Source organism: Marinobacter sp. DS40M6 (assembly GCF_028581595.1).
Classification (GTDB): domain Bacteria; phylum Pseudomonadota; class Gammaproteobacteria; order Pseudomonadales; family Oleiphilaceae; genus Marinobacter; species Marinobacter salarius.
Genome location: NZ_JAFCAE010000001.1, coordinates 748551 through 863893, shown reverse-complemented (window position 1 = coordinate 863893; position 115343 = coordinate 748551). Strand labels below are relative to the sequence as shown.

The 115343-nt window shown below is 58.0% G+C and carries 108 protein-coding genes and 1 pseudogene (2 of these 109 cut by a window edge); 55 read left to right on the top strand and 54 right to left on the bottom strand.

The genetic code is table 11. From position 1 onward, the window contains the following. The 10 genes from gcl to JJO78_RS03825 all read right to left on the bottom strand — a co-directional run. Nucleotides 1-1643: the 5' portion of a glyoxylate carboligase gene (gene gcl, locus JJO78_RS03870; protein ID WP_075195333.1), read on the bottom strand. Its footprint begins 133 nt before the window's first position; only the first 1643 of its 1776 coding nucleotides appear in the window; it begins with the start codon at nt 1641-1643; its stop codon lies off the left edge, out of view. A gap of 110 nt (nt 1644-1753) precedes the next feature. Continuing rightward, nucleotides 1754-2251, bottom strand: coding sequence for an ureidoglycolate lyase (locus JJO78_RS03865; RefSeq protein ID WP_075195334.1), 498 nt, complete (start codon nt 2249-2251; stop codon nt 1754-1756). A gap of 20 nt (nt 2252-2271) precedes the next feature. Beyond that, nucleotides 2272-3108 carry a bifunctional allantoicase/(S)-ureidoglycine aminohydrolase gene (locus JJO78_RS03860; protein ID WP_227662380.1) on the bottom strand — a complete coding sequence of 279 codons (837 nt, stop codon included), beginning with the start codon at nt 3106-3108 and terminating at the stop codon, nt 2272-2274. An 11-nt stretch (nt 3109-3119) separates the two neighbouring features. Then, a complete protein-coding gene (gene puuE, locus JJO78_RS03855; protein ID WP_041334473.1) occupies nt 3120-4070 on the bottom strand; it encodes an allantoinase PuuE in 951 nt (316 codons plus the stop codon). 110 nt (nt 4071-4180) lie between these two features. Further along, entirely contained in the window at nt 4181-5419 is a 1239-nt protein-coding gene (locus JJO78_RS03850) for a urate hydroxylase PuuD (protein ID WP_075195335.1), read from the bottom strand. Nucleotides 5420-5469: 50 nt separating this feature from the next. Then, nucleotides 5470-5823 carry a hydroxyisourate hydrolase gene (gene uraH / locus JJO78_RS03845; RefSeq protein WP_075195336.1) on the bottom strand — a complete coding sequence of 118 codons (354 nt, stop codon included), beginning with the start codon at nt 5821-5823 and terminating at the stop codon, nt 5470-5472. 76 nt (nt 5824-5899) lie between these two features. After that, nucleotides 5900-6658 carry an outer membrane protein OmpK gene (locus JJO78_RS03840; protein ID WP_075195337.1) on the bottom strand — a complete coding sequence of 253 codons (759 nt, stop codon included), beginning with the start codon at nt 6656-6658 and terminating at the stop codon, nt 5900-5902. 66 nt (nt 6659-6724) lie between these two features. After that, on the bottom strand, nt 6725-8101 hold the full coding sequence (locus JJO78_RS03835; RefSeq protein WP_228715241.1) for an NCS2 family permease: 1377 nt from the start codon (nt 8099-8101) through the stop codon (nt 6725-6727). A gap of 233 nt (nt 8102-8334) precedes the next feature. Continuing rightward, a complete protein-coding gene (gene guaD, locus JJO78_RS03830; protein ID WP_075195339.1) occupies nt 8335-9636 on the bottom strand; it encodes a guanine deaminase in 1302 nt (433 codons plus the stop codon). Nucleotides 9637-9826: 190 nt separating this feature from the next. Beyond that, nucleotides 9827-10516 carry a TetR/AcrR family transcriptional regulator gene (locus tag JJO78_RS03825; RefSeq protein WP_075195340.1) on the bottom strand — a complete coding sequence of 230 codons (690 nt, stop codon included), beginning with the start codon at nt 10514-10516 and terminating at the stop codon, nt 9827-9829. A 280-nt stretch (nt 10517-10796) separates the two neighbouring features. On the opposite strand from JJO78_RS03825, the gene xdhA reads away from it, so the two are divergent. The 8 genes from xdhA (at nt 10797) to JJO78_RS03785 (ending at nt 21906) form a co-directional block, all read left to right on the top strand. Continuing rightward, nucleotides 10797-12356: a xanthine dehydrogenase small subunit gene (gene xdhA / locus JJO78_RS03820; RefSeq protein ID WP_075195341.1), complete on the top strand. Its 1560-nt coding sequence runs from the start codon at nt 10797-10799 to the stop codon at nt 12354-12356. Beyond that, complete coding sequence (gene xdhB / locus JJO78_RS03815; RefSeq protein ID WP_075195342.1) at nt 12349-14715, top strand: xanthine dehydrogenase molybdopterin binding subunit; 2367 nt, start codon at nt 12349-12351, stop codon at nt 14713-14715. The genes xdhA and xdhB overlap by 8 nt, the downstream gene beginning before the upstream one ends. After that, nucleotides 14700-15578 (top strand): xanthine dehydrogenase accessory protein XdhC, encoded by an 879-nt coding sequence (gene xdhC, locus JJO78_RS03810; RefSeq protein ID WP_075195343.1) that lies wholly within the window; start codon nt 14700-14702, stop codon nt 15576-15578. Before xdhB ends, xdhC begins: the two co-directional genes overlap by 16 nt. 172 nt (nt 15579-15750) lie before the next feature. Further along, the gene (locus JJO78_RS03805; protein ID WP_075195344.1) at nt 15751-17106 is read left to right on the top strand and encodes an 8-oxoguanine deaminase; all 1356 of its coding nucleotides are present in this window, start codon (nt 15751-15753) and stop codon (nt 17104-17106) included. Between the two features lie 70 nt (nt 17107-17176). Next, nucleotides 17177-18586: a uracil-xanthine permease family protein gene (locus JJO78_RS03800; RefSeq protein ID WP_127402259.1), complete on the top strand. Its 1410-nt coding sequence runs from the start codon at nt 17177-17179 to the stop codon at nt 18584-18586. Between the two features lie 49 nt (nt 18587-18635). Continuing rightward, nucleotides 18636-19055, top strand: a complete 420-nt coding sequence (locus JJO78_RS03795) for a GlcG/HbpS family heme-binding protein (RefSeq protein ID WP_075195345.1) — start codon at nt 18636-18638, stop codon at nt 19053-19055. A 48-nt stretch (nt 19056-19103) separates the two neighbouring features. Beyond that, complete coding sequence (locus JJO78_RS03790) at nt 19104-21026, top strand: methyl-accepting chemotaxis protein (protein WP_075195346.1); 1923 nt, start codon at nt 19104-19106, stop codon at nt 21024-21026. A 67-nt stretch (nt 21027-21093) separates the two neighbouring features. After that, nucleotides 21094-21906, top strand: a complete 813-nt coding sequence (locus JJO78_RS03785) for a substrate-binding periplasmic protein (RefSeq protein WP_075195347.1) — start codon at nt 21094-21096, stop codon at nt 21904-21906. 41 nt (nt 21907-21947) lie between these two features. On the opposite strand, the gene JJO78_RS03780 is transcribed toward JJO78_RS03785, so the two are convergent. The 3 genes from JJO78_RS03780 to JJO78_RS03770 form a co-directional block, all read right to left on the bottom strand. Further along, on the bottom strand, nt 21948-22550 hold the full coding sequence (locus JJO78_RS03780) for a hypothetical protein (protein ID WP_075195348.1): 603 nt from the start codon (nt 22548-22550) through the stop codon (nt 21948-21950). Between the two features lie 80 nt (nt 22551-22630). Continuing rightward, nucleotides 22631-23938 carry a methyl-accepting chemotaxis protein gene (locus JJO78_RS03775; protein ID WP_273622805.1) on the bottom strand — a complete coding sequence of 436 codons (1308 nt, stop codon included), beginning with the start codon at nt 23936-23938 and terminating at the stop codon, nt 22631-22633. A 163-nt stretch (nt 23939-24101) separates the two neighbouring features. Then, nucleotides 24102-24992, bottom strand: coding sequence for a LysR family transcriptional regulator (locus tag JJO78_RS03770; RefSeq protein WP_075195350.1), 891 nt, complete (start codon nt 24990-24992; stop codon nt 24102-24104). Between the two features lie 116 nt (nt 24993-25108). Here JJO78_RS03770 and JJO78_RS03765 point away from each other — a divergent pair, with 116 nt between their 5' ends. Continuing rightward, a complete protein-coding gene (locus JJO78_RS03765) occupies nt 25109-25453 on the top strand; it encodes a hypothetical protein (protein ID WP_273622804.1) in 345 nt (114 codons plus the stop codon). Here JJO78_RS03765 and JJO78_RS03760 read toward each other — a convergent pair. The 6 genes from JJO78_RS03760 to JJO78_RS03735 are packed head-to-tail and all read right to left on the bottom strand — an operon-like array spanning nt 25439 to nt 32062. Next, nucleotides 25439-27241, bottom strand: a complete 1803-nt coding sequence (locus JJO78_RS03760) for an AMP-dependent synthetase/ligase (protein ID WP_273622803.1) — start codon at nt 27239-27241, stop codon at nt 25439-25441. The two genes, JJO78_RS03765 and JJO78_RS03760, sit on opposite strands and share 15 nt — an antisense overlap. Beyond that, nucleotides 27238-28047: an ABC transporter ATP-binding protein gene (locus JJO78_RS03755; RefSeq protein ID WP_036202733.1), complete on the bottom strand. Its 810-nt coding sequence runs from the start codon at nt 28045-28047 to the stop codon at nt 27238-27240. The genes JJO78_RS03760 and JJO78_RS03755 overlap by 4 nt, the downstream gene beginning before the upstream one ends. An 8-nt stretch (nt 28048-28055) precedes the next feature. Next, complete coding sequence (locus JJO78_RS03750) at nt 28056-29264, bottom strand: ABC transporter substrate-binding protein (protein WP_085681786.1); 1209 nt, start codon at nt 29262-29264, stop codon at nt 28056-28058. Nucleotides 29265-29323: 59 nt separating this feature from the next. Next, nucleotides 29324-30367 carry a branched-chain amino acid ABC transporter permease gene (locus tag JJO78_RS03745; RefSeq protein WP_041334440.1) on the bottom strand — a complete coding sequence of 348 codons (1044 nt, stop codon included), beginning with the start codon at nt 30365-30367 and terminating at the stop codon, nt 29324-29326. Nucleotide 30368: 1 nt separating this feature from the next. After that, complete coding sequence (locus JJO78_RS03740; protein ID WP_273622801.1) at nt 30369-31247, bottom strand: branched-chain amino acid ABC transporter permease; 879 nt, start codon at nt 31245-31247, stop codon at nt 30369-30371. Beyond that, on the bottom strand, nt 31247-32062 hold the full coding sequence (locus JJO78_RS03735; RefSeq protein WP_273622800.1) for an ABC transporter ATP-binding protein: 816 nt from the start codon (nt 32060-32062) through the stop codon (nt 31247-31249). The genes JJO78_RS03740 and JJO78_RS03735 overlap by 1 nt, the downstream gene beginning before the upstream one ends. 248 nt (nt 32063-32310) lie before the next feature. Here JJO78_RS03735 and JJO78_RS03730 point away from each other — a divergent pair, with 248 nt between their 5' ends. Next, complete coding sequence (locus tag JJO78_RS03730; RefSeq protein ID WP_273622799.1) at nt 32311-33105, top strand: enoyl-CoA hydratase/isomerase family protein; 795 nt, start codon at nt 32311-32313, stop codon at nt 33103-33105. Between the two features lie 3 nt (nt 33106-33108). On the opposite strand, the gene JJO78_RS03725 is transcribed toward JJO78_RS03730, so the two are convergent. Both JJO78_RS03725 and JJO78_RS03720 read right to left on the bottom strand, forming a co-directional pair. Beyond that, a complete protein-coding gene (locus JJO78_RS03725; RefSeq protein ID WP_273622798.1) occupies nt 33109-33795 on the bottom strand; it encodes an NAD-dependent epimerase/dehydratase family protein in 687 nt (228 codons plus the stop codon). Continuing rightward, nucleotides 33792-34634 carry a hypothetical protein gene (locus JJO78_RS03720; protein WP_169052541.1) on the bottom strand — a complete coding sequence of 281 codons (843 nt, stop codon included), beginning with the start codon at nt 34632-34634 and terminating at the stop codon, nt 33792-33794. The genes JJO78_RS03725 and JJO78_RS03720 overlap by 4 nt, the downstream gene beginning before the upstream one ends. A 112-nt stretch (nt 34635-34746) precedes the next feature. Between JJO78_RS03720 and JJO78_RS03715 the strand changes: the two genes are divergently transcribed. Further along, the gene (locus JJO78_RS03715) at nt 34747-35820 is read left to right on the top strand and encodes a mechanosensitive ion channel family protein (RefSeq protein ID WP_273622797.1); all 1074 of its coding nucleotides are present in this window, start codon (nt 34747-34749) and stop codon (nt 35818-35820) included. A 3-nt stretch (nt 35821-35823) separates the two neighbouring features. Here the strand turns inward: JJO78_RS03715 and JJO78_RS03710 are convergent, their stop codons facing one another. Beyond that, nucleotides 35824-36711: a chemotaxis protein gene (locus JJO78_RS03710; RefSeq protein WP_075195355.1), complete on the bottom strand. Its 888-nt coding sequence runs from the start codon at nt 36709-36711 to the stop codon at nt 35824-35826. Between the two features lie 173 nt (nt 36712-36884). Between JJO78_RS03710 and JJO78_RS03705 the strand changes: the two genes are divergently transcribed. Continuing rightward, a complete protein-coding gene (locus JJO78_RS03705; protein WP_041334429.1) occupies nt 36885-37304 on the top strand; it encodes a DUF4864 domain-containing protein in 420 nt (139 codons plus the stop codon). A 103-nt stretch (nt 37305-37407) separates the two neighbouring features. Next, the gene (locus tag JJO78_RS03700) at nt 37408-38412 is read left to right on the top strand and encodes an AraC family transcriptional regulator (protein WP_041334426.1); all 1005 of its coding nucleotides are present in this window, start codon (nt 37408-37410) and stop codon (nt 38410-38412) included. Nucleotides 38413-38427: 15 nt separating this feature from the next. Here the strand turns inward: JJO78_RS03700 and JJO78_RS03695 are convergent, their stop codons facing one another. The 17 genes from JJO78_RS03695 to JJO78_RS03615 all read right to left on the bottom strand — a co-directional run bounded on the left by JJO78_RS03695 (nt 38428) and on the right by JJO78_RS03615 (nt 61567). Next, nucleotides 38428-39609 (bottom strand): thiolase family protein, encoded by a 1182-nt coding sequence (locus JJO78_RS03695; protein ID WP_036202703.1) that lies wholly within the window; start codon nt 39607-39609, stop codon nt 38428-38430. Nucleotides 39610-39625: 16 nt separating this feature from the next. After that, nucleotides 39626-40777, bottom strand: coding sequence for an acyl-CoA dehydrogenase family protein (locus JJO78_RS03690; RefSeq protein ID WP_036202699.1), 1152 nt, complete (start codon nt 40775-40777; stop codon nt 39626-39628). 158 nt (nt 40778-40935) lie between these two features. After that, entirely contained in the window at nt 40936-42564 is a 1629-nt protein-coding gene (locus JJO78_RS03685) for an acyl-CoA synthetase (protein WP_273622794.1), read from the bottom strand. Nucleotides 42565-42618: 54 nt separating this feature from the next. Beyond that, a complete protein-coding gene (locus tag JJO78_RS03680) occupies nt 42619-44004 on the bottom strand; it encodes a phosphomannomutase/phosphoglucomutase (protein WP_041334423.1) in 1386 nt (461 codons plus the stop codon). A gap of 84 nt (nt 44005-44088) precedes the next feature. Further along, complete coding sequence (locus JJO78_RS03675) at nt 44089-45552, bottom strand: mannose-1-phosphate guanylyltransferase/mannose-6-phosphate isomerase (RefSeq protein WP_036202691.1); 1464 nt, start codon at nt 45550-45552, stop codon at nt 44089-44091. A gap of 81 nt (nt 45553-45633) precedes the next feature. Then, complete coding sequence (locus JJO78_RS03670; RefSeq protein WP_157665625.1) at nt 45634-46818, bottom strand: alginate lyase family protein; 1185 nt, start codon at nt 46816-46818, stop codon at nt 45634-45636. Between the two features lie 33 nt (nt 46819-46851). Beyond that, nucleotides 46852-48276, bottom strand: coding sequence for an alginate O-acetyltransferase AlgX-related protein (locus tag JJO78_RS03665; RefSeq protein WP_075195358.1), 1425 nt, complete (start codon nt 48274-48276; stop codon nt 46852-46854). Next, nucleotides 48273-48926, bottom strand: a complete 654-nt coding sequence (locus JJO78_RS03660; protein ID WP_273622792.1) for an alginate O-acetyltransferase AlgF — start codon at nt 48924-48926, stop codon at nt 48273-48275. The genes JJO78_RS03665 and JJO78_RS03660 overlap by 4 nt, the downstream gene beginning before the upstream one ends. 11 nt (nt 48927-48937) lie before the next feature. Further along, nucleotides 48938-50089: an alginate O-acetyltransferase gene (locus tag JJO78_RS03655; protein ID WP_075195359.1), complete on the bottom strand. Its 1152-nt coding sequence runs from the start codon at nt 50087-50089 to the stop codon at nt 48938-48940. 11 nt (nt 50090-50100) lie between these two features. Then, on the bottom strand, nt 50101-51519 hold the full coding sequence (locus tag JJO78_RS03650) for an MBOAT family O-acyltransferase (protein ID WP_075195360.1): 1419 nt from the start codon (nt 51517-51519) through the stop codon (nt 50101-50103). A 1-nt stretch (nt 51520) separates the two neighbouring features. Beyond that, nucleotides 51521-53113, bottom strand: coding sequence for a right-handed parallel beta-helix repeat-containing protein (locus JJO78_RS03645; RefSeq protein ID WP_075195361.1), 1593 nt, complete (start codon nt 53111-53113; stop codon nt 51521-51523). A gap of 9 nt (nt 53114-53122) precedes the next feature. Then, complete coding sequence (locus JJO78_RS03640) at nt 53123-54562, bottom strand: alginate export family protein (RefSeq protein ID WP_075195362.1); 1440 nt, start codon at nt 54560-54562, stop codon at nt 53123-53125. A gap of 5 nt (nt 54563-54567) precedes the next feature. Beyond that, on the bottom strand, nt 54568-55944 hold the full coding sequence (locus tag JJO78_RS03635) for a tetratricopeptide repeat protein (RefSeq protein ID WP_075195363.1): 1377 nt from the start codon (nt 55942-55944) through the stop codon (nt 54568-54570). A gap of 14 nt (nt 55945-55958) precedes the next feature. Then, nucleotides 55959-57140, bottom strand: a complete 1182-nt coding sequence (locus JJO78_RS03630; protein ID WP_051946516.1) for a PilZ domain-containing protein — start codon at nt 57138-57140, stop codon at nt 55959-55961. Between the two features lie 63 nt (nt 57141-57203). Then, entirely contained in the window at nt 57204-58688 is a 1485-nt protein-coding gene (locus tag JJO78_RS03625; RefSeq protein ID WP_041334401.1) for a glycosyltransferase family 2 protein, read from the bottom strand. 93 nt (nt 58689-58781) lie between these two features. Beyond that, nucleotides 58782-60092: a nucleotide sugar dehydrogenase gene (locus JJO78_RS03620; protein WP_036202667.1), complete on the bottom strand. Its 1311-nt coding sequence runs from the start codon at nt 60090-60092 to the stop codon at nt 58782-58784. A 713-nt stretch (nt 60093-60805) separates the two neighbouring features. Next, nucleotides 60806-61567 (bottom strand): SDR family NAD(P)-dependent oxidoreductase, encoded by a 762-nt coding sequence (locus JJO78_RS03615; protein ID WP_007153315.1) that lies wholly within the window; start codon nt 61565-61567, stop codon nt 60806-60808. Nucleotides 61568-61669: 102 nt separating this feature from the next. Here JJO78_RS03615 and JJO78_RS03610 point away from each other — a divergent pair, with 102 nt between their 5' ends. The 8 genes from JJO78_RS03610 to JJO78_RS03575 all read left to right on the top strand — a co-directional run bounded on the left by JJO78_RS03610 (nt 61670) and on the right by JJO78_RS03575 (nt 71301). Then, entirely contained in the window at nt 61670-62116 is a 447-nt protein-coding gene (locus JJO78_RS03610; RefSeq protein WP_041334396.1) for a MerR family transcriptional regulator, read from the top strand. A 25-nt stretch (nt 62117-62141) separates the two neighbouring features. Next, nucleotides 62142-63308, top strand: coding sequence for an isovaleryl-CoA dehydrogenase (locus JJO78_RS03605; RefSeq protein ID WP_075195364.1), 1167 nt, complete (start codon nt 62142-62144; stop codon nt 63306-63308). A gap of 334 nt (nt 63309-63642) precedes the next feature. After that, nucleotides 63643-65250: a carboxyl transferase domain-containing protein gene (locus JJO78_RS03600; RefSeq protein ID WP_138440142.1), complete on the top strand. Its 1608-nt coding sequence runs from the start codon at nt 63643-63645 to the stop codon at nt 65248-65250. 14 nt (nt 65251-65264) lie between these two features. Continuing rightward, entirely contained in the window at nt 65265-66071 is an 807-nt protein-coding gene (locus JJO78_RS03595; RefSeq protein WP_075195366.1) for an enoyl-CoA hydratase-related protein, read from the top strand. Between the two features lie 2 nt (nt 66072-66073). Continuing rightward, nucleotides 66074-68071, top strand: a complete 1998-nt coding sequence (locus tag JJO78_RS03590) for an acetyl/propionyl/methylcrotonyl-CoA carboxylase subunit alpha (protein WP_075195367.1) — start codon at nt 66074-66076, stop codon at nt 68069-68071. Then, nucleotides 68071-68979 carry a hydroxymethylglutaryl-CoA lyase gene (locus tag JJO78_RS03585; RefSeq protein WP_075195368.1) on the top strand — a complete coding sequence of 303 codons (909 nt, stop codon included), beginning with the start codon at nt 68071-68073 and terminating at the stop codon, nt 68977-68979. The genes JJO78_RS03590 and JJO78_RS03585 overlap by 1 nt, the downstream gene beginning before the upstream one ends. Further along, on the top strand, nt 68976-69554 hold the full coding sequence (locus JJO78_RS03580) for a peroxidase-related enzyme (protein WP_075195369.1): 579 nt from the start codon (nt 68976-68978) through the stop codon (nt 69552-69554). The genes JJO78_RS03585 and JJO78_RS03580 overlap by 4 nt, the downstream gene beginning before the upstream one ends. Nucleotides 69555-69618: 64 nt before the next feature. Beyond that, nucleotides 69619-71301 (top strand): AMP-binding protein, encoded by a 1683-nt coding sequence (locus tag JJO78_RS03575; RefSeq protein WP_227662381.1) that lies wholly within the window; start codon nt 69619-69621, stop codon nt 71299-71301. Between the two features lie 122 nt (nt 71302-71423). Here JJO78_RS03575 and JJO78_RS03570 read toward each other — a convergent pair whose 3' ends face one another. Further along, entirely contained in the window at nt 71424-75575 is a 4152-nt protein-coding gene (locus JJO78_RS03570) for a hypothetical protein (RefSeq protein WP_127402280.1), read from the bottom strand. A 108-nt stretch (nt 75576-75683) separates the two neighbouring features. Here JJO78_RS03570 and JJO78_RS03565 point away from each other — a divergent pair. From JJO78_RS03565 to JJO78_RS03500, 14 genes and pseudogenes are all read left to right on the top strand, one after another. Further along, a pseudogene (locus tag JJO78_RS03565) lies at nt 75684-76190 on the top strand (AMP-binding enzyme); the annotation flags it as partial. A 347-nt stretch (nt 76191-76537) separates the two neighbouring features. Then, nucleotides 76538-76810 (top strand): CopG family ribbon-helix-helix protein, encoded by a 273-nt coding sequence (locus tag JJO78_RS03560; protein ID WP_075195372.1) that lies wholly within the window; start codon nt 76538-76540, stop codon nt 76808-76810. Continuing rightward, complete coding sequence (locus tag JJO78_RS03555; RefSeq protein ID WP_075195373.1) at nt 76807-77088, top strand: type II toxin-antitoxin system RelE/ParE family toxin; 282 nt, start codon at nt 76807-76809, stop codon at nt 77086-77088. The genes JJO78_RS03560 and JJO78_RS03555 overlap by 4 nt, the downstream gene beginning before the upstream one ends. A 122-nt stretch (nt 77089-77210) precedes the next feature. Next, nucleotides 77211-77510, top strand: coding sequence for an antibiotic biosynthesis monooxygenase family protein (locus tag JJO78_RS03550; protein ID WP_226909964.1), 300 nt, complete (start codon nt 77211-77213; stop codon nt 77508-77510). A 242-nt stretch (nt 77511-77752) separates the two neighbouring features. Continuing rightward, nucleotides 77753-78409 (top strand): DJ-1/PfpI family protein, encoded by a 657-nt coding sequence (locus tag JJO78_RS03545; protein WP_273622789.1) that lies wholly within the window; start codon nt 77753-77755, stop codon nt 78407-78409. A gap of 52 nt (nt 78410-78461) precedes the next feature. Next, a complete protein-coding gene (locus JJO78_RS03540) occupies nt 78462-78977 on the top strand; it encodes a GNAT family N-acetyltransferase (RefSeq protein ID WP_075195375.1) in 516 nt (171 codons plus the stop codon). 42 nt (nt 78978-79019) lie between these two features. Next, nucleotides 79020-79526: a GNAT family N-acetyltransferase gene (locus tag JJO78_RS03535; RefSeq protein ID WP_075195376.1), complete on the top strand. Its 507-nt coding sequence runs from the start codon at nt 79020-79022 to the stop codon at nt 79524-79526. 301 nt (nt 79527-79827) lie between these two features. Further along, nucleotides 79828-80781, top strand: coding sequence for a trypsin-like serine peptidase (locus JJO78_RS03530; protein ID WP_075195377.1), 954 nt, complete (start codon nt 79828-79830; stop codon nt 80779-80781). Nucleotides 80782-81094: 313 nt separating this feature from the next. Continuing rightward, entirely contained in the window at nt 81095-82795 is a 1701-nt protein-coding gene (locus JJO78_RS03525) for an Hsp70 family protein (protein WP_075195378.1), read from the top strand. Next, complete coding sequence (locus JJO78_RS03520) at nt 82792-83946, top strand: DUF805 domain-containing protein (RefSeq protein WP_127402282.1); 1155 nt, start codon at nt 82792-82794, stop codon at nt 83944-83946. Before JJO78_RS03525 ends, JJO78_RS03520 begins: the two co-directional genes overlap by 4 nt. Nucleotides 83947-84002: 56 nt before the next feature. After that, complete coding sequence (locus JJO78_RS03515) at nt 84003-84746, top strand: hypothetical protein (RefSeq protein ID WP_075195380.1); 744 nt, start codon at nt 84003-84005, stop codon at nt 84744-84746. A gap of 198 nt (nt 84747-84944) precedes the next feature. Next, complete coding sequence (locus tag JJO78_RS03510) at nt 84945-85343, top strand: YciI family protein (protein WP_075195381.1); 399 nt, start codon at nt 84945-84947, stop codon at nt 85341-85343. A 13-nt stretch (nt 85344-85356) separates the two neighbouring features. After that, entirely contained in the window at nt 85357-85923 is a 567-nt protein-coding gene (locus JJO78_RS03505; protein WP_075195382.1) for a GNAT family N-acetyltransferase, read from the top strand. A gap of 35 nt (nt 85924-85958) precedes the next feature. Then, on the top strand, nt 85959-86276 hold the full coding sequence (locus JJO78_RS03500; protein ID WP_075195383.1) for an antibiotic biosynthesis monooxygenase family protein: 318 nt from the start codon (nt 85959-85961) through the stop codon (nt 86274-86276). Nucleotides 86277-86288: 12 nt separating this feature from the next. On the opposite strand, the gene JJO78_RS03495 is transcribed toward JJO78_RS03500, so the two are convergent. Next, nucleotides 86289-87221: an AraC family transcriptional regulator gene (locus JJO78_RS03495; RefSeq protein WP_127402458.1), complete on the bottom strand. Its 933-nt coding sequence runs from the start codon at nt 87219-87221 to the stop codon at nt 86289-86291. A gap of 196 nt (nt 87222-87417) precedes the next feature. Here JJO78_RS03495 and JJO78_RS03490 point away from each other — a divergent pair, with 196 nt between their 5' ends. Continuing rightward, complete coding sequence (locus tag JJO78_RS03490) at nt 87418-88503, top strand: aldo/keto reductase (protein ID WP_075195384.1); 1086 nt, start codon at nt 87418-87420, stop codon at nt 88501-88503. Nucleotides 88504-88570: 67 nt separating this feature from the next. On the opposite strand, the gene JJO78_RS03485 is transcribed toward JJO78_RS03490, so the two are convergent. Then, nucleotides 88571-89005 carry a GFA family protein gene (locus tag JJO78_RS03485; protein WP_075195385.1) on the bottom strand — a complete coding sequence of 145 codons (435 nt, stop codon included), beginning with the start codon at nt 89003-89005 and terminating at the stop codon, nt 88571-88573. A gap of 36 nt (nt 89006-89041) precedes the next feature. After that, a complete protein-coding gene (locus JJO78_RS03480) occupies nt 89042-89980 on the bottom strand; it encodes a carbon-nitrogen hydrolase family protein (protein ID WP_075195386.1) in 939 nt (312 codons plus the stop codon). A gap of 144 nt (nt 89981-90124) precedes the next feature. Here JJO78_RS03480 and JJO78_RS03475 point away from each other — a divergent pair, with 144 nt between their 5' ends. Further along, on the top strand, nt 90125-90808 hold the full coding sequence (locus tag JJO78_RS03475) for a winged helix-turn-helix transcriptional regulator (protein ID WP_075195387.1): 684 nt from the start codon (nt 90125-90127) through the stop codon (nt 90806-90808). Nucleotides 90809-90955: 147 nt separating this feature from the next. After that, complete coding sequence (locus JJO78_RS03470) at nt 90956-91597, top strand: DUF2959 domain-containing protein (RefSeq protein WP_075195555.1); 642 nt, start codon at nt 90956-90958, stop codon at nt 91595-91597. A gap of 17 nt (nt 91598-91614) precedes the next feature. On the opposite strand, the gene JJO78_RS03465 is transcribed toward JJO78_RS03470, so the two are convergent. Further along, nucleotides 91615-91911, bottom strand: a complete 297-nt coding sequence (locus tag JJO78_RS03465; protein ID WP_075195388.1) for a type II toxin-antitoxin system RelE/ParE family toxin — start codon at nt 91909-91911, stop codon at nt 91615-91617. Then, nucleotides 91911-92150 (bottom strand): type II toxin-antitoxin system ParD family antitoxin, encoded by a 240-nt coding sequence (locus JJO78_RS03460; RefSeq protein WP_041334363.1) that lies wholly within the window; start codon nt 92148-92150, stop codon nt 91911-91913. Before JJO78_RS03460 ends, JJO78_RS03465 begins: the two co-directional genes overlap by 1 nt. 183 nt (nt 92151-92333) lie before the next feature. Between JJO78_RS03460 and JJO78_RS03455 the strand changes: the two genes are divergently transcribed. Together JJO78_RS03455 and JJO78_RS03450 are read left to right on the top strand one after the other, a co-directional pair. Next, complete coding sequence (locus tag JJO78_RS03455; RefSeq protein WP_256713578.1) at nt 92334-92456, top strand: hypothetical protein; 123 nt, start codon at nt 92334-92336, stop codon at nt 92454-92456. A 137-nt stretch (nt 92457-92593) separates the two neighbouring features. Continuing rightward, complete coding sequence (locus JJO78_RS03450; protein ID WP_075195389.1) at nt 92594-93226, top strand: glutathione S-transferase family protein; 633 nt, start codon at nt 92594-92596, stop codon at nt 93224-93226. A gap of 49 nt (nt 93227-93275) precedes the next feature. Here JJO78_RS03450 and JJO78_RS03445 read toward each other — a convergent pair whose 3' ends face one another. From JJO78_RS03445 to JJO78_RS03435, 3 genes are read right to left on the bottom strand one after another with little or no spacing between them, the layout of a single operon-like run. After that, nucleotides 93276-93977, bottom strand: a complete 702-nt coding sequence (locus tag JJO78_RS03445; RefSeq protein ID WP_075195390.1) for an ArsR/SmtB family transcription factor — start codon at nt 93975-93977, stop codon at nt 93276-93278. Continuing rightward, nucleotides 93974-94321 carry an antibiotic biosynthesis monooxygenase family protein gene (locus JJO78_RS03440; protein WP_036202549.1) on the bottom strand — a complete coding sequence of 116 codons (348 nt, stop codon included), beginning with the start codon at nt 94319-94321 and terminating at the stop codon, nt 93974-93976. The genes JJO78_RS03445 and JJO78_RS03440 overlap by 4 nt, the downstream gene beginning before the upstream one ends. 1 nt (nt 94322) lies before the next feature. After that, complete coding sequence (locus JJO78_RS03435; protein WP_075195391.1) at nt 94323-94682, bottom strand: NIPSNAP family protein; 360 nt, start codon at nt 94680-94682, stop codon at nt 94323-94325. A gap of 129 nt (nt 94683-94811) precedes the next feature. Between JJO78_RS03435 and JJO78_RS03430 the strand changes: the two genes are divergently transcribed. The 4 genes from JJO78_RS03430 to JJO78_RS03415 all read left to right on the top strand — a co-directional run bounded on the left by JJO78_RS03430 (nt 94812) and on the right by JJO78_RS03415 (nt 97109). Beyond that, nucleotides 94812-95426 carry a class I SAM-dependent methyltransferase gene (locus JJO78_RS03430; RefSeq protein ID WP_036202545.1) on the top strand — a complete coding sequence of 205 codons (615 nt, stop codon included), beginning with the start codon at nt 94812-94814 and terminating at the stop codon, nt 95424-95426. A 42-nt stretch (nt 95427-95468) separates the two neighbouring features. Beyond that, entirely contained in the window at nt 95469-95681 is a 213-nt protein-coding gene (locus JJO78_RS03425) for a hypothetical protein (protein ID WP_036202542.1), read from the top strand. A 96-nt stretch (nt 95682-95777) separates the two neighbouring features. Next, nucleotides 95778-96599, top strand: a complete 822-nt coding sequence (locus JJO78_RS03420; RefSeq protein WP_036202540.1) for a YciI family protein — start codon at nt 95778-95780, stop codon at nt 96597-96599. Nucleotides 96600-96623: 24 nt separating this feature from the next. Further along, nucleotides 96624-97109 carry a VOC family protein gene (locus JJO78_RS03415; protein ID WP_036202538.1) on the top strand — a complete coding sequence of 162 codons (486 nt, stop codon included), beginning with the start codon at nt 96624-96626 and terminating at the stop codon, nt 97107-97109. Between the two features lie 14 nt (nt 97110-97123). On the opposite strand, the gene JJO78_RS03410 is transcribed toward JJO78_RS03415, so the two are convergent. Further along, nucleotides 97124-98014, bottom strand: a complete 891-nt coding sequence (locus tag JJO78_RS03410; protein WP_036202536.1) for a LysR family transcriptional regulator — start codon at nt 98012-98014, stop codon at nt 97124-97126. A 117-nt stretch (nt 98015-98131) separates the two neighbouring features. Between JJO78_RS03410 and JJO78_RS03405 the strand changes: the two genes are divergently transcribed. From JJO78_RS03405 to JJO78_RS03380, 6 genes are all read left to right on the top strand, one after another. Beyond that, on the top strand, nt 98132-98569 hold the full coding sequence (locus JJO78_RS03405) for a DoxX family protein (protein ID WP_036202534.1): 438 nt from the start codon (nt 98132-98134) through the stop codon (nt 98567-98569). Between the two features lie 16 nt (nt 98570-98585). Next, nucleotides 98586-99359 (top strand): DODA-type extradiol aromatic ring-opening family dioxygenase, encoded by a 774-nt coding sequence (locus JJO78_RS03400; protein ID WP_075195392.1) that lies wholly within the window; start codon nt 98586-98588, stop codon nt 99357-99359. A 116-nt stretch (nt 99360-99475) separates the two neighbouring features. Then, nucleotides 99476-99880 carry a DUF2946 domain-containing protein gene (locus JJO78_RS03395; protein WP_178380779.1) on the top strand — a complete coding sequence of 135 codons (405 nt, stop codon included), beginning with the start codon at nt 99476-99478 and terminating at the stop codon, nt 99878-99880. Between the two features lie 39 nt (nt 99881-99919). Beyond that, entirely contained in the window at nt 99920-101317 is a 1398-nt protein-coding gene (locus tag JJO78_RS03390) for a PepSY-associated TM helix domain-containing protein (protein ID WP_075195394.1), read from the top strand. A 56-nt stretch (nt 101318-101373) separates the two neighbouring features. Next, nucleotides 101374-102012: a TetR/AcrR family transcriptional regulator gene (locus JJO78_RS03385; RefSeq protein ID WP_075195395.1), complete on the top strand. Its 639-nt coding sequence runs from the start codon at nt 101374-101376 to the stop codon at nt 102010-102012. Then, a complete protein-coding gene (locus JJO78_RS03380; RefSeq protein WP_075195396.1) occupies nt 102009-103634 on the top strand; it encodes a phytoene desaturase family protein in 1626 nt (541 codons plus the stop codon). The genes JJO78_RS03385 and JJO78_RS03380 overlap by 4 nt, the downstream gene beginning before the upstream one ends. 4 nt (nt 103635-103638) lie before the next feature. On the opposite strand, the gene JJO78_RS03375 is transcribed toward JJO78_RS03380, so the two are convergent. Then, nucleotides 103639-104595, bottom strand: a complete 957-nt coding sequence (locus JJO78_RS03375) for a helix-turn-helix transcriptional regulator (protein WP_075195397.1) — start codon at nt 104593-104595, stop codon at nt 103639-103641. Between the two features lie 150 nt (nt 104596-104745). On the opposite strand from JJO78_RS03375, the gene JJO78_RS03370 reads away from it, so the two are divergent. Beyond that, nucleotides 104746-105381, top strand: a complete 636-nt coding sequence (locus tag JJO78_RS03370; RefSeq protein ID WP_075195398.1) for a glutathione S-transferase family protein — start codon at nt 104746-104748, stop codon at nt 105379-105381. 3 nt (nt 105382-105384) lie between these two features. Here the strand turns inward: JJO78_RS03370 and JJO78_RS03365 are convergent, their stop codons facing one another. Further along, nucleotides 105385-106302: a LysR substrate-binding domain-containing protein gene (locus JJO78_RS03365; protein WP_178380780.1), complete on the bottom strand. Its 918-nt coding sequence runs from the start codon at nt 106300-106302 to the stop codon at nt 105385-105387. 121 nt (nt 106303-106423) lie between these two features. On the opposite strand from JJO78_RS03365, the gene JJO78_RS03360 reads away from it, so the two are divergent. Both JJO78_RS03360 and JJO78_RS03355 read left to right on the top strand, forming a co-directional pair. Further along, nucleotides 106424-107146: an FMN-dependent NADH-azoreductase gene (locus JJO78_RS03360; RefSeq protein WP_075195400.1), complete on the top strand. Its 723-nt coding sequence runs from the start codon at nt 106424-106426 to the stop codon at nt 107144-107146. A gap of 19 nt (nt 107147-107165) precedes the next feature. Further along, nucleotides 107166-107660: a gamma-glutamylcyclotransferase family protein gene (locus tag JJO78_RS03355; RefSeq protein WP_075195401.1), complete on the top strand. Its 495-nt coding sequence runs from the start codon at nt 107166-107168 to the stop codon at nt 107658-107660. A gap of 13 nt (nt 107661-107673) precedes the next feature. Here the strand turns inward: JJO78_RS03355 and JJO78_RS03350 are convergent, their stop codons facing one another. After that, nucleotides 107674-108957, bottom strand: a complete 1284-nt coding sequence (locus JJO78_RS03350) for an NAD(P)/FAD-dependent oxidoreductase (protein ID WP_273622787.1) — start codon at nt 108955-108957, stop codon at nt 107674-107676. A 260-nt stretch (nt 108958-109217) separates the two neighbouring features. Here JJO78_RS03350 and JJO78_RS03345 point away from each other — a divergent pair, with 260 nt between their 5' ends. Continuing rightward, nucleotides 109218-110681 carry an aldehyde dehydrogenase gene (locus tag JJO78_RS03345; protein ID WP_379867383.1) on the top strand — a complete coding sequence of 488 codons (1464 nt, stop codon included), beginning with the start codon at nt 109218-109220 and terminating at the stop codon, nt 110679-110681. 52 nt (nt 110682-110733) lie between these two features. Here the strand turns inward: JJO78_RS03345 and JJO78_RS03340 are convergent, their stop codons facing one another. Together JJO78_RS03340 and JJO78_RS03335 are read right to left on the bottom strand one after the other, a co-directional pair. Beyond that, entirely contained in the window at nt 110734-112098 is a 1365-nt protein-coding gene (locus JJO78_RS03340; protein WP_273622785.1) for a glutamine synthetase family protein, read from the bottom strand. A 120-nt stretch (nt 112099-112218) separates the two neighbouring features. Next, nucleotides 112219-113283, bottom strand: coding sequence for an endonuclease/exonuclease/phosphatase family protein (locus JJO78_RS03335; protein ID WP_273622784.1), 1065 nt, complete (start codon nt 113281-113283; stop codon nt 112219-112221). 158 nt (nt 113284-113441) lie between these two features. Here JJO78_RS03335 and JJO78_RS03330 point away from each other — a divergent pair, with 158 nt between their 5' ends. Then, nucleotides 113442-115343, top strand: the 5' portion of a protein-coding gene (locus tag JJO78_RS03330; RefSeq protein ID WP_075195406.1) for a hypothetical protein. 51 nt of this gene lie beyond the right edge of the window; only the first 1902 of its 1953 coding nucleotides appear in the window; the start codon lies at nt 113442-113444; the stop codon falls past the right edge of the window.

Sequence of the window (115343 nt, the reverse complement as noted above, 5' to 3'; positions counted from 1 at the left end):
GGTACCCGGTGCTCGTGCATCAGCTGCCGTGCCTGGACAAACGCCGGGCCAATGTCATCAGGCTTGGTGACCCGCAACGCCTTGCAACCAAGGCCCTCGACAACCGAGACGTGATCAACGCCATAGTCGTTTATCTCGGGGCAGTTAACGTTCTCGAATGACAGCTGCACGCAGTAGTCCATTTCGAAACCACGTTGCGCCTGACGGATCAGCCCCAGATACGAGTTGTTCACGAGGACATGGATGTAGGGCAGCTTGAACTGCGCCCCGGCAGCCAACTCCTCAACCATGAACTGGAAGTCGTAGTCCCCGGAGAGAGCGACGACCTCGGCCTCGGGATCGGCACGGCATACACCCAGGGCAGCTGGAATGGTCCAGCCCAACGGCCCGGCCTGACCGCAGTTGATCCAGTGCCGCGGCTTGTACACGTGCAGGAACTGCGCTCCGGCGATCTGGGACAGACCAATGGCGGTCACGTACCGGACATTCTTGCCGAACACCTTGTTCATCTCTTCGTAGACGCGCTGCGGCTTGACCGGCACGTCGTCGAAGTGAGTCTTGCGCAGCAGTGTCTGCTTGCGCTCCTGGCATTTCTGGGCCCAGGCTCCGCGATCCTTGAGTTTGCCTTCGGCGCGCCACTCCTTGGCCACGGTAATGAAGAGTTCCAGCGCCGCCTTGGCATCAGAGACAATCCCATAATCCGGCCCGAAGATACGGCCGATCTGGGTGGGCTCGATGTCAACATGAACAAACTTCCGGTCCTTGGTATAGGCCTCGATGTTACCGGTGTGCCGGTTCGCCCAGCGGTTACCAATACCCATCACGAAGTCGGACGCAAGCATGGTGGCGTTGCCATAGCGATGGGACGTCTGGAGCCCCACCATGCCGGCCATCAATGGATGGTCATCGGGAATCGTCCCCCAGCCCATCAAGGTCGGAACCACGGGAACACCCGTAAGCTCTGCAAACTCAACCAGAAGGTCGCTCGCATCACTGTTGATAACGCCGCCACCGGCAACCAGCAGGGGCTTGTCAGCCTCGTTCAGCAAGGTCAGCGCTTTCTCGATCTGCGCCCGTGAAGCCGACGGCTTGTAGGCAGGCAACGATTCGTAGGTGTCCGGATCAAATTCGATCTCGCTCATCTGTACATCGATGGGCAGGTCAATCAGAACGGGACCAGGACGGGAGCTGCGCATCAACTGGAACGCCTGCTGGAACGCCCGCGGCACCTGGGCCGGCTCAAGGACGGTAACCGCCCATTTGGTCACCGGGCCGGCGATGGCCTGGATGTTAACCGCCTGGAAGTCTTCCTTGTGCAGCTTGCTGCGCGGCGCCTGCCCAGTGATGCAGAGAATGGGTATGGAGTCGCCCGTGGCAGAGTACAGCCCGGTGATCATGTCGGTGCCGGCAGGCCCTGACGTTCCGATGCAGACACCGATGTTGCCTGCTTTTGTGCGGGTGTAACCCTCTGCCATATGAGAGGCCCCCTCCACGTGGCGCGCAAGGACATGGTCAACTCCTCCAACCTTGCGCATGGCGGAATAGAACGGGTTAATCGCCGCTCCGGGCACTCCAAAGGCAATGTCGATACCTTCTTTCTTCAAAACGTGAACAGCGGCTTCTGCTGCGGTCATGCGAGTCATGGTGTTTCCTCCGAAGTAAGATTGTTCTTGTATTCGAGGCGAAGCTCGTCCCGGCGCTTGAAACTTAGGAGCACCGTCGGTAAAGGTTGAATGGAAATTCAGCCGGTAGATCAGTCAGATAGGTCGAGGAGCACACGCACCTCCATTCCGTACTCGTCGCAGTTGTTCCCCGAGCCGCCGCGATCGATAACCAGGAATTCGCCTTCCCGATCCAACACCGACTGCACGGCGTGCCAGGTACCCGCGCGGTAATTCACTCCCTGGAAACCATCGGTGACAAAGGCGCGAACTTCATCAGGGTTGATCGTGTCGCCTGGGGGTGCGACAACAACCAGGAATCGCTCCTCGTGCAGGGGCATAAAAGCCTGGCTGCCTTGCGGGTGGCGCTCCAGGAACGACAGCTCCAGCGGTAACGTCACCGGCTGGCTGACAAAAATACTCACCAGAACCCGTGCCTCATCACCGAGCAGCTCCACTTTCGCCAGATCATGGTGGCGCTGGGTGCGCCCCGCATTGATGGGAAAGGAGTCAGCCGTGCGCCGGTCAATAACATCCCCGAACTCGGCGAATGCCTCCTGGCTCAGCGGTTGTGCTTTGAGTTCCAGCATAAAAATGTCCTCGTCTCAGCTCAGCGCGAACCGAATCCGCTGAGTTTCATGTGCCGGTTCACATCCTTGTAAAGCAGGTATCGGAAAGGTCCCGGCCCACCGGCATAGCATGCTTGCGGGCAGAAGGCGCGAAGCCACATGTAGTCACCCGCCTCCACTTCAACCCAATCCTGGTTGAGGTGATAAACCGCCTTCCCTTCCAGCACGTAAAGGCCATGTTCCATCACGTGGGTCTCGGCAAATGGAATGACTCCGCCGGGCTGGAAATTGACAATGTTGACGTGCATGTCATGGCGAATGTCCTGCGGATCAACAAAACGTGTTGTCGTCCAGCGACCCTCAGTTCCCGGCATCTCGGTGGGCGTTATGTCCGTCTCGTTGGTGACAAAGGCCTCAGGCACATCAATACCGTCGACATGCTCGTAGGCTTTTCGCACCCAGTGAAAACGCAGCGGCGCATCGCTCTCGTTGAACAACTGCCAGGACGCACCCGGCGGGATAAAGGCATAGCCGCCCTCTTGCATCCGGTGTTGTTGGCCGGCAATGGTCAGGGTCATCTCGCCTTCAACCACAAACAGAACCCCTTCCGCGCAAGCGTCCAGCTCTGGTCGCGAGCTGCCGCCCCCAGGGGACACTTCCATGATGTACTGGGAGAACGTTTCGGCGAATCCAGACAGCGGGCGTGAAAGCACCCAAAGCCGGGTTTTTTCCCAATGCGGCAAGGCACTGGCGACGATATCCCGCATCACGCCCCTGGGAATGATGGCGTAGGCTTCGGTAAAAACCGCACGATCAGACAACAACTGGGTCTGAGGTGGATGCCCGCCAGCGGGAGCGTAATACGTAGGTTTGTTCACAGATCGATTGCTCATTGCTGCTCCTTGGATGAGAGCGGGTGGTGGTGCTCGGCCCAATGGCGAGCAATATCCACACGTCTCGTAACCCAGACACGATCATGGGCTTCTATGTGATCGAGGAACCGTTGCAGGGCCCGAAAGCGCCCCGGCCGGCCAACCAGCCGACAGTGGAGACCAACAGACAGCATTTTTGGCGCGTCCTCACCCTCGGCATAAAGCACGTCGAAGGCATCCCGTAAATACTGGTAAAAGTCCTCTCCGGTGCCGAAGCCTTGCGCTGAAGCGAAGCGCATGTCATTGGTGTCCAGGGCATAAGGCACTACCAGGTGGTTGTGCATTTCGCCCTCACTGTCGTACTGACGGGTCCAGAACGGCAGATCGTCCCCGTAGTAATCGCTGTCGTAGAGAAAGCTGCCTTCGTCCAGCACCAGACGGCGCGTGTTCTCGCTGTCGCGACCGGTATACCACCCTGCCGGTTTCTCGCCGTATAAAGCCTCGAAGATCTCGATGGCCCGGCGCATGTGCGCGCGCTCTATACCTTCCGGAATATTCTGGTAGTGAATCCAGCGCCAACCGTGACAGGCAACCTCGTGCCCCAGCTCTTTAAACGCATGGGCAAGCTCGGGGTGCCGCTCAAGGGCCATCGCCACGCCAAATACCGTCAGCGGCATGCCGCGGCGCTGAAACTCCTTCAGTACCCGCCATACCCCTGCCCGCGAGCCGTACTCATAGATTGACTCCATGCTCATGTGCCGGCTTGGGTAGGCCTCAGCCCCGGCGATTTCGGACAAGAACTGCTCCGAATGCGTATCGCCATGCAGGACGCAGTTCTCCGCACCTTCCTCGTAATTGAGAACGAACTGCACGGCAATACGTGCCCGGCCAGGCCAATTTGCATGGGGAGGCTCAGAACCGTAACCAATCAGGTCTCGGGGGTAATGGTCTGGATTAGCCGGATTCATCAAGCAACTTCCTTCTTCCAATCCGTTTGGCAGGCCGTTGGTACCAGCTCGCCTTCAATATGCATTGTATACTTAAGTATACTATATTGTATCCAACTTGAACGCAACACTCATTCACCCCAGTTCTTGATGATTTCGCGTTCTTCTTCGGTCATGTTCGTGGCGTTGCCCAACGGCATGTATCCGTTCGCCACAACCTCCTGGATCTTGGCCTGATGGCTGAGGATCTGATCGACCGCATCAAACGCAAATCCCGCCGGCGGAGCCGAAAACGCCGGGTTCTCAGGTTGCTTCGAATGGCATCCCGCACAGTGTTGCTCAATGGTCGCGCCCACGTTGGCAGCAAGGGGGGATTCACTTGTCTCATGCGTCGTCGTATTGGGCTCGGCGTTTGCCTGAGCCGTTGCCACCTGGGACTCTCCCGTGGGAGCGGCCACCCAGAACGTCAGCAGGATCAGCACACCACCGGCCAGAAGGTAGGAAGGCTGGGTTTTGCCCGCGTGCATCAGTACAAAGAACTGGCGGATAACGGCGCCGGCAAATATGAGCAGCGACATGACCAACCATGCCTGAGCCTCTGTATAGGCGAAGGCGTAGTGATTACTGATCATCAACAGAACGACGGGAAGCGTGAAGTAGGTATTGTGGACAGAGCGTTGTTTACCGCGCTTGCCATCAATCGGATTGGGCTCCTCGCCCGCCTTCATGGCATCGACCATGCGGCGCTGGCCCGGAATGATCCAGAAGAAAACGTTCGCGGACATGGCTGTCGCCATGACAGCACCGGTCAGAAGGAACGCAGCACGGCCAGCAAACAACTGAGTGCTTACATAGGCAACTATGACAAGCAGCACCCCAACCGCAATACTCAGGATGCCGTCCCGCTCCATGTTCGGGCTTATGCGCTTGCACAGCTCATTGTATACAACCCACCCGAATACCAGGAAAAGCACCGCCGCAACGTTGGCCTGCCATCCACTTAACTCAGCAGCCCACTGCCAACTGCTATTGGTGTTCACCAGGTAGAAGCCTGGGTTGACCATGTAGAGAATAACGAACAGCGCGAAACCCGACAGCCAGGTGGTGTACGATTTCCAGAACGACCAATGCAGGTCGGCAGGCAAGGTACCCGGACTGGTGGCGTACTTTTGGTTGTGATAGAAACCGCCCCCATGCACAGCCCACATCTCACCAAAAACCCCCTTCTTTTTGCAGTTTTCGGCCTGTGGCGGCTTGAGGCTGTTATCCAGCATCACGAAGTAGATTGACTCACCAATCCACGCAATCGCCGCAATCACATGCAGCCACCGCAACATGAAATTCACAAAATCCAGAATGTAAGCTTCCATTAACCTGTTCTCTTGTTCGCACTATTGTATTGATGACTGACCATCTCGACTCAGCTACCGCGGTAGGTGGAGTAGCTGTAGGGAGAAAGCAGGAGGGGCACATGAAAGTGCTGGGAGGCGTCAGCCACGCCGAAACGCAATGGGATAACATCGAGAAAGCGCGGTTCGTCAGCCTCTACGCCCTGGCGCCGGAGGTAGTCTCCAGCGTGAAAGACCAGCTCGAACTGGCCCTCGGTAAAGGCCTCACCTTCAAGTATCGGGGCATCGCAACGGCCATCATCATTAGTGGTGACTTCTTTCAGCAAGGTGCGCGATTCACCCTCCAGTCGGTAAACCTCGATACGAATACCCTGTCCGGGGCGTCCCAGCGAAGTATCCAGTACGTGTGTGGTAAGGCGTCCCATAAAGTTCTCCTGTCATGTGATGGCAGCTGGACCGCTGAAACCAGCGGCCCAATGGATCCGATGATGATAGCGCGGGTCAGAAGTGGAACTTGACCAGTGCGCTAACAGCGTTCTCCGTATCTATGTTTGGGCTACCGAATTTATTACGCCAGTACGAGTACTCTATACCGGCATACAACACGCCAGCCTCTCCCGTGAAATGACCAAGGTCGAGTTTGAACTGCGGGTTGATGTGCAAGTCCGCACTCTGAGCACCGCTTACCCCCGATGAATAGTCGATAAAACCGTCAAAGAGAAACGCCGCGCTGCCCAGTTCGAACGGCACCCCCCATGTTACGGTCAGCTGCCAGTCGTCCGGCGTGTCGAGCGCGGTGTTGTTTTCAACATAGTAGGCATTGGTGTTGAAGTATTGGAATCCAGGGATGTCCCAGCCCAATCCAAGACCGTACATGTGGTTGTTCGCCTCTACCCCACCATCGAACTCATACTGGGTTGCCAGGTAGACGTCATTAACCGGCCCGAAGCCCAGATCCTGGCCGCTTAGCCAACTCAGGCTCAACCGGGGCGCGAACTCCCCATAGGTGGAGTCAGCGTTACCGGAATCCCCCTGAACCTGATAGCGGTCAATGAAGAAGAACGTATCCCCCCAGTTGTGGGCGGTCACGTTTTCAAAGGTAAACACGGTCGCGGACTCTTTTTGAGAGCCAAAGATTTCATAGTCATCGCTATAAAGCAGCGACACACTGGAACTGCCGAAGAACTTTTCAGCGTGAACAACCGGAACAAACGCGGTGAAAACGCACGCCGCCAGCAGGATTTTTTGCAACAGTTTCATTTTTACTACCTCTCGTTTTGTTGTTTTGGGGTAAAACCTCGGGTTCGGGTCAACCGTGTGCCTTGATCACAGGAAGGCGAACTTGGCGATGAAGATGACACAGAGAACATACAGGCTGACGGATACTTTCTTCCTCTGCCCGGTAAGCAGCTTCAACGTGGCATAGGTAACGAAGCCCAGCGCAATGCCATTGGCGATGGAGAAGGTCAGCGGCATCATCACCACAGTAATGATGGCCGGAATGGTGTCGGTGATGTCCTTCCAGTCGATGTGGGCCATTCCACTCATCATCAGCATAGCGACGTATATCAGTGCGCCTGAGGTCGCGTAGGCCGGGATCATTCCCGCAAGAGGTGCAAAGAAGGTTGCTAGCAGGAATAGCACGCCGACAGTGACGGCCGTCAGACCAGTGCGACCACCCGCGGCTACGCCTGAAGCGCTTTCAACGTAGCTGGTTACCGGCGGGCAACCCACAAATGAGCCCAGGACACTGGATGTACTGTCCGCTTTAAGGGATTTGGAAAGGTTTTCTATCTTGCCGTTCTCGTCAACCAGGTTTGCACGATGAGCCACCCCCATCAGTGTTCCCGCGGTGTCGAACATGTTCACGAAGAGAAACGCGAGCACAACGCTGATCATTCCCACATTCAACGCGCCCGCTATGTCCATCGCCAGCCAGGTTGGCGCCAGGCTGGGAGGGAGCGACACAACCCCGCCATACTCCACAAGCCCCATGCTCCAACCAATCGCCGTTACCACGAGCATGCTCAGCAGGATGGCGCCGAACACGTTGCGGTGGCTAAGCACCGCGATCAGCAAAAAGCAGATGGCGGCCAGCAGTGTAGAAGGCTCACCAAAAGACCCCATCGTCACCAGCGTCGCGGGGCTGTCGACGACAATGCCCGCCGTCTTCAGGCCAATGAGCCCGAGAAACAGACCAACCCCTGCCCCCATGGCAAAACGCAGGCTCATCGGAATGCTGTTCAGTAGCCATTCCCGGATTCGCGAGAGGCTCATAATCATAAACAGGATGCCGGAGAGGAAGACCGCGCCGAGGGCAACCTGCCAGGTATAGCCCATTTCGCCAACGACGGTGTAGGTAAAAAACGCGTTGAGCCCCATGCCCGGCGCCAGTCCCACCGGCCAGTTGGCGTAAAACCCCATGAGCAGGCAGCCAAGTGCCGCCCCCAGACAGGTGGCGACGAACGCAGCACCATGATCAAGGCCGGCCGCAGCCATAACATTGGGATTAACGAAGATAATGTAGGCCATTGTGACGAACGTGGTCAGACCTGCCATCAGCTCAATTTTGACTGAGCTTCCATGTTGGCGGAGCTTGAAAATGCGCTCGAGCCAGTCCGTTCTCGCTGACGCTCCGAGCGAGCGCTTCTGCTGATCGATGTTTTCCACAAGGTATTCCTCATCATTGTTGTTTTCTATCACCCAGAGCAGAGCCCTTGAGGCAGGTGATGGCTGATTTGCCCATATCGATATTTCCTGACTTGTCGGTCAAGAATAACAATTCCGATTATGCTTTTGTATACAACAATTGCAACAAAATTCTTATAACGATTGTGCACAAGAAAAAAGAAGGACCCGAAGAGGTAGGGCAGAAAGGTTCTGGACCGAGGGTGGGCATGCCCATTCGTGGTAACGGGCAGCCCGCCAGTGGCACGCTATCGGCGGTGAACGGACAGGCCTGCGCTGAAGGTTTCCTTCACCACGCGATCATCGCCAAGAATCATGAGGGCAAACAGCGTTTCCTCCAGGCTTTTGGAATGCTTCAGGCGGTAACTGATCAGCGGCGTGGCCTCATAATCCAGCACAACAAAGTCCGCCTCTTTCCCGGCCTTCAGGCTGCCAATCCTGTCATCAAGGTAGAGGGACCGGGCTCCGCCCAGCGTCGCGAGGTAAAAGGCTTTAAAAGGATCCAGTTTCTGCCCCTGCAGTTGCAGCACCTTGTACGCCTCGTTAAGGCTTTGAAGCTGGGAAAAACTGGTACCCGCCCCTACATCCGTGCCCAGGCCAACGCGCACTCCATGCGACTCCAGGCGCGCCAGGTCGAGCAAACCACTGCCAAGGAAAAGGTTCGACGTCGGGCAAAAGGCAACCGCTGAGCCAGTATCGCCCAGACGCCTGCACTCGTCGTCATGCAGGTGAACACCGTGAGCAAACACTGACCGTTCACCAATCAGGCCATGGTGGTCGTATACATCAAGGTAACCATCCCGCTCAGGAAACAGCTCTTTGACCCACTCAATCTCCTGTCGGTTCTCGGAAATGTGGGTGTGCATGTACAAGCCCGGGAATTCCTTGAAGAGCTTACCTGCCAGCTCGAGTTGCTCATCGGAGCTCGTCGGCGCAAATCGGGGCGTCACCGCATAGGACAAACGGCCCTTTCCATGCCAACGCTCAATTAGCTCCTTGCTGTCTGCATAGCCGGATTCCGCTGTATCCACCAAATAGTCAGGCGCGCAACGGTCCATCAGCACCTTGCCCGCAATCATCCGCAGGTTCAGCTTGGAGGCATGCTCGAAAAAGGCATCCACCGACTGCTTATGGACGGTTCCGAAGACCAGGGCCGTCGTTGTCCCGTTTCTCAACAGTTCACGGAGGAAGATATCGGCCTGGGCATGAGCGTGCCGGGAATCATCAAACTGTCCCTCGCAGGGAAAGGTGTAGGTTTCCAGCCAGTCCAGCAACTGGGCGCCATAGGAGCCGATGATTCCCACCTGCGGATAATGGATATGAGTATCGACGAAGCCCGGGGTTATCAGGGCATTCTCATAGTGGACGACCTCGACCTCAGGAGACAGTGACGGCAACAGGCTCTCCGCCATGCCTATCTCGACGACCATGCCGTCCTCGACCATTAACAGGCCATCTTCAAAATACTCGTAGGAACGTTCCGCACCCACCACGCCCGGGTCGGCGATGCAGTGGAAAACAGAGGCACGGTAGGCTTTGCGTTGGGACATGGTCACTCTCGTCAGTCTTGTTGTCGCATTGGTATTGTTGGCGACGATTGGATTGCGTGTCTCAGGGAAATTTAAACAGGATTGGTAGCCTGGTCAATAAAAAACTGACCAATAAGTCAGGAAATTTTCAAGACCGAACCCCATCGAAGGCATACGACGGGCGGTATGCCAGGCATTCCGGAGTCAGGCTTTAAGGCTCGGCGAGGCCACAACCGCGCAGGATGACAGACGTCAGGAAATCCGCAGCGTGCTGAAAGTCACTTTCGGTGTATTCGCTCTTGTCCTCAATCGCGAGGATCTGGACCTGGAAGTCAGCGTAGTGTTGCGTGGATGACCAGATCAGGAGGATGAGTTGCACCGGATCAACGGGCGCCATTCGCCCCGCGTCGATCCACTGCTGAATCACACCCGCTCGCGCCTGCACCCACTCCCGCATGGTCGTAGACAGATGGTCCTTGAGGACCGGCGCCCCCTGAATAATTTCCAGCGCAAACAGGCGCGATGCCAGGGGGTGGGTCCTGGATAGCTCTACCTTGGCGTGAATAAAACTGGCCAGGGTCGTGGCGGGGTCATCTTCTGGCTGTATCTTCGAGAACATCTCATTCCACCGCCCCATGATGTCATCCATCAACGCGTAGTAGATGCGTTTTTTATTGCTGAAATAGTAAAGCACGTTGGATTTCGGCAGCCCCGCCCTGTCCGCAATCTTCTGAACGGTGGTTGCCCCGAAGCCGTTCTGGGAAAACTCCTTTTCCGCGGCCATCAGAATACGCTCACGATTGCGCTCACGGATTCGGCCCGGACGCACTTTCTTGCGCTTGCTGCCTGATGACGTTGTTCGCTTCGTTTCGGGGGAGTCTGGTTCGATTTGACGGGTCATGGTGTCGAGTAGCTTCAGGTTGGAACGTCGAGGCTCCGACGATAGCCGATCTCTGTGCGGCAATCAAAGGAATAGTCTTTACACAAAAAACTGGACTATTTGGTCAGGAAATTGTAAAAAGAATAACGGGCCCATGTGACTTTTGGCATCCGTGATGCGGCATCGCCTGTGCAACTACTGAAATCAATCAAGGGCTTACGCCAATGACTCTGATGCTCAGTCTTAAACAAAGAGAAAAGCAGAAAGAGACAGGCGCAAGTGCAGAAGAGCGGGAAAATTTGTGATCAGATTCTACTTGAACGGCCAACTACAAAAACTCAACCAAGTCGACCCGAATCTAAGCATCCTCGACTGGCTGCGCACCAGGAAGCGACTGACAGGCACCAAGGAAGGCTGCGCATCGGGTGACTGCGGGGCTTGCACCGTGGTGATCGGATCGCCCGACCCTGAGCAGTCCGGGCAACTCCGCTACGACAGCGTGAACAGCTGCATCGCGCTCGTCGGAAGCCTGCATGGCAAACATCTGGTGACCGTCGACGCGCTAACCCAGGAGCCAGCTCACCCGGTACAGAAGGAGATGGTGGAGTGTCACGGAGCCCAGTGCGGCTTCTGCACACCAGGCATCATCATGTCGCTGTTTGCCCTGCATACAGAAAGCGCAGCGAACGGTTCCGTACCCGACGACGACGCCTTATTGGAGGCGCTGTCCGGCAACCTTTGCCGCTGCACGGGTTACCGGCCAATCATCGAGGCCGGGCGTCGGGCTTGCGTGCAAACGTGGGAACCCGGCACCGGTAACGCGGTTCTGAGCCGAAGCAGTGCGCTCAGCGGCCCGGATGGCGCGGCTCCGAACAACCCCGCGCCGGGCCTTAGCGGCATAGCCTGGCTGCAGAACCCCGAAATGATCGCCGACCTGTTAAGCGTACAGAATACGGCGGGCGAACTCACCGACGATCACGGCTACCGATACGATGCGCCAGCCACTCTGGACGCGCTTCGTGGACTATGCCGTCAGTTTCCCAAGGCAAGGTTGATTGCCGGCGGCACCGACCTGTCCCTTGAAATCACCCAGCAGCTCAAAGACCTTGATCACCTGATCGGTCTGAGTGGCATCAAGGAGCTACAGGAGATCCACGAGGACGAAGACGGGATCTATCTCGGAGCCGGAGTGACCTACCGCGCCATGTTCCATAAGCTCGAGGAGCGTTGGCCACACTTCGGGCCGATGCTGGAGCGCCTGGGTTCGCGCCAGATCCGCAACCGCGGGACTGTTGGGGGCAATATCGGGAACGCTTCGCCAATCGGCGACATGCCGCCCGCACTGATTGCACTGGGCGCAGAGCTCGACCTGGACAGCGTTGATGGCACCCGGCGCCTGCGCCTTGAGGACTTCTTCCACGGCTACAAGCAGACCGACCTCCAGCCTCACGAATTCATTCGGGGCACCTGGATCCCCAACCCGGCACCTGATGAAAAGCTGTTCATCTACAAAGTCTCCAAGCGCATTGATGACGACATTTCGGCAGTGCTGGGTGCCTTTTGGCTCAAGCGCGACGGCGACACCATCAAGGACTGCCGACTGGCCTTTGGCGGGATGGCGGCAACGCCAAAGCGGGCCAGTGGTGCTGAAGCGGCGCTTCGAGGCCAGCCCTGGAATGCAGACACGGTTGCGGCCGCCATTGCCGCACTGGAACTCGAATTTGAACCCATGACAGACGTGCGGGGGTCCGCAGCCTATCGCTTGCAAGTAGCCGGCAACCTGCTGCGCCGCGCGTTTTTGGAGAGCACTCAAGACACCACAACAACAAACCAGCCCCTCATGGTGACTGACTATGCGTAAACTACCTCCCAATATTCCGCGGCCCACCACAACGGCGAAAGGGCTGACAGGCACCCAGGCATTTCATGACAGTGCCTGGAAGCACGTTCGTGGACAGGCCCGCTATATAGACGACCTCCCCGAGCCCGCAGAACTCCTGCACGCGGCCGTCGGCCAGAGTACGCACGCCCACGCCCGTATCACCGCCATGGATCTCAGCGAGGTTTGGGCCTACCCCGGCGTGGTTTCGGTCATGACCGTCGAGGACGTGCCCGGCCATACCGACATCGGGCCGGTCTTTCCTGGCGATCCGGTTCTGGCCGGAGATGTGGTCGAACATGTGGGCCAGCCGCTGTTTGCCGTTGCGGCAACGAGTCATCGCGCGGCCCGCCAGGCGGCCCGACTTGCGAAAGTCAGCTATGAGCCCCTTCCTGCCGCGTTGACCGCGGAGGCCGCGCTTGATCAGCAGTTGTTCGTGCGCCCCAGTCATACCCAGCTGAGGGGCGACCCGGATAAAGCGCTTGCCGAAGCGCCGAATCGCCTACAGGCCCAGATGCATGTTGGCGGACAGGAGCATTTCTACCTGGAAGGACAGGCGTGCCTGGTAGAGCCTACCGAAGACGCGGGCGTGTTTGTTCATACCTCCAGCCAGCACCCCTCCGAGGTGCAAAAGCTGGTGGCCGAAGTCCTTGACCTCCCCATTCATGAAGTCCAGGTGGAAGTACGGCGCATGGGTGGCGGCTTCGGCGGCAAGGAAACCCAGGCCGCACCGCTGGCCTGTATCTCGGCCCTGCTTGCCCGACGCACCGGGCGGCCCGTTAAATACCGGATGGCGCGCTACGACGACATGGTACAAACGGGCAAGCGACACGACTTTTTCAACACCTATGACATTGGGTTCGACAACGAGGGTGTGCTGCGGGGGGCCGACATCATGGTGGCTGGACGCTGTGGCTTTTCGCCCGACCTGTCCGATGCCATCGTCGACCGCGCCATGTTTCATTCCGACAACGCCTATAGCCTGGGGCAGGCGCGTGTTGTTGGCCACCGCTGCAAAACCCATACGGTTTCCAATACCGCCTTCCGAGGCTTCGGTGGCCCCCAGGGCATGATGATCATTGAGCGGGCAATGGACGATATCGCCCGCCATCTCGGCATGGACCCGCTGGATGTGCGCAAGCGCAACCTGTACGGACCTGGCCGCGATGTAACCCACTATGGTCAAATCGTCGAGCAGCACGTTTTACCGGACCTGATCGACACGCTCGAGGCCAGCTCGGACTACCGTCAGCGTCGTACCGAGATTTCCAGGTTCAACAAAGAAAACTCAATCCTGAAACGGGGTTTGGCCCTGACACCGGTGAAGTTCGGCATTTCATTCACGGCCAAACACCTCAACCAGGCCGGTGCACTGGTGCACGTTTACACCGATGGCAGCATTCACCTCAATCACGGCGGCACCGAAATGGGCCAGGGGCTTTACATCAAGGTAGCCCAGGTCGTAGCCGCAGCCTTCCAGGTAGACCTGGACCGGGTAAAAGTGTCCGCGACCCGGACCGACAAGGTACCCAACACCTCACCAACGGCTGCCTCCTCGGGCACTGACCTGAACGGCATGGCTGCCCTGGATGCCTGCGAGAAAATCAAGCAGCGCCTGGTCGAGTTTGCCGCCGAAACCTACGGCGTGAGCGCGGACTCGGTACGGTTTGAAAACAACCAGGTCAATGTCGGTGAGCAGCAGTTCGGCTGGGCGGAATTCGTGCAGCAGGCTTACATGGCGCGGGTTTCGCTGTCTTCCAACGGGTTCTACAGTACACCCAAGATTCACTATGACCGAGAAACCGGTCAAGGCCGGCCCTTCCTGTATTACGCCAACGGGGCTGCCTGCGCAGAGGTGGTGGTTGATACCCTCACCGGAGAGTACAAGACCATGCGGGTGGACATCCTTCACGACGTGGGGCAGTCGCTGAATCCGGCCGTGGACATTGGCCAGATTGAAGGCGGCTTTGTTCAGGGCATGGGCTGGCTCACCACCGAAGAGTTGGTATACAGCGACGAAGGCCGACTGTTGTCCAACGGCCCGGCGACCTACAAAATCCCGGCTGTGTCAGACGCGCCACCGGATTTCCGGGTGGCCCTGCTGCCTCACAGCCCCAACCGGGAAGCCACCGTATTCCGCTCAAAGGCTGTGGGCGAACCGCCACTCATGCTGGGCATGGCAGTATGGTCTGCCCTGCGTGACGCTGTTTCGAGCGTGGCGGACTATCGCTACAGCCCGCCCCTGGACACGCCTGCGACACCAGAGCGGGTGCTCCAGGCTGTCACAGCAACCGAGCGCTGGGTAGCAGCGCAGGGGGAACCGTCATGCAAGAACGCCTGACCTGGATCCAAGCCGTTGCTGACTGCGAACGTCGCGGTCAGCCCTATGTTTTGGTCACGGTACTGGGCGTAACAGGCTCGGTACCACGGGAGCCGGCCAGTAAGATGGTCGTCACCCGGGAACACAGCTACGACACCATCGGCGGCGGCCACCTGGAATACCGGGTGATCGCCCGCGCCCGCGAGCGCCTGGCAAACCACGAATACAGCTACGAGCTGGCGCACTTCCCTCTGGGTGCCAGCCTTGGACAATGCTGTGGTGGTAGCGTGGCGGTCCTGCTGGAGGCCCAGTCCGGCGGCGATGCCCGCCTTGTGGTCTTTGGTGCGGGTCACGTCAGCCATGCCCTGATGCGTATCGTGGGTGATTTGCCCTGGCAGATCACCTGGGTCGACTCCCGGCAGGAATGTTTTCCGGACAGGACGCCCGACAACACCACGGTTCATTGCACCGACGACCCGGTTGGGGACGTTCCCGAACTGTGCAGCAACGCCCATGTACTGATTCTGACCCACAACCACGCACTGGATTATGACCTCTGCCAGGCGCTGCTGAAACGGGATGATGTGCGCACGATTGGCCTGATCGGTTCGCAAACCAAGGCGGAGCGTTTTCGCCAACGCCTTGCTCACCGCGGGTATACCGAAGCCGATATCGACCGCATCCGGTGCCCCGTCGGGCGCAGTGACATCCCGGGTAAGCGGCCCATGGAAGTCGCGGTGTCCATTTCCGCCGAGCTTCTTAGCCTGGTCGCTTCCGACACGGCCGAGAAACCATCAAAACGAGGCCTCTCCTGGGGGGCTCTCAAAGCGCTTACGAAAGAAGTTAAGCCTAACGAGGTTGAAGTCGCGGGCCAGAAAACGTAACCCAGCAGACAACCTGACATCGCTGCTAATCCCCGGGCCGGCGCCCGTTTGAGCGCTGGCCCGGTAAATACCCTGTCATTAAAAGTTCAATTTGCTCACAATTTTTCTTGACAAGTAATACATATTTGTACGAAGTTGTCGGTCATAATGTATACAACAAAGAGCTGTAGGAATGACCGAAACAGACCACAGATTATGGATTCGCAATCCGCTTGCCTGTTCTGACCCAGGCGCAGCCGGCGGTATTGTCGTCACGGGAACAAGAATTGTGGAAAAAGTGGCCGGGGGGCAGCAACCTCACCAGCCCGTTAACGAGACCTTCGATGCTTCCGGGCATGTCCTGTTACCCGGCTTGGTAAATACCCACCATCACTTCTACCAAACCCTGACCCGAGCCTATTCCCCCGCGCTCAATAAAGAGTTATTTCCCTGGCTGACCACGCTTTACGATGTCTGGGCCAATCTCAACGACAGCCAGATGGCCCTGGCCAGCGAGTTGGCGATGGTCGAGCTGCTGATGTCGGGATGCACCACCGTAGCGGACCATCATTACGTCTTTTCCGGTGCCTTGGTAAACGCGATTGACTGCCAGGTCGAAACCGCCCAGCGCCTCGGCGTTCGAGCGGCACTGACTCGCGGGTCCATGAGCGTCGGGCGCGACGATGGCGGTCTGCCGCCACAGACCGTGGTGCAGGACGAGCAAACCATTGTCGATGACAGCCAGCGTCTTATCGACCGTTACCACCAGCGTGCTGAAGGGGCCATGACCACCATCGCCCTGGCGCCTTGTTCACCGTTTTCAGTCAGCCGGGCATTAATGCGCGAGAGCGCGCGGCTTGCAGAGAACAACGACGTTCGCCTCCACACCCATCTTGCCGAAACCGAAGATGAGACCGCTTACTGCCAGAAGCTGTTTGGCATGCGCCCGCTGGATTATCTCGAGGACAGTGGCTGGCTCACCGATCGCACGTGGCTGGCCCATGGCATTCATTTCAATGACGACGAGATTCAGCGCCTTGGCCGTGCAGGCACGGGCATCGCTCACTGTCCCTCGTCAAACATGGTTCTGGGCTCAGGGCTGTGCCGGACCCTGGAACTCGAAGCGGCGGGCTCACCGGTCGGATTGGCGGTCGATGGATCAGCGTCGAGCGACCACTCGAACCTTGCCTCGGAAATGCGTCAGGCACTGCTTCTGGGCCGCCTGCGTTACTCGCCAAGCCAGGTAACACACGAAGCCGTCATCCGCTGGGCAACGCAAGGCTCGGCCCGTTGTCTGGGACGAACCGATATCGGCGGACTGGAGCCAGGCCAGCAGGCTGACCTGGCACTGTTCAAACTTGATGAGCCGCGTTTCTCAGGCGCGGAGAATCCACTGGCGGCGTTGCTGCTGTGTGGTGCACAACGCGCTGACCGGGTCATGGTCGCCGGGCGCTGGAGAGTGACCGGCGGCCTGCCCTGCGACGTCGATCTTGACGCGTTGATGGCACGCCATGATGAAGCAGCCCGCCAACTAAGGAGAGCTATTTAGAAAATCTTTGTAGAGCTATTGGTAGTCAACAGTCAGGCATTCCTACAAAAACAACACCTAGGAGAGACTCATGACAACAAGTACATCCGAACGGCCAGATACCGGTCCAGGTGACCGTTATAGCACCCGCGACGTTAATTCCATGCCGCCCTTGCGCCGCGCGATACCGCTGGGCATTCAACATGTTCTGGCGATGTTCGTTAGCAACGTGACCGTGCCAATCATCATCGCCGGGGCGGCGGACCTGCCTCCCGATCAGACGGCTTTTATGGTTCAGGCCGCGATGTTTGTCGCTGGCATCGCTACTCTGTTGCAGTCCCTGGGCCTGGGGCCCATCGGTGCTCGCCTTCCTATTGTTATGGGGACCAGCTTCGGATTCGTACCGGTTCTGATTCCCATAGCCATCGGCATGGGGTTGCCCGCCGCCCTTGGGGCAGCGTTGTGCGGTGGCGTCGCGATGGCGCTAATGGGGTTGTTTCTTCCCTGGTTCCGGTTTTTGTTCCCGCCAGTGGTGACTGGAACCTTTGTCGTGATGCTGGGCATTCTGTTGATGCCCGTTGGTCTTGCCTACGCCGGTGGTGGTTTCGGCGTGTCGGATTTCGGCGCCCCCCATCACATCGGACTGGCCTCGCTTGTTCTCGTCGTCACCGTGGGGCTTCACCAGTTCGGCCGAGGTATCTGGAGTGAAGTTGCCCCACTGGCCGGTTTGCTGGTTGGCTTCGTTGCTGCCGCGGCTTTTGGCTATGTCGATTTCTCCAAGGTGGGCGATGCCGACTGGGTGACGTTCCCCACCCCGCTGGGCATTGGTATTGAGTTCCATATGGCCGCCATCATCCCCGTGGTGGTGCTGTCTCTGGTCACCGTGGCCGAATCCATCGGCGATATAGTGGGCACCACCGCAGGCGGGCTGAACCGTGAACCCACCAAGAAGGAACTCTCCGGCGGCGTTATGGCCGATGGCATCGCGAGCGTATTTGCTGCTGTTTTCAATGCGTTCCCCCAGATCAGTTTCAGCCAGAACGTAGGCATGGTTGCATTGACAGGCGTCGTTAGCCGCTATGTGGTGGCGATTGGCGGCGGATTCTTGGTGTTGGCCGGCCTGCTGCCAAAGCTCGGTGGTCTCGTTTCCAGTATTCCCAACGCGGTGCTCGGCGGTGCGGTACTGCTGATGTTCGGTATGATCGCCAGTGCCGGCATTAAGATGCTCAGCCAGGTGCCGTTCGACAAGCGCAACATGCTGATCATTGGCACCTCTCTGACCATCGCGGTGGGTTTGCCGGCACAAGAAGGGCTCTATGCCAACCTGTCCGAAAACCTGCAAGCGATGATCGAATCCGGTTTGATCCCCGGGGCCATTACCGCCATCGCGTTGAACCTTATTCTTCCCAAAATCCCAAACCCGGTGCCCGATAGCTCTGAATGCCCTGAAAGCTCCAAGAGCACGGCAATGAGGCCGGACTCACTTCGAATATCTGGGTGATTGAGGGCCGAACGGCCATGTTTCCCAGCGATAAACCAAGGATAACTCGATGAAAACAAAACCAGTGCTAGGCTTAACAGACGTCAATCTGATTCTCGACGCGGCTCAGAAAGAGGCCGACGCCAACGGCTGGCCGGTGACCATCGCGGTAGCGGACGATGGCGGCCATGTCCTGGGGCTGCGTCGGCTGGACGCAACGGCGCCATTCACCGCGCATGTCGCCATGGAAAAGGCCCGTAGCGCCGCCATGGGTCGAAAAGAGACACAGATTTTCGAAGACATGATCAACAATGGGCGACATGCTTTTCTTTCAGCACCGCTCCAGGGGCTTCTCGCCGGCGGCGTGCCGGTGATCCTGGACGATCAGGTGGCCGGAAGCGTGGGAGTCTCCGGCGTCAAACCCGATCAGGATGTGCGGATAGCCAAGGCTGGCATTGAGGCGATCACCTCATCCGTGAATCGCCTTTGAAAAGTGGATTGCCCCATTAACCACTGAAGCCATCGCACTGGAGTATCCATGAGCATTCGCCTAAAGCTAATCATCGGAATGGGGGCAGCACTGCTTGCCAGCACGTTGCTGTTGGTTTCCCTTAATATCGTCCAGATGCGCGGGCTTCTTGATCGATACCTGCTCAACTCCGCCCTGCCATCCAGCCTGGAGGCCATAGCAAATTCCGTTGAGCGTGACCTCCAGGCGCCTATCACAGCGTCACGGCTGATTGCGGGGAACAGCTACCTCAAAGAGTGGATCGGTGACAACGAACCACAGCAGGGGCTCGCCCCCGCCACCCGGTATCTCGAGGGGGTCAGGCGCAGCCAGGAGGCCGCCTCCGCACACTTCGTGTCGGTAAACACGGGCAACTACTACACCCATCAGGGCATCGACAGGGTGGTGACTCCCCAGGCGGACCGCTGGTTCTATAATTTCCTGGAAAGCGGCGAGACCATGGATCTGTCGCTGGACGTGGACAAAGCAACGGGTAAACCCACCCTCTTCATCAATGCCCGCATGGAGGATGGCGGCGAGGCTATCGCAGTAACCGGCGTTGGAATCGGGCTTGATCAGATGGCGGAGCGAATCAGGGAATTCCGCTTTGGTGAAACCGGTATCGTTTACCTGGTGTCTGAAACCGGCCAGGTCAACATTCATCCTGACCTGCAGCAAACAGATCAGCCCCTATCGAAGGTTATTTCTCCAACGGCGGCCGCCGAACTGTTGAAAGACCCGACATACCACCTGACCGAGTTTGATCGAGATGGCCGTCGCTTCATCGCCGCCAGCCTGCCTCTGTCGATCACGGACTGGCGTGTCGTTGTAGAGGTTCCGTCTACCGAGATTTACGGCGAAGCCAGCCGGGCCAACCAGACCTCCTTGCTCGTCGGCGTCCTCGTGGCTCTTGTTTTCCTCGGCATCATAGCTTTGGTCGCCACTCGCATGACGAAGCCACTGACGAAAATCACTCGGGCGTTGACCGAAATTGCCAAGGGTGGCGGCGATCTCACCCAGGAACTGGCGGTTGAACGCAAAGACGAGCTGGGCCAATTGGCGACCGGGTTTAACCAGTTTGTCGGGGCACAACGAGAGATGGTTCGGGGGCTTCTGGAGACGGCAATCCGGCTCAAGGCATTTGTCGAGCAAACCTCCACCGTGATGACGGCCAACACCGACCGAGCCAAGGAACAAAGCAGCCTGACGGATTCCGTCGCCACGGCGGTGTGCGAGATGGAAGCCACGGTTCAGGAGATTGCCAAAAGCGCTACGGAAACGGCAAACCAGCTGGAGCAGGTCGGCAACAGCGCCAGTGACATTCGTGAAGGCATGTCGCGTTCCATCGCCCAAGTCGAGGGAATGGCGAGTAACATCCGCGAATCGGCCTCGGCGATCCAGCAGTTGGCTACCGAAGCGCGGGATATTGGCCAGGTGATCGAAGTGATCAATGCCATATCCGATCAGACCAATCTACTGGCCTTGAACGCAGCCATAGAAGCAGCCCGGGCCGGTGAACATGGGCGTGGATTCTCGGTGGTCGCTGACGAAGTTCGCAGCCTTGCACAGAAGACACAATCATCGACCAAGCAAATTCGAACCATTATCGAGCGTTTGCAGGAGGGCTCCGAGCGTGCGGTCGAGACGATGGCCACAAGCGAGAAAGCCACCGAAGAAACCGTCAGTACCTCCGCCAGCATGGGCAAAGCTCTGGATGGAATCGGCGAAAACGTGGACCGGATTGTAGAGATGAGCCACCAGGTGGCTGCAGCAACCGAAGAACAGAGCTCCGTCACCGAGGAAATCAGCTCAAACGTTCAGGACATCTCTCATCTCAGTGCACGTTCGAGTGAGGACATGACGGCAGCCAGCCGTGAAATTGAAGAATTACGTGCGATGGCGGAAAAGCTTGAAGCTCAAATGAAAGCGTTCCGGCTCGACCGTGAAGACTGACTTAATGAAGAAAAGATTCGGGCGCTATACAGCTCATCCAACAACGACTAACTAGAGGGAGCCATCAGTGAAACAGATATTCGCCGCCTGCCTGCTGTTTGCCTTGACCGCCCAGGCAACTGCGCAGACATACGTGGTTGGAGTGGAACAGGGAAACTTCCTGCCCCATTACGGGGTTGACGAACAAGGCCAATACAGCGGCTTCGCCCGTGAACTACTGGACCTTTTCGCCGAACATGCCGGCGTAACCTTCATCTACAAACCCTTGCCGGTCGATGAATTGATGCCGGCCCTCGTTGAAGGCGAGGTGGACTTCAAATACCCGGATCATCCCGACTGGGCCCGTGCGGCAAAAACCGAGGACAGGATCAGCTACAGCCGCCCCATCGTGGAGTATGTTGACGGCGTTCTGGTGTCTCCGCGGCGACTCGGCCTGGACGGGGACCACCTCAAACGCATCGGCCTTGTCGATGGCTGGACGGCCCGGGGATACGAGGAAAAGATCGAGGCCTCACAGATACTCCCCGTACCCAGCGACAGCCTGCCCGAAATGATTCACCAGGCGTTGCTGAAGAACAGCGATGGCGCTTACTACAATGTGGTGGTCGCCCTGCACCATATCAACAATGTTCGGGTAAGGCCGGGCGTTCTCGTGTTCGACCCCAATCTCCCGCATACCCGAAGCGCCTACCGGCTTTCAACGATCAGGCATGGGGATTTGCTGCCACGCTTCGACAGTTTTCTTGAGGAGCGCCACGAACAGGTCGCGGCGATCAAGGCCAAGCATCGGGTAGAGGCCAACATTGGCACCGAGTACTTTGGCATGGAGCAATGGAAAGTGGACTTTCTCAAACGGCAAAAGGCGAAAAACACTCAGTGACACTGACCCTCTCGCCGTATTCTGGCCCGAACTGATCACGGCTACTGAGGGCACAGCTCCGTTTCCAGCCAACGGCGCACTTCATGCCGGTGACGCCTGCGGTTGAGCTGTTCACTGTGGATATCGCGGGGGAAAATTTCCGATGCACCGTCATGTCTTAGCCAGAAACGCCGGCGTACACCCACGGCATAGCGGCTGGGGCCGTGAACCACTGCGGCCCGAATTTCTACAGCAGTCACATCCTCGAACAGGTAGTCGCTGTCACTGTCGCTATCGTCACTTCGGCGCCCCAGGATAATGTTGCGAAATGAACCCAACACCAGGTACCCGCCGGGCTGCAACGGCCCCTGCCGCAATACCTGGTGTACATTGCTGTCGTCTGCCCCAACCCGGCGATACTCGGTAACGGTCAGGGTTCTCTCCTCACCGCTACGGGTTTTCAGCACCACCTGCACACACTGCACATGGATGGTTTCCTTGCCCATATTCACCAGCAGACACAGGGCGTCCGGGTTCTCGTTCTGGGCATGGTGAATAACCATATAGGGGCGGTTATTACGCTGATACTGGATCAGGAACAACTGAAAATAGACGATCCAGATAACCGCCATGACGGCGCTGCTGATGGGGCTTATGTATTCCATTTGCTCTCCTGGTTCAGCCGACTTATGCGCTTACACGTTCTGTCGATACACCAGGATTTCAACCCCATCTCCGAAACAGATCACCCCTCGCTACTTAACCGCGCCACCACAGCCGCCAGATCCGTCATACCCTTCTCCACCTGCTGAATGCCGGTAGCAATACCCGATATTTCATCCGAACTGCGACGTGACAGCGTCGATACCCCGTCCATGTTCGCGCGCAGGGACTCGATCAAGTGGCTGTTCTTGCCCACTACCGTGGAAATTTCTTCCAGGGATTCAGCGGTCTTTGCAGCCAGTTTACGTACCTCGTCGGCTACCACTGCGAACCCCCGCCCCATTTCGCCGGCGCGGGCGGCTTCGATGGCAGCGTTCAGGGCCAACAGGTTGGTCTGCTCAGCCACAGAGCGAATGGTGCTGACAATACTGCCAATCTGCTCGGCCTGGGTTTCCAGATCCCGGCTTACCTCCGTGGCGCTGGCCACCTCAGCCAGAGCCGATGCCGAGGTTTCCACCGCAAGGTTGAGGGCACGGGTAGCTTCAGCCGCAATCTGTGAGGTTTCCTCGGAAGTGGCGGCAGCCACGTCGGCTGCCTCGCGGGCGTTGTTCACCCGCGCGGTAATGTCCGAGGCGAATTTGATCACCTTGTATACCTGCCCGCCAGCATCCAGCACAGGGCTGTAGGTGGCTTCCAGCCAGATACTCTTGCCGTTCCTGTCCCTGCGCTCAAACTGCCCTGAAAAACTCTCACCACGGGCCAACCGCTTCCAGAAGTCAGGGTTATCGCGATAGAAATCATTAAAGCAGAACATCCTGTGGTGCTGATGGATGATCTCGTCCTTGGCGTAGCCGGTGGTGGCCAGGAAGTTCTCGTTGGCCTCCAGTATCGTGCCGTCGGGCGTGAACTTGATGACGGCCATGTAGCGGTCGAGGGCATCAAGCATGGCGGTATCATCCGCCACTTTGTCCTGGGCGGCAGTCGCGTCTGTTGCCAGTTTGATGACCTTGAAGACTTTCCCGTCCTCATCGGTGACGGGGAAATAGGTGGCCTCCAGCCAGACACGCCGACCATCCTTGGCAAAGCGGGGGAATGTGCCCTGTTTCTTGATACCGCGCCCGAGATCCTCCCAGAAGTGCTGGTATTCCAACGACGCCGTATAGCTTGAGTCACACAGCGCCCGGTGGTGCTTGCCAATGACCTCCTGGCGCTCGTACCCGACAATGGATAGCAGGATATCATTGGCAGACTCTACAATTCCCGAAGGGCTGAACTCGATATACCCGATCTGGGAGGCAATGGCATTCAGGGTTTGCTGAATCCTCTCCTGTTCGCCCCTGGAGACCGTTAACTGATCCGTCAATTCCGCAATACGATGGCGCCCAAACATGACATTCTCTCCCTGATGGATGAAGCAGCACATTGCTCAATATATGCTCAACCCATCGGGGAAATAAGTAGCTTAAGGTACAGTTAAGGCAACGAACTGTAAGAAACAATTACATTACATGTTTAGCGATATGACCATCTTGAGACCAAGAGATCTCCGGAGATCACCTCCAATCCAGAAACGCATCCTTCACATGCCCCGCCAGCGCATCGTTGACCGGATTGCTGCCACTTCGCACGAGTGCGATCTGATACTCCGCCAGCGCCGGCAGCCCTTCCCTGTCGAGTTTTCGTAGCGGCGGGCGCACCAGGCTGACGGGGAACGGTGCAACCGCCAGGTCCGACAACATCGCCGCTTCCTGGCCGAAGCAATTATCGCAGGTGTAGGCAACCCGATAGGAAATATGGGCGTCATCCAGGGCCGTCAGCGCTGCCCGGCGCCATACGCAACCATGGCTGGCAAGCGCCACCGGCAGGGGTGACCGGTTGGCAGCGACACCCCCTTCGCGGCCGGCCCACACCAACGGTTCGGTGTGTACAACTTCACCGCGTCGCTCCTGCCCCTCATTGCCAATGGTGACCAGCACCATATCCAGCTCTCCCGCATCGAGCCGGTCCAGGTTCTGCTGACTGGAGCCAACCACCACATCCACCTGAACCGCCGGATACGAGCGCGCGAACTGCGCCAGTACGCCCGGCAGGATACGGCTGCCCACATCGTCTGAAGTGCCCAAACTGACCCGGCCTTCCAAAACGGGAGAGAGGAACTGCCGGATAGCCTCCTCGTTCAATCGCAGCAGTCGCCGGCCATACCCCAGCAACACTTCTCCCTCGGGCGTCAGCCGGACGCGACGGGCTTCGCGCACAAAAAGTACATGACCGAGAATTTCCTCGAGCCGTTTGATCTGCATGCTCAGGGCCGAAGGGGTGCGAAAAACCTGCTTCGCGGCCCGGGTGAAACTTCCACTCTCGGCAATGGCCACGAAGGTTCTCAATACGTCGGTATCCAGTAGCGGGCCAACCTCGCGGTTGGGCGCAAGTTCGGTACTGTTCATAAGCCACCTTTCAATTTTTCTTAACCCAGATGTTAAATCTTTTCGTTTGTTTGATCAAAGGTGACGTTGCATGCTGATAACTATGCCCCCGCAAACACGCGAGGGCACCCATACTGATGACTGAACTGGAGATTGAAACGATGAGCCATTATCAGGATTTTCGCCGCCCCCAGCTTCGTCCAGACGCCCCCGCCAAGCCCCCGGAGCTGGAGCTTTACATGCCGGCCACCCCGCCACTGGCGTTCATGGCAACGGTTGAGTTCTGGGTCAGAATCTTCCGGCGCAGGCACCATTTTCGTCGCCTGTTCCTGCCTTTGCTGAAGGAAGATGACGAGATGCTGGAGGACATCGGCTTCGAGAGGACGGATATTCAGTGGGCGCTCAATCTCCCACTGAAAATCGACGCCCTCAAGGCGCTGGAGGCATGTCGCAGAGCGCGGGTTTGTTCAAACGTAAAGTGACTCGATGACATCCGTATACTTCTCATAGATGTTGCTTCTGCGCACCTTCATGGTGGCTGTCACTTCATCGTCGTCATGGTCGAGCTCTTTGGTGAGCAGGTGGAAACGCTTGATCTGTGCCACTTGGGGTAACTGGTCATTACCCTTGCTCACCTCGGCCTGGATCAGTTCGTTCACCCGCGCCTGTTCTGTCAGGCTGCGGAAGGTGGTATAGGCAATCCGTTGCTGCTCGGCCCACTTGGCCACCGTGTCAAAATCGATCTGTATCAGGGCGGAAACGTATTTCCGGGCCTCACCGATCACAATGCATTCCTTGATATAGGGGCTGGCCTTGATGGTGTTCTCAATCTCCGTCGGCGACAGGTTCTTGCCGCCGGCGGTGATCATGATGTCTTTCAGCCGGTCGACAATCTTGAGCTGGCCATTCCGCCACTCGCCTACGTCGCCGGTATGCAGCCAGCCGTCTTTCAGGGTAGAAGCAGTCGCCGCGTCGCTCTTGTAGTAGCCCTTGAACATGCTGCCACCGCGCATAATGATCTCGTTCTGATCACCGAGTTTGACCTCAACGCCGGCAATCGCGACACCCACGGTTCCCAGCTGCACGTCATCCACCGGCTGTGCGGTTGCCACGCCGGTACTTTCCGTCTGGCCATAGACTTCCAGCAGCGGAACACCAATGGTCCGGAAGAATTCCAGAATCCCGGTGGAAATGGGGGCCGCTCCGGTCATCGCGATGGCACATCGGCGCAGGCCAATGAAATTCTGCAGGGCCCGGAACACCAGCCAGTAACTGAGACTGTAAAGGCCTTTCTCTTTCAGGCTCCACTGCGCCCGGGATTTGGTCGCCATAGGCGAACACGCGCGGATGGCCCAATCGAACAATGCCCGGCGGAAACGCCCGGTTTCCTGGACCTTGATATAGATGGCGGAGTGCAGCTTCTCCCAGATTCTGGGCACGCCCAGGAAAAAGGTCGGCGCAATTTCCCGCAAATCTTCCTGAACGGTCCGCAGGCTCTCGCCAAAGCTGACGGAGCTGCCTGCGTAAACCGGCGCAATGTTGGTTACCGCCTGCTCCGCCACATGGCACAGCGGCAGGTAGGAAAGGCTGGAACCGCGATCGTCCGCCTGCAGCAATTCAATAAGACCGGGAGCGGCAGCGTGAAGATTGCCCCAACTGATCATCGCGCCCTTCGGCCGTCCGGTGGAACCGGAGGTGTAGATCATCAGGGCGGTGTCATCCATCCGCTGGCCATCCAGCAATTCATCCACCAGTCCGGGATGGTCTTTTTCATACTCCCGGCCTCTGGCCTCAATGTCCTCGAACGCCGCCGGGGGCTCTGGATAGTAGCGAAGGCCTTTCATATCAATGGCAATGGTGTGCTTCAATTGGGGCAGTTGGGGCCAGGCTTCCAGCACCTTGTCGGTCTGCTCCTGATCCTCACACACCACAATGCTTGCATCGCTGTGTTCGAGAACGTAGGCCACTTCATTCCAGGGACTGGTCGGGTACACCCCAACACAGATGCCCCGAACCATGCCAATCCCCATCTGGGCAATCACCCACTCCACCCGATTTTCCGAGATGATGGCCACATGGCCACCCTCCTCCAACCCCATGGCGCGGAGGCCAAGACCAAAATGCCGGGCGCGATTGTAGTAGTCCCGCCAGGAATAAGCCTGCCAGATACCGAAGTCTTTCTGACGCAGGGCCAAGGCGTCCGGCCGCTCTTGCGCATGGGCCCGTAGCATCTGGGTCAGGGTCAGATCAGGTAGGGAAGGTGTTGTCATGACAGCCACCGTTTACGGCGTTTATAGTGCTTGATATCGCGGTAACTGCGGGCTTCACCTTCCTTGCCGCCCACACCCAGGTAGAACTCCTGAACGTCCTCGTTCGCCGTGAGCTTGTCCGCCGGCCCGTCGATCACGATTTTGCCGTTCTCCATGATGTAACCGTATGAGGCAATCGCCAGAGACACGGCCGCATTCTGCTCCACCAGAAGAATCGCGGTGCCCTGTTCACGGTTGATCCGCGCCACGATGGTAAAAATCTCTTCCACCAGCAGCGGTGCCAGACCCAGGGACGGCTCATCAAGCATGATCAGGTCCGGCTGGGCAATCAGCGCCCGGCCCAGAGCCAGCATCTGCTGTTCGCCACCGGAGAGGTAACCCGCCAACTGCTTGCGGCGTTCCCTCAGGCGCGGAAAATAGTCATAGACCAACTCGTAGCTGTCACTCAACGAGGGCTTGCTGCCACTGAGTGCGTAGGTGGCGGCAACCAAGTTCTCCTCCACCGTGAGGTCTTCAAAGACACGGCGGCCTTCCATGACATGGAAGAGTCCGTTACGCACCAGTTTTTCGGGAGGCGTACCCTTTACATCCCGGCCCCGGAAACGCACCTCCCCGGCGGTCACCTCCCCGTCTTCCAGAGTCAGCAGGCCGGAGACGCTCTTCAGCGTGGTGGATTTGCCCGCACCATTGGAACCGAGGAGCGCCACAATGGCGCCCTCCGGCACCCGCAGCGACAGGCCCCGAAGAACCTGCACCGACTTGTTGTAGACCACCTCGATATTATCGATTTCCAGTAAGGCTTCCATACAGCCCCTCAGTCGAGGTGAATCCAGTCCGATACCGGCTCATAACGACCTTCTTCAGCATTCACCCGCCAGATCCGGCCGACCGGGAAGGACATGTTCCGCACGGTGACCGGAATGCCGATGATGCCGCCAGTATCCCAGTCCTCAATCGAGGCAAGAGATTCCGCCATGTTGTCTCCGGTCAGTTCTTTCCCCGCATCGAGCGTGCGCTTGACCACTTCTGTCCAGACCATGGCATTGAACCATCCCTGCATGTAGCCGGTGGGACGGTAGCCCGCTTCCGGATCGCTCTTCTCCGCCTGGGCACGGAGGGCATCAAGCATGGGCCCGCTTTCCTCGCTGTCGTAATAGTTGTAGGGCATTACGCCCATGTAGCCATCGGCATCCGCTCCCATCTTGTCGATGATCAGTTTGTCCGAGGACCAGAAGGTGCCCATGAACTGGGTATCGAGGCCCATCTGGCGCATCTGCACCATGAACTCGTTGATCGGCGACAGTACGTAGCCATGGAACACCACAAAGTCCGGTCGCACCCGGCGAAGCTTCAAAACCTCGGCGGACACATCCACACTGCCGGGCTTGGTCACGATTTCCTCGACAACCTCGATGCCCAGCTCGCCCGCGCGGGCTTTGCCGTTTTCGATGGGGTCTTTACCGAATTCGGTATCACTGTAGACAAAGGCCACCGTTGGCATATCACCGCCCTCACCCTGAGTGGCAATGTACTCCAGAATGATGCCGAACATCTGGCTATAGTTCGGGCCGGGAATGAACTGGTAAGGGTATTGCTCGTTATCCGTCAGCGCGGTCGCGAACGACGCCCCGCTCATCAGAGTATTGCCCTGGCTATTGAGCTCAGAGGCGATGGCTTTCATGAAACCGGTGCTGTCGCCGTAATAGGTAGCCGGGGAACTGCTACCGGAAATTTTCTTGAAGGCCGCCACCGAACGATCCACCTCATAGGCGGTGTCTTCCATCACATACTCGACCGGGTGGCCATTGATGCCCCCCTGGCTGTTGATCCAGTTGGTGTAGTCGGTCAGACCGGCGTGGATGTGAATACCGGCAAACGCGAACACGCCGGAGAGCGGTATGGAGCCGCCAAACACGACGGGCTCCTTGTCCTGTGACATCACCGGCGCGGCGACTGTCAGCGCAGCAACCAGGCTACCAAGCCCGGCAAGCCGGCGACCTTTTTTGAGGATGTTTCTGAACATGTTCATTCTCCTTGCGGCTTCTTGTTGTTGGTGTTGCACGGGTTCCCGTGAGAGAACCATTAATTCCGGAACGGCCAGAGGCGGAAAAAGCGACGGATACGGTGCCAGATTTCCGCAAGCCCATGAGGTTCAAAAATCAGGAAGCCCACGATCAGGGCGCCAAAGATGATTTCCAGCATCGGCGACATGAACACGGGCGCGTTGGGGTAGAACGGAGTCAGGGCCGCCGTCAGCAGTTTCAGCGCTTCCGGCACCAGGGTCATGAAAGCAGCACCGAGGATGCCCCCCAACAGATTGCCCATACCCCCCACGATCACCGCCGCCAGATAGAAAATGGACATGGAAAGCGGAAAGCTCTCCGGGGTAACCACACGGTAGAAATAGGCAAACAGGCCACCGGCCACGCCGGCGTAGAACGAGCTGAGCGCGAACGACATCAGTTTGTAGCGCAGAAGGTTAATGCCGAGAATCTCGGCGGAAATATCCCGGTCTCGAATGGCAATAAAGGCCCTGCCGATTCGTGTCCGGAACACATTCCGGGCCGCCAGCACCATCAGCACCGCCAGCGGCACGATGATGAAATACATCATGAAATCACTCTGGAACGTCAGCCCGAACAGGTGCGCTGGCTCCAGGCTCAGGCCACCCATGCCACCGGTGACGGATTCCCACTCGGCAAAAATGAAGTGCAGGAACACGCTCGCAGCCAGGGTGGCAATGGCCAGATACAGGCCTTTGACACGCAGTGAGGGCAGTCCCACCAGAATCCCGACGGCGGCAGCCATAAGCCCAGCCAGCACCAGCGTGACCGGGAACGGCAGGCCGGTGTTGATGGACAGCCAGGCCACCGTGTAGGCGCCAACGCCCATGAACCCCGCCTGCCCCAGGGAAATCAGCCCGGTAAAGCCGGTCAGGATGTTCAGGCCGGTGGTGCTGATTACGGCAATGCCAACCAGGCAGCCCAGGTACAGCAGGTAAGAGTCGACGGCAAACGGGAACACCACAAGAATCAGCAGGAAAAGACCCAGCCACAGCTTTTGGGTCTGGCTGGTCCAGATTGCCTCATCGGCCTCGTAACTCTGTTTCGCGTCACCGATGCGCATCTTACACTCGCTCTATTTCGTGGGTGCCAAAAAGGCCATAGGGGCGGATAACCAGGATCACCGCCAACACCAGGAACGTTGCCGGCATACGGTACTCGCCCCCGAGGTAGGCACCGGCAACCGTCTCCAGCCAGCCAATGAACACGCCAGCCACCAGGGCACCGAGAATGCTGTCCAGGCCGCCAACGATCACCACCACCAGCACACTCAGACCAATGATCCCGAACTGCGGACTAAGTCCGCCGGTGGCGGCCACCAACACACCGGCCAACGATGCCGCAAGAGAACCAAACACCCAGGCCATGTTGAATACCCGGCGCACGTTAATGCCCATGGAATAGGCCGCCGCCTGATCCGAGGCCGTTGCCCTCAGGGCCACGCCACCCCGGGAGAAGCGGAAATAAAGCAGATAAATAATGAGCAGGGCCGAACCGATCAGAAAGCCGTAGGCAATTTTTGGAGCGAGGTAGAGCGGGCCGATAAACACCGGCTCCCGTGGCAGAAAACGGGGCAACAACTGCGGATCGGCAGTCCAGATGAACTCCACCAGGCCCACCAGGATACTGCCGATACCGATGGTGACCATCACCACCGAAATGGGGGACTCACCCAGCATGGGCCGGATCATGGTCTTCTCGATCACACCGCCCAGAATACTGCCACCGACCACCGCCAGCGGCAGGGCAATCCATGGTGACAACTCCATGCCACCAGCAAAGGCCAGGAACAGATAGGCGGCAAACATCATGATCTCGCCAATGGCAAAATTGATCACCCGGGTGGCTTTGTAGATGATCACAAACCCCAGCGCGATAAGGGCGTAAAGCCCGCCCATGGCCAAACCGGCGAGGCTGATTTCACCAAAGAACAACCAGTCCATCAGGCAACCTCCCCTTCTGGATTGAGCTTTCTTCGCAAACTGTCGATGTCACTGTTGCCCAGATAAGCCTTGATCACCTCGGGGTTGTTCTGAACATCCGCCGGCACGCCTTCGGTGATAACCTGGCCGAAATTCAGCACCGCGATATGGTCGGATATGTCCATCACCATGCCCATGTCGTGCTCTACCATCAGCACGGTAATGCCCCACTCTTCCCGGATATCCAGAATAAATCGGGCCATATCCTCCTTTTCTTCCCGGTTCATGCCAGCCACCGGTTCATCCAGCATCAATACCTTTGGTTGCATGGCAAGGGCCCGCGCAAGCTCAACCCGTTTCTGAAGCCCGTAAGAGAGGCTGGCCACCGGCTGGCGTCGTATATGATCGATTTCCAGGAAGTCGATAATCCGCTCTTCCACTTGCCTGCGAACAGCCATCTCCTCCCGCCGGGCCGGCCCGAAATAAACCAGCGCACTGAGCAGGCCGCTCTTCATGTGCACATGGGCGCCAAGCTTGATGTTGTCGAGTACGGTCATACCCCGGAACAGGGCTATATTCTGGAAGGTTCGGGCAAGGCCAAGGGCGGCTCGCTTCGGCGGCTTGATACTGCCCGGCAACTCTTGGCCATGGTAGCGAATGGTGCCCTGCTGCGGTTTGTAAAAGCCGGAGATGCAGTTAAAAAGCGAGGTCTTGCCCGCACCGTTCGGGCCGATAATGGTCGTGACGGTGTTTTCAGGCACATGGAAACTGACATCCTGCAGCGCCTTGACGCCACCAAATGAGAGAGACAGGTTACTGATCTCAAGGATGCTCACATTACCTCCCGGCACCCCTGGCGCCGGGCAGACAGGCTCGCGAACACGCCCTGCTGGTACCCATCTCACGCCCGAAGATGATTGTCGTTGTTGTTTTTTCTTGTCATCGGGAGATCCCCGATCCAGATTAAAAGTAGTCCATTCAGGCAACATTGGGCAAACCCTTCTACCCTGTTACCTGTCAGACACCGAAGGGCGCTGAACAAATAGTGAAACCATGGCCCACTACGATGAGAGAAAGATCAACCATGTCAGACTCATTGGTAACCACCGAATTCGACGCCGATACGAGCATCGCAACGATGACTTTCAACCGGCCAGCAGCCCTGAATGCAATCAGTGTGCCCATGGCAGAAGCCTTTCTCGCGGAGGCTCAGGCACTGAAAGACCGGTCAGGCCTTCGATGCATCGTTCTGACCGGCTCCGGGCGCGCTTTTATGGCGGGCGGGGATATCGCCAGTATGACCGGCTCTCCCGAACAGGCGGGCAAAGCCGTCAGCGCCATCCTGGGTGCGGTCAACCCGGCCATCCTCCTGTTACGCAGCATGGACGCCCCGGTGATCGCGGTGGTCAAGGGGGTTGCCGCTGGTGCCGGGCTGAGCCTGGCACTGATGGCGGACCTTGTCATTGCTCAGGAAGACACCAAGTTTTTGCTGGCCTACAACGGCATTGGCGCCATTCCTGACTGTGGTGGTAGCTGGTTCCTGGCCCACAAGATCGGCGCTGGGCGGGCAGCCGAGTTAATGCTGCTGGGCCGAACCCTGAGTGCGACCGAAGCCAGGGACTGGGGCATGATCACTGAGTCTGTTCCGGAAGCCGACTTTGAAAAACGAGTGACTGAGATAACGAGAAACGTCGCGAATGGCCCCACCCGAGCCTTCGGTGCCTTTCGACGGCTTACGGACGGAGCCTGTGGCGATCAGTTGGCTGCCCAACTGGAAGCCGAAAAGGAAGCGTTCCTGGAACTGACCCGGACCGGGGATTTCGCAGAAGGCGTCGCCGCGTTCCTGGCCAAGCGCCCCCCTGAGTTCCACGGATCCTGACTGTCAGGATGCTACATCCTGGGCAGCCAACGCCTTGATGTCCGGGTACTCGTGTACCCGAACCGCCGATTGCGCGGGCGCCTGCTGAGCAAGCGCCGACACCTCATTGACCATTGCCCTGGCCACGGTGACCGCCTCAATACCGCGAAACTTTTCCAGTGGGCCGATCAACGCCCGGTTGATGAGGGGCATGGCTTTTATGCCCAGTGCTTCGGCGGTGCGCTGCTCGCTGCGTTCGCCCAGCAGCAGACTGGGTTGGTAGATGGACAGGCAGGGATAGCCCAGCGACTTTATGCCGTCTTCCAGTTCACCCTTCACCCGATTGTAGAAAACGGTGGAAGACGATGAGGAGGCAATGGCAGACATCAGCACGAATACCTGCGCACCGTTTGCCCGGCCAAGCTCCGCAGCTTTCATCGGGTAACCGTAGTCCACTTTACGGAACTGCTCGCGAGAGCCGGCCTTCTTGATGGTGGTGCCCAGGCAACAGACGATGGCATCCACCGCGAACAGATCACTGTGTTCATCCAGGCGGTCGAAATCCACTTCCTGCTGATGCAGTTTTTCATGGTTCAGCGGCAACGCTCGACGCACGGGCGCGACGACCGATGACACGTCTTCCCGCGCCAGCAGACCCTTTAGCACCTGGCCACCGGTCAGGCCAGTGGCACCCAATAGCATCACTTTCATAGAATCTCCCTCAACCACGAAACAACACCCGGACACCCACTAGTATCCAGCACAAACTCCTGCCCCCGCGAGGCACTTTTCAGAGTGCAGTATTCCCCGTCCCGGGACCAGCGGGCGAGGTTACCGTGAAAACTCATCGCGGTGTCCGCCGAATCCGGATAGAAACACCCGGGTAATCGCCATTGCGTGGTCGAAGCTGCATCCGGTGCCGTCAGGCGTTGCCGCTCCTCCAGGCGTCCAAACACCCCGGCACCCGGAAGGCCGGTTGATCGCCCCTCAAGCTGCAGGGCATCGGAGGCCACATAGAGCGTATTGCCACCATCTGGCTGACCATGGAAGTGTGGATGGTAGCGGGCCCACCGCAGGTCACTATCCGACAACTCATCAATGCGGTAAACATCGCCAATCTGGAGCCAGCCCCACAGCCCGTGAAACGGGCGGGCCTGTTTTACAAACTGCCAACGTCTGCCCTGTTTTTCCACGTCCCGAAACAGACCGAAAAACAGGAACAGATCCCCCACCCCCACCTGCTGTTTACGGAGGTGCCCCTGTGCGGCGCCGGTTTGCCCCAGGCAGGGCCGCCAGCCGGTTTCCCGGGGATAAGCGTCAGCGATCAGGTCCGGGTCGAGGTGGGCCTTTCGGGCGCCACCACGCCGGTTGCCGGTCAGGTCGGCCACCAGCTTGCCAACATTCAGACCATCGTGATGGATATCATGGTAGGTGATCCGGGAACGCGAGTCCGGGATCGGCAGGGTATAGAAAGACCTGTCAGGGAACACCGGGCTGGGACAGCCGCCTGCGGAGGAATCAAAGCCTTTACGGCTGAGGATCAGTTTCATAAACGCATTTTGGAGCAAGGAACGAAGCGCAACCATATCACGCCATTGAAAAGCAGTTTAAACTGACGACAACAACAGACTGGCCCACCCGCTGATTCAATGCCGATCGCCCATGACTGATTTTGAAACCCTGAACACGCTGAAGGCTGGCCTTGAAGCCTGGTGGCGCCCGGGCGTTACCGTCCTGCTCTCAATGGCTATCACCTTTCTTGTGTACAAGGGTGTGCTGGCAACGGTTCAACGCTTAACCCGCAGCAAAACAGTTCCCCGCCTGTTCCTGGATGCCTCATCAACCGCTCTGGGCATTGCCATTACCCTGGTGGTGCTCAACGCCATCCTGGAAGCGGCGTCCCAGGACCTGCCTCTGATCAACCACTTCCGCCACGCCGCCACGCTGCTGCTGATTGTGGCGGTCACCTGGGCGCTGGTGCGCTGCACGTCAGCCATCGGCGACGTCATCGTCTCTCTGAATCCAGTCCTGGAAGGCCAGTGGAAACGCGCCCGCAAAGTGGAGACACAAACGCGCTTCCTGGTGAGGGTGCTGAACATTCTCATCGTCATCGTAGGCCTGGGCGCCGCACTGGTCACGTTCGAGCCGGTTCGTCATCTTGGCAGCAGCCTGCTGGCCTCGGCGGGCATTGGCGGCATTATTCTCGGCTTCGCCGCCAAACCGGTGTTGGGCAACCTGTTGGCGGGCATGCAGATTGCCCTCACCCAGCCGTTCCGAATCGATGATGTGCTGCATGTGCAGGGCGAATGGTGCTGGGTGGAGGAAGTCACTGCCACCTACGTGGTGCTGAGGGTCTGGGATTTGCGACGGCTGGTGGTTCCGCTGCAATGGTTTATCGAAAACCCGTTCCAGAACTGGTCGAGAAACGACACTGAAATGATGGGAACGGTGTTCATCACCGTCGATTATTCCATGCCTATCGAACCACTACGAACCGAGTTTGAGAGGCTGCTGGAACAGGCGCCGGACTGGGACGGGAAGACCAGGATCGTGCAGGTGACCGAAGCCGGCGAGGCCAATATCGAGGTGCGCTTCCTGCTCAGTGCCAGGGACTCAAGCTCACTCTGGAATCTCCGCTGCGCCATCCGCGAGGGGTTGATCACCTTTATACAGGCGCAGTTTCCGGCGCATCTACCAAGGGTCCGTGCCAGGCTGGTGGAAACGCCCGACCAGTAACCCTCACCCCTGCTCTGCCCCGCGCAGCATGGCGTGCAGTAACTCTTCGGCATCGAATTTGGTCAATGCCTCGTCTGCCCCCACCTGTTTGGCATAACTCACGCTCATTTCGCTGTTCAGGGAGGTATGCAGAATGATGTACGGCTGCTTCAGGGCGTTGCCGCTGTCCCTCACATTGAAGGTCAGCTCGTAGCCGTCCAGGCCGGGCATTTCGATGTCGCTCACCAGGATATTGATGGGCTTTCCATCGCGGTTGGCGTCCAGCATCAGGTCCAGTGCATCCTGCCCGTTGGTGGTGACAAAATAGCTCACATCCTTGCTGTCCAGGGCGTCCGAGAGCTGTTTGCGAGCCACCTGGGAGTCGTCCACCAGCAGGATATTCAGGCCTTTCAGAGTTTCCCGTTGAACGTCTGTCAGCGTGACTTCCCGGGGGTTTACGGACTCCGGGTACACCCGTGCCAGCAACAGCTCCACGTCCAGCAACTGCACGATCTGATCATCGATATTCACCAGGCCGGTAATGAAGGCACGGTCGCCAAGACTCTTCGGCGGGGGCATCACCTTCTTCCACTCGGTTTCCACGATTTTCCGCACACTGCGCACAAGGAACCCGATTTCCTGGCGCTGAACATCGGTCACAATGATCGAAGCGGTCTTGCGTTCTTCCACCGTCAACGGCTGGTAACCCACGGCAGCAGCCATGTCGATCACCGGCACGGCGGAGCCGCGAAAACTCATGGTACCGATCACCGCCGAATGGCTGTGCGGTAGCTTGGTCAGCGGAACAAAGGGCATGATTTCCCGGATTTTCAGGGTGCCCAGGCCGAATGGCCTCTGATTGGTCAGATAAAACAACAGCAGTTTCTGGGGGTGTTTGGTACCCTCGGCCATAACCTCAAACCTGTCAGGAGCTTTGGAAAAAGTATAACAGGCGAAAGATAACATGCCGCCCAAATCGACATTGTAAGATTTTGCAGCCCTTCGGAGGTCGCATCGGCTGCCAGTGAATCCAGCGCTTCCTCTCCCGCGTATCACCTATACTGTTGTCATCGGGAGGCTATTCGATGAAACGCGCCTTTGCACTAATATCGGTATTCCTGTTCTTCGCCGTCTTGGCCGTGGGTGGTCATGCCGACGACGACAATATCGATGACGCCATCCAGAACACGATCCTGTCGCAGATTGAAGCCTTCGCCAATGACGACAGGCAAGCTGCCTGGGACCATGCCTCGGAAGGCATCAAGCAGCAATCCGGCTCGATAGAGTCGTTCTACGATATGGTGAAGCTATCCTATGCGCCCGTCCACCGGGCCTCGTCCATTGAGTTCATGGAGCGCATACCCCACCCCGGTTTCCAGATTCAGGTGGTACGGTTGTTGGGGCCGGAGGGCAAACGCTGGATCGCCCACTACCATATGGTCAAGAATGGTGATGACTGGAAAATCGGCGGCGTCGGGCTCAAAGAGGGTCCAAGCTCTATATAATCGCTGACCGGCTAATGGTTTCTGACGCCTATGTCTTTCAGCTCTGTCCGTCCGTAAGATACAGTCCATGAACCTGATTGCCGGCAGAGCCTGAACACCACCTATGAAGAACCTGACCTTCTCCTCTCATTACGCCAGGGCCGTTCTTTATGGCCTGGAGAAGGCCGGTGGCTATTCCGACGAACTGCTTCGCAATAATGGCATCGACCCAGAGTTCATCCACTCGCCACGGGCACGGGTGCCCACGGAACAGTTTATCCGCCTGTTCCGGCTGGTGTGGGGCAAACTGGATGACGAGTTCATGGGCCGTACCACACAGCCCTGCCGCGTGGGGCACTTTCACCTGATGGGATCGTTGGTGGTACACAGCAGCAACCTGGAAGAGGTGATCCGCCAGAGCATTCGCTGCTACCGGCTGTTCTCCGATGACATGGTGATTGAGCTGGACACCCGCGGCGATGAAGTGGAGCTGAGCATCACCCACCGCCATCCGGAACTGGACCCGGACAACTTCCTGGTGGAATGGCTACTGATGGTGTGGCACCGATTAATCGGCTGGCTGATCGGACGCAAGATCGTACTCAGCCACGCCACCTTCCAGCATGATTTGCCCGGACACTTTGACGAGTACCGGTTTGTTTTCCCCTGCCAGTGTTTCTTTAACCGCGACCGCAACAGCCTGTTTTTCAGCCACAATTATCTGGACATGCCGGTGACGCGAACACCGGAGGAACTGGATGGTTTTATTGAGAAGTCTCCGCGCAACCTGCTGATCTGGACCGATGAGGACGACAGCCTGACAACCCAGGTTCGGCAGATTCTGGAAAACGTGGACGATGATCGCCTGCCCACGCTGGAACAGATCGCCGGGCAGCTGCATATGACCGCCTACACCCTGTCGCGCAAACTGAAGGCGGAGGGCAGTTCCTACCAGAAGATCAAGGACAACCTGCGGCGGGACCAGGCCGTGATTATGCTCACGCGGCAGAACCTGACGGTGTCGGAGATCTCATCACAGCTGGGATTTACCGAGCCCGGCGCTTTTTCCCGTGCCTTCAAGCACTGGACCGGGCTCAGCCCACTGGCCTACCGCAAGCAGGACCAGTAGTTCTTCTTTCTCCGCTTACAGCAGTTCGATCGCGACAGCGGTACCTTCCCCGCCCCCGATACACAGGGACGCCACACCGCGCTTGAGACCACGCTGCTTCAGGGCGTTGATCAGGGTGACCATGATCCGCGACCCTGAGGAGCCGATGGGGTGACCCAGGGCGCAGGCGCCGCCATGGACGTTGACCTTGTCGGCATCGAGCCCAAGCTCATTGATGGCGGCCAGGGTAACCACGGCAAACGCTTCGTTGATTTCGAACAGGTCGACGTCGTCGCGGTTCCAGCCGGCTTTCTTCAGTACCTTTTCGATGGCACCGATGGGCGCAAGGGTGAACTCGGCCGGCAGGCGGGCATGTGTCGCGTGGGCGACGATGCGGGCCTGGGGAGTGAGGCCGCGCTTTTCGGCTTCTTCGCGGGTGGCCAGTACCATCGCGGAGGCGCCGTCGCTGATGGAGCTGGCGTTGGCGGCGGTGACAGAGCCGTCTTTGGCAAAGGCCGGTTTGAGGTGGGGAATTTTCTCGGGTTTGGCTTTGCCGGGCTGTTCGTCGGTATCCACCACGGTGTCGCCACCACGGCCGGAGACGGTCACGGGGGTGATTTCGTCGGAGAATCCGCCGTTCTTGATGGCCGACAGGGAGCGCTCGAGGGAGGCGATGGCGAAGTTGTCCATGGCCTCGCGGCTGATGTCGTATTTGTCGGCGGTGCGCTGGGCGAAAACGCCCATGAGGCCGCCTTCGTAGGCGTCTTCAAGGCCGTCGAGGAACATGGAATCCATGACCTGCCCGTGGCCCATGCGCATGCCGGCTCGGGCTTTTGGCAGCAGGTAAGGTGCCTGGCTCATATTTTCCATGCCGCCGGCGATCATGATGCTGTTGGTGCCGGCTTTGATCTGGTCGTGGGCCATGATGACGGCTTGCATGCCGGAGCCGCACATTTTGTTGACGGTGGTGCAGCCGCTGGAGTCGGGGATGCCGGAGGCGCGGGAGGCCTGGCGTGCGGGTGCCTGGCCGAGGCCACCTGGCAATACGCAGCCCATGATGACTTCCTGGATGTCGGCGGGTTGCAGGCCGCTTCTTTCGATGGCGGCCTTGATGGAGATGGCGCCGAGATCCGGGGAGCGCACGGAGCTGAGATCGCCCATCATGCCGCCCATGGGAGTTCTTGCTGATCCTGCGATGACTACATCGTTGCTATTCATGTCTTCAATCCTCTGATTAAGCCTTACCTAAAACCGACCGTGCGATGATTTCTTTCATCACTTCCGAAGTGCCGCCGTAAATTCTCTGCACTCTGGCGTCGATAAACGCTCTCGAAATCGGATACTCGCTGGTGTAACCGTAACCGCCGAACAACTGCAAACAACCGTCGGCTACCCGGCACTGCATTTCCGTGGCGCTGTACTTGGCCATGGAAGCTGTGGGCGCGTCGAGTTCGCCTTTTTCGTACAACGCAATGCACTCGTCGACAAAGGCGCGGTTAACGCGGCAGTCGGTTTCCATGCGGGCGATTTCGAAGCGGGTGTTTTGCAGTTGGGCCAGTTTCTGGCCGAACAGTTCCCGTTCCTGGGCGTAGTTGATGGTCAGGTCCAGTGCGCCGCGGGCGGCAGCAACACCCAACGCACCGATGACGAGGCGCTCGCGAGGGAGTTCGCGCATCAGGTACATGAAGCCCTGGCCTTCTTCACCCAGCAGCGCGGAGGCGGGGATGCGCATGTCGGAGAAGAAGAGTTCCGAGGTGTCGCCGGAGTGCTGGCCGATTTTGTCGAGGTTGCGGCCTTTGCTGTAACCGGGCAACGAGGTGTCGACCAGGAACAGGCTGATGCCACGGGCACCGGCCTTGGGGTCGGTTTTGGCGGCAACGATGACCATGTCGGCGTGTTGGCCGTTGGTGATGAAGGTTTTGGAGCCGTTGAGGATGTAGTCGTCCCCGTCTTTCACCGCGCTGGTGCGTATGGCCTGGAGATCGCTGCCGGCGCCAGGTTCGGTCATGGCGATGGCACCCACGGCTTCGCCGGAGACCATTTTCGGCAACCAGTACTGGCGCTGTTCTTCGTTGCCTATATGGCTGAGGTACGGGGCGACGATGTCGGAGTGCACCATGACGTTGGTGGACAGGGCGCCGAAGCCCATGCGGGCCATTTCTTCGCCCACGACGACGGAGTACAGGAAGGGCGCACCGCAGCCGCCCCAGTCTTCGGGTACGTCCACGCACAGCATGCCGGCGTTGCCCAGGGTGTTCCAGAGTTCCCGGGGTACGATGCCGGAGTGTTCCCACTCTTCGTAGTGGGGCGTTACTTCGGTTTCCAGGGCCTTGATGACGGACTCCCGGAACATGTCGAGTTCTTCTTTATCAACAGCGCTGGTCATGGGTGTCTCCCGTCGGTGATTAGTGTGGCCTTGATTGGGTAACGGTCAGTCTGTCGCAGTCACGGTCTGAGCGCCATGACATAACCGGGCAGGAAATTTGATAAAAAATGACACCCCGGGGCTTCATCGCTGGCAGCCCCGGGGTTTATAACGCGCGGTCAGAGGTTTTTGGCGTCGTCCCGCAGCACGAACTTCTGGATCTTGCCGGTGGAGGTTTTCGGCAGTTCGCTGAACACAATGGTCTTGGGCACTTTGAACTTCGCCAGTCGCTCCCGACAGAAGGCGATGATGTCGTCTTCGCTGACGTCCCCTGCTTCGGGCTTGAGGGTGACGAAGGCGCAGGGTGTTTCGCCCCACTTTTCGTCCGGCCTTGCCACCACGGCGGCCTCGAGGATGTCGGGATGACGGTAGAGTATGTCCTCCACCTCAATGGTGGAGATGTTCTCGCCGCCGGAAATAATGATGTCTTTCAAGCGGTCCTTGATCTCCGCGTAGCCATCCGCGTGCCAGACGGCCAGGTCCCCGGTGTGGAACCAGCCGCCGCGGAATGCCTCTTCGGTGGCTTTGGGGTTTTTCAGGTAACCCTTCATTACTGTGTTGCCGCGCAGGAAGATCTCGCCGATGGTGTTGCCGTCTTTCGGCACCGCTTCCATGGTTTCCGGGTCACCCACCATCATGCCGGCCAGGGTATGGTAGCGAACGCCCTGCCGTGCCTTGATTCTGGCCCGGTCTTCCACCGGCAGGTCATCCCATTCGGACTTCCAGGCGCATACCGTGACCGGTCCGTACACCTCGGTAAGCCCGTAAACGTGGGTCACGCGAAAGCCCATGTTTTCGATGGCTTCGATGACTTTTGCCGGAGGTGCCGCACCTGCGGTCATTGCCTGAACCGTATGGCTGAAGCTGGATTTTGCGGCGTCAGAAGCGCCCAGCAAGGTGTTCAGTACAATAGGCGCACCGCACATGTGGCTGACTTTGTGTTCGCTGATCAGCTGCAGGATTTTCTCCGGCTCTACCTTACGCAGGCACACATGGGTACCCGCAAAGGCGGTGATGGTCCAGGGGAAACACCAGCCATTGCAGTGGAACATCGGCAGTGTCCACAGGTACACCGGATGCATACCCATCGACCACACCGCCTGGTTGCCCATGGCGTTCTCATAGGCACCGCGATGGTGATACACCACGCCTTTCGGGTTACCAGTGGTGCCGGAGGTATAGCACAGCGAAATCGCATCCCATTCATTTTCCGGCATTTGCCAGTCAAAGGCCGGGTCGCCGCTGGCCACGAAAGCGTCGTAATCCAGATCGCTCACCTGGGTTCCGGCACCACTGAATTCGGGGTCGTTGACGTCAATCACCTGTGGCGGGTTGTCGAGCATGCCGACGGCTTCGTTGATGACGTCGCCAAACTCCCGGTCGGCAATCAGCACTTTCGCCTCGCCGTGCTCCAGCATGAAGGCGATGGCTTTAGCATCCAGGCGGGTGTTCAGGGCATTGAGTACTGCCCCCAACATGGGGATGCCAAAATGACACTCCAGCATGGGCGGAATGTTTGGCAGCATGGCAGCAACGGTGTCGCCCTTGCCGACACCTTTGTCAGCCAGCGCGGACGCCAGGCGGCGACAACGCTCGTAGGTCTGCTGCCAGTTGCGGCGTGTGGCACCATGAATCACCGCCGGGTATTCCGGGTACACGCTGGCCGTGCGGGCCAGGAAATCCAGCGGTGTCAGTGTGGCGTTATTGGCGTCGGTTGGCTCTAATCCCTTGTCGAAGATGGAGTTCATACTGGTCTCCTGGTGTTGTTATCCAACACCTGACTATAGGGCACAGCCGACGTTTCAGCGAGCCCCCGCAGCCGTTCGACGGGTATCCGGCTGATCCAGCCGCGCCATTTCCGCCAGCAGCTCCGAGGTCTTTTCCTTCATCAGGGCAATGTCCCCTCGTGACTCCACATTCAGCCGCACCAGCGGCTCCGTGTTCGACATCCGGAGATTGAACCGCCAGCGTTCAAACTCAACACTCAGGCCATCAACGTGTCCCACAGATACCGCATCGGCACCATAGATCTCCTCGATCACCGCAAGCAACCGGGCCGGATCATCCACCGTGCGGTTAATCTCCCCACTGGCGGGGAAAGCGTCAATGCGGGCGTCGATCAGCGACGATAACGGCTGCCCGGTCTGGCACAGGCGTTCGGCAACCAGCAGCCATGGAATCATGCCGCTGTCGCAGTAGGCGAAGTCCCGGAAGTAGTGGTGGGCACTCATTTCACCCCCATACAGGGCATCTTCCTCGCGCATGCGCTGTTTGATGAACGCGTGTCCGGTTTTGCTTTCGATAGGTGTTCCGCCAGCCTTTCGAACCAACTCCTGGGTGTTCCAGGTCAGCCGCGGGTCGTGAATGATCTTGCCGCCGTCTACCTTCTGCAGGAACTGGTCCGCCAACAGGCCCACGATGTAATAGCCTTCGATAAACCGGCCATTTTCATCAAAGAAAAAACAGCGGTCGTAGTCGCCGTCCCAGGCGATCCCCATGTCGGCCCCTTCGCGCAGAACCGCCTCAGCCGTTACCGCCCGGTTTTCCTCCAGCAGGGGATTGGGAACCCCGTTCGGGAAGTGCCCGTCGGGTTCGTGATGCAGTTGTACGAAATCAAAGGGCAGCCATCGTGACAACGCGTCGATGACCGGGCCCGCACCGCCATTGCCCGCGTTAACCACCACCTTCAGAGGGCCAATCGTGGTGCCGTCGATGTATCCCAGCAAGTGATGGATATAGTCGGCCTCCACTGACAGGCTTTCCAGGCGCCCGGGAATGGCAGCATCCATAAACGGCTGAGAGACTCTGTCACGGATGGTGTTCAGGCCGTTATCCGAGCTGATGGGGCGCGATTCGCGGCCGACCAGCTTCATACCATTGTGATCCTTGGGGTTGTGGCTGGCCGTCACCATAATGCCGCCATCCATACTGTAATGACTGGTGGCAAAGTAGATCTGTTCGGTACCGCAAAGACCGATGTCATAGACATCTGCCCCCGCCGCCCTGAGCCCGATGGTCAACGCTTCTGCAATCTCCGGGCTGGATAACCGGATGTCATACCCCACCACAACCCGGCGGGCACTTGTCAGCTCCACGTAAGCACGCCCGATTCGCTCTGCCAGTTCAGGATTCAACTGGTCGGGAACCCGGCCGCGCAGGTCATAAGCCTTAAAACAGGACACGTCCATAGCTGTTTCTCCGTCTAACCTTCGATCAATGGCGCGGCCCACCCTGCTGCCCCTGGCGGTTTTGCAAAGCGGACCGCGTTGGCCCTATACCTTTTCCGACATCACCGGAATCTGCTCTTCCTCCACGTCCGGGGTGGGCGCCGCGCGACCGTACCGGTCGTCCAGGCGTTCAATGTCATCCTCGCCAAGGTAGGCGCCGGACTGGACTTCAATCAGCTCTAGGGGAATGCGGCCGGGATTGAACAGCCGGTGTACCGCGCCGATAGGTATGTAGGTGGACTGGTTCTCGGACAGCAGGAACGTTTCCTCGTCACGGGTCACTTCGGCAGTACCCTTGACGATGATCCAGTGCTCAGCCCGGTGATGGTGCTTCTGCAACGACAGCTTCTCGCCCGGCTTGACGCTTATGCGCTTCACCTGAAAACGGTTGCCCATGTCGATGCTGTCGTAGCTGCCCCACGGGCGATACACCTGCCTGTGCGTGCGGGTTTCCGAGCGCTGGTCACCGTTCAGCCGCTTCACCAGTTTCTTGACGTCCTGCACCTTGTCCTTGTGGGCAACCATCAACGCATCCTTGGTGTCGACCACCACCAGGTCTTTCACGCCCAACATGGCCACCAGCTTGTCCGAGGTGTGCACCAGGCAGTTGTTACTGTCTTCCAGGCAGGCATCACCCAGGATGGCATTGGCGTTCTCGTCCTTGTCGGTCACATCCCAGATCGTGGACCAGGAGCCAACGTCGCTCCAGCCTGCATCCATCGGCACCAACAAGGCTTTCGATGTTTTCTCCATCACTGCGTAGTCAATGGAATCGTCCGGGCAATGCTCGAATATCTCGGCGGGAATACGGGTGAAATCCATGTCGCGCTCGAGGCTTCGGGCGGCCAGAAGACAGGTGTCGTAAATGTCCGGGCTGTGTTTCTTCAGTTCCGCCAGGTAGCTGTCGGCCCGGAACATGAACATGCCGCTGTTCCAGTAGTAACCACCGGCAGACAGCAGCGCGGCGGCTTTTTCGGCGTCCGGCTTCTCGATAAAGCGGGACACCGGCCGGGCAGCGCCGGGCGCCTCTCCGGACTGGCCAGCAGCGATATAGCCGTAGCCAGTCTCCGGCCGGGTTGGCGTAATACCAAACAGCACCAACCCTCCGGACCTGGCGGCTTCCTGTCCCTGGGCAACAGCCCGCTGGAACGCCTCGACATTTTCAATGGCATGATCCGCGGGCAACACCAGCATGATGGCTTTGGGATCTTTTCGCGCCACTTCGATAGCGGCCATCGCGACCGCCGGGGCGGTGTTGCGGCCAAACGGCTCCAGCAATATCGACAACGGTTGACGGCCTATGGCCTCCAACTGCTCTTTGACAATAAAGCGGTGCTCATCGTTGGCCACCACAACCGGCGACTCGGCGTCGTCGACCGGCAGCCGGCACAGAGTTTCCTGCAACATACTTTGTTCCCCCACCAATGGGAGGAACTGCTTGGGATAGGCCTGGCGCGAGAGGGGCCAAAGCCGTGAACCGTTACCACCTGAGAGTATGACTGGAATCATCGTTCTGCTCCTTTGCTCTACAAAGACGTACCACAGGGACGTCCGTTGGCGTATTAATCTGGACCCTTGAACCAGGGCCCGTTAGAACCGTTTACTTAGGGTGATGTTGCTGGGTGGATCCGGCTGCGCGCCCTCGGGCCACAGCGGGTTAATGCCGTACAGATAGGAAATATCGCCACCCAGACGGGTGGATTTCATCGGCCGAAGTTCATCCAGAAAGGCGGGCATTCCCTCAACAGGTCCCCAGGCGGCCTGCCAGGGTTCCATCCAGGCCAGGGACCAGGCCTTATAAAGCCCGTCGACAATCTGCTCGTCTCCGGTGATGTCTTCAATTCGTTCCGGATCATCCAGCCCCGCGACGACATTTCCGGCCATTTTCGTAAACTGGTCCTGGTAACGCTCGTAAACAGAGTTGCCATTGACCTCGGCAAACAGCGCGATCATGGTCAGGGGCTGCATGGCGTAGTTCATGTATTCCAAGGCCCGGGTTTCCCGGCTGAGTTCCTTGGGCAGGTAACCGTCCTCATTGATCTGCCCCATGGCTTCATCGAACTTGGCCAGCGACCAGTTCCAGTCGTCGCAGTCCTGGGTTGCCACCGATGCCGACATCACGGCCCAGGCGGCCCAGTAATCATGGTTGTTGACCTTCTTGGCTTTTCGATCCGTGTAGTAATCACGGACCCCATCACTCAAGCGCAGAAACCAGTCTTCAATTCGGCGCGCCCGCTCCAGATCCATGGCGGCCTCCGGCGCCGACGTCCACATCCTGAGATAGGCGTTCGCAGCGGCTGCCAGTGCCCATTTGCGTACCGCCTGACCGACGTGATTGATGTCATCCGTCAACAGGGCATCCGATGATGCCCACGCGTCGAGGTTGTCCAATACGCAATCCAGCGCTTCGGGGCCATCACCATCAACCTGGTAGTCATCGGCGGCAGCGATAACAGCCTTCTCGAAATCACGCACGTTGCTGGTGGCCTTCTTGTACTCTTCATAGGCCTGCTTGTTCAGATTGTTGCGAGCGCTGTCACTGCCCTTGTACTTACTGGTCAGCGACAGCGAGCCGACGTGCGGCTCCACCCGCTCGCAGTCGTAGTCACCGCCATCCTTGTCTTCCGGCGTCTGGTAATAGCCCACCGGAGCACGCAGTTGTCCGTTCAGGCACTGCCCGGCGTGAACGCTACTCACACCAAAGACGGCGGTTATCGCCGCAGACAGCAGCACCCGGCCCCATTGTCGATGTTCAGAGCGTTGTTGGATTCGCATAACCATCCTCTCTATGCGTTGGATGAATGTGCGTCAGATGTCCTGACGGCGACAGATTTTCGTGGTTACCGTTAAGCCTTCCGAGACCTGCTCCGGTTTCAGCGCGAGGTCCAGCGACATGAACATTTCATCGTTCCAGTTCGGCCCTTCCGGGAGCTCGAAGACAAACCGGCCAGGGGTTTCAACCCGATCGCCGTACTCCATATCCACGCGGTCCTTGCGCCCGAACACGTACCAGATGAAGGCATCAACCTCTTTCACCCCCGGGTCACTGAACTGCAGGTCGACGACGTACTCGTTGCTCGGCATTTCGATGAACTGTCCACCGCCGTTGTAGAGCACTTCGGTGGTGCCGGCCTTGACCGGCGTGGTTTTCTGCAACACCGGCTCCTGGCTCTCACAGGCACCACTGATCATCGGTGTGACCTGCCGATAGAACTCCGCACTGTCGAGGTTGTGGTAACCGGGCACCTCCCAGATCATGATCTTGGGTGGCGACTCCCGGAAGTTGTCGGAAAGCAGGTATTCGAACATGGAGCCGTCGTAGCTACCGCCGGCAACCGCCACGTTGAGCACCTCGACACCCAGAAACTCCTGCAGCGCCCCGACAAAGTTGTAGTCCTGGGCACCCTTACTGTTACTGGTGCCCACCAGGGTGATGGGGGGCAAGTCCTGGTCGCCAAACAGGGCGCTGGCTTCAGCGGATTGGCCGGTACCGGAGGACTCGGTGCGAAACTCGTCCACGTACTGCGAGCCGTACTCGAAACCGCATATCCGTTTAACCGCGTCCTGAAGCGACCCGTCCTTTCGGATCAACCCGGACCGACGAGTCACGAATTCCTGCTGCGACAACGACTGATAGGCCGGCATATCCTTGATTCGCTCCGCCACGACCTCCGCGGTCCGCCGGGCGCCATAAGGTGTCCAGTGGTGATCCCGCTTAAAGAAGAAGGCGTCTTCACGTGTCTCTTCGTCCAGAAGGGGCGTCAGGTCTGGAACCACCAGCCCTGCCTGGCGAAAACGCATCAACGCGTCAGCGTAATTTTTACGGGCCACGTTCCAGCTGAACGGCACCGGCGATGTCGCGGGCAGATGATTGGGATGAACCAGGCCTTTTGTCGGCTGGAACACCATCACCAATTCGGTACCGGTGGTTTGCTTCAGGTGCCTGGCAAAGCGCTTCAGGTGTTTCAAGCCTTCCAGGTTCGGCCCGAACTGCTCAACCAGTTCCGCTTCAGAACGGAACAGCCAACCGTCTTTGCCCTGAACCAGCATCTTGAAGTTCTTCAGATAACCGGTGTCGTAGCTGGATGGGTATGCCGTGAGTGGGCACAGGTCACAACAGCGTTCGATGTTGTACTCGGGCAGCTCGGCGGCGCTGGCCTTTACACCCGCGACGCTGAGCAGCCCGAGCGCAACCAGCGCCCATAATCCACGGCCTCTGAACACCTGCTTCATACCGATGTATCCACTCGGTTTTCAGCGACAACCAGCCTCGGCTCGCCACCAACGTCGATGGCAAATACGCTGAATACCTTGCCGCGCTGCAGATTGACTTCACTGGTGGTTGCCAGCGCCTTGTTGCTTTGGAAAGCGCCCAGCGCAATGCTGACGGCGTTGATTTCGCGATTGGCCACATCAAGGGAGCCCACTGCATCAATCACGGCTACCTTGCCGTCGGACGTTTTCAGAGTGACCCTGCTATTGCTGGTCAGGTTGTAGAATGAAAGCAGTGCCTTGCGAGGGTTGTCGAAGGCGACATCCTTCATCACTTTCATCTCACCGGAATCCAGTACAACCACGGTGTAGAACTCGTTCTTTTTCATGTTGACGGACGTCTTCTGACCGGCAACGTCCACCTGATAGTTACCCTCAGAAAGGTAAATGTAGGGGCTCGCCTCCAACGGCGATACTTCCTTGATCACCTTGTCGCCCACAGAGGCGCGAGCAATGGCGCCGCTGGCATCCGCGTTCACCACGCGAATGAAGGCCGCCCCGTCCGGTGCCTCTGCGGCATAAAGCGCGTCCTCGCCGGCCTGGGCCATGTTCATGGAGACCAGCAAACTGCTGATCAGGGCAAAAAAAGCGGTATGCATCAGTGCTCTCATTTTCATCATCCTCAGGGGTTGGTTTCAGAACGGCTATCCGCTTGCGCGGTCAGCGTGTTATCAGCCCGGCGGAACCAAGCCTGGGCCTGTTCGGACTCCAGTGGCTGTGCCAGGTAACGCTCGGGAAATTCCCAGATCACCAATTGCGGCGGTTGATCCCGGAAATCGGAAGAGTTCAGGTAATCGATCATTGGTACGATAGGGCCGTCGCCTTCTTCGGCCACGTTGATCAGGTCCTGCCCCAGGTGCTTTCGCAAGGCGCCGGGGAAATCCCACTGTTCATTGGCGCTGTAACTTGTGCCAACCAGAACGGTGTTGGTGACGTCATCGCCAAACAGGGCGCTGGCGTTCGCCTGGCCGTCGTTCTGGGCGCGCGTCGTTCTCGGTTCCAGTTGGTCAGGTGCAGGACCGAAGTCGGTAAACGCTGGCTCCACTGGAATGTAATTGAGCAGGTCACCACGGTGCTGGACCGGTTGGCCAATGGATGTCACAAAGCTCTGCTCGCCCCAGGACAGGCCATTGAAGCGATCGCGGATGAACTCGGCAGCGCCTTTCGCGTAGAGGTTTGCGCCGTTCGGCGACCAGTGGGTGTCAGTTCTCAGGAACACCGATTCTCCATGACGTGTCGCCTGCTCCAACAACGGTTTCAGCTCCGGCGCGGGAATGCCCGCTGTCGCCAGTGACTGCTGGAACCGGTCGTACAGTGACATCATCGTCGGTTCGGGCTTCGTACTGCCCAGCATGTCCGAATGGATTCGGGCCTTGGCGGGCACCACCAGCACAACCAGCGGAACGCCCTCGGCCAACAGATAGTCGGCGACGCGCTGTACACGACTCAGGTTGCGATCGACCACCTCGCCGTCACGGCTGGCCGGGTAGATTTCCTCATCGGTAAACAGCCACTCGTCTTGTCCCACGACAACGCCTTCCCGGCCCTCGTCAAAGAGCGTGTAGTTGATCGCGGCCCAGAGATTGGTTCCCAGATCCTTCGCCGGGAACTGATCGTCGTAATGGCTCTCCAGGTTGCGGGCCAACTCACCGTTGACCGGGCTCAGCCCTGTTTCGGCCTGGTAACCCAGCAAGGGCCGCAAGGACAGCACACCCAGAACCAGGACCAGCGCGATGAAGAGAACAGCTGTGATTCGTGCAGACGTTTTAGTCATCAAATCCACCCTCAGAACTGGAAGTACAGGAACGGTGAGAAACTCTCAGCGGACAGTTTCAACACGGCGAGCGCAAACACCGGAACCAGCAACGGCGCAGCGGCGGACCGCCAGCCGGACAGGATGGGGCCAACCTCACGATGCCCGAGCCGATCCTTCAGCCCCATCATCGCGATCACTCCGAAAGCCAACACCAGGATCGCCAGGTTCAGGTCCCGGATGCCCTGGACAAAGACATCACTCAGGCCGGCACCGTCGAAGCTGAACATGGCACCGTAGAAACCGAAGGCCTCGGTGATCGTGCTGGCCCTGAAGGTGACCCAGCCGAGCATCACGAACAGGAAGGTCAGCGCCCACCGGAAAAACCGGAACCCGGACGGGCTGCCCGACACACCCAGCGCCCTTTCCACCGACAGCAACAGACCGTGCCAGGCACCCCACAACAGGAACGTCCAGTTGGCGCCGTGCCAGAGGCCGCCGAGCAACATGGTGAGTAGCAGGTTGCGATAAGTTTTGACCGTACTGTTGCGGTTGCCGCCCAGGGGGATGTACAGGTAATCCCGCAGCCAGGTGGACAGGCTGATGTGCCAACGACGCCAGAACTCGGTAATGCTCTGGCTGATGTAGGGCTGGTTGAAGTTCTCGTTAAACCGGAAGCCCATCATCAGACCCAGGCCGATGGCCATATCGGAGTAGCCGGAAAAGTCGAAATACAACTGCGCGGTGTACGCCAGGATGCCCAGCCAGGCATCCGCCGTACTGGGGTCAGACAACGCAAAGGCACTGTCCGCCAGCGGCGCTATCGAGTCGGCGATAAAGACTTTCTTGATGAAGCCCTGCATGAACCTGAACGCGCCCTCACCGAACTTTTCCATGGTATGGGTGCGGTAGGTGAACTGATCCGCCAGGTCCTTGTAACGCAGCACCGGCCCGGCAATAAGCTGGGGGAACAACGCAATGAAAGCCGCGAAATCAATAAACCGCCGGGTCGGTTCCGTATCCCCTCGATAGACATCCACCACGTAGGAAATGGCCTGGAAGATGTAGAAGGAAATGCCGATGGGCAGGATGATATTCGCCAGTTCCAGCGGCTGACTGCCGGCGCTGACCAGCAGGTTGTTCAGGCTGTCGACACCAAAGTTGGCGTACTTGAAGTAGCCGAGCGTCGCCAGGTCACCACCAACACCGATGGCAACCCACTTGCGGGCACTCGCGGTGCCAACACCGGCGCGGTGTATTGCCAGGCCGATGAAATAGTTCCAGAAGGTCACGGCCACGAACAGCAACAGGAAATCCACCCGCCACCAAGCATAGAAGGCGTAGCTGCCGATCAGGATAACCAGTGAGCGGTGCCTGAACGGTGTCAGGTAATACAGCCCCAGGAAGGCGGGCAGGAACAGAAACAGGAAGATATTGGATGAAAAAACCATGTCAGTTCTCCGCCTGCGTAACCTGGCCCGACACCACAGCCGTGGGCTCTATGAATACTGCACGCCCCTGGTTCCGTAGTGCGTCAAAAATCTGCATCTGGTATTTGCCAAGCACACCCTCGAAGTGGATCCCCACGTCTGACCTGGGGAATCGCATTCCAACGTCATAAATTGCGATGTAAGCAGGGTTGTCGGTCGACAGGGGGCCGCTGGCGTTGGAGGCTAGTTCGCCGCCCACCACGTTCATCGACACCTCGTAGGAGTAGAAGTCTTCTTTGAAATTACGGTCGGTGGCGGACAGGTCTTTCAACTGACCATAAATACCCCAGGTGCCGTTGAGCACCGCAACGTTGTGGTATACATTCACATTGCTGCTGTTTCTGACCCGGATGCCATTGCGCAAATTGTTCATCAACCGGTTGCCCCAGAGCAGGTTGTCCGGCGACTCGTAGAGCCCGATACCGTCACCCTGGTTGTCATAGGAAACGTTATTGGCCACCACGTTGTTGGAGCTCTGACGATCCAGAACGATGCCGGATAGTCCGTTGTCGTAGCTACGGTTTCCAACAATCCAGCTGTTATTTACCTCGCGGGAGATGATGATGCCGTGCTTCTCACGGGTGCCATAAACCTCGTTGTTGGCAATCAGCAGTCGGCTGGAGTAGTCATGGGGGTCGATGCCATACACGATGTTGTCTCGGTAGACGTTATCGACGATGGCAACGTCTTCCGCCTCATAGCAGTAAAACCCGTAGTAGAGATCCTCGAAGGTGGATTCCACCAGCCAGGCATGGGGCGCGCTGCGCTGCAGACGGGCGTTGTCGTACTCAGAGTACTGGGCCACGGTAAACCCATAGGATTTACTCTGGAGATAACCCAGATTTGCCATGGTGGTGCCGAGAATAAAGTTCTCGCTACCGCCCCAGCCCACATAGAACGGACGGAAGTTGCTTTTCTTCTGGAACGTGGCCGGGCCATTGGTCTCCTCGCGCCACCCAATAATCTTGCTGTCAATGGCAAACAGCCAGCCGTCGTTGGCAATAAACGAACCACGCTCCTCCGACAGCCGCAGAGTCTCATCGCGCAGAACCAGGGTGGCCTCTTGTTTGACCGCCAGCGGCAAACGAATGATGTAAGTACCATCGCCGACCTGTTCCATGTAGCGACGATCATTCACCTGCCGATAGACATCCTCCAGCGTCACCTTCCCGCTGTTAACCATAATCGCCTGAGGATGTGAAAACTGACGGATCACCCACTCGCGCGCCCGCCCTTCGTCCACGAAATCCCCCAGTGCACTGACCCCGCCCATACGTTCCACCGTTACATTCGGTGCGGAATCCTGCCGACCGGCAAGCTTTGCCTCGATGGCGTCACGGCTATAGCCGGATACATCAGGGATCTCAGGCTCAGGCAAATACAGCTCCTCGCCAGACTTTATCTCGATGCCATAGTCTTCCTCCAAGGGCGCAATCGCCGGCGGCGCATTTACCACATTGCCATCGTCGGCGCTGGCTGCAGCCAACGCATTCAGCGGCAATATGAGCGCCGTGGTAAGAAGGCAAAAAGCCCATCGGGTTTCCAGGATTTTCATGAGTTCTCCTCAGAACCGCTTCGACACGTCTACAACTACCCGATGCCTGGCGTCATCTGCGTCCTCGCCGTAGGCATCCCCTGGCATGAAAACGCCACCACGCAAACGGACATCAAACGCCGCCCAGGAGGTTGAAGCGCTATCGCCGTAGTAGCCCAATACCAGATCCACAGATTGGCCCAGGTCATCACTGCTGCCCGTAAAGCCTGGCTCGACCAGGTCGGAACGCACGGCGCCGTTCTCATCACTCAGCCAGTAACGGTGGTACAGCAGGTTGGCGTCCCAGGTATCGCGGTCAGACAATGCGGTGTAGAAGGTCAAGACCCGGATATTGCTCCACTCCGGTTGAATGGCTTCACCAAACCGCGGCACCTGGGAGCGGGTTCCCGTAAACCTTGAGCGGTTGCTTTCCAGGCTGGTTTGCTGAAAGGCATCACTTTCGCCAGGCTCACCACCACCGGACGCAACGGCACCGTGAGCGCCGACAACCCAGCGGGGCGTATCCAGCAATTGGGCACGCGCGCCCAGGTCTGCCGCCCAACCGGAGACATCGCGTTCACGATCGCTGAAGCCATTGGGCGCACTGGGGTCTGTGCCGACCACAGTGTCCGTACCATTCACTGCCGCAACCGACGCGAAATACTGGAACGTATCGTGGGAGTGCCAATCGAAATAGCTCCGATCCGCCTGGAGGGCCGTCCAGGTCAGCGAGTCCGTGAAACCTTCATCCAGCGTCTGGCCTCGCAATGCGTATTCTTCAGCCTGATCTCCGTAGCCCTGGCCATGGGTCACCAGGAAGCCCAGGTAGTGACCTTTCCGCCACTGCCAGCGTGTATGGGCAAAAAATCGAGCAATGTCCTGCTCTTCGTCCTGAAGTTCGTTGTTGTCAGTCCGCAACTCGGCGAACTTCTGGGCGACACCCACGGTGGTGTCCAGCAGCGATGTGTTGAAGATCCAGCGCGTGAGGGTAATATCGTCGTCCCACCACATACCGCTGTTTTCCTTCAGACGCTCACGGCCAAAGCGAATCGACTCCCCGGGATAGTCGCTCAGGCCGTTGTAATCCAGCCAAGCCTCCCTGAGCGCAAGAAAGCCGTCGGTGGTGGTCGTGCCGCCGATTTCGTCGCTAACATCCACCTGACCGGTTGCGCCAAACGCCTGCAGACGCAGTTTTGAGCGCCAGTGAGGTGACAGTTGCCAGACCCACTCGGGCTTGATGTCGAGGCCGGCTTCGTTGGATTTGGTCTCGCCATTGGAGCCCAGTCCAAGGCGCCGGTCGCCTTCGCTGATAAAACTGAGCTTGGACTTTATGTTCTGTTCAACCAGCCGCGGATAACTCTGGTTCGCCTCGTCTGTAGACTGCGCTACGGCGGGCGCTACGCCGAGTGATGCCAGGCAACTGACAGAGAGTGCGAGGCGAGTTAATCGATAGTTCGTTATAAGCTGCATTGAGCTTATCCTCCTTGTTTTGTGGTCGTTGCCGGGCCTGAAGTGCCTCCGGCGATCATCTGTCGCCGCGCGGCACGTTCCTGCCTGTACAGGGCCTCAGCTCTCTTTTCGGTGTGTTCGGGTAGCGACAGAACCATATCCACCATCAGTTCTTTGGCACGCTCAACGCCGCCCTCCACTGCCAGCAACGCGAAACTCCAGGCATAAACACGGTTCACCTCGATGCCTTTTGCTTCCCAGTAAAGCTCGGCAAGGGCGTAATCCGCCTTTGGAAAGCCTCGGCGTGCCGCCGTCAGAAGATGCTGCTTGGCCTTTTCGGGATCTGGCTCCCCGAGATAGCCACGCTTGTAGATGCGCCCGAGCAGGTATTCCGCCGAGGGGTATTTTTCACGCGCTTCCATGGCGTACTCGATCGCCTTCTTCGGATCGGTCGGCACAATGCGGCCTCGCTCATAGGCCCGGGCCAGTGACAGCGACGCCTTCAGGTCACCGTTGGCTCGCGCCTCCCGAAGCATCTCGATAACGACCTCCGGTTCAGCGAGGTAGTTGTTCTCCATGATCAACTTGGCGCGCGCCGTCAGGGCGGGCACGTAGTCGGGCGTCAACATCTGGTAGAGTTCGTTGGTGGCAGCCACCTGTTTTTGCGGGGTTTCGTCGTCCGACAACCACCGCGCGAACAGGTACAGATCGCGATCTTCAATACTGCCCTGCTCCCAGGCCTGCTTGGCCCGGTCAACAAGTGCCTTCAGATCCTCACTCCGGCCATCAACCAGATACACTCTGGCGAGCAGTTGGAAGCATTCGGGCTGGGCCTCGGCAATGGGCGCGCACAGGCCTTCAATCTCGTCCGTATGATTCTCGAACTGGCCGGTCAGAAGGTAGTAACGGGCCAGCGCCACGTCGCCTTTCGGATCTCCGGCGGCGCGGGCCTGCTGAATCAGCTCAAGCGGTTTGCCGTTGGGGAACTCCCGGGGGAAATGGATGTACAGGTTGATCAACGGGATCAACGCCGTCTTATCACCTTCCGCAAGCGCTTTGCGCAGGTAACGGGCGCCATTGGCCCGCTGCTCCGGGGTTTCCCCTTCCCGCGCATTCATCTTGCCTATCCGGATAGCAGCTCGTTCACTACCCTGCTCCGCGGCCTTCCTGTACCAATCCAGCGCCTTCTGGCGTGCTTCCGGTGTGTCCTGCGCACCATAAAGATCCCCCAGCTCCACCTGGGCGTCCGCCAGGCCAAACTTCGCCAGCTTTTCCAACTGCGCCCGGGCCTCCTGAACGTCACCTTCGGCAGCAGCCTTCTCAGCCCGCTGAATGTCGGGCAGGTTGCCACAACCAGACAGCACCAGAGTGAACAGACCGGCAATGCACGCTACTCGCTTCATGCTCCGCAACTCCCTCAACCTTCCGAAAACCGTTCAACAACCTTCTGCAGGCTCGGCATCCGGAACTGGTCGACCGTGACACCAATGGGGCGTCCGATTGCTTCAATCGGCAGCGGTTCGGCGGATTCGATAGACGCACTGATAACGTCGACCAGCCCGCCCTGAGCCTGGGAGTTCACATACAGCGACGTAATGTGCCCGGTCTGTTCCTTGCCGTTGGGGAGCCGCAATATCACCTGCTGCCCTTCTTCGAGCTTTTCACCCTGGTTAAACGGGAAGTTGGCAACAACGTGGGCGGACGAGTCCATCGGCGCCATAACCGCAAGCTGCTCACCCTTGCTCATGTACTGGTCTTCCGCCGGCCTCATGTTCACCACCTTGCAGTCACAGGGGCTGGTGATCGTTCCCCGAACCCGCTGGTCCAACAGCTCTTCGATCTGGCCGACGCTGTAGTTGCCCTCTCCAACCAGGTCATTCACATAAGACATCATGGGCGCGTCAAAAGTAGCGATAGCCTCGCCCGCCTTGACCTCCTGCCCAGGCTTGACCAGCGTTGTAACCTTTGCGTCTTTGGGAATCCGCAGGGGAATCTGCTCCGACGCCACCATGGCGGACTCCGCCTTGGTTACGAAGTAGATGTCCCACAGTTCGGAAACCACAAAGCTGATCGCAAACAGACCTATCAACATCACGATCAGGCTTCCGACCATGGCGCGAAGCTTGCCGAAGAATCCAAGGTCATTGCTGCCCTTGCCTTTGCGGGCCTTGGTGAAGTTTTCGCGGGACAGCGTGTTGAGCACATCGCCGGCGGAAACCACTTCACCGCTGAGGAATGCGGTAATGAGGTATCTCAGGGCGGAAACCTCCCGGGCTCCCAGATCCTGAAACTCACACCCACAGCGATCATTCATCGAATCGAAACTGCGCGGGACAAAGTTCACGTCAATGGCAAGATCAAAGCCGTCAACCTTGAACACCAGGCGACCCTTGTAGACCCGGCCCTGACGAAACGACTCCAGGCCCGTGTTGACACTGAACCCACCGGCCGAAAGATCGGCCACCGGAAAGTTGTGGGTTGAGCCACCAAGGTTTACAAACAGCTTGGCCGGAATTCTTACCCGGGCATACTGTCGCTGTGCCTCGGATTCATGGACAAACTGCGGTTCAATATCTGCCCTACTTGCTGCCATATTCATTGCTTTGATCCTTGTGTGTTGTCCCAACGATGATTGGTGTACATAAGAAAAACTCCCCTTGCGCTATACCAGCTTCATCACCACCGCCAGAAAGACACTGCCTGCGGATATCGTCATCACTCTTGACGACCAACGGTTCATGCGTTGTTGGAAAGACGCGTTGTTCGCGCTGAACCGGGTTTTCTGGCGTGTCCACGACTGTCGGTCGAGCCGGAAAAAGACATAGATTTTCACCAGCGAGCCGAAGATCTGGTTGAAATAGAGAATGCACGGATAGGCTGGCCCGACCGAGTGTCCGGTAGTGATAAGCAGCAACGTCAGCACCAAACGGGTAAGCCCAATCCAAAGCAGGTAGGCCACCAGCACAATACCGGAGTACTTGATGGACGCGACGATAGCCGCAGTCAGCCCCAGGATGCTGGTCCACATTGAAATGCGCTGGTCATAAAGCACGTACCAGGTAAACCATCCAAGGCGCCGGGGGCCAAGCTTGGTAGCCCGTGAATTCTGCCGCAGGGAGTTGCCATACCAGCGAAACATCAGCTGACGGGCAGAACGGATAAAGCTGGGATCAGGTGGATGCTCCACTGTGCGAATCGTGGCGTCCGGCACATAGAAGGTGTCGTAGCCCAGGCGCATCATGCTGAACCAGCTGGACTTGTCATCGCCGGTCAGAAAGCGGAATTCGCCCAGCCGCCAGTGCTTCAGGGAGTCATACTCCACGTCGCTGATGAACTCCGGGCGCGTAACCACGCTGGCCCGGAATACCGACATGCGACCGGTGAGCGTCAAAACCCGATACGACAGCCCCATCGAGCACATATTCATGTGGCGCTGGGCGAACCTCAGCTTGTGCCATTCAGACATCAGATAGCTGCCGCGCACCTCGCAAAACTCGTTGGTGGTCAGCGCGCCGATGTTCGGCATCAACCGGAAGTAAGGGGCGGTTTTACGTACCACTCCGGGTTCCAGCACGGTATCGCCGTCCACCACGGCCACCACGGCATTCTCGTCAGGCAGATCCCGTGAAATGGCACGAAAGCCGTACGCCAGACCATCCCGCTTACCGGTCCCCGGAATGCGCACAATCTTGAGCCTGATGTGGCTGGGTGGGTCAAGCTTCCGCCACATTGCCCGCATGAGCATTTCATCGGAAAGCTCCACCACCGATGCCACCACCGTTGTCGGCCAACCACACTCAACCGCTTCGCGGATAATAGAGTTGTAAACCATGGCCGTGGTGTCGGCATCGATACGGAAACTGGTCACCATCAGATAGACATGGGACGGAGCGGCGTCTTCGCCCAACGCCTTTGCCCGGCGCCGAATCTTGGGGAATGCCCATTTAAGGAAATACATCGCACGCAAAAAGTGGATAAACCCAACGGAGTACCGCCAGATACCAATCACCCCGATGACCAGGAGGAAGTGGGCGCCGCCCCTCACCGTATAGGTAGTGGGCAAAGAGATCGCCAACGCCCCGAGTACGGAGAGAAAAAGCAGCCAACCGCCTGTTCTGGACACTATGTTGTCTGAGATATAAGACATGCCGTCCGTTCCTGAAATAACATTCCGTGCGTTTTCTGAGCGTGACGCCCCGCCCCACCAGGGCACCAGGACGTCACGCATGGGGGTGAAGACTTACCAGCAGATGCCTTCCAGCACCTCGGTACTTGTGGTCTTCATGAAGCCCACAAGGTCAATCACCCGCTTGCCCTCAGGCACCTCCGAAATCACCGTTTCGAACAGCTCGTCGTTGTTGCCGACCACGATCACGTCCGCGTGATCAATCACGCCACGCAGGTCGCTGTGCATCAGGTTCGAGAGGTGCGGAATCTTCTGGTTGATGTATTCGCGGTTGGCGCCGTGGGTGCGGGCGTAATCCACGTTGCGGTCGAAGATCTGCAGGTCATACCCCTTGCCAATCAGCATCTCGGCCAGCTCCACCAGCGGGCTTTCCCGCAGATCATCGGTGTTGGACTTGAAGCTCAGGCCGAGCATGCTCACCTTGCGACAGCCGTAGCCGGTGAGGATCTTGAAGGCATGAGCAACCTGCTCATTGTTACTGCTCATGATCGAGCTCAGCAGCGGGTGCTTCACGTCCATCTGATTGGCCCGGTAAGTCAGTGCGCGCACGTCTTTGGGCAGACAGGAACCGCCGAAGGCGAAGCCCGGGCGCATGTAATAGCGGGAAATGTTCAGCTTCTTGTCCTGGCAGACAACGTCCATGACGTCCCGGCCGTCCACGCCCATCGACTTGGCAATATTGCCGATCTCGTTGGCGAAGCTGACTTTGGTCGCGTGCCAGATGTTGCAGGTGTACTTGATCATCTCAGCCACTTCGATGGGCTTACGGATGATGGGGGCATCAAGGTCCTGGTATATCCGCGCCAGGAACTCGCCGGAGCGTTCGTCGAGCTCACCAATGACCGTCATCGGAGGGTGGTCATAATCCTTGATCGCCGTGCTTTCCCGCAGGAATTCCGGGTTCACACACACACCGAAATCAACGCCGGCGCGTTTCCCGGACGCTTTCTCCAAAGCCGGGATGACCACCTCACGAACCGTTCCGGGCAGCACCGTGCTACGCACCGCTACCAGGTGCCAGTCACCCTTGTCCTTCAGGGCATTACCGATATCGCTACACACTTTCTCGACAAACTGCAGGTCAAGATCACCATTTGGCTTGCTGGGCGTGCCCACGCAGATCATCGACAGCTCACTCTCCTGGACCGCGATGTGCCCGTCGGTAACGCCGTTGATGAATCCGTTCTCGCGCCCGCTCCGGAGCAGCTCCTCCAGCCCCGGCTCCACAATGGGAGACCTGCCGCTGTTGATCAGATCAATTTTGATGGGCGACACATCCACACCGACCACGTGATGCCCCCGCTGGGCCAGACTGGCGGTACACACCGCCCCGACATAACCCAAACCAAAAATACTGACTCGCATATCCTTTACTCCCCTGACTGTCATCCAGCGACTCCCACCCGGGAGCCGCCATGAATCCAACGACTGACTACTGGTTGACTGATGACACTCAAAAGGCTCGGTACAGCGACCCCGAAATCGGAAAAGAGGTTCTTTTTTGAACTTTTCCCCGCGACCGGTGTCTGATTACGAACAGGCACGCTCAACAGAAAACGTTGCCCTGATGCGCCTTTTGAGTATCCAGTTTGAGTTGGGGGAACACGAAGACGGACAAATCACCGGCAAGCGATCTACGTCGTCCACAGCGTTCCAACAGCCAGAAAACTATCGTAACGAAACGTTAAATGCCTGTTACGAAAAGATAATTTCAACTATAGGCAAGGGATACATGTCTTGATTTTTGGTGTGCACAATTGGAATACAGGAAAGACCTAGTCGCCTGACAACGCAGAAGAAATGAAAAAGGAAATCATCAGAGCATGCACCGATAAGGTACATATGAGAGAAAGGAGTGCGCTTTTCTATTTCGTAATCGCAAAAAAATAAAAATCGATATTATAAAATCGAATCAAACGCGATTTTTTCGTATGGAACCCATTTGAATCTTTCGTCGTTATACAGGGTCGTATCGAGAAAAATACCGCTCAAAGACAGTGAAACTCAGCCGATCACCGACTGAGCCCCACCCCTGAACCCCACCAAAGAGGTGAGATTCGTGTTAACGCGCAGCTGCTTTATTTAGGCGCCATGCGCAGTGCACAGTCCAGGCGGATAACCTCCCCGTTGAGGATCGGGTTGCGCACCATTTGATCTACCAACATGCCAAACTCTTCAGCCTTGCCCAATCGCTTGGGGAAAGGCAGCGTGGCCGCGAGACTGTCCTGCACCTCCTGTGGCATGCCCGCCATCATTGGCGTCATAAAGATTCCCGGAGCAATAGTGTTGACCCGAATACCTTCCCGAGCAAGCTCGCGGGCGGCCTGAAGTGTCAGCGATACCACGCCACCCTTTGATGCACTGTAGGCTGCCTGGCCAATCTGGCCCTCGTAAGCCGCCACAGACGCCGTGTTGATAATCACACCCCGTTCGCCATCCGCATTGGGCTCCCGCTGGGCCATATCGGCCGCGGCGAGACGCAGAATGTTAAAGGACCCAATCAGGTTGACCTGAACCACCTTGCTGAATGCCTCAAGCGGCATCACACCATCCCGGCCCAGGATCTTAGCGGCCGGAGCAATACCCGCGCAGCTGACCGCCACGCCGCAGGGCCCATGCGCCTTACGGGCTTCGCTGAACGCGGCTTCCGCACTCTCAGAAGACGTCACGTCGCAGTAAATAAAGACGCCCCCAATGTCTTCCGCCACTTTTCTACCCTGCTCCTCCTGAACATCCAGAATCGCCACACGGCACCCAGCTGCCGCCAGGGCACGCGCTGAGCCCTCGCCCAAGCCGGATGCACCGCCTGTTACAATCGCTGCCACATTTTTGAATTCCATCATTCACTCCTGTTTCACATATCTGTTGGTTGAAATCGGGCCTTAAAAATACTTTACGTTTACGTAAACTTTATCTAACCTAAGTCTAAAAAGGAAATCTCTATGGACATCAAGAAAACTTACAGCATCAGCGAGCTGGCCAAAGAGTTCGACGTGACGACACGAAGCGTACGCTTCTACGAAGATCAGGGTCTACTGCACCCCACCCGGCGCGGCCAGACCCGGATCTTCAGCTCGAAGGACCGGGTGCGGCTGAAGCTGATCCTCCGGGGCAAACGCATGGGCTTTTCCCTGGCGGAAACCAAGGAGCTTTTTGACCTGTGGGACGAAACCCTCAGCGGCAACGAAAAACAGCTCCTGCTGATGCTGGACACCCTGGCCCGCAAACGGGCGCAACTGGAGCAACAGAAAAACGACATTGCCCAGGCAGAAATGGAAATGGACACCGCAGAAGCAAGATGCCGCGAGGCGCTTGCTGACCTGCAACAACGAAAGCGTAAACAGACAAAGGCCACCACCAAAGAGCCTGAGTCCACCGAGCAGAAATAACAGCAAGATCAAAAGGTAGCCAACCATGAAATCACAATACTCAGAGTTCAACTTCGGCCTCGGCGAGACCCTGGACATGCTGCGCGAGCAGATCAACGGCTTTGCCGCCAGTGAAATCGCCCCCCGCGCCGAAGCCATCGACCATGACAACCTGTTCCCCAACGACCTGTGGAAAAAGTTCGGTGACATGGGTCTGCTGGGTATTACCGTTGACGAAGCCTACGGCGGCTCCGGCATGGGCTACCTCGCACACGTCATCGCCATGGAAGAAATCAGCCGTGCCTCCGCATCCGTGGGACTCTCTTACGGCGCGCACTCCAACCTGTGCGTCAACCAGATCAACCGCAACGGCTCCGACGAGCAGAAAGAAAAGTACCTGCCCAAGCTCATCAGCGGCGAACACATCGGCGCCCTGGCCATGTCCGAACCCAACGCCGGTTCCGACGTCGTCTCCATGAAACTCAGCGCCAAAGACGCCGGCGACCACTATGTGCTCAACGGCAGCAAAATGTGGATCACCAACGGCCCCGACGCCCACGTCTATGTGATCTACGCCAAAACCGATCCGTCTGCCGGCCCGCGCGGCATCACCGCCTTCATTGTGGAACGCGACACCCCGGGATTCAGCCAGGCCCAGAAGCTCGACAAACTCGGCATGCGCGGCTCCAACACCTGTGAGCTGGTGTTCGAAGACGCCAAGGTACCCAAGGAAAACGTCATGGGCGGCGAAGGCAACGGCGCCAAAGTCCTCATGAGCGGCCTCGACTACGAACGCCTCGTCCTCTCCGGCGGCCCGCTGGGCATCATGCAAGCCGCCATGGACGTGGTGGTTCCCTACATCCGCGAGCGCAAACAGTTCGGCCAGGCCATCGGTGAATTCGAGCTGGTCCAGGGCAAAGTGGCTGACATGTACACCTGGATGAACACCGCCAAATCCTACGTCTACATGGTCGCCATGTCCGCCGACCGCGGCAACACCACCCGCAAAGACGCCGCCGGCGCGATCCTCTACTCCGCCGAAATGGCCACCAAACTGGCCCTCGACGCCATCCAGTTGCTGGGCGGTAACGGCTACATCAATGAGTACCCGACAGGCCGTTTGCTGCGGGACGCCAAGCTTTATGAAATCGGTGCCGGCACGTCCGAAATCCGCCGGATGCTGATTGGTCGTGAGCTGTACCTGAACAACTAGGCCCGCTGTTCCGGGTGGAGGCGGTCGGCCGGGTAGGGCTTTCGGGAACCGCTACGAGCACATCCATGTGCGCTTGACGTAGGCCGTCCTTGGCCTACGACATTCCCGAAAGCCCTACCCGGCCAACCGCCCGAACCTGGGTAGTTGCCCTCAAACAGAAGTACAAAGAGCGGATAGCAACCAAATTCAGACGAGGGTCTGGTGGCATGGCGATCCGGGACCGTAAAAAACAGGGATGTTTTTTACGAGCCTACAGGGACGTATTCACGGCGTGTCCCGGATCGCCATGCCACCAGACCCGACGCACGGACTCAGACACACGGACTAAAATGCTATGACGGTACTCCAAAGCAAAGTGAACCCAAGGTCCGAAGAATTCCAGGCGAACCAGGAATCCATGGCCAAGGCCGTAGCCGATCTGCGGGACAAAGTGACCACCATCCAGCAAGGCGGCGGCCCCTCCTACCAGGAACGCCACATCGCCCGCGGCAAACTGCTCCCAAGGGAACGCATCAACCGCCTGCTCGACGACGGCTCCCCCTTCCTGGAAGTGGGCCAGTTCGCCGCCTACAACGTCTATGACGAAGAAGTTCCGGCCGCAGGCGTCGTCGCCGGCGTCGGCCGCGTTTCCGGCACCGAATGCATGATCATCGCCAACGACGCCACCGTTAAAGGCGGCAGCTACTACCCGCTGACGGTCAAGAAACACCTGCGCGCCCAGGAAATCGCCCTGCAGAACCGCCTGCCCTGCATCTACCTGGTCGACTCCGGCGGCGCCAACCTGCCACGACAGGACGACGTCTTCCCGGACCGCGACCACTTCGGCCGCATCTTCTACAACCAGGCCCGCATGTCTGCCGATGACATCCCCCAGATCGCCGTCGTCATGGGCCTGTGCACCGCCGGCGGTGCCTACGTACCCGCCATGGCCGACGAATCCATCATCGTACGCAACCAGGGCACCATCTTCCTGGCCGGCCCGCCACTGGTGAAAGCTGCTACCGGTGAAGTCGTCAGCGCCGAAGACCTGGGCGGCGCCGACGTGCACTGCAAAGTCTCCGGGGTGGCCGATCATTACGCCGAGAACGACGCCCACGCCCTGGAAATCGCCCGTCGCTGCATCTCCAATCTCAACCGCCGCAAACCGGCCGACGTGGAGATCCGCAAACCCAAGGCACCGCTGTACAACGCCGAAGAAATCTACGGCATTGTCGGCACCGACCTGCGTAAACAGTTCGACGTGCGCGACGTCATTGCCCGCATCGTCGACGGCTCCGAATTCGACGAATTCAAACGCTACTACGGCCAGACCCTGGTGACCGGTTTTGCCCATATCCACGGCTACCCGGTGGGCATCATCGCCAACAACGGTATCCTGTTCAGCGAGTCCGCCCAGAAAGGCGCGCACTTCATTGAACTGTGCTGCCAGCGCAACATCCCGCTGCTGTTCCTGCAGAACATCACCGGCTTCATGGTGGGCCAGAAGCACGAATCCGAAGGCATCGCCAAGCACGGCGCCAAGATGGTCATGGCCGTGGCCTGCGCCGAGGTGCCCAAGATCACCGTATTGATCGGCGGCAGCTTTGGCGCCGGCAACTACGGCATGTGCGGCCGCGCCTATAGCCCCGACTTCCTGTGGATGTGGCCCAACGCCCGCATCTCCGTGATGGGCGGCGAACAGGCCGCCGGCGTACTCGCCACCGTCAAACGCGAAGGCATGGAGCGCAAAGGCCAGGAGTGGAGTGCCGATGAAGAGGCCGAGTTCAAGAAGCCCATCGTCGACTCCTACGAACATCAGGGCCACCCCTACTACGCCAGCGCCCGCCTGTGGGACGACGGCGTGATCGACCCGGCCCAGACCCGGGAAGTGGTCGCCCTGAGCCTGTCCGCCACCCTGAACCGCCCGGCCAAGCCAACACGCTTCGGCGTGTTCCGCATGTGACGGAGGAGAACACCATGACCGAACAGGAAACCGCGGTTCTACTCAATCGCCGCAGCGGCGGCGTCACCGAGGTGGTGCTGAACCGCCCGGACAAACGCAACGCCTTTGACGACGTCATCATCCAGCAACTGATCAACGCGCTGGAAGCCGTAAACACCGATGACAGCACCAGCGTTGTCATCCTGCGCTCCGAGGGCAAGCACTTCTCCGCTGGCGCGGACCTGGGCTGGATGCGCCGCATGGCGGACAACAGCCGCCAGGAAAACCTGGACGACTCGCGGGAACTGGCGCGGCTGATGAACGTGCTTAACCACCTGTCCAAGCCGGTGATCGGCCTGGTGCAGGGTGCTGCCTTCGGTGGAGCCGTCGGCCTGGCCGCCTGCTGCGACATCGTGCTCGCCACCGAGAAAGCCAGCTTCTGCCTGAGCGAAGTGAAACTCGGCCTGATCCCCGCTGTGATCAGCCCCTACGTGGTACGCGCCATTGGCGAGCGCCAGGCCCGCCGTTACTTCCTGTCCGCCGAAGTGTTTTCCGCAACGCAGGCGCAGGAATACGGCCTGGTGCACATCGTCTGTGACGATGTTGAAGCCATGAACGCACGCTGTAACGAGATGCTGCAGCAACTGGCCATCAACGGCCCAGAAGCCATGAAAGCGGCGAAAGACCTGGTGTTTGCCGTCAGCCACAAGCCGATCAGCGCCGATGTGATCGACGATACCGCACAACGCATTGCCGACATCCGGGTGGGTGCCGAAGGGCAGGAGGGACTTGGTGCCTTCCTGAACAAACGCAAGGCCAACTGGGTTCCGGAGGAAGAATAACCATGTTCAGCAAAATCCTGATCGCCAACCGGGGCGAAATCGCCTGCCGGATCATACAGACCGCCCACCGCATGGGCATTCGCGTTGTCGCTGTCTACTCGGACGCCGACGCCGACGCGCGCCATGTCGCCATGGCTGACGAAGCCTTCAACATCGGCCCTGCAGCCAGCTCCGAGAGCTACCTCAAAGCCGACAAGATCATCGAGGTGGCGAAAGAAAGCGGCGCCCAGGCCGTTCACCCGGGCTACGGGTTCCTCTCCGAGAACACCCAGTTCGCCGAAGCCTGCGAAGCCAACAACATCGTGTTCATCGGCCCGCCCTCCTCCGCCATCGCGGCCATGGGTTCCAAGTCCGCCGCCAAGGCCATTATGGAAAAAGCCGGCGTGCCCCTGGTGCCGGGTTACCACGGTGACGACCAGACTCCGGACACCCTGCGCAAGGAAGCCGAGAAGTGCGGCTTCCCACTGCTGCTGAAAGCCGTCGCCGGCGGTGGTGGCAAAGGCATGCGCGTGGTCGAGCGAATGGAAGACTTCGACGATGCCCTGGCCGCCGCCAAGCGGGAATCGAAGAACGCCTTCGGCAACCCGGACATGCTCATCGAACGCTACCTGACCCAGCCACGCCACGTGGAGATTCAGGTGTTCTGTGACAAGAGCGGCAAAGGCGTCTACTTGGCCGAGCGCGACTGTTCGGTTCAGCGCCGCCACCAGAAAGTGCTGGAAGAAGCCCCCGCCCCGGGCCTGAGCGAAGACACCCGCAAAGCCATGGGCGAAGCGGCCGTCAAAGCCGCCCAGGCCATCAACTACGTCGGCGCCGGCACCGTGGAATTCCTCTACGACGTGGACGGCTCCTTCTTCTTTATGGAAATGAACACCCGCCTGCAGGTAGAGCACCCGGTCACCGAAATGGTCACCGGCCAGGACCTGGTGGAATGGCAGTTGAAAGTCGCCTGGGGCGATGCGCTGCCGCTGGAACAGTCCCAAGTGAAAACCCGGGGCCACGCCCTGGAAGCACGTATTTACGCCGAAGACCCGGACCAGGATTTCCTGCCCGCCACCGGCAACCTGCGCTACCTGAGCACGCCCGATGAAAGCGCCCACGTGCGGGTGGATACTGGCGTCACCGAAGGCGACGACATCAGCATCCACTACGACCCGATGATCGCCAAGCTCATCGTGTGGGACGAAACCCGGGACCAGGCCATCAACCGTATGGTGCAGGCTCTGGAGCACTACCGCATCGCCGGCGTGAAAACTAACATCCGTTTCCTCCACGCCCTGGCCGACGCCCAGCCGTTCCGGGAAGCGGATCTGACCACCGGCTTTATCGAGGACCATCGCGAACTGCTGTTCCCGAAATCCCGGCTCGACACCCACAAGGCCCTGGTGCTGGCCGCCGGCTTCGTGCTGGAACAGCGCAAGTCCCGGGAAGTGATCAGCACCGACCCCTGGTCGCCTTTTGGCCGCCAGAACAGCTGGCGCATGAACTCTGAATACGCCCAGCCCCTGCAACTGCAGGTGGGTGAGGACATCCACGAACTGAAAGTGCTGGAACGGGACGACCGCTATCAGGTGTTTGTGGGTGACAGTGTCTACAACCTGACGGCGAAGCTGGACGACGACTACCTGCAGGCGGTCATCAACGGCCACCGCATCAGCGTTCACGGCAACCTGCACAACGATCAGCTGGTGCTCTTCTACGAAGGCGACACCTTCCAGTGCATCCTCTACCGGGAAACCTACGGCTTCGAGGAAATGGCCGGTGAAGGCAGCCTGGCCGCGCCCATGAACGGCGCCATCGTGGCGGTACAGACCAAGGTAGGCGACACCGTGACCGCCGGCCAGAGCCTGGTAATCATGGAAGCCATGAAAATGGAGCATGCCATCAAGGCCCCGGCCGACGGTGTGGTGACCGACATCTTCTTCGCCGAAGGCGATCAGGTGTCCGAAGGCGCCGAACTGATCGCCATCGAAGTCACCGACGACGAGGAGGCAGGCTAATGGCCTTTCCGACGCAGGTAAGACTGGTTGAAATGAGCCCCCGGGACGGCCTTCAGAACGAACCCGGCCCGGTGATCGACACCGCCATCAAGACCGGCCTGATCGACCGGCTGGCCGACTGTGGCCTCAACCACATCGAATCCGCCAGCTTCGTGTCGCCAAAATGGGTGCCCCAGATGGGCGACGCCGCCGAGGTGATGGCCGGCATCAAGCGTAAAGCCGGTGTGCGCTACTCCGTGCTCACCCCCAACCTCAGGGGCTTCGAAAACGCCCTGGCGGCCGGGGTGGACGAAGTCGCCGTGTTCGGCGCTGCGTCGGAATCGTTCAGCCAGAAAAACATCAACTGCTCCATCGCCGAAAGCCTCGAGCGCTTCCTGCCGGTGATGGAAGCGGCCAAACAACACCACATCCCGGTACGCGGCTACGTCTCCACCGTGCTCGGCTGCCCCTACGAGGGCGACATCGCCCCCGAACAGGTGGCCAAAGTCGCCAAGGCCCTGGCCGAACTCGGCTGCTACGAAATCTCCCTGGGCGACACCATCGGCGTGGGCACCCCGCTGAAAGCCAAACGCATGCTCGAAGCCGTGGCCGCCGAAGTGCCGATTGAGAAGCTCGCTGCCCACTTCCACGACACCTACGGCCAGGCCCTGGCCAATCTTTACGCGGTGCTGGAAGAAGGCATCTCGGTGATTGATGCGTCTGTTGCCGGCCTCGGCGGCTGCCCTTACGCCAAGGGCGCCTCCGGCAACGTCGCCACGGAAGACGTGCTATACCTTCTGAACGGATTGGGCATCAAGACCGGCGTCGATCTGGACAAACTGGTCACCACCGGCGAGTGGATCAGTGGACAACTCAAACGCCATAACGGCTCAAAAGTCGGCCAAGCTCTCGGAGGAAACTGCTCATGAGCCATCACAACAACGTCGTCGCCCTGGATCTCCCGATCCCCGAGATCAAGGACATGCCGGAAGACACCCAGAAGTACTTCCAGATCTGCCAGGAAAAACTCGGCATGATCCCCAATGTTCTGACCGCGTACAGCCAGAACCTGAAGCAGCTTGAGGGCTTTACCCGGCTCTACAACGAACTGATGCTCGGCGAAGGCGAACTCAGCAAACTGGAACGCGAGATGGTCGCTGTCGTGGTGTCCTCCGAAAACAAGTGCTTCTACTGCCTGGTGGCCCACGGTGCTGCCGTGCGGGTGCTGAGTGGCGACCCCGTGCTGGGCGAACACATGGTGATGAACTACCGCAGCGCCAAACTCGACAAGCGCCAGCGCGCCATGCTCGATTTCACATCGCACCTCACCCGCTCCCCGGCGACCGTTACCGAAGAACACACCCAGGCCCTGCGGGACGCTGGCCTCAGCGACAGTGCTATCTGGGACCTGAGCAACCTGATTGGCTTCTACAACATGTCCAATCGGGTGGCCATCGCCAGCGATATGCAACCGAATCCTGAATATCACAACCAGAGCCGCTAGCAGGCTGATTCAAACCTGCAGCTTGCCCTCGACGACAAAAACAATGGAGGCAGACACCATGAGCATGACTCTTCCCAGCTACACCAGCGGTACCTCCGAAGTACCCCTGCTGGGCATGACCATCGGCGCAATGCTCGACCGCACCGCCGAGAAATACCCGGACACCGAAGCCCTGGTCGCCCTGCACCAGGACATCCGCTGGACCTATAAAGAGTTCGTGGCAAAGGTCAACGAAGCCGCCCGCGCCTTCATGGCCATCGGCGTCAAACGCGGCGACCGCGTAGGCATCTGGTCCCCCAACCGCTACGAGTGGACCGTCACCCAGTTCGCCACCGCCAAGGTGGGCGCCATCCTGGTCAACATCAACCCGGCCTACGGCTTGCACGAACTGGATTACGCCATGAACCTGGCCGGTATCTCCGTGCTGGTCACCGCAGACAGTTTCAAAGCCTCTGACTACCGCAAGATGGTCTACGACCTGGCCCCCGAACTGAAAGCCGCCACCCCCGGCAAGCTCAAAGCCCAGAAAGTGCCCGAGCTGCGCGCCGTGATCAACCTGGACAAAGACAAGCACGACGGCATGTGGACCTGGGCCGAGTTTGTCGGCTTCGCCAGCGACGTCAGCCAGGAAGAACTGGACAAGGTACAGGGCCAACTGCAGTTCGATGACCCCATCAACATCCAGTTCACCTCCGGCACCACCGGTAACCCCAAGGGCGCCACCCTCACCCACCACAACATCCTCAACAACGGATACTTTGTGGCGGAGAGCCAACTGCTCACCGAGAAAGACCGCCTGGTCATTCCCGTGCCCCTGTACCACTGCTTCGGCATGGTGATGGGCAACCTGGGCTGCATCACCCATGGCGCCACCATGATCTACCCGGGTGAAGGCTTCGAGCCCAAATCCGTACTGCAGGCCGTGCACCAGGAAAAAGCCACCGCCCTGTACGGCGTGCCCACCATGTTCATCGCCGAACTGGCCGAGCCGGACTTCGAAACCTACGACCTTTCCACCCTGCGCACCGGCATCATGGCTGGTTCCATCTGCCCGGCAGAGGTGATGAAAAAGGTCAACGGCAAGATGAACATGAAAGAAGTGCAGATTGCCTACGGCATGACCGAAACCAGCCCCGTGTCCACCCAGACCAGCTCCCTGGACCCGTTCGAGAAACAGGTCACCACCGTGGGCCGCACCCAGCCCCACCTGGAAACCAAAATCGTCGACCCCGGCAACGGCAACGTGGTCCCACGCGGCGAAATCGGCGAGCTGTGCACCCGTGGCTACAGCGTGATGCTGAAGTACTGGAACAACGACGAGAAAACCCGCGAAGCCATCGATAGCGCCGGCTGGATGCACACCGGTGACCTGGCCACCATGGACGAAGACGGTTACATCCAGATCGTCGGCCGCATCAAGGACATGGTCATCCGCGGCGGCGAGAACATCTACCCGAAAGAAATCGAGGAATTCCTCTACACCCACCCTGCCATCGAGGAAGTGCAGGTGACCGGCATCCCCGACGACAAATACGGCGAAGAACTCATTGCCTGGGTGAAACTACGCCCCGACGCCGACCCCGTCACCGGCGACGAGCTGCGGGAATTCTGCAAAGGCAAAATCGCCCACTTCAAGATCCCCAGGAACTACAAGTTCGTGGATGAATTCCCGATGACCGTCACCGGGAAGATCCAGAAGTTCAAGATGCGGGAGATTTCTATCGAGGAGATGGGGCTTAAACCATAAACCCCAGTTCGTTAAAAAGCCTCCAGCCCTAGCTGGAGGCTTTTTAACTGATCCATGTAACCCATTCTGTTCGCTGAACTAGATCTTAGCCAGCAAGCCTTTACAAAAGATTCAACAGTGAGCTATTTCACCCCAACGGTGAATTGTCCCTGGTCAGGGGTCACTCCGAGCAAATCAATTAGACTTCCGCCCCTACTGATATAGTTCAAAGTTTGCGAACCACCGTCGGACTCAGACATCAAAACCCCACCTCCAGGTCCTACAGCCCAAGTACCTGAGGGCGGTTCCATTCCAAATGCCGCCATCCGATCAAACCACTCATAAGTAAAGGCATCAACACGTTCTAGAAATCCTGTATTCCTATAGCCCGAAGAGGGTTTCCAGCCCGGCGTTGAGACAACCTCTGAACTAGCGACAACGCTACCTTTCAAGCGAGCACGGTAATTTCCGTCCATTTCACCTCCCAACTCGTGAGAGACTGTATACGCCAAAAAGTCGGCTCTTAGATCCAGATAGTGGACAACGACTATCCGATTCCCACCGTCCTCGGCGTAATCTCCTGCTTCAATTCCAAATTCGCCAAAACTGGTCATATGGGCAAATTTCGGATAATACTGAACACAATCCGGATCTGGATCCAGACTACTGTAGCATATGATTTTTAATTCAGTATTTGGTATGAGAGATTCTCCATTGACCTCCAACCATCTCTCCGCCGATAGTCTAAGCTCCACGCTCTCTGACTTGATGAAATCAACTGCAAGCACAGCTGACCCCATTGAGCTTGCCTGCGTATTAGAACTCAAGTTCGCGCCTAAAACCCCCCTCTCAGAAGCCGCTACTTCGACAGACAGCTTATTCACAACACTGACATAAACGTCATATTCATCGCCCCAGTTTGTGATCGTCGTTTCGACCCAGCGTACCGACTTAGCTGCCGTGCCTGCTTGATCAAAAAACCATCCCCCACTAATTTCTCCATTTTGAGGCTGGCTCAGTATTTCACGCCAGCCATCAGGGTTGGTCCCTGCGTCATATAAATCGGGTGAAGTGGAAAGAGTATTTGGGCGAACATAAAGTGTGTCGGTGTAAGATTCATTCACCATAGCCACAAGCCATTCGTCACCAACGCCATCTTCAATGATTGCGGCACCATGTACGTTCCCTGGTGCCACAGCAAACAACTTGCCGCCACTATAAATCTGGCTGGAAAAGCCCTCCTCTCCAAAATACCTTGAGGAAGGTCCATGCCAACTTAATATACGTGTGGGTGTACCGCCTACGTATTGTCCCTTCCAATCAATATTACCGAACGCCGCATTATCGGTATTTACCGCGTTCCAACTGCCATCATGAGTCAGAAACTTTGCCGCCGTTGCAGTTTGTGCAACCAGCCCATGGTCACCCTGTTCCTTGAGTTCAACCGTTTTAGCTTGGACTACCTGTCCTTTCGTGCCTATCGCCTGGATCGAAAGGAAGACCCGCTCATCGGATAAGCCGGATACCGTTGCCTCTCTTTGCGTACGCCCAAATTCCGCCAACTTCTCCCAGGCGTCATTTTCGTGTGTGTTTTCATCTTGCTGAGCCAAAACTGGGTCATCAGTGAGATACGCATCAAATCGCTGAATGAACGCTTCATCAGCCTGCTCAACCGACCACTCGATATCAGCGCTTGTAGGGTCGTTCGACTTCCGAAATGCCTTTACTATCTCGGGAGGAGATATCTTTTTCGGGACCACGCTCACATCGATTCTTCGAATCGGTACTGCAACCCCAGGTGACGTATTCCCTACCTGAGAAATCTGGACGACATCTCTATATTCCCTAACTTCTCTTGAGCCCTGGTTATTGAACGTCATCGAGAGTGTTTGAGTCTCACCCGGCTCCAATTCACCTCTGTCCGGATACACCATCAGGTAACTGTCGGCCTGGTAATCCGCTCTCCAGCTCAGTGACTGCCCGCCCACATTTTTGACGGAAATAGTTCGAACAATATTCTCACTGCTTCCCTCTTCAATAATTTCGGATATGCCACTACCGTTGACAAGCATGGCTGCAGGAGCAGGGCCGCACATATTTAGTTTATTCTCAAAAATCTTGCCTTCTTTCGAACCGATTTTGACTTGAAGGCCCGGAGGCGTAATCCCAACAACCTCAAAAAACTTTTTTCCGCCTGTGGTTTCCCACTTTAAGACGCTTTCCAGCCCCGCATAAATGCCATATGTGAGCGATTCATTACACGCTGATGTTAAGTCGTACGATGATCGCATCTCGGAATAGCCCTGAATATCAATCGCGGGGCCCATTAAGTCGTATATCTGAACCGTAGGTTGCGCGCCCACATACATCCGGAATCTTGCCTGGCTTTCAACAACGGGTTCTCCGGGGCTCCAGTCACTGCTGTAGCCGCTCGAATACTCAAACCCCACCCCTTTTGAGTAGTAGATGCCAGCGAAAACCGACGATGTCAGGTTGGATTCAAGTCCCAACTGTCCCGTCACCTCACCATTCGCACCCAGGTATACGTCAACATAGGGATTCAAATAAACGGGCACAAAACCTATTAAGAAACTCGTTCTAGCAAAATTTATACGACCGAGCTTTCTCCGTACAACGTCATTTCCACCTGCACCCTTCTGAGTCTTCAAAGACCCACTGGCCATAAGCGTAATGTTTGCCTCATTACTGATGGAGGGAGAGACCTTAAAGAACTTAAGCCCCTCCTCATATTCGAATGAGGCGCTCACATCGAGCTCAAACTTCACATCAAGGCTGCCAGAGAGTTCCAGCAATTGGCCATCGACGTCCCAGGTTCCACTGTCTTGTAGCGTTGATTTAGTATTGGCTTCGGCTGGCTCTACCGACAAACTAATAACAGACGGGTCATTGCTTGACTGGGCCAATAATTTATAGGGCTTTATAGTTATTGATTGAGAGGCGGGAGAGGTTGGGTATTCAATCGACTCTATATCGTCCGCAGAGAACGCCTTACTGAACGTACCCGTTCCTTTTTGAATGACATCAGTAAGTTTCGCCTGCTGATATCCAAACTCGACCGAGTCCCCATGGCTGATAACATCCTGCACACTGACCAAGAGCGGCTTATCGTTGACTACGAGGGATACCTGGTCACCCGACGACAGGTTGATCAATCGGTTTTTCAGGGTCTCATCAGCAGGCAGGTCAACCGTTATTCTATCTGGCGAGACTTGGCCAGTGAGTCCTTCCCCGAGGCCTACATAGTTAGCCGAAATGGCTACTTCTGTGTATCCAAAGTTGATTTCCACGACCCGATCGCGCAGAAAGCTCTTTATTTCACAGCGAGTCCCATCTGCACTGACTTTATCGCAGCCATCCCATCCCAGCATTCTGCTCCCGGAGTCCGGGTAGGCAGTTAGATAGTAACTATTGGAACGACTTTTGGAGACATGAAAGCGTGTTTTTATTTGCTCCGGGTCGTATACCCTTTCACCATTTTCATCCAGCACGTACCCGGCACCGAAACCAACCACGGTAATACCCGCGTGGCTGGAGATTGTTTCATCCTGAGCTAACGAAACGCTTCCACCAAACAGATTTTTGATTTCCACATCGATCTCGTCGGTGGAAGCGCCCGAAAGAACGAGTTCAACATACGTCTGCATGTCACAACATACGGTTGAAAAATCAAAAGCCAGACTGGCCGTGTGCTGAGGATCATTCGGATTAAAATCGAGAACGTCTTGATGGTTAACCGCCCCATCCCCATTCAAGTCTTCCTTGAGAAATAGGCCTGCGAGGTAGTTTAAATAGTTAACAGAGTCAGACCGTTCCGACCTTTGTAGGTATGCGCTCGAAACTCGCCACACCAGGTCAGATAAAGGACTTACATTGATTCCGTTACGAACATCTTCGACAGCGGCTACTGCAAACACTTCTGCATTTTCAGAAATCGCCAATGATTGGCCGCTAACGTCGGCACCGCCGGTCACCCTCACAACAACCAGTTCCTCGGACTGAGGTGCCGTAAGATCCACTGCCCACTGACTTACCTTCAAGCCATCAGAACCATCACTCACTGATGTGTGGGCGTAGGTTTCCGAGCCTAAAAGATCAGTAACAGCAACATCACCTCCCGCATTTTGCAAGAAGTAGGCGTGGCCGATTTCAGGAGGCGCATTCGTGTCTGAAGATGAGTTTCCGCGACAACCAAGGAGAGTTAAAAACAGTGCGAGCAGTACGAAAAACTTCGAAGATAATCGTAGCATTATGATCAATCCTTTAATCCACAACAAAAAGCATTTCCTTTTGACGCTGCGACCTTAACATAATTTAATGCAAACAAACATGAAACAGCTTGCGACTCCTTCTGCCCGGCGGAGGTGATGAAAAAGGTCAACGACAACATCATATCCTGGGGCGAAATCGGCGAACTGTGCACCCGTGGCTACAGCGTAATGCTGAAGTACTGGAACAACGACGAGAAAACCCGCGAAGCCATCGACGACGCCGGCTGGATGCACACCGGCGACCTGGCCACCATGGACGAAGACGGCTACATCCAGATTGTCGGCCGCATCAAGGACATGGTCATCCGCGGCGGCGAGAACATCTACCCGAAAGAAATCGAGGAATTCCTCTACACCCACCCCGCCATCGAGGAAGTGCAGGTGACCGGCATTCCCGACGACAAGTACGGTGAAGAGCTCATCGCCTGGGTGAAACTACGCCCCGACGCAGACCCGGTCACCGGCGACGAGCTGCGGGAATTCTGCAAAGGCAAAATAGCCCACTTCAAGATCCCCAGGAACTACAAGTTCGTGGACGAATTCCCGATGACCGTCACCGGGAAGATCCAGAAGTTCAAGATGCGGGAGATTTCGATTGAGGAGATGGGGTTGAAGAAGTAACGCCCCTCCTCCAGTCCGCTCTTACCTCAGACCCCAGCCATGTGCTGGGGTTTGTGCCTGGTGTATTCTGTGTATACGCTTTTGGAAATGTCGGAATCATGCGGGGGGCCTGTAGCAGTCTGGAGTTATACGAACCGGATCGAAAAACTCCGGCGGTAGCCGTTTTGGACTCCGATTACCATTTGATTTTAAATAGTTTTCTGGGTCAGAAAGGGACGGCTACAATTGGAATTATACGAATGCGTGTTATGCGAACGCGTTCGTGTAACACGCTGTTAAATTCTTTTGCCGCACCCTCGCTAACTATGATGTAATACCTTGTAGTAATCCGCATTGAGGGTACAGTTATGAGTGTCACTACCGTTCGTCTTCAGGCAGAAGTTGAACAGCACCTGGAAGTAATTGCCGGCAGACTCCACCGAAGTAAAGGCTGGGTGATTAATCAGGCGCTATCAGAATACATTGAAAAGCAACAGCGTGAGCAGGAGCGTTGGCAGCAAACGCTAGAGGCAATGGAATCGGCCGCCCAAGGAAAGGTAGTTGATGCTAGCGAGGTCCATGGTTGGCTCAACAGTTGGGGAACCGAAAACGAGCAGGATGCGCCGAGGTCAGGTAAGTGAAACTGGTTTACACGGACGAAGCCATTGAAGATTTGAAGCGCCTCAGGGAGTTTATCGCAGTTCACAATCCTCCTACGGCAGGCAGGATAGCCGCAGAACTGGTTAGCAAAATCGAATTACTCCCAGACTTCCCCAGAATGGGAACACCGGTTGAATTGGCGCCGGTACCTGATTCCATCCGCGACATGGTTTTTGGCAAGTACGTTGTCCGCTATTCCGTACATGTGAGTACCATCATCATTCTAAGGGTATGGCACGAGCTAGAAGGCGAACGATAGCCATTTAACCAGTGGCTCTTGTCGGACGTGCCTACGCTGGCGCTCCGGCACGTCGCAAAGCCAAGGCGTTACAAAGCAAGGGAGAGTGTGCGGTTATGATCGCCAGGGAATGGAAGTGCCGAGTGCCTGAAGCCCACAGTGCGGGGTTCACGGGCTATCTTTACGAAACCGGCATCAAGGATTCGTCTGCAACACCAGGCTTTCTCGGTGCTCAAATCTTCCGTCGATCATTGCCCGCCAAAATAGAACTTACCCTCATCACTTACTGGGACAAGCTGGAGTCCATCAAGGCGTTTTCTGGCAACGATATTTCGCGGGCACGCTTGTACCCAGAGGATGAGGTTTATGAGCTTGAGCCTGACCTTTCGGTGCAGCACTATGAGGTCATTGAGCATCAGTTTTCGGCAGAGCAGCGGGGGTAAACGGCCGCTGTCCCGGTTTATAGGTGCGACACCGACCAGTGCCAGTGCTGCAATCTCTTTTCGGTTCAATGATCGGAGTTCCGGGAGCTCACTGAGGAGGGTGTAGGCGAGCACGCCGATGGCTTGGGCGTAGCGCATTGGAGAGCGATATCAAGGTTCGAGTTATCGCTTGAGAGTCATGCAGCGCTACGCACTTGTTACCGGTCTCTCGAATGAGGAGCCTGCCATCATCGAGCTGCTGCATGAAGGCCCCCAGCGGCCACTGGCATCAACAATCTCTACAATTCAAATACACTCAGGCGTTGAGGGTTCGCCCCGGTTCCCGAGCAGCACATTCCGCCAACGGCCCGGAAAACTGCTTCATTATCGCAGAATCGAAATCACCCATCCTGTGTGCCAGAGACTTGTCGGTTAACCCACATATTTCCTTCGAAGATTGCCCGCCGCTGGACTACCTCTTGGTTCCAGGTGGGCGGGGGACGCAGAAAGAAGTCTACAACGAAGCCCTAACAGGTTTTGTGCGACGGCAGGCTGAACACTGCCAGGCGCTGTTATCGGTGTGTACCGGGTCTTTCATTCTCCATGCTGCAGGCCAGTTGTCTGGTAAAAAAGCGACCACCCATTGGGCGTCACTTGAACGCCTGAGAGCCTTGGGTGATGTTGAGGTCATAGAAGAGCGCTTTGTTGAGGATGGCAGTATCTGGACATCGGCCGGTATCTCGGCGGGTATTGATCTCATGCTGGCGTTTATCGCGCGCACTTTCGGAGAGCAAATAGCGGGTGACGTGCAGTTCAGTTCTGAATATTTTCCTGCTACAGCCCGTTATGGAAAGGTTGAGCAACACCCTGATGCGCCGACGTACTTGAGGCGTAGCAGACTCCATTGTCGTAACCACTAATGCTCGAAGCAGTTCGCGGGCGTCATACACAAAATGCATCAAGGACAGACGCGTGCTCATAACTGAAACACCCAGATTGTTACTGCGTGAGTTTTCATCCGGTGATGTGGACGCACTTGCGGAGATTATTGGTAACCCGAAGGTCATGGAGTTTTCGACCAATGGACCATGCACCGAGGATGATACCCGGCAGTTTATCGACTGGTGCCTGGACTCATACCGGGATAATGGTTTTGGTCAGTGGGCTGTTGTTGATCGTCTTTCCGGGGCGGTTATTGGTTTCTGCGGATTGAGCCACGTAGAGCTTGATGGCGCTCAGGAAATAGAGGTCGGCTATCGCCTTGCACCAAGCGTTTGGGGGCAAGGCCTGGCGTCAGAGGCTGCGGAGGCGGCGTTGGAGTACGGCTTCTCGCACTGTGGCATTGACTCGATCATAGCGATCATCGCAACCCGCCACGTCGTTTCTGCTGGTGTGGCGGAGAAGGTGGGGTTCAGAATTGATACCCGCACCAAATACCGTGGCTGGGACGTTATCATTTACCGCAAACGCCATGCGGCGAGTGCCTGAGCCACATAGCCCTTACCGGCCCTAAGGAAGCGAGCGCGCACAATGGAATTGGTGACGAGAAGGTTTGTTCTCCGCGATTTCGGGGATGGGGATACGGCCGCTTTTGAGGCATACCACAACGATCCTCGCTCTCAGGAATTCTATGGGGCCGAGCAAGCCAATCCCGAGCATGCTCGCGAGCTCATTGACCTATTCAAGGCATGGGCGGCTGAGCAGCCACGGCTGAACTATCAACTCGCCATCATTTTACGGGACGCCCCCCAAGTGCTTATTGGCTGCTGTGGGCTGCGATGTGCGAATGCGGAAGCAGGAACTGCGGAATTGGGAATCGAACTAGCGCCGGAATACTGGGGGCGATACACGTATGCCTTGGAGGTCATGCAAGCCTTGGCGGTGTTTGGCTTTAACTCGCTGCAACTGCATACAATCTATGGTGGCACGGTCGGCGCAAACTCACGCATAGCGAGGCTGGTAGAAGCGTTTGGCGCGACGGCCGTCACACGACCGGCCCCCGACTGGATGTCAAACAAGGGCTGGGCAAATGGTTGAGTTAGCTACCCACCAACTGGGCTTCTTGGGTATTGGATCGGCCTGAGAGAATCTGGGCATTACTGCGTCTTACTGGAAGAGCCTTGACCTGTACAAACTTTGACCACCCACCCTAAAGACCTAAACTAACTAGTGACTCTGATTCGAGCTGGAGAGTCTTGCCCCCGGAGATTCACAAGGCGGTGTTGCTGCGCTGGTCATCGTCGGTTTTTGCTGGATGCATACAGAACCGGGGCAGGTTCAGCGCTGGCCTCGTCTGGCGCTGGAAGCCATCGTTTAGCATTGAAAAAGGAACTTCAAAATGGCTAGCAAAGATAAAGCGAATGATGAATCACCTCTCTCTGCCTCCCAGGTTGCCGAACGTTTCGACAGAAGTCCGAAGGGCACAATACCGAAAGACCTGCAGTCCATGCTGCTGCCGGAACCAAAGCCCTACAAATATAAAGGGCTTGAAGCCAAACGAGACGCAAGGTCTGACGAAAAACCTACCGCGCCAATGATGCCCAAGTGGTTTGGGGCAAGCTCCGTACCTTGCAGGGACAAGCTGGCAAAACCGCCTCGTGTTCTTCTGAACGGAAAGGATCTTAGGCCTCTTACGGTTTTCAATCCGGAGGACCGCAGGATTTACAACGACATCAGCTACCCGTGGGGGACCATTTGCAAGGTTCTGACGTCGTCCGGCTCAGGATCGGGCGTCATTGTTGGCCCCAGGCATGTGCTGACGGCAAGCCATGTGGTCGACTGGCGCTCAAATGGCGCAGGTACCGTTGAGGTTCATCGATCCGGCGGTTCAGTCCGTGCTATCACCGCCATCACCCGGGTCTGGTTCTATACAAAAGTGACCGGCAGCGTTGGCTGGTTTGAACTTGACGAGGACTATGCCGTTCTGGTCACGGCTGATCGTATTGGCGATCTATTTGGATGGATGGGCACGCGAACGTACAACAGCTCATGGGATGACGAACCTTACTGGTTCAATATCGGCTATCCCGGCAGTATTGGTAGCGCTTTGCGCCCAACCTTTCAACGCGACAAGAAGCTGAATGAGCCCTGGCATGATCTCGGCCCCGCTCGATCCATGGAGACTCACGCGGACATAACGCCCGGAAATTCCGGCGGCCCGATGTTCGCTTTCTGGAGCGACGGTCCCTATGTTGTGGCGGTTGTATCTGCTGAAGATTCAGACGAAAACTGGTGCGCAGGAGGTTCCTGGTTAACCAAGCTTGTGCGCCATGCACGGGATCAGGATGCGTAACCAGTAACTGAAGACCATTTTCCGGAAACGGTACTAACAGAAGGGCCAGGTTTGGCCCTTCTGTTAGTTGTGGCTGTGGTGTATGGCCTCATACATTGCGTTGATGTAATATTTCCCGATAAACAACAAACAACGCACACCCTGGAAGCCAGTTCAAGGATGATATGCCATGACATGGAGCGATCTGCGTAGTCCTCCCGCAATTCCCTCGCACACTTCAAGCAGCCCAAAAGGAAAGAACGCCGAAACATCATTTGGCCTTCGAATGCTGCTATTTTTCTTCCGCTAAAAAGACACAAACCAAGGAACTTCAATGGCAGTCATCGGCATTGATTTGGGCACCACCAACAGTTTGGCAAGTGCCTGGAAAGAAGATGGACCTGTAATCATCCCGAACGCTCTTGGCGAATGGCTTACCCCTTCCGTGGTGAGTGTGGACCGCAGTGGTAATGTGCTGGTGGGCCGGCCTGCCAAGGACCGCCTGGTGACCCACCCTCACGCCACGGCGTCGCAATTCAAGCGGCTGATGGGCACGTCCGAACGCCTTGCCCTGAACGGGAACAGCTACTCCCCGGAAGAGCTTTCAGCGCTGGTTCTCAAGCAGATCAAAGCCGATGCAGAAGCCTTTCTCGGGGAACACGTCGAAGAAGCCATCATCAGTGTCCCTGCCTACTTCAACAATAACCAGCGTACCGCTACGCTCACTGCAGCACGGCTTGCCGGCCTGCACGTTGAACGCCTGATAAACGAGCCAACGGCCGCTGCCCTGGCGTATGGGTTGCGCGAGCAGCGGGACGAAAGCACCTTTATCGTGATCGATCTTGGTGGCGGCACCCTGGATGTCTCCATCCTGGAGAAATTCGATGACCTGCTGGAAGTACACGCTACCAGCGGCGACAGTTTCCTCGGCGGTGAGGACTTCACCCGGGCACTGGTGGCGGGGGTACTGGCAAAGTGGGAACTTGGCAGTCAGAAACTGAGCCGGGAAGAGCGGGCACATGTCTACCGCGTCTGCGACCAGGCCAAGGCCGCGCTTTGCGAGGACGTTCAGGTTGACGTGAAGGCATCCATCGGCGGCCAGTCGCTCGCAACTACCGTCACTCGGGATGACTTTCTGGGATATAGCGCCGGCCTGCTTGATCGTCTTCGCGCCCCACTCGAGCGAGCGGTGCGGGACTCCGGTTTGGGTCGCGAAGGATTTGATGAGGTCATCATTGTCGGCGGGGCATCCCGCATGCCCATGATCAAGAACGCTGTCGGGCGTATGTTTGGGCGCATCCCTTCTGCCAATCTCGACCCAGACCTTGTTGTTGCTATGGGCGCGGGCATCCAGGCGGCTCTTAAACAGCGTAACCAGGCTCTGCGGGATACCGTGCTGACGGATGTCTGCCCCTTCAGCCTGGGCATCGAATCGGCGCAGACGCTGGAACAGGGCACTCGCACTGGCTTTTTCTCCGTGCTCATTCCGCGCAATACCGTGATTCCCGCCAGTCGGGTCGACCGCTTCTACACGGTGTCTGACCATCAGAAACAGGTTCAGCTGCATGTCTACCAGGGCGAGCAGAGACTGGTCAAAAACAACATCAAGATTGGCGAGATGACCGTTCCCGTTCCACCCAAACCTGCTTCCGAGGAAGCCGTGGATGTCCGCTTTACCTACGACATCAACGGCATACTCGAAGTGCAGGCAGAGGTTCTGAGCACCGGGGTCAAGGATCGCCTCATCATTCGCAACACGGCGACCGAGCTCTCGGACGTCGATATCGAACGTGCCTTGAAGCGGCTGGACTCGCTCAAGTTTCATCCGCGGGAGGACAGCGCCAACATCGCGGTGATGATGGAAGCGGAACGAATGTTTTCTGAAGCCCTGGGGGAACAGAGACAATTGATCAGCGACCTGATCATGGAACTGGAAAACGCGATGGACTCTCAGGATTCGCAACGGGTGGACACGATACGTACTGCCGTTGAACAACGCCTGGATGCTATCCGCAAACAATGGGGAATGTGGTGAACGCCTGGGAATATCTCGGCATCGAGCCGAACAGCGACAAGCGCACGATCAAGCTCGCTTACGCACGACGAGCAAAAGAGTGCAATCCAGAGGACAAGCCTGACGAGTTCATGACGCTACGCCAGGCCTACGAGACAGCCCTGAAGGCTATTTCGGCACCGTCGCAGGCCGATCCTGCTTCCTCATTGGCGACGCCAGCAGCCTCAACCACACCCTCGCCGTCTTCCCAACTCGAGCCGCAACCGATCTCAGAGCCTCAGCCGGCGTTGGCCGAACGCCCGGCGGTTGATGCCCGAGAGGTCCGGCACCTGGCAGACGAAATCGCAGCCATGATTCAAAAAGCGGAGGACACATCAAACCTCGAAGCGATGGAAGCGCTCCTGAACAATCCGCTGCTCGAATTCCCGGGTATTCGAGATGACATCGGCCATTATGTTCTCAATGTGCTTTGGCAAAAAATCTCCGAAGCCTCCCCCCGATGCTGTCCACTGGACCGAACCGTACTTCTGACATTGGACCGCACATTCGGCTGGAGCAACGACTACCGGCACGTGCCGGGCCTGCCCATGGACAATATTTACCTGCTTCTGGACGCCGCCCATGCCAGCGAAATCAAGAACAGTGAACGTTTAGGCTGGAGATGGCTTGGCCGCTTGCTGGCGAATTCGAGGGGGCGTATCTCCCGGCTGGAGTGGCTGTTTGCTTTTCTGGTGCTGGTGTTAGGGACGAGCGCGACGCTAGGCCTTGTTCAGGGAGTGATGAATCTGCTGCCCGGGACCTCCTACCACGCAGATATTTTCCTGATCGTTGCTTTGCTGGCGGCCATCTCCTTCTTCTGCTTTACCGTAAAGCGCAGCGTGGATGCCGGGGTAAACCCGATTGCGACCCTGATTTTCGGCTTTCTTTTCCCAGTTACGCTGCTTTTCTTTATTGCGGGGGTACCCAAAGAACACGCACGGCACGAAGACCCGAGGATAAAATTCACAGACCCACTCGATATAGCATTCTGGGATGTCCGAGGAGACGAAAAGCGCTACGGCGTGGCGCAGCGGTTTGGTGTTTTCTTCAAGAAGCTCTCACCTCGGTTTCTCTGGGGTCTTGGAGGCTATCTGATTGTCGGCATAGGGGTTATACCGATACTGACGCTCTGACCGGACACGATCCAGCAATCAGATTCGGATCGCGAAGACAGAACAAGAGTGCGGAAATGCACCTGACTGATGCAGAAGTAGTTATGTTGAAAAACCATAAAACTAAAAGAGGATATAGGATGGTTACTATGCGACTTGGTGTACTTGGTTGTTCGTTGTTAGTCCTCTCGGGCTGCGGCGCATTACCACAGTCTATTGAGATGGAAGATAGCCGAAACAAGATATTCTCAAGTGAGATAGTTGTTGCCATCCAAGAAACGCCAGGCTTCCTTTTTACTACCCCTGACATCGCACTTTTCGACACATTGACGTGGTATTCCGAAAGGCCGGACAGCATGCCTAGCTGGAAAGGAATCACGTCATTCAATGAAATCCCGGATTTCACAGCTGAGGTGAGAGAGAAATTTATAACCGCAGTAGGCAGTGAGAGGCCCTATTCCTTCAGGCTTGCCAACAAGGTGGAGCCGACGGTTGATTCTGATGATTTCAGCAGGCTGACCTCCCAGTATGATGCACCATACATTCTTGAGTTCAGGACTAAATACGGCTCTTTTGCACACGGCCCCCTGAGCTGGAATACTTTTTTCCTGAATTATATTAGCGATGCAACACTGGTGCGCACTAATGATGGGAAGGCGGTATGGCGTGCCACTTGCACAGTCAAAGCATCGGAGTCCGATTTGCTGGGTGTGCCCGCTGAGGATGTTCTTGATGGCTCTGGGGAAGACTTCAGGGCGGCCGCTGACTATGCGACATCCTCATGTGCCGAAAAACTGTCTGAGTCTTTCATCAACGGATAAAAGATTCACTTATCCCATTTTCCCGGTTCGACCTGTGTTTTGGTCGAACCGTTACGCACATCATTGGCAAACCGGGACAGGTTTATTTCCTTACCGCATCGAGAAAAATCGCTCGATTGTCGAAATCCGCGATGCCTGATCGACTACCCGATGAGCCTATTAAAGGTTTTTGATGAAACGACAATCGGGAGAAACACCATGAAATACATGCTGCTGGCCTACGGAAACGAAGAAAAATTCAACAAGATGAGCAAAGACGAGCTGGCCGAGATTGGGGAGAAGTGCAAGAGCTTTGACGCCGAGATGCAGGCGGCGGGCGAGGTCACATGGGGCGGGAGCCTGAGCTGGGACTCAAAGTCGATGCGCCTCAAGGACGGAAAACTGATAGTCACCGACGGGCCGTTCGCGGAAACCAAGGAAGTCGTGGGCGGTGTGGTGATCATCGAAGCGCCGGACTTCGATGCAGCGGTTAAGCTCGCCTCGCTGCACCCGGCAGCGCGCATGGGCGAGAAGTTGGGCTGGGGCATCGAGCTCCGCCCGATAAACTTCTGCCTCGCGATCCGCGAGGCAGCTTCTAACGTCCGTCGTCAGGAGTAAGGCTCATTCAGTTATGGCAGAATTATTGGAATTTCAGACCGAACGACTACGTTTGCGCCAATGGCGCGAGAGTGATCTCGAGCCGTTCGCCGTTCTAAACGCCGACCCAAAGGTTATGGAGTTCTTCCCCGAGCCGCTGGGTGGGCATGCAAGCAACGAGATGGCGGAGACAATTCGTTCGCTCATCAAACAACGTGGCTGGGGGTTCTGGGCGGTAGAAGTCAAGGGCGCCGAGCCCTTTATTGGCTTTTGCGGGCTACACGTCCCCGTTGCGGCGATGCCGTTTTCTCCGTGTGTGGAGATTGGTTGGCGCCTATCGTTCGCCCACTGGGGGAATGGCTATGCGTCAGAAGCTGCTCGCGGTGCCCTGGATATGGGGTTTCAACAGCTGGGGCTTTCTGAAATTGTCTCCTTTGCCACCGTTGGCAATCTGCGATCACGCGGTGTCATGGAGCGCATCGGCATGACGTACAGTGGCGAGTTTGAACATCCCAGTTTGCCCGAGAGTAGCCCGTTGCGGCCACATGTGCTTTACCGGTTGCAACGAGAGCAGTGGGAAGTAGAAAAGCCTAACCATTAGCCCCAGTTTGTACTGGACTTACCCTGGAGCACGCCATGTCAGAAATCACCAACACCCCCACTCCGCCCTACTATGCTGTCATTTTCACCAGCCACCGCACCGAGGGCGACAACGGCTACGGCGAAATGGCCGAGCGAATGGCCGAATTGGCGGCACAACAACCCGGCTACCTGGGTATGGAATCCGCCCGGGAGGGGCTGGGCATTACGGTGTCCTACTGGGAAAGCCTTGAGGCCATTCGCAACTGGAAGCAGAACGCGGAGCATCAGGAGGCCCAGCGGCGCGGCCATCAGCAATGGTATTCCAGTTTCCGGGTGCGGGTTGCGAAGGTTGAGCGGGAGTACGGTATTTGACCGGCGCCCCCCTCATACACCACTCTCAATCGCCACACTGGAACGCATCACGGCCTTGTCCCGGCCCGGTGGCGCGCCAAACAGTTTGCGGTAATCGCGGCTGAACTGGGACGGACTTTCATAGCCGACCTGGTAGCCAACACTCGCCACTTCCTGATCGCTTAACAACAGCCGCCGGGCTTCCTGCAGGCGCACCAACTTTTGGAACTGCACAGGCGTTAAACGGGTGATGCTCTTGAAATGCCGGTGGAAGGTCGCCGGGCTCATACTCGCCATTGCCGCCAGCTCGGCCACCCGGAAGGGCTGTTGGTAGTTCGCCTGCATCCAGGCCGTTACCCGGCCAATGCGGGCGGTGTCGCTGTCCTTCAGGCCGATCTGCTGCAGAGCCGGCCCCAGCGGCGAACGCAATATACGCCAACAGATTTCCCGACGGACAAGCGGCTCCAGAACTTCACGATCGTCCGGTTGATCAAGCAACCGGAGCAGGCGAATGACAGGATCGTACAGGTCATCCGGCATCCCGGCCGTGACCAGTGCCGGTTGTTTTGGGCCCCGATACGCCATTTCCGGATGGGTCACCAGCAGCTCGGAAATCATCGCCGGATCAATCGACAGGCTCAGCGCCAGATACGGCTTATCGGGGGAGGCCTGCACGATCCGGGAGTTCACTGGCACATTGACGGACGCCAGCAGGCACTCGCCCTGGCGATAATGAAAAGCCGACTCCCCAACCGCCGTTACCTTGGCCCCCTGCAATACGATGCAGAACGAGGTCTGATAAAGGGCTCGGATGGTGCCGCTGGGTTCCAGGGCGTGGGTCAGGCGTAAACCGTCGATCGCGCTCTCCGGGCCATGGGTCTGCCATTGCTGCTCGACAAGATCACGGAGCCGGCTCAGGGATGGGTTGTCCGGTTGCATTGGTATGACGTTGGGCTGGGCGGTCATGGCGGTCTCCTGTTCTGATGGGATCATAGACTGTCCGGCGCCGCACTTCAGCAGGGGCATCCCCAGGCTGATATCAGGTTGCGAGGATTGTGCAATCCTCTGAGAGTTTCCGCCAGCTCGATTGGCCGTGCGTCGCCTAGTATGAACCCACGGCCCTGCTCCGGCAGGTTCATCCATAACGAAGAGGTGATCGGCTATGACAACTCCCAACTTACCCCAATCCACCCATGACGCACCCCTGCGCCTGCGGACGCTAGGCAACTCGGGGCTGTTTGTATCGGAACTGTGCCTGGGCACCATGACCTTCGGCGGCGGGGACGACATGTGGGGGCTGATCGGCCAGTTGCAGCAGGAACAGGCCGATCAGCTGATGAAGACGGCCTTGGAGGCGGGCATCAACTTTATCGATACCGCCAACGTGTACGGTGGTGGTGCCAGTGAACGCATCGTGGGGCAGTCCCTGAAGAATCTGAACGTTCGCCGCGAAGATGTCGTACTGGCCACCAAGGTGCTCGGCCCTATGGGTGAAGGCCCCAACGCCCGTGGTGCCTCCCGTGGCCACATCATGAGCGAGTGCAAGGCCAGCCTGCAGCGACTGCAAACCGACTACATCGACCTGTATCAGATCCACGGCTTCGACCCGGCCACGCCGATAGAGGAGACCCTGGAGGCGCTGAATTCCCTGGTGCAACACGGCCACGTCCGTTACGTCGGCCTGTCGAACTGGGCCGCCTGGCAGGTGATGAAAGCCGTTGGCATTACACGCACCCGCCGCCTGTGCCCGATTCTGTCACTGCAGGCTTACTACACCCTCGTGGGCCGGGATCTCGAACGGGAAGTGATCCCCATGCTGGAGTCCGAAAACATCGGCCTGATGGTGTGGAGCCCACTGGCGGGCGGCTACCTCTCCGGCAAGTACGAGGGGCCGGACGTCTCCGAGGAGAGCCGGCGCGCCAAGTTTGATTTCCCGCCTGTCAACCGGGAGCGTGGCAGTGCTGTCATCGCCGTGATGCGGGAGATCGCCATCAGCAAGAAGGTCGACGACCAGCCCGTCAGTGTGGCTCAGATTGCGCTTGCCTGGCTGCTGCACCAGAACGCCGTAACCAGTGTGATTGTCGGGGCCAAGCGGGTAGACCAGTTGCGGGACAATCTCCTGGCGGCACAGGTCCGGTTCTCAGCCGACGAACTGGCAGCCCTGGATGAGGTCAGCCGCCTACCGACGGAGTATCCGGGCTGGATGCTGGAGCGACAGGGGGAGTATCGGGCGCATATGAAGGCGTGATATGCGGCGCTGCCCCGGCGTTACAGGTCGGGGCAGGCTGTTTTACTTGAAAGCAGTTAGACTCCGCCTATTCAGCCACCTCGACCCCACTACCACCCATTTCCGAAGGCACATCCTTCAGTTTCGGAAGGCCATCGCGGATTCGCAGCACAGCCTCCTGATAGTGAACATGCACACCGGGCTCATAGGGGAACTCCGGAATGATCCCAGCGTAGACATCCGTCAGCCCCATGGAAGGGTGCTCGGTGAACAGGTGACCGCCACAGGTTTTGCACCATTTACGGCTGCTTCCCGGTGTCTTGTTGTAGGTGCCAATGTTGTCTGAGCCCTGTTGGATGGAAACAGCGTCCGGCTTCCATAGGGTGAATGCGTTCACCGGGCTGGCCGACCAGTGCCGGCAGGATTCGCAATGGCAGTAGCCCATGGCTTCCGGATTACCCCTGACGGTTAACTGGACCGCCCCGCAAAAACAGCTTCCGTGGTAGACCTTTTCTTCGTTCATGACACATCCCCCTCATTGATTCCGTCACTTGTCTCCCTATTCATTGAAGCTGACCGGCCTTTGCGGCCGGGTGTTCACTTGCAGTGAGAAGATGTCCGGCCGGGCGTAGTGGCCGACGATATCAAGGCTGCGCCTTGCCGCGTTCACTTCGGTGACATCAATGTCTGCCAGCAGGAGGCCGGTCTCCTTTCGCAGGGGGCCGGCTACGATTTCCCCGGCGGGCGAAATGACCACGGAATCACCACAGTTAATCCATTCTTCCTTGTCCGGATACAGGCGGTCAACCTCCGGAAAGTCATCGGGCAGATCGCTCGTGCGTAGCACATTACCGGCGCCGAGCACCCAGCACCCGCCTTCCCTGGCAATGTGCTGAAGGGTGCGAACCCAGCGGTCGCCGCTGTCGTAGGTGGGGGCGATGTATATATCGATGCCCTGGGCGAACAGTGCGTAGCGCGCCAGTGGCATGTAGTTTTCCCAGCACACCAGTGACCCGACCCGGCCAACGGGGGTGTCGGTGACTTTCATCCCGCTGGCATCGCCGAAGCCCCATACCATGCGTTCCGGGTTGGTGGGCATGAGTTTGCGGTGGCAGTTCTGCACCGTGCCCTCGGGGCTGATGGTGATTACCGAGTTGTAGAGGGTGGCGCGGCTGGTGTCTTCGTCGCGTTCGTCGATGCCGCACACGATGGTCACCTGCATTTCCTTGGCGACCTCCAGCAGGGGCCGCAACTGGTCAGAACCAAGCTGGACAGCGTTGTCCAGCAGTCGCCGGTGCAACTGCTCCGAGAGCCCCCAATCACCGCCCGGTTTCAGCCGCCATATCCAGACGGGATAACCGGGGATGAAGGCTTCCGAGAAAACGATCAGCCGGGCTCCCTGGTTGGCGGCGTCCTGCACCAATTGCACTGCCCTTGCGATGGTCTTTTCCCGGTCCAGAAAGACCGGTGGTTCCTGAATGATGGCGAGCTTGATCATGGTATTCCCCTTTCCCGTGGTGTCTGAAATCACTATCCCCCCGGCCGGGTGCAGGCGATAGTCCAGAAAATGGAGCGCCAGCCATGCGAAAAAGGGCTAGGATGAAAGTTCGGGGCACTCACGCCGCCCAGGGAGCCAAAGCCCATGACCAACTATGGACAGTTCTGCACCGTTGCCCGGGGTTCGGAAATACTCGGGGAACGCTGGACACCGCTGGTGGTGAGGGAGCTGCTGTGTGGCAGCACACACTTCAATGAAATCCGGCGGGGGTTGCCAAGAATGTCGGCAACGCTCCTGGCTCAGCGCCTGAAAAAGCTGGAGGAAGTGGGGGTGCTTCGACGCGTGCAGGAGGGCAACAACCAGGAGTATGTGCTTACACCGGCGGGTGAGGAGCTGCGCCCGATCATCCTGGCCATTGGTCACTGGGGAGCGAGATGGATTGGCAGCCGCTTGCAGGCAAACCAGCTCGATGCCGGTTTCCTGATGTGGGATATCCGCCGTTTCGCACACATTGACGAATTCCCTTCCGATCGCAAAGTGGTCATCCACTTTTTCCTGAACGATGCCCGGCACCGGGAACGGCACTGGTGGCTGGTGGTTGCCAACGGCGAGATCGATCTGTGCCGTGAAGACCCGGGCCACGAACTGACCCTGGTAGTGGAGGCCAGCGTCGCCAGCCTGACCGAAATCTGGACCGGCGACAGTGACCCGGATGCCGAGCAGCAGTCGCACCGGCTACTTGTGCGTGGCGGCAGGCGGGATACCCTGGACCTATGGCGGTGGTTGGGGCGGAGTGTGTTTGCGTCCAGTAAAGCCCCGGTAAAATAACCCCAGCGCGTCCCGAGCCATGGCGATAGCTGGCAGTAGCTTGTCATTGCACCATCGCCATGCTTCACTTTCCGGGTTCGCACCTATGCCCCAACCGGAGACGACCCTATGTCCACCCCAGTCACTGTCAGTTCAATAATGCCATCCATGACACGGCGGCTTTGGCTGGTGTTACTTAGTGTCGCGCTGCTGGGCGGTTGTTCCTCGCTGTACTACAACACCATGGAAAAGCTCGGCTTTGAAAAGCGCGACATCCTGGTGGACCGGGTGGAAAACGCGCGGGACAGCCAGAACGATGCCCAGGAGACGTTCCGCTCGTCCCTTGAACGTTTCCAGAGCGTGGTGGACACGCCGGATACCGATCTCAAGGAGCGCTACGCCGAGATCAGCGATGCCTACGAAGACAGCAAGTCCAGCGCGGAAGATGTCCGTGACCGTATCGACAAGGTGGAAGACGTTGCAGAAGCCCTCTTCGATGAATGGGAAGACGAACTCGGTGAATACGAAAGCGACTCCCTGCGCCGCAGCAGCGAACAACAGCTTGATGAAACCCGCACCCAGTACAGCCAGTTGATCAGCCGCATGCACGATGCCGAGGAGCGCATGGACCCGGTACTGGAGGCATTTCAGGATCAGGTGCTGTATCTCAAGCACAATCTGAACGCCCAGGCGATCGGCTCGCTGGAGAATGAGCTGGTGGGTATCCGCCAGGACGTGGATGCGCTGATTCGCAATATGGAGCAGTCGATTGCGGAATCCGAGGCGTTTATCCGGCGTTTTCGTCAGTAAGTCAGAGCGACGAAGCCCTATAGCAAATGCCCCTCGGGCAACATGCGCTTATGAAGGATCCGGATAATTTCAGTTGTACCGTCTGCAGCTAACCGATAAAAAATGATATGGCTGCTCTGAGGGTATTGCTGATAGCCAGGGCTGATTTCGTGGCAGGCCCGCCCCAGGTTCGGGTTTTCGCCCAGGAGGTGGAAACACTGGTCGAACTGAAGGAGGTAATGATTTCGTTGATCTCGACCCCATTTACGTTCCGTGTAAAGTGCAATCGATCTAAGATCAGCTTTGGCCTTCCTGGAAAGCTTGAAGTTTGGCATTACCGTTTTTCGCTATCCAGCTCCTGAATGAATGAATCGTAGGAGTAGTCTTCAAAACCACTGTCCTCTCCTTCCTTAAGTAGTTTTCGGAGTGTTGTCAGACGGGTTTCAGACTCTTCAAGCAGGCGCAACCCTGCACGTACAACTTCGCTGGTCGAGCTGTATCGGCCATTTTTGAGCTGTTCTGTAATGAACGCATCAAAGTGTTGGCCTAAAGTGATGCTGGTATTCTTTTGCATCGTGACACCTCACTGGTACCAATAATTGGTATATTTTGATCTAGACTGGGGTGCATTTCAATCCGTGCGATGCCTCCCTTATCACCGCCACCCGCAGAGTCAGAGCGACAAAGTGTCGAAGGTGCCTTCGACGGCCTCCACAAAGCTGCGCTCCTATATTGAAAGGGGGCAAGTTCGTGTCTGATGCCGGGAACGCCCCGCTACGCCAAGAGCCCGGTGCGGGACGAGGAAACCTACCGTAAGAAACTGGCGATCACTCAGGGATACTTCCGGCCAGACTGGTCGGTTCTGGATCGGTTTTCCTAATCGCCCGGAAGTGACTCGTTAACTTCAATCATTGCTCAAAGGTAAAATTACAATGTGATGTCGATTTCACATGCTCCGGTTCGACTTAATTAAGAACCCATCGAACAAACGGTGCCCACGCATCGGAGGAGCAGGAAATGCTGAAATTATACGGAACACCCCCAACCCGCGCCTTGCGCGTTGTCTGGCTGCTTAACGAACTGGGCCTTGAGCACGAACTGCACCCGGTAGACCTTATGCAGGATGAGCATCACCAACAGAACTTTCTTTCTCTCAACCCTGCCGCCAAGGTGCCGGTATTGGTGGATGGGGACCTTGTGTTAACTGAATCGGCCGCAATTCAGCTCTACCTGGCCGAAAAATACCCTCAGGCCGGATTCATTCCCGAGACATTGGAAGACAGGGCACAGATGTACCGCTGGATGTTCTTCCTTGTGACCGAGGTCGAACAACCTTTGTGGCGCATCGCCCGCCACACGTTCGTTTACCCGGACGAGAAGCGAATACCTCAGGATGTCGAGCTGGCGAGACAGGAATGCCTGGAAATGATAGAGGTGCTTGAACGGCACATGTCGGAACGCGAGTTCATGGTTGGCGACCGGCTAAGCGTGGCGGATTTCAACGCGGCATATACACTGGACTGGGCCAACACAGAGGAGATGCTTGCGGGCGCTCCGCGGTTGCGGGACTATCTCAAGGCAATGTACGCCCGCCCCACAGCTCCGCCAACCATCGCTGAAGCGTTCGCTGCGATGGAAAGCAGCGGCTGAGGGTTAACAGGGGTATTGTCCACGGTCTTCGGAAACCGCTTCGCCACAATCACACCTCACTCCAGCGTGCCGCACCCAACCAGCGGCACAAGGCTGTGGCGCCTTTCGCAGTCACTTTCAATTCCCGACCTGCTTCACGCCGTCGCAGATAGTCGTTATCGAGCAGGTGGTTGCAAATCTGCTGTCCCAAAGGGCCGGCTATGTGAAACCGGCGCTCACTCCAGTCGAGACATGGGCGACACAAAGGCACGGAGTTAACAGATTGGGGCTGGCCGAACGACAAACCAATGGGCGCCAATGCTGTCTGTAGCCGGTCTGTTAGAGCGCCCCCATCAGGTTCGAGCACAATGGCTTGCTCTGCCATCAAATAGTCTGCAACGGCGACACCCAGGCGACCACCAAGATGGTCGTAACACATCCTTGCCCGCCTCATGCCGGGATCGCGTGGACCGGTATCGACCCTGGCCGGTTTCCGGCCCAACGCGGCGACCTGCATGATGCCCTCCAGCATTGTCGCTACCTCTCTTGATGCCAGGCGATGGTAGCGATGCCGCCCTTGTTTCAGCAACACCAACAACTCCGCCTCAATCAGAAGCGACAGATGTCCGCTGGCGGTCTGAGGAGAAACCCCTCCTATTCTCGCCAACTCATGCGCGGTATACGCACGGCCATCCATGAGTGCCAGCAACATGGTAGCGCGGGCAGGAACTCCCACTAGTGACGCTATTCGGGCAATTTCGTTCGTGTTCACGAGTTATGATGAGCCTTTGAATCGTTAGGCGCTGCTGATCGATCAGAAAGCCCATAATCCCGGACAACGTCCGCCACTCTCAACCGATAGTCGGAAAAGATCTCACTCCGCCCTTTGGCCTGGGCGTGACGATGGGCTTCCATGTTCCGCCATTGCGCAATAGCGGCTTCATCCCGCCAGAGCGACAGGGACAGTATCCGGCCAGGGTGCGTGAGGCTCTCGAAACGCTCAATGGATATGAAGCCGTCTATTTGTTCTAAAAGCGGCGCCAACGCGGCTGCTTCATCGAGATATTCGGCGGTTTTACCCGGGCGTGGTTCCAACTCAAATATCACTGCCAACATTTTAGATCTCCTCCACAGAGTCAGAGCAACGACGTGTTGAAGGTACATTCACGGTGCCTTCGGCGGCTTCCACAAAGCTGCGCTCTTCCCGTAGTATAAAGCGCTGGGATTCAGCGAGCGCAAAGTTCCTTTTTCCGGCCTCATCCGCCTTCAGGCGACACCGATACGATTCGTAGCTTGCAAGAGAATCAAACCCGATAAGGCCCCAGGCGATGTCGTTGGTTCCTTCCGAGGGCAGGAAGTAGCCGATCAAGTCACCGCCGCAACGCGGAATGATGTCACCCCAGTTTTTGGCGTAAACTTTAAACTGCTCTTTCTGGAAGGGGTCTATCTGATAGCGAATGACGCAAACGATGGGCATTGAAAGCCTCCTGAACCGTTAGTTTAGGCGCCTATTGTGCAACTTAATTCAATGCGAATGTTTCGCTGTGGACCGAAGTGAATCCGGGACAGATTTTACTGACAGCCTGCTTACAGGAGCGTTTGCACGATGAAGGCCTCAAAGGAATTCTGGGACAAGAGCGCACCCCGATATGCGAAAAGCCCGGTGCGGGACGAGGAAACCTACCGGAAAAAACTCGACATCACCCAAGGATATTTCCGGCCAGACTGGTCGGTACTGGAGTTCGGCTGTGGAACCGGCAGCACTGCCCTGGTTCATGCGCCCTATGTAAAAGAAATTCTTGCGACCGACATATCCGGCAAAATGCTGGACATCGCCACACAGAAAGCCCGGGATGCTGGTGTCGAGAACGTGCGCTTTCAGCAGGGCACCATGGAAACTCTGGCGCTGGAGGCGGAAACCTTTGATGCGGTGCTGGGGCTCAATATTCTCCATCTGCTGGAAAACCCCGAAACGGCGATTGCCCGGGTTCATGAACTGCTGAAACCCGGTGGCGTTTTTGTTTCCAGCACCGCCCTGGTGGGCGAACTGATGGTGCTCTGGCGGCTGTTGATTCCAGCCATGCAGGCGGTGGGGTTGGCGCCGTTCGTGAACCGCTTTAGCCGGCAATCACTGGTAGCGATGCTGGCCAAGGCAGGGTTCAGCATCGATTATGAATGGCAGCCGGGTAAGTCGTCAGTGTTTTTGGTGGCCCGGAAGTGACCCCGTCAACAGAGAACCCTGTTGGCTCAACGAGGATTTAGTATGGCAGAAGTCCCCCAAAAACAGTCCGGAACCAGCGGCTACTCCTGGAAACTGTCTGCCGTTGCAGCCGTGGCGTCTGTCATCGGCGCGGTAGTCTCGTTCGGGGAGGTGTCACCAATCATTACCGGGTTGATTCTCCTTGCCGCCGTTGGCTGGGGCTTTACCGCACGGGACAACAAACGAGCGGCGGAACAGGCAAAAGACGCACAGTAAACGACGTTCCTGAAAATTTTTCCTTCCCCTGTCGATTTCGTCCCGTCCCACGCGACTAACCAGTGAAACCACCAACAATCACTGGAGAACGACGACATGAAATACATGCTGATGCGCAAGGCCGATGCGGACACCGAGAATGGCGTAATGCCCACGGATGACCTCTTGCAGGCGATGGCGGACTATAACGAGCGTATGACGCAGGCAGGGGTGTTTACCGGTGGCGACGGTTTGTGGCCCACCCGCGAAGGCTGCCGCATTCAGTTCCGCAACGGTGAGCCAACTGTTGTCAACGGACCCTTCGAGCAGACCAGCGAGCTGCTGGCCGGCTACAGTGTGCTTGAGGTGGATTCTTTTGAAGACGCCATCGCCTGGGCAAAACAGTGGCCAAAAGAGGATGCTGGCGGCAATGTCACCCTTGAGTTACGCCGTTACTTTACGCTGGAGGATTTCGCGCCCAGCCCCGCACTTGAGAAGCATCGTTCGCAGGAAAAACTGCCACGGGAGATGAACGTGCACGTGGCGTTTGGCGGCAACTGCCGGGAAGCCATGGAATTCTATGCGAAGGTCACCGCCGGCACTCTGGAAGCCGTGATTACCTACGGCGAAACGCCAGCGGCAGAGGATGTGCCGAAGGAAATGCACGACCGCGTTGTTCATTCCTCCCTTAACATCCGTGGCCGTCGGCTGATGGGGGCGGATATGGCGGGAGACTGTTATCAGGCGCCGCAGGGTACGCAGATCCACCTTGAATACGATGATACCAAGCAGGCGGAGCGGGTTTTCCGGGCACTGTCCGAAGGAGGCGCAGAGATCATGCCGTTCGAACAGACCTTCTGGGCTCATCGTTTCGGAATGACCAAGGATCGATTTGGGGTCCAGTGGATGATCAGCAGCGGGCTTGAGCAGTGCCAGTAAATGACAACAACCGGGAGCCATACAATGACCAAGCGAGCGAAAAACACCATATGCCTCTGGTACAACGGCGATGCTGAGGAGGCGGCAAATTTCTACGCCAGAACCTTCCCGGATTCGTCCGTGGATGCTGTAAATCATGCGCCGGCAGACTACCCATCAGGCTCGGAAGGGGATGTACTGACGGTGGAGTTTACCGTGCTGGGCATTCCCTGCCTCGGGCTCAACGGTGGCCCCATCTTCACGCACAGCGAAGCGTTTTCATTCCAGGTGGCCACCGCGGATCAGGAGGAAACCGATCGCTACTGGAACGCGATTGTGGGCAACGGCGGCGAGGAAAGCGCCTGCGGCTGGTGCCGGGACAAGTGGGGTATTTCCTGGCAGATTACGCCGCAGGTGCTGTCGGACGCCATTGCCGACCCGGACCGCGCAACCGCGAAACGGGTTTTCGAGGCGATGATGACGATGGGTAAAATCGATGTTGCGGCTATTGAGGCGGCACGGCGGGGGTAGAAACACAGCCACGCCTACACAACCTCCGGAAACGCCGACACCAGGAAATCCACCAGCGCCCTCACCTTGGGAGTGACGAACTTGCGGGTGGGATAGACCGCGTACACACCCAGTTCGTCGGAGCGGTAATCCGGCATCAGCTCCACCAGTCGGCCTGCGTCCAGGTCATCCTGCACCAGAAAACTGGGCTGGTGGATCACACCTTGACCGGCCAGGGCGGCGGCACAGCAGGTTTCGCCGTTGTTGGCATGCATCCAGGGGCGTATCCGTGTGCTCACTGATCCATCGGGGCCGTCAAAATGCCAGTCGTTACCCGTGGCCAGGTTGCTGTAGGCGATGATCTTATGATGGATCAGCTCCTCGGGATGTTCTGGCATGCCGTGGGCGCTGAGGTATCCGGGAGAGGCGCATACAACAAGCCGCGTGGTGGTGAGACGCCGGCTGACCAGGGTGGAATTTCTCAAGCTGGCAATTCGGATCGCCAGATCAAAGCCTTCCTCAACAATATCCACAATGCGGTCGGACAGGTCGATGTTGAGTTCCACATCCGGATATTCACTATGAAACTGCCCCCACAAGGGCGCCAGGTGGCGAATGCCAAAGCTCACCGGGGCATTGATGCGCAACACACCCTTGGCGACGCCGCTGCGTGAGGTCAGTTCTGCCTCCGCCTCTTCCACTCCCGCCAGCAGTTCCCGGCATCGCACGTAGAACACTTCCCCTTCCGCGGTCAGCGACAGTCGCCGGGTGGTGCGGTGAAGAAGCCGCACCCCAAGCCGGGATTCGAGTTCACCAACGTAGCGGGATACGGCGGCTTTCGACATCCCCATTGCCTCCGAGGCGGCCACAAAACTGCTCTCGTCCACAACGGCGCAGAAGGTCTGCATCTCCAGCAATCTATCCATTCTATTGTTCCGATTTTTGAGACAGTTAATCCAATAAAAGCATGTTTATCCCAAAATAAGATATTCGTAAAGTATCCCCATGCTCAACGCACATCTCATACACAAGGAAACAGGATCATGAACAATACATTCCTCAACAAACTGCTCGACACCAACGCTGGCTGGGGCGCGCTTGCCCTGCGCATTCCCGTCGGCATCATTTTCGTGGCTCACGGCGCCCAGAAGCTGTTTGGCTGGTTCGGTGGCTACGGTCTGGAAGGCACCGGGCAGTGGTTGGATTCCATTGGCCTGAGCCCGGGTTACCTCATGGCTCTTCTGGCCGGTGGCACCGAGTTCCTGGGTGGCCTGGCGCTCATTATTGGGCTACTGGTTCGTCCCGCCAGTGCAGCACTGGCCTTCGCCATGTTGATTGCCATCTTCAGCGTGCATTTCCAGAATGGCCTGTTCATGAGCAACAACGGTTATGAATTCGCGCTGGCACTACTGGCGGCTTCAGCTTCCCTGCTGTTTAGCGGTGCCGGGCACGCTTCCGTAGACCGTTTGGCAACGAAATAAACAGGAGTATCGCGCCATGACCAGTCTGTTCGTATCCCACGGCGCTCCCACCTTTGCACTGGAGCCGGGCCTGGCAGGCCCGGCCCTCTCGCAGCTTGGAACGGAACTGCCCCGACCAACTGCGGTGCTGGTGGTGTCGCCCCACTGGATGACACAGGAAGTGCAGGTGGGGCTGTCAGAGGTACCGGCTACCATCCATGACTTTCGAGGCTTTGAGCCCGCCATGTACGAACTGGAGTACCCGGCGCATGGTCATCCCTCGCTCGCAAAGAAGGCTCTATCTCTGCTGGACAATGCCGGATGGAAGCCCGTCGCCGATGCCCAACGCGGTCTTGACCATGGTGCCTGGGTGCCGCTGACGTACCTTTACCCGGGGGCGTCGGTGCCGGTTTTCCAGGTCTCTCTGCCAGCGAACCTCGACAGCCAGTCCGCCTACCAACTGGGCCAGGTGCTGGCGCCGCTGCAAGAGGAAGGTGTGCTGATCGTCGGTTCGGGCAGTCTGACTCATAACCTCTACGAGGTACGCTGGAGGGATAACAACAGTGCAGAGTACGCAAAGGCCTTTAGCCAATGGGTTCGTGAAGCGGTTCTGGAGAACGACCAGGCACGCCTGATAAACACTCTGGCGCTCGCGCCCCATGCCCAACGCGCACACCCCACCACGGAGCACTTTCTGCCGTTGCTGGTTGCACTGGGTGCCGCTGGCCCCGACGCACGCGGCTCGGTCCTCGAGGGCGGCATTGAGCATGGTGTGCTGTCGATGGATTCCTTTATCTTTCGCAATGCCTGAAACCCGGAACCTTTGCTGCCGTATCTAATTCCGTTGCCCTGAACTGACCGATAACGGTAAAGTTCCTGCAGCAAAACGGACGCGGGGATGACCAGCCCCATGGATGCGGGTGGAATGTGACACTACAACGGCACAATCGATGGCCTGTATGGATAGCCCTGCTATCCATGCTGCTCATCTATCTGGGGCCATTGCTCACCAAAGCCCAGCTGCCCCAGCACGCCGAACCAACGCATCACTCTGCCGAGCCTTCCCATCACGCCAAGCACAAACGCCACGGCCACCCACCAGAGCACGCCCCCGACAAGCATTCTGACCCGCTCGAACACCTGGCCCATGGGGACTGTGGCTACTGCGTTTTGCTCACCAAACTGCCGGCCATGTCACCCCAGGGCGCCCAAGGTGCGCCTTCAGACCATCCTGGCAGCCGTCACCCTGCATCGCTGACCTCGATCTCTGCCCCACGGGGCATTCCAAGTTTTCCCAACGCGCCTGTTCGCGCCCCACCGCTCATCGTCTGACCTCCGCACTTTCCCTTTAAATCCGTAGTGAGGAAGACTATGAACGAATCACGCTCCACCGGCGCTGCGCGCTGGGGATACACTCTGCTTTTGCGCCTGCATTTCTACGCAGGACTTCTCGTTGGCCCGTTTATATTCGTGGCCGCCCTCTCAGGCGCGCTGTTCGCACTGACGCCACAGATTGAAAGCTGGCTCTACCACACCGAACTGACCACCGAGTTCACTGGCGATGCTCACCCACTGGCCGACCAGATCGGGGCTGCACGGAGCCATATTGGCAACGACGCCGCCCTCGCTGCAGTCCGCCCGGCACCAGAAGCGGGACAAACCACGCGGGTCATGTTTGTGGTGGAGGGCCTGCAACCCTACGAACATCAGGCAGTATTTGTGGACCCGGTTTCCCTGGCAATTCGCGGTGACCTGGTGGTTTACGGCACCAGCGGCACCCTGCCGTTCCGCATCTGGATCGATTATGTACACCGGCACTTACACTTGGGTGAGGTTGGTCGCTACTACAGCGAACTGGCCGCTTCCTGGCTCTGGCTGGTGGCACTGGGTGGCCTGTTCCTTTGGTGGCGACGCCGCTCAACCAGCCGAAGCGGCAAGGACACGGACCGAAGCACACTTCGCAAATGGCATAGTCGTATTGGCGTGGTGTTGTTGATGGCCTTTCTGTTCTTCTCGGTAACCGGCCTGACCTGGTCCAAGTGGGCCGGCGCCAACATTGCCGAACTGCGCGCGCAACTGGATTGGGGCACACCAGGGCTGAACACGCAGATCGTCGATTCAGCAGCCGCTCAGGCTCACAGCTATGGTGAACACGCCGGTCACGGAATGGCCATGCCAATGGCCGCGGGCAGGGACAACGCAGCCACCTACGATGCCGTACTGGCACGTGCCCGGGCTGCGGGCATCGATGCCGGCATGGTGGAAATCAAGCCGGCGGCAGACGCCAACCGCGCCTGGGTGGTTCGTGAAATCGACCGCAGCTGGCCGACACAGGTGGATATGGTGGCGTTTGATCCCAAGTCCATGACTGTGACCGACCGGGTGGATTTCGAAACCTTCCCGATCGCCGCCAAACTCACCCGCTGGGGCATCGACGCCCACATGGGCATTCTGTTTGGCCTGGCCAACGAGCTCTTTGTGGCGGCCTGCGCCTTGGGGCTGTGCGTGATGATCGCGTTGGGCTATCGAATGTGGTGGCTGAAGCGCCCGACGCGAGGGACATCCAATCAACGATCCGCCCAGCGGGTGTGGACAGAATTGCTCAAGGCACCGCCCCTGGCACTACTGACCATGGCGCTGATTGCGGTCGGATTGGGATGGTTTGCGCCGGTGATGGGCGTCAGTCTTGTGGTGTTTCTTGTTGTGGATGGGTTGCTGACCTTCCGGAGCTACAAGCAAAGCGAACAAGCAACCTCCGAATACAGTTGACAATCTCCTGCACCCTGTGATGTTATCACCGGTAACAATGTTATCGGTGATAACTTATGACTGTTAGCTCCACCCCACTCAAAACCAATTACCACCATGGTGACCTGCCTCAACAGGCGCACCAGTTAGCCCTCGAAATTCTGCGGGAACATGGCGATACGGCGATCAGCCTGCGGGCCCTGGCCAAGCAGATTGGGGTCAGTGCACCTGCGCTGTATCGACACTTCGTTGACCGGGACAGCCTGCTCGCAGAGCTCGCCACTACCGGTTTCAGTGCACTACGGGAACGACTGCTCGCCGTTGATCAAAGCGACCCCAGGCGGGCACTGATTGATATCGGCCTGGTTTACGTGTCGTTCGCCCGGGACGAACCCAATTTGTACCGGCTGATGTTTGGCGGGCGGGTGCTGCCCAAAGGCATTCACCCGCGCCTGGACACCGCCGGAAAGGGAGCTTTCCAAGTCCTGGAAGACACCATTGCACAAGCGCAGGCGGTCGATTACGTCAAACCGATTCCGTTGTCACTGATGACAGCTGCAGCCTGGTCCCTGGTACATGGCCTGTCCCAGTTGTCTATCGACGGGCACCTGCCCAGCACGAAGGCGGAACCTCACCTGACCGAAGGTGTTGTCACACTCCTGCTCGATGGCTCAATTGCCGAAAACAAACAACACAATAAGGACACCACATCATGAGTAGCCCCAAACCCAGTACTATCCGTGTCGGGCGCCGTTATCGCGCCAATCGTCTTGATGGCCACTACGACGCCATTGTCATCGGCTCCGGTATTGGCGGGCTTACCACCGCCGCCTGCATGAGCAAAATGGGCAAGAAAGTGGTGGTGTTCGAGCAGCACTACACCGCCGGGGGCTTTACACACAGCTACGATCGCAACGGCTACGAATGGGATGTAGGTGTGCATTACATTGGGGATGTGGGCGCGGACCACACCCTGAGCAAACGCCTGTTCGACCACATTACCGACGGCCAGTTGAAGTGGGCGCCCATGGACAGCCACTTTGACCGCATCTTTATTGGTAACCGCCACGTGGATCTTGTCGCCGGCCCGGACGCCTTCAAAGCAGAGTTGAAGAAGGAATTTCCCGGCGAGGAACAGGCCATAGATACCTACCTGGGTTATCTACGGCAAGTGGCCAAAGCCATGCCCGGGCTGGTGATCGGCAAAGTACTTCCGGACCTGGCAGCCGGGCCCCTGCGCAAGCTGGTCGACCGCACCGCACCTGCATTCCTCAACAAGCCTACACGAGAGGTTCTGGAGAGTCTGACCAACAACCAGGAACTGATCGCGGTGCTCACCGGCCAGTGGGGCGACAACGGCCTGCCACCAGCAGAATCCAGTTTCATCATCCACGCCCTGATTGCCCGCCACTACCTGTACGGCGGCTACTACCCCATCGGCGGTGCCTCTGAAATGGCGAAGACCATTATTCCGGTCATCCAGCAGAGTGGCGGGGAAGTGTTCACCTATGCCGACGTAAAAGAAATTCTGATCGAAAAAGGCAAGGCCGTGGGTGTGCGCATGGCAGACGGCGAGGACGTTCGTGCCCCGCTGGTGATCAGCAATGCCGGCGTATTCAACACGTTCGACAAACTGCTGCCGGAAACCTCACCCCACCGGGACTATTACCAGGAAAAGCTGAAAACCGTGGAACGCTCGATGGCCAGCAACTGCCTGTACATCGGCCTGGAAGATACCGCTGAGAACCTGAAGTTGCCGAAGACCAATTACTGGATCTATCCGGGCACCAACTACGAGAAGCAGGTCAGCGACTTTGTGGCCGCGCCGGACGAACACGACATTCCGCTGACGTACATCTCGTTCCCTTCCGCCAAAGACCCAAGCTTTGCCGAGCGCTATCCCGGCCGCGCCACGATCGAGATCGTCGCCCCCGGGCCTTATGACTGGTACGAGGACTGGGCGGACGAGACCTGGGGCAAGCGTGGTGACGAGTACGAGGCGAAGAAAGAAGCCTACGCCCAGCGGCTACTGGCGAAGCTGTATGAGAAGTTCCCGCATCTGGAAGGCAAGGTGGATTACTACGAGCTGTCGACGCCGCTGTCTACCGATTACTTCTGCCGCTACAGCAAGGGCGAGATCTATGGCCTGAACCATTCGCCCAGCCGCTTTGAACAGGACTGGCTGAAGCCCAAGACCCGCATTCCCGGCCTGTACCTGACCGGCCAGGATGTGATGACCTGCGGTGTGGCCGGGGCAATGATCGGCGGCCTGCTCGCCACCGTGGCGGTCAGTGGCCTGAAGGGGTTGCCGTTGGCGAAGAGGATGTTTGTGGGGTAAATCCTCACTCACAACATTCCAGCAACCGCGTGGCATGTTCCCGCAACGCATCCTTGAGCCCATCCGGCTTGAGGATGGTAAACCGGAACGGGAGCTGTGCCAGCCACCAGGAAAACCACTCAAAGCTGTCGGTTTGGGTGGTTAGCAACAAGCCATCTTCACGCTGTTCGAATCCCTCCGCACAGGAGGAGTGAAAACCAAACACGGCTGAGGCCGACTCACGGTCCGTATGGAGCACCAGCGATACCTCGTGGGTACTCCCCCAGGACAGGAAGCTCTCACTCAGGAAATCCGCCGCATCAAAATCCGGTGTCCGCTGAAAAGTGGCCGTTAACAGATGGACATGGCTGATGCGGTCCAGCCGGAACGAGCGCATGGCCTGGCGGAGATGGCAAAAGCCAGTTAAATACCAGCGCCCCTGACGGAACACCAGGCCGTAGGGATCCACGCTGCGGTCGATCCCGCCGTGGTCCGGGGAGTGGTAGGTAAACCCCACCGAGCGCATCGCTTCCGTGGCAACGGTCAGGGTTTGCAGGGCGCGGTCGTCCAGGCTGGGCTCGCCCCGGGGAAGGATCACCCGAGTGGTGTCGCTGACACCGCGTACCCGCTTTTTCAGGTTGGCCGGCATTACCCGTTCCAGCTTCGCCTGCACGCTGGCAATGGCCGGCGCCGCATCCGCCAGCCCAAGCTGTCGGGCGGCCAGCAGCCCGAGAGAAACCGCCAGGGTTTCCTCGTCGGTAAACATCATCGGCGGCAACTTGAAACCGGCCACCAGTCGGTATCCACCATAGCGCCCCTGCTCGGTCATCACCGGAATGCCCAGCTCTTCGAGCACTGTGATGTAGCGTCGGATGGTTCGCCGATCCACGCCCAACCGCTCCGCCAGTTCGGCACCGCCGATCTGACCGTGGGTCTGCAACAACTCCAGCACGGTTAACACACGCGTCGTGGGACCAGACATGGTCGCCTTCCTCCTGGCAGCTTTTCCGGTTATTTACATTAAAAATACATCTTCCCATTTATCTAGGACAGATATTGGCCTATTTCCACATTAATCTGATCTCGCAGTAACCCATTCCCCTGAAAACACAGGCTTGAAAAGGAGATCAGCATGTCGGAACTCACCTTTTACACCCACCCCATGTCACGTGGCCGCGTTGTGCGCTGGATGTTGGAAGAAGTCGGTATTCCCTACACGGTAGAGACGATGGATTTCGGCCCGGACATGAAAACCCCGGAATACCTGGCCATCAATCCCATGGGCAAGGTGCCCGCCATCAAACACGGCAGCACCATTGTGACCGAGGTGGCGGCCATCTGCGCTTACCTGGCGGACCAGTTCCCGGACAAGAAGCTTGCCCCACCGGCTGCCTCTCCGGAACGTGGCGCCTATTACCGCTGGCTGTTTTTCATGGCGGGCCCTTTCGAGATGGCTACCAGTGCGCTGGCCCACGGCTGGAAGATCGACAGCACAAACGTGCAGGCCGTCGGTTGCGGCCGGGTGGAAGACAGTATCAACACGCTGGAGAAAGTGTTGGGCAAGAGTCCCTACATTTGCGGTGACGCGTTTACCGCAGCGGATGTGCTGGTCAGCAGTTACCTGTGGTGGGAAACCATGCAGAAAAACATTCCGCCGAACAAGGTATTCCAGGAATACATCCAACGCACGGAAAGCCGGCCAGCGGCCAAGCGTGCCAATGAGCTGGATGATGCCCTGGTGGAGTCGATGAAAGCTGTCACAGCCTGACGATCAGGCGGTAGCAGCCGGCGATACTAGGCACAATCCGCCGGGGACATTCAGCACCCAGTCGCGGATAGCCAGTATCGTCGGGTCCTGCCGGCGGCTTTCCGGGTACACCAGATAGAAAGGCTTACCTTCAAGCTCCGGGCCGAAGGGCTGCACCAGCCGACCTTCGGCCAACTCATCCTCAATCAACGGCCGGCTCATCAACGCCACGCCCTGGCCACCTACCGCAGCGGAGATGGCGTGGGTTTCATCCGAAAACACCAACCCGGCACTGACATCCAACCCCGATATTTCCGCCTGTTTCTGCCAACCCGCCCAATCTATCGGGTTGACTATGGTCTGCTGGGGACGAAAGTGAATCAACGGATGGTTGGGCAGATCTTCAGGCCGTTTCAGCCCGAGGTAGGGGCTGCAAGCCGGTATAAACGTGTTATCGAACAGCTTCTCCGCGACCAAACCCGGCCAATGACCATCACCGTAGCGAACGGCGAGATCCGCCGTAACCCCGTCCAGGGCCACTGGTTCGTGTGAGGCGTGGATGCGCAGATCAATGTTCGGATGGCTGTCTCGCAACATGCACACCCAGGATAGCAGCCAACGTACCGCCACAGCCGGCGTGGTCGAGAGAGTAACCGCCTGGCGCGATGGCACCGCCTTCAGCCGCTCTATGGCATTGCCGATGTTATCGAACGCAGCCCCCAGCACCTCCTGCAGTTCTCGCCCTTGGGACGTCAGCACCAATTGCCGGGGTTTGCGAATGAATAGCTCAACCCCCAGTGCCTCCTCAAGCCCGCGAATCTGATGGCTGATGGCCGTGGCGGTCACCGACAGCTCCTGGGCAGCCTGCTTGGCACTCTCATGGCGGGCAGCAGCCTCAAAGGCTCGCAAGGCGGATAGCGAAGGCAGACGACGGGGGTTCATGGGTGAATTTGTCTCATCTATAGGTGCGAAAAATCATCGTTTGTGGCCCTTTAAGTATGGTTTTAGGCTTAATTCACTGTCAACAACAGATGAATTTACTTACAACCTGATGGAGCCCAAAATGACTCATATCCTGCAACTCGACGCCTCTGCCCGCCCTGGCCGCGCCGGCATCCACGAACACGGCTCCCACAGCCGCAGCCTGACACACCGGTTAGTTTCCCGGTGGCAGGCTCAACGCCCTGGCGATACCGTGACCTACCGCGATATCGGCGGCACGCCCCCATCCTTCATTGATCAGCAATGGATACAGGCGGCCTTTACTCCGCCCGAAAAGCACGAGCCCTGGATGAACGACACACTGGCAGAAAGTGACCAACTGATCGATGAACTGGTCGCCTCGGACATCCTGGTCATTGGTGCGCCACTCTATAATTTTGGTATGCCAGCGGCTCTGAAAGCATGGGTGGACCTGGTTGTTCGTATGGGCAGGACCGTGGAGTACGACCCATCCACCCCAGAAGCCCCCTTCACAGCACTGCTAGCAGACCGCCCCCGCCACGCGGTTATCCTGTCTTCCCGTGGCGGGGCTGGATTCGAGCCTGGAGGGGAGCTGGCACATATGAATCACCTTGAGCCAGGCCTGACCACGGTGCTTGAGTTTATAGGCATCACCAATGTGCACAGCATTGCCATTGAAAATCAGGAGGAAGGCGGCGAGGTGTTGGCGCAATCCGTTGCCGAGGCAGAACAACAGGTGGATGAACTGGTGCTGGCGTTGCAGGAAACACTCACCAAGGCGACACCTGCCATGACGTCGTCATCACTGGTAGGCTCGATGTAATCGCCAACAAGGACATTGCATGCTCTGCTTCAGCTATGGCTCCAACATGTCGCAACGACGACTCCAGGCCCGGGTTCCATCAGCCCGATACATAGCTGTCGCAGAGCTTACAGCCCATCGGCTCCGCTTCCACAAATCCGCCAGCGACGGCTCCGCCAAATGCAACGCGGAAGAGACCGGCAACCCGGGGGACTGGGTGACCGGCGTGGTGTACGAAATTGATGATTCAGAGAAACCAGACCTGGACCGGCATGAGGCATTGGGGTTTGGCTACGATGAGAAGCAGGTTGAGCTGAAAACCGAACAAGGCACCCTGCACGCCTGGATGTATTATGCCACCCGCATCAACAACTCACTTAAACCCTTCCACTGGTACAAGGACCACGTGCTCATCGGCGCCCGGGAAAACGGCTTGCCGGCGGACTACATTGCGCAGATTGAAGCCGTGGAGTCCCTTGATGACCCCAAACCAGAGCGGCACGCCCGGGAGCTGTCGATTTACAGCAACACATAGGCTGCCGGCTTCCTTACACCCCCAACCGATCCCGCAACGCGTAATACCAGGCCCCTATTGCCGTCAAAGGTATCCGAAACGCCCGCCCACCCGGAAACGGGTAATGCGGCAGGCTGGCGAAGGCGTCGAAACGCTCGGCCTGGCCCTGGATGGCCATTGCCAACGCCTTGCCCGCAACATGGGTAAAGGTTACGCCATGGCCAGAGCAGCCCTGGGAATAAAACACGTTGTTCTGCAGCCGGCCCATTTGCGGCAGGCGTGACAGGGTGAGCAAGAAGTTGCCGGTCCAGGCGTAGTCGATCTTCACATCGGCCAGCTGCGGGAACGTTTTCAGCATGTTGGGGCGAATCAGCCGTTCGATGTTGGCCGGGTCTCGGGCGCCGTAGACCACACCACCGCCGTAGATCAGCCGCTTGTCGCCGGACAGGCGGAAATAATCCAGCAGGTAGTTGCAGTCTTCCACGCAGTTGTCCTGCGGCAGGAGTTGTCTGGCGAGGGCATCGTCCAACGGTTCGGTGGCGACGATCTGAGAGCCACAGGGCATGGACTTGGCGCCCAGTTCCGGCACCAGTCCGCCGAAATAGGCATTGCCCGCCAGCACCACAAACGCTGCCCGCACTTCGCCTTGATCGGTTTTCACCGTGGCAGGTTGGCCATGAACAATGTCAGTAACGGCTGAATGTTCGTGGATCACGCCACCGAGGGATTCCAGGGCAGCCGCCTCTCCCAGGGCCAGGTTCAGGGGATGGATATGCCCCCCGGTGTGATCAATCGCACCGCCGACATAGCGCTCGGTGCCAACCCGGGCACGAATTCCTTCCCGGTCCAGCAGTTCCAGGTCCCCGTACCCGAACCGCCGCCAGAGTGCCTGTTGATCCTCCAGATGGACGAGCTGCCGTGCGTTCAGGGCCGCGAAAATGCCGCCCTCTTTCAGGTCGCACTGGATGCCGTAATCCCGTACCCGTTGACGAATGATCTGGCTGCCTTCAAACGCCATGGACGCCAAGTGGGTCAGGTGATCCGCTGTGGTCTGGCGTTCGATTGCGTCGAGGTCACGGCTGAAGCTGTTGACGATCTGCCCGCCATTGCGGCCGGAGGCACCCCAGCCCACGGTAACGGCTTCGAGCACCACCACCCTGAAACCGGCTTCGGCCAGGAACAATGCGGTCGACAACCCGGTGTAACCAGCACCGACCACGCACACATCAGCCTCGCAAACACCCTGAAGCGCCGGCCGTGTAGGGGCCGGATTGGCCGATGCCGCGTAATAGGATGGAACCGGGGAATGCTGGGTCATGGAGTTGTGCCGAATGGGTTATCAAAAAGGGTTCTTTGGCAGGCAATGAAAAGGGCAATCCTGTTGCCCGCCGAACTCAGTCTATGCCGGCTTTCAGCCCACGGGAAGACACGTTCTTGTACCTATATGGAAGGCCGTCGACGCGGCTCAAACACCTGCTATGATGACGCCATTCCTTTGCCTTCGAGGCCGCCATGTCTGACCCTGTATCCACCAATGCCATTTCCGGAACACCCACTAGCCAGCCCGAGTGGCAGGCAATGGCCGACACCCTCGCCATAGAGGGCCGCGCCTATGTAAAGGGCAGTTATCGCTGGGCGGTAAACGGTGAAACCTTTCCGTCGATCAGCCCGGTAAACGGCCGCGAACTGGCCCAAGTGGCCAGTTGCGACAAAGCCGATGCGGACAAAGCCGTAGCCATCGCCCGAAAAGTCTTTGAGCGCGGCGACTGGCGTGAGCTGGCCCCGGCCAAACGCAAAGCTGTGCTGATTCGCTTTGCGGAATTGATCGAAGCCCACGGCGACGAACTGGCCCTGCTGGATACCCTGGATATGGGCAAACCCATCAGCCATGCCCGTACGGTGGACGTACCGGCCACCGCCCGCGCCATACGCTGGACCGCCGAAGCCATCGACAAGGTGTATGGGGAACTCGCCCCCACGCCCCATAACCAGATCGGCATGATTTCCCGGGAGCCTATGGGTGTGGTGGCCGCCATCGTGCCCTGGAACTTCCCGATGATCATGGCGGCCTGGAAAATCGCGCCGGCGCTGGCCACCGGGAACTCAGTGATCCTCAAACCCTCGGAAAAATCGCCGCTCACAGCCATTCGCCTGGCTGCACTGGCCACCGAAGCCGGCATACCCGACGGCGTGTTCAACGTACTCCCCGGTTTCGGCCATACCGTGGGTAAGGCCCTGGCCTTGCACATGGACGTGGACTGCTTGGTGTTCACCGGTTCCACCAACGTGGCCAAGCAACTGATGGTCTACGCCGGCCAGTCCAACATGAAACGGGTGTGGCTGGAGGCCGGCGGCAAGAGCCCCAACATCGTGTTTGCGGATGCCCCGGACCTGAAAAAAGCCGCCGCCGAAGCCGCCAGTGCCATCGCCTTCAACCAGGGCGAAGTCTGCACCGCCGGTAGCCGTTTGCTGGTGGAGGAAAGCATCCGCACCGAATTCGTTGGGCTTATCCGCGAGGCCCTGAAAACCTGGCGCCCCGGCCATCCGCTGGACCCAGCCACCACCTGCGGCGCCATCGTCGACCAGGCTCAGCTTGATCGCATCATCGACTACATCGGCATTGGCCAGTCGGAAGGGGCAACACTGGTGGAAGGCGGTCAACGAGTGATGGCAGAGACCGGAGGTCTGTTCGTGCAGCCCACGGTGTTCGATGGCGTGAACAACCGCATGCGCATTGCCTCGGAGGAAATCTTCGGGCCGGTGCTCTCGGTGATCGGTTTCACCACCGCCGAGGAGGCCATCGAGATTGCCAACGATTCCATCTATGGGCTCGCAGCCGCCGTATGGACCTCCAATATCAATACCGCCCACAAAGTGGCCAAGGCACTGCGGGCCGGCAGTGTGTGGATCAACCACTACGACGGCGGCGACATGACTGCACCGTTCGGAGGTTTCAAGCAGTCCGGCAACGGGCGCGACAAGTCCCTGCATGCATTCGATAAATACACGGAACTGAAGGCCACCTGGCTGGTGCTTGAATAGTTCCCACGAAAAACGGCGCCCTGTGGCGCCGTTATCGGATGACGGGAAGCCATTAAACCGTATGCAGGTACCAGAGATATTCGAGATCTGAGATGGTCATCTCGAACTCGTTCAGTTCGTGCTCCTTGCAGGCGACGAACACATCCAGAAATTCCCTTCCCAGATAGTCCGCCATCACCGGCGACTGACCGAGCTCCCGCAACGCATCCCGCAGGTTATTCACCAGACTGGCTTCGTGCTGTTCGTGGGCATTGCCCACGGTCACGGGCGGTGGCTCGATGCGGTTGGAAATACCGTAGTGAATGCCCGCCAACACCGCCGCCATCAGCAGGTACGGGTTGGCATCAGCACCCGCAACGCGGTGCTCAATCCTCAGCGCCTCGGGATCTCCACCCGGCAGGCGCAGGCTGGCCGTGCGGTTATCCACGCCCCAGGTCGCCGCACTGGGCACGTAATACTCCGGGCTAAACCGGCGGTAGGAGTTGATGTTGGGGCAGAACAGCGCCATGGCGTCGTTCATGGTGGCCACAAGCCCACCAACGGCCCAGCGCAGCATGTCGTTAGGTTGCTCGGCGTCGCCGGCAAATACATTGCGCCCTTCCCCATCAATCAGGCTGACATGCAGGTGCATGCCGCTACCCGCCTGGTTGTGATACGGCTTGGCCATGAAGGTGGTGTCCATCTCATGGTCGTAGGCCATATTCTTGATCAGGCGTTTGAGCAGGGTGGCGTGGTCGCAGGCCTGCACGGCGTCATCCACGTAATGCAGGTTCACCTCAAACTGGCCAGGGGCGGATTCCGCCACCAGGGCGTCCGCCGGCAACTCCTGCTCATGGGCCGCATCCAGCACATCCGCCAGAAATTCCGCGTATTCATCCAGGTCGTCAATGGAGTAGGCCTGGGTGCCCGCCGGGCGCTTGCCGGAAATGGGCGACTTGGGAGGCTGGGGTCGGCCGGCGAGGTTTTCCTGGTCGATCAGGTAGAACTCCAGCTCATAGGCGGCGACCGGGGTCAGGCCCAGTTCCTCGAACCGCTTGACGATGTTCTGCAGCACCACGCGCGGGTCCGCAAAAAAGGGTGTCTCACGATCCAGCTCATACATGGTCAGCAGCAGTTGGCCAGTGGGCCGCTTCTGCCAGGGTTCCATGGTGAGCGTACCGTCGATGGGCAGGCACACACGGTCCGCCTCGCCGATATCCAGGCCCAGACCGGTCTCTTCCACGGTAGTGCCCTGGATATTCAGGGCAAAGATGGACGCCGGCATCGCGATGCCCCGCTCAAACACCTTGGGCAGGGTTGAAGGGTCCACGCGTTTACCGCGGACAATGCCGTTCATATCCGGGATCAGCAGGTCAATAAACTGCAGTTCGGGGTGTGCCTGAAGGAATGCGTCAGCGCTCGCAAAACCAGAACCCATAAGGTCAGCCTTTCAAAACTCAAACAGGCCTGTGGCGAGGGGCCGGCACAGGAGATTTTCAAGGCTCCTTTATCCTGCTTTCCGGGGCAATTTGCAAGATAGGGACATACCACAGCGCGCCTAGTCATCCTGATCCCGAATCTTGCCTTCGCGAATGTTCTCACGGGCTTCCTGGTGCTCGTCGCGGTCCGCTTCCGGAGCTTCGTGCTCATCCGCTCTTGAAGGGCGGAAGCACAGCGTGGTCAGTATCGGGAAGTGGTCGGAACCAAAGGGGGCGAGCCGTTCAATTCTGCCCAGCGTAAAATGCTCGGTGGTGAAGACGTGGTCCAGCGGCCAGCGCAGGTACCAGCGTTCGGCGTGAAAGCTGTTGAACATGCCCCGCCCCCGACGCGGGTCCAGCATGCCGCTGACGCGGCAAAACAGCCGCGTGGTGCGGGACCAGGCCACATCGTTCAGGTCACCGGCGACAATGGCGGGGTAACCATCTTTATGAATCTGTTGGCCGATCAGTAACAGTTCAGCATCCCGCCACAGGGACTCCTCACTTTCACTGGGTGCCGGTGGGCGCGGATGCACGGCGTGCAGTTTCACACGATCACCCGAGGGTAACCTCAACCAGCCGTGGATCGAAGGGATATCGTCCTGAATCAGGTAGCTCACCTCGGCCTCTTCCAACGGCAGCCTCGAATACAGATGCATGCCATAGAGGTTGTCCAGCGGCACGCGGATAATGGTCGGCCAGTCACCAAAAGCCGCATCCAGCTGATCGCCCCACCACTGATCCGATTCCAGAGTCAGCAACACATCTGGCCGGTGTTCCTGGACCTGGCGAATTAGCCCCTGGCTGTTGCGGTTGGGCGTCAGTACGTTGGCAATCATCAATGTGACACAGCGGTCTTCCTGGCCGGGCTCCGCTGATTGCACCTGCAGGGGCCATAAGCGTGTCCACGGCAAAATGCGATACAGCTGCAACGCAAGCACCACCGCCAATATCGCAAGCACCCACTTTTGCAGGCCATCGTTCTCCAGCCATAGCGCTGCGACTGCCAGCAATACCGCCAGGCTGACAATCTGAACACGGGGGAACTCACAGGCGCGGATCCACCAGTCATGAAGGCGCACTTTGCCGAGGACGGTCACCGCGAGCAGGGCGATGGCCAATGTCAGCAGGGTATAGTCGATCAAACAGGCCTCCGAGACAGAGTCGTATATCTGTACCTACACCATAAACGATTGACACAACTTCTGCTGGACGACCTGATCATCGCCAGCTTTGTCTCTGGCCCGGGGCCGACTACACTGCGAGTGACGGAGCGAGGAAAAACGAAAAAAGGAGTTAACCCTTGGATCTTGCCCAGGCTTCATTGCAATTCGATGCCGCTCTGGCAGACTTTGCCCGCGCCCGCAGCGCGTCACCACAAGCCTCCAGCCTGGGGCTGCTGGAGCGTGCGCGCCTTCTAATGACGCTGCCGGGAGGTTTCGATGTCCTGTACCGTCGGGTTCGCGCTCTGGAATCCGCCGGTATATTCGGCACCAGTGACTGGTCTAAACCTGCCACCCTGCAACCTGCCCTGGCCAAGCACTCACTGCGAGAGGCCGGTGCGGTTACCACCGTTGTCGAGGCGATCAGCGAAATACGGCTGCTGGCGGTGGTGCGCGGTGACTATTTTCACCCTGGCATTTCCTCCGAGCAGGCCCGGCATTTCCTCACCCAGGTGATGGCCCTGAACCTGGACCTGCTGTCTGGCACTCTCACCGAAGCCGATCGCGAACGGCCCAAGCAACTCGGCCCCCTGGTGCTGGGGCTATACCAATACCTGATATCCCACCTTGGCTACGAGAACCTGTTGGACAGCCTGGTGGCTGAGGTGTGGCGGCTACTGGAACAAGGCCCTGTGCAGGTGGACAGCATCTGCGACATGATTGGCCAGATCGCCAAATGCCTGTACGACCCGGAACTGAAAACCACCGGCACGGCCGACGCCACCCGGCTGGTACGGGCCCTGTTCGCACCCACACCCGGCAGCCGCGAAGACCCCGGATTGGACGTTTACCAGCTACGCCTGACCCAGATGGACGACGTTGAACTGTCCGCGGAAGCCAGCGAGTTCGCCCGCAACATGCACGACACCGGGCTTGCGTCCCCTTATCATGCCGTGTTCTTACGGTTCCTTCGTACGAGTGGCGAGGACGAACTTATCCCCACGGCCCTGGGCCTGACAATGACCGGGCTGGATGACCTCTACTGCTACAACCAGCTTGTAGATGCCTTGATTGATGAAGCCATCCATCCGGAAACCTGTCAGGCGGTCTACGGGCTGACCATGATGCTGGAGCGGGGTTCGCTGTTCACCCCACCGGTCGCCCAGGCACTGTGGCGGCAGATCAAGCTTAAATTATCGGCGGAAACCGAGCAGGCTCTGTCAGAAGCGTTCGGCGATGAGGTTCCACCAAGAGTGTTCCTGCTGGCCGGCGTGCTCAACCTTCTGGGCCAGCCACTGGGCGTGGGCCAGGGCAACAACCCCAGTTGCCAGTCTGCCATAGGATTGTCCATGTGGGCGGCCAACGAGGCTGATTACCTGCTGCAGGTACTCACCTGGGCAGCCCGCGACAACGAGGTACTGAGTCGGTTTGAAGGCTGGGAAGTATCGTCCAAGAACCTGGAGCCGGGTCTGGTCAAGGACACCCCGGTGGATGTGGACCCGGTGTCACTGATACTGATTCCCCACCTGGACCGGATATACGGTGAGATGTGGCGGCGCTGCGAAGACCGTAACGACGACGCCCACCGCTGGATCAACCCGGAGTTCTATGGCTGGTGGGTCAGCCACGGCTTCAAGGTGGTGGCCGATATCCATACTGGGGAAGTCACCGACTACGACGATTTCATCCGGCACTTCTACGCCAGCTATCACCCCTACTACAACGGCAACATTCCGGTGATTCACCACCAGCCTGCCGGCATCGCCGTTACCGACAGCGCCGCCCGCTTCGTCGGCCGACATGCCATTACTATCCTGCGAGTGGCCCTGAGCCCCAGAAACGAAATGCGGGTGTACTTCTTCAACCCCAATAACGACAGCGGCCAGGACTGGGGCCAGGGCATCACCTGCTCAACCCGGGGAAATGGAGAGATTCGGGGTGAGGCGTCCCTGCCCGTGGCGGAATTCACGTCCCGCCTCTATGTGTTTCACTACGACACCCTGGAACTGGGCGACCTGACAGCCATACCCGAGGCCGAAGTG

Coding starts and splice junctions, on each gene's coding strand:
- JJO78_RS03590 (WP_075195367.1), top strand. CDS start 66,074: ATGTTCAGCAAAATCCTGATCGCCAACCGGGGCGAAATCGCCTGCCGG.
- JJO78_RS03595 (WP_075195366.1), top strand. CDS start 65,265: ATGACCGAACAGGAAACCGCGGTTCTACTCAATCGCCGCAGCGGCGGC.
- JJO78_RS03495 (WP_127402458.1), bottom strand. CDS start 87,221: ATGACCGCCCAGCCCAACGTCATACCAATGCAACCGGACAACCCATCC.
- JJO78_RS03380 (WP_075195396.1), top strand. CDS start 102,009: ATGAGTAGCCCCAAACCCAGTACTATCCGTGTCGGGCGCCGTTATCGC.
- JJO78_RS03535 (WP_075195376.1), top strand. CDS start 79,020: ATGGAATTGGTGACGAGAAGGTTTGTTCTCCGCGATTTCGGGGATGGG.
- JJO78_RS03585 (WP_075195368.1), top strand. CDS start 68,071: ATGGCCTTTCCGACGCAGGTAAGACTGGTTGAAATGAGCCCCCGGGAC.
- JJO78_RS03790 (WP_075195346.1), top strand. CDS start 19,104: ATGAGCATTCGCCTAAAGCTAATCATCGGAATGGGGGCAGCACTGCTT.
- JJO78_RS03755 (WP_036202733.1), bottom strand. CDS start 28,047: ATGGAAGCCTTACTGGAAATCGATAATATCGAGGTGGTCTACAACAAG.
- xdhB (WP_075195342.1), top strand. CDS start 12,349: ATGCGTAAACTACCTCCCAATATTCCGCGGCCCACCACAACGGCGAAA.
- JJO78_RS03615 (WP_007153315.1), bottom strand. CDS start 61,567: ATGGAATTCAAAAATGTGGCAGCGATTGTAACAGGCGGTGCATCCGGC.
- JJO78_RS03840 (WP_075195337.1), bottom strand. CDS start 6,658: ATGAAACTGTTGCAAAAAATCCTGCTGGCGGCGTGCGTTTTCACCGCG.
- JJO78_RS03730 (WP_273622799.1), top strand. CDS start 32,311: ATGTCAGACTCATTGGTAACCACCGAATTCGACGCCGATACGAGCATC.
- JJO78_RS03660 (WP_273622792.1), bottom strand. CDS start 48,926: ATGAGAGCACTGATGCATACCGCTTTTTTTGCCCTGATCAGCAGTTTG.
- JJO78_RS03680 (WP_041334423.1), bottom strand. CDS start 44,004: ATGGACGTGTCCTGTTTTAAGGCTTATGACCTGCGCGGCCGGGTTCCC.
- JJO78_RS03470 (WP_075195555.1), top strand. CDS start 90,956: ATGACACGGCGGCTTTGGCTGGTGTTACTTAGTGTCGCGCTGCTGGGC.
- JJO78_RS03745 (WP_041334440.1), bottom strand. CDS start 30,367: ATGCGCATCGGTGACGCGAAACAGAGTTACGAGGCCGATGAGGCAATC.
- JJO78_RS03515 (WP_075195380.1), top strand. CDS start 84,003: ATGCACCTGACTGATGCAGAAGTAGTTATGTTGAAAAACCATAAAACT.
- JJO78_RS03720 (WP_169052541.1), bottom strand. CDS start 34,634: ATGAAACTGATCCTCAGCCGTAAAGGCTTTGATTCCTCCGCAGGCGGC.
- JJO78_RS03420 (WP_036202540.1), top strand. CDS start 95,778: ATGAAATACATGCTGATGCGCAAGGCCGATGCGGACACCGAGAATGGC.
- JJO78_RS03700 (WP_041334426.1), top strand. CDS start 37,408: ATGAAGAACCTGACCTTCTCCTCTCATTACGCCAGGGCCGTTCTTTAT.
- JJO78_RS03340 (WP_273622785.1), bottom strand. CDS start 112,098: ATGGGTTCTGGTTTTGCGAGCGCTGACGCATTCCTTCAGGCACACCCC.
- JJO78_RS03360 (WP_075195400.1), top strand. CDS start 106,424: ATGACTCATATCCTGCAACTCGACGCCTCTGCCCGCCCTGGCCGCGCC.
- JJO78_RS03675 (WP_036202691.1), bottom strand. CDS start 45,552: ATGATTCCAGTCATACTCTCAGGTGGTAACGGTTCACGGCTTTGGCCC.
- JJO78_RS03610 (WP_041334396.1), top strand. CDS start 61,670: ATGGACATCAAGAAAACTTACAGCATCAGCGAGCTGGCCAAAGAGTTC.
- JJO78_RS03575 (WP_227662381.1), top strand. CDS start 69,619: ATGACTCTTCCCAGCTACACCAGCGGTACCTCCGAAGTACCCCTGCTG.
- JJO78_RS03710 (WP_075195355.1), bottom strand. CDS start 36,711: ATGGCCGAGGGTACCAAACACCCCCAGAAACTGCTGTTGTTTTATCTG.
- JJO78_RS03665 (WP_075195358.1), bottom strand. CDS start 48,276: ATGAAGCAGGTGTTCAGAGGCCGTGGATTATGGGCGCTGGTTGCGCTC.
- JJO78_RS03865 (WP_075195334.1), bottom strand. CDS start 2,251: ATGCTGGAACTCAAAGCACAACCGCTGAGCCAGGAGGCATTCGCCGAG.
- JJO78_RS03605 (WP_075195364.1), top strand. CDS start 62,142: ATGAAATCACAATACTCAGAGTTCAACTTCGGCCTCGGCGAGACCCTG.
- JJO78_RS03640 (WP_075195362.1), bottom strand. CDS start 54,562: ATGCAGCTTATAACGAACTATCGATTAACTCGCCTCGCACTCTCTGTC.
- JJO78_RS03625 (WP_041334401.1), bottom strand. CDS start 58,688: ATGTCTTATATCTCAGACAACATAGTGTCCAGAACAGGCGGTTGGCTG.
- JJO78_RS03390 (WP_075195394.1), top strand. CDS start 99,920: ATGAACGAATCACGCTCCACCGGCGCTGCGCGCTGGGGATACACTCTG.
- JJO78_RS03770 (WP_075195350.1), bottom strand. CDS start 24,992: ATGAACAGTACCGAACTTGCGCCCAACCGCGAGGTTGGCCCGCTACTG.
- JJO78_RS03655 (WP_075195359.1), bottom strand. CDS start 50,089: ATGACTAAAACGTCTGCACGAATCACAGCTGTTCTCTTCATCGCGCTG.
- guaD (WP_075195339.1), bottom strand. CDS start 9,636: ATGTCCCAACGCAAAGCCTACCGTGCCTCTGTTTTCCACTGCATCGCC.
- JJO78_RS03525 (WP_075195378.1), top strand. CDS start 81,095: ATGGCAGTCATCGGCATTGATTTGGGCACCACCAACAGTTTGGCAAGT.
- JJO78_RS03505 (WP_075195382.1), top strand. CDS start 85,357: ATGGCAGAATTATTGGAATTTCAGACCGAACGACTACGTTTGCGCCAA.
- JJO78_RS03435 (WP_075195391.1), bottom strand. CDS start 94,682: ATGCCCATCGTTTGCGTCATTCGCTATCAGATAGACCCCTTCCAGAAA.
- JJO78_RS03580 (WP_075195369.1), top strand. CDS start 68,976: ATGAGCCATCACAACAACGTCGTCGCCCTGGATCTCCCGATCCCCGAG.
- JJO78_RS03560 (WP_075195372.1), top strand. CDS start 76,538: ATGAGTGTCACTACCGTTCGTCTTCAGGCAGAAGTTGAACAGCACCTG.
- JJO78_RS03725 (WP_273622798.1), bottom strand. CDS start 33,795: ATGAAAGTGATGCTATTGGGTGCCACTGGCCTGACCGGTGGCCAGGTG.
- JJO78_RS03355 (WP_075195401.1), top strand. CDS start 107,166: ATGCTCTGCTTCAGCTATGGCTCCAACATGTCGCAACGACGACTCCAG.
- JJO78_RS03450 (WP_075195389.1), top strand. CDS start 92,594: ATGCTGAAATTATACGGAACACCCCCAACCCGCGCCTTGCGCGTTGTC.
- JJO78_RS03510 (WP_075195381.1), top strand. CDS start 84,945: ATGAAATACATGCTGCTGGCCTACGGAAACGAAGAAAAATTCAACAAG.
- xdhC (WP_075195343.1), top strand. CDS start 14,700: ATGCAAGAACGCCTGACCTGGATCCAAGCCGTTGCTGACTGCGAACGT.
- JJO78_RS03795 (WP_075195345.1), top strand. CDS start 18,636: ATGAAAACAAAACCAGTGCTAGGCTTAACAGACGTCAATCTGATTCTC.
- JJO78_RS03370 (WP_075195398.1), top strand. CDS start 104,746: ATGTCGGAACTCACCTTTTACACCCACCCCATGTCACGTGGCCGCGTT.
- JJO78_RS03545 (WP_273622789.1), top strand. CDS start 77,753: ATGAAGGCCCCCAGCGGCCACTGGCATCAACAATCTCTACAATTCAAA.
- JJO78_RS03350 (WP_273622787.1), bottom strand. CDS start 108,957: ATGACCCAGCATTCCCCGGTTCCATCCTATTACGCGGCATCGGCCAAT.
- JJO78_RS03740 (WP_273622801.1), bottom strand. CDS start 31,247: ATGGACTGGTTGTTCTTTGGTGAAATCAGCCTCGCCGGTTTGGCCATG.
- JJO78_RS03345 (WP_379867383.1), top strand. CDS start 109,218: ATGGCCGACACCCTCGCCATAGAGGGCCGCGCCTATGTAAAGGGCAGT.
- JJO78_RS03685 (WP_273622794.1), bottom strand. CDS start 42,564: ATGAACTCCATCTTCGACAAGGGATTAGAGCCAACCGACGCCAATAAC.
- JJO78_RS03695 (WP_036202703.1), bottom strand. CDS start 39,609: ATGAATAGCAACGATGTAGTCATCGCAGGATCAGCAAGAACTCCCATG.
- JJO78_RS03490 (WP_075195384.1), top strand. CDS start 87,418: ATGACAACTCCCAACTTACCCCAATCCACCCATGACGCACCCCTGCGC.
- JJO78_RS03415 (WP_036202538.1), top strand. CDS start 96,624: ATGACCAAGCGAGCGAAAAACACCATATGCCTCTGGTACAACGGCGAT.
- JJO78_RS03530 (WP_075195377.1), top strand. CDS start 79,828: ATGGCTAGCAAAGATAAAGCGAATGATGAATCACCTCTCTCTGCCTCC.
- JJO78_RS03850 (WP_075195335.1), bottom strand. CDS start 5,419: ATGGAAGCTTACATTCTGGATTTTGTGAATTTCATGTTGCGGTGGCTG.
- JJO78_RS03375 (WP_075195397.1), bottom strand. CDS start 104,595: ATGTCTGGTCCCACGACGCGTGTGTTAACCGTGCTGGAGTTGTTGCAG.
- JJO78_RS03425 (WP_036202542.1), top strand. CDS start 95,469: ATGGCAGAAGTCCCCCAAAAACAGTCCGGAACCAGCGGCTACTCCTGG.
- JJO78_RS03405 (WP_036202534.1), top strand. CDS start 98,132: ATGAACAATACATTCCTCAACAAACTGCTCGACACCAACGCTGGCTGG.
- puuE (WP_041334473.1), bottom strand. CDS start 4,070: ATGAATCCGGCTAATCCAGACCATTACCCCCGAGACCTGATTGGTTAC.
- JJO78_RS03440 (WP_036202549.1), bottom strand. CDS start 94,321: ATGTTGGCAGTGATATTTGAGTTGGAACCACGCCCGGGTAAAACCGCC.
- JJO78_RS03475 (WP_075195387.1), top strand. CDS start 90,125: ATGACCAACTATGGACAGTTCTGCACCGTTGCCCGGGGTTCGGAAATA.
- uraH (WP_075195336.1), bottom strand. CDS start 5,823: ATGGGACGCCTTACCACACACGTACTGGATACTTCGCTGGGACGCCCC.
- JJO78_RS03635 (WP_075195363.1), bottom strand. CDS start 55,944: ATGAAGCGAGTAGCGTGCATTGCCGGTCTGTTCACTCTGGTGCTGTCT.
- JJO78_RS03465 (WP_075195388.1), bottom strand. CDS start 91,911: ATGCCAAACTTCAAGCTTTCCAGGAAGGCCAAAGCTGATCTTAGATCG.
- JJO78_RS03365 (WP_178380780.1), bottom strand. CDS start 106,302: ATGAACCCCCGTCGTCTGCCTTCGCTATCCGCCTTGCGAGCCTTTGAG.
- JJO78_RS03455 (WP_256713578.1), top strand. CDS start 92,334: ATGCCGGGAACGCCCCGCTACGCCAAGAGCCCGGTGCGGGACGAGGAA.
- JJO78_RS03670 (WP_157665625.1), bottom strand. CDS start 46,818: ATGCGAATCCAACAACGCTCTGAACATCGACAATGGGGCCGGGTGCTG.
- JJO78_RS03480 (WP_075195386.1), bottom strand. CDS start 89,980: ATGATCAAGCTCGCCATCATTCAGGAACCACCGGTCTTTCTGGACCGG.
- JJO78_RS03705 (WP_041334429.1), top strand. CDS start 36,885: ATGAAACGCGCCTTTGCACTAATATCGGTATTCCTGTTCTTCGCCGTC.
- JJO78_RS03750 (WP_085681786.1), bottom strand. CDS start 29,264: ATGTTCAGAAACATCCTCAAAAAAGGTCGCCGGCTTGCCGGGCTTGGT.
- JJO78_RS03650 (WP_075195360.1), bottom strand. CDS start 51,519: ATGGTTTTTTCATCCAATATCTTCCTGTTTCTGTTCCTGCCCGCCTTC.
- JJO78_RS03805 (WP_075195344.1), top strand. CDS start 15,751: ATGACCGAAACAGACCACAGATTATGGATTCGCAATCCGCTTGCCTGT.
- JJO78_RS03690 (WP_036202699.1), bottom strand. CDS start 40,777: ATGACCAGCGCTGTTGATAAAGAAGAACTCGACATGTTCCGGGAGTCC.
- JJO78_RS03410 (WP_036202536.1), bottom strand. CDS start 98,014: ATGGATAGATTGCTGGAGATGCAGACCTTCTGCGCCGTTGTGGACGAG.
- JJO78_RS03825 (WP_075195340.1), bottom strand. CDS start 10,516: ATGACCCGTCAAATCGAACCAGACTCCCCCGAAACGAAGCGAACAACG.
- JJO78_RS03430 (WP_036202545.1), top strand. CDS start 94,812: ATGAAGGCCTCAAAGGAATTCTGGGACAAGAGCGCACCCCGATATGCG.
- JJO78_RS03400 (WP_075195392.1), top strand. CDS start 98,586: ATGACCAGTCTGTTCGTATCCCACGGCGCTCCCACCTTTGCACTGGAG.
- JJO78_RS03385 (WP_075195395.1), top strand. CDS start 101,374: ATGACTGTTAGCTCCACCCCACTCAAAACCAATTACCACCATGGTGAC.
- JJO78_RS03630 (WP_051946516.1), bottom strand. CDS start 57,140: ATGAATATGGCAGCAAGTAGGGCAGATATTGAACCGCAGTTTGTCCAT.
- JJO78_RS03460 (WP_041334363.1), bottom strand. CDS start 92,150: ATGCAAAAGAATACCAGCATCACTTTAGGCCAACACTTTGATGCGTTC.
- JJO78_RS03800 (WP_127402259.1), top strand. CDS start 17,177: ATGACAACAAGTACATCCGAACGGCCAGATACCGGTCCAGGTGACCGT.
- JJO78_RS03620 (WP_036202667.1), bottom strand. CDS start 60,092: ATGCGAGTCAGTATTTTTGGTTTGGGTTATGTCGGGGCGGTGTGTACC.
- JJO78_RS03600 (WP_138440142.1), top strand. CDS start 63,643: ATGACGGTACTCCAAAGCAAAGTGAACCCAAGGTCCGAAGAATTCCAG.
- JJO78_RS03765 (WP_273622804.1), top strand. CDS start 25,109: ATGACTGAACTGGAGATTGAAACGATGAGCCATTATCAGGATTTTCGC.
- JJO78_RS03500 (WP_075195383.1), top strand. CDS start 85,959: ATGTCAGAAATCACCAACACCCCCACTCCGCCCTACTATGCTGTCATT.
- JJO78_RS03780 (WP_075195348.1), bottom strand. CDS start 22,550: ATGGAATACATAAGCCCCATCAGCAGCGCCGTCATGGCGGTTATCTGG.
- JJO78_RS03775 (WP_273622805.1), bottom strand. CDS start 23,938: ATGTTTGGGCGCCATCGTATTGCGGAATTGACGGATCAGTTAACGGTC.
- JJO78_RS03715 (WP_273622797.1), top strand. CDS start 34,747: ATGACTGATTTTGAAACCCTGAACACGCTGAAGGCTGGCCTTGAAGCC.
- JJO78_RS03485 (WP_075195385.1), bottom strand. CDS start 89,005: ATGAACGAAGAAAAGGTCTACCACGGAAGCTGTTTTTGCGGGGCGGTC.
- JJO78_RS03760 (WP_273622803.1), bottom strand. CDS start 27,241: ATGACAACACCTTCCCTACCTGATCTGACCCTGACCCAGATGCTACGG.
- JJO78_RS03645 (WP_075195361.1), bottom strand. CDS start 53,113: ATGAAAATCCTGGAAACCCGATGGGCTTTTTGCCTTCTTACCACGGCG.